This is a genomic window from Paracidovorax wautersii, from assembly GCF_900113035.1.
GTDB lineage: Bacteria > Pseudomonadota > Gammaproteobacteria > Burkholderiales > Burkholderiaceae_C > Paracidovorax > Paracidovorax wautersii.
Map to the genome: position 1 here is coordinate 280,126 of NZ_FONX01000003.1, position 112,741 is coordinate 392,866.

Below are 112,741 nucleotides of genomic sequence, written 5' to 3' on the forward strand. Positions count from 1 at the left end.
GGGTCGCGCCCCGTGCGGGCGCGTGGGTTGAAACACGGACGCCAGCGAGGCGATGCGGACAAAGCAGCGTCGCGCCCCGTGCGGGCGCGTGGATTGAAACAACTCAGTCATGGAGCACGCACCTCGCTCGCGGTAAAGCCCAGCGGTGGTGGAAACCACATCTGCGACAGCGCAATACCTAGATGCGCCATCACGCCTCCCATACTCGCGAAGAGATCTCGCTCAAGCCGCGAACCACCAGAGGCGGAGATGCGTAACTTACAGCCGCTACCATCGCGGATTCCCGGGGCGCGCCAGAGCGCCCCACCGAACCGAACGTTTTCGCCACCCACCCACCCGCATGCCCGCCTTTTCCTTCGAAGCGATCGACTCCCAGGGCCAGTCCCGCAAGGGCACCATCGAGGCCGATTCGCCCAAGGCGGCGCGCAGCCTGCTGCGGGCGCAGTCGCTGGTGCCGCTGGCGGTGGAGCCGCTGGCTTCGGGGCAGTCGCAAGGCGGCGCGGCGCCGGGTCTGGGGGAGCGGTTGATGACGCGGCCGGTGTTCAATTCGGCCGGCCTGGCGATCTGGACGCGGCAGCTGGCGGGCCTGGTGGCCTCGGGGCTGCCGCTGGAGCGGGCGCTGACGGCGCTGGCCGACGAGGCCGAAGGGGACCGCCAGCGCCATCTGGTGGCGGCGCTGCGGGCCGAGGTGAATGCCGGCTCCACCTTCGCGCGGGCGCTGACGGGCCATCCGCGCGAGTTCTCCGACATCTACTGCGCCGTGGTGGGCGCGGGCGAATCCAGCGGCAGCCTGGGGCTGGTGCTGGAACGGCTGGCCGACGACCTGGAAGAGCGCCAGACGCTGCGCGGCAAGCTGATCGGCGCGGCGCTCTACCCGGCCATCGTGACACTGGTGGCCATCGTCATCGTGCTGTTCCTGGTGGGCTACGTGGTGCCGCAGGTGGCCAGCGTGTTCGCGGGCACCAAGCGCGCCCTGCCCTTTCTGACGGTGGCCATGCTGGCCATCAGCGATGCAGTGCGCAGCTACGGCTGGGCGATGCTGCTTGCTCTGGTTTTGATAGCTATAGGCGGGCGCTATGCCTTGGCCCGGCCGCTTTTTCGGCAGAAGTTCGACGGCTGGTGGCTGACGCTTCCGGTGGTGGGCCGGCTGGCGCGGGGCTACAACGCGGCGCGCTTCGCCGGCACGCTGGCCATGCTGGCGGGCGCGGGCGTGCCCATTCTCAAGGCGCTGCAGGCGGCGGCCGAGACGCTGAACAACCGCGCGATGCGGGCCGACGCCATGGAGGCGCTGGTGCTGGTGCGCGAGGGCGCGCCGCTGGCTTCGGCGCTGGCGCAGAAGAAGCGCTTTCCCGGCCTGGTGTCGATGTTCGCGCGGCTGGGCGAACAGACGGGCCAGCTGCCGGTGATGCTGCAGCGCGCCGCCATCCAGCTGTCGGCCGAGGTGCAGCGCCGCTCCATGCAGCTGGCGACCATCCTGGAGCCGCTGCTGATCGTGGTGATGGGGCTGGTGGTGATGCTGATCGTGCTGGCCGTGCTGATGCCCATCATCCAGCTCAACCAGTTCGTGAAGTAAACGCCTTTCAAACCCTCAACCCTGCAGCTGCAGCACACCCCCATGGCCCTCACCCTGGACGACAAGCTCGTCGTCGCCATCTCGTCCCGCGCGCTGTTCGACTTCGAGGAAGAGAACCACATCTTCGACGCGAAGAACCCGCTGCCCTACATGAAGCTGCAGCAGGAACGCCTGCACGTGCCGGCCAAGCCGGGCGTGGCCTTCGCGCTGGTGCGCAAGCTGCTGGCCTTCAACACGCCGCAGGCGCGGCGGGTGGAGGTGGTGATCCTCTCGCGCAACGACCCGGTCAGCGCGCTGCGCATCTTCCATTCGGCGCAAAAGGCCGGCCTGCCGCTGGAGCGCGGCGTGTTCACCCAGGGGCGCGACCCGTTCAAGTACCTGCGGCCGCTGGGCGCGCACCTGTTCCTGTCGGCCAACGAGCATGACGTGAGCGAGGCGCTGGCGCTGGGCTTTCCGGCCGCGCGGGTGCTCACGCACTCGGCGGCGGCGGGCGACAACTACCCGGGCGAGCTGCGCATCGCCTTCGACGGCGACGCCGTGCTGTTCTCCGACGAGGCCGAGCGCGTCTATCAGGCCGGGGGCCTGGCCGCGTTCCAGTCGCACGAGACGAGCAAGGCCGCGCTGCCACTCTCGGGCGGCCCCTTCAAGCCGCTGCTGGCCGCGCTGCACCAGCTGCAGCAGCAGGCCGATGTCTCGGGCATGCGGCTGCGCACGGCGCTGGTCACGGCGCGCAGCGCGCCGGCGCACGAACGCGCCATCAACACGCTGATGGAGTGGAACCTGGCGGTGGACGAGGCGATGTTCCTCGGCGGGCTGGAAAAAGGGCCCTTCCTGCGCGAGTTCGAGCCCGACTTCTTCTTCGACGACCAGACCGGCCATGTGGACTCGGCCGCCCGCCATGTGCCGGCAGGCCATGTGCGTTCGGGCATCTCCAACGAGGCCGCGGCGCAGGCCGGGGCGGAACCCCTGGCGCCCGAAGCGATCCCACGCTGATGCGTATTGACTCCTACCTGCAGAACCTGCCGCTTGCAGCGGCCCGCGCCGCCCAGGCCCTGACGATGTGCCTCGCCCTGCCCGCAGCCTCGGCCATGGCCGCGGACGACGCCGCACAGCCCGCCGCGCCCGCCGCCAGCGCCCCCATGAGCAAGGGCGAGCTCAAGGCGATCCGCGAATTCAACATGCTGGACTTCAACGGCGACGGCAAGCTCAGCCGCAACGAGGTGGCGATCGTGCCGCGCCTGGCCGCCGCCTTCGACGAGGCCGACACCAACCACGATGGCTTCGTGACGCTGGACGAGGTGCGCGCCTTCACCATCAAGTACCGCGCCGAGCGCGATCGCGCCAAGGCGGCTGCGGCAGCTGCTGCTGCAGCCGCGGCGGGCGGGCCGCCACCACAGGACCAGGCACAGCCGCAAACACCGGCCCAGCCATCACCGGCAGAGGCGGCCGGCACGCCGAAGGAAAAAGAGTGAAATCAGGCGCCAGCGCTTGCGGAGCGTGCGCTTATAGCTACTAAAAATATAGCAATACCTTCCGGTGGCAGCGGGCCGGAAGCTGCGTGCCAGCTCAGGGCAGCGTGCTGGGGGTGCGCTTGACCTTGAGCTCGGAATAGGTGAGCCGCTGCAGCTGCTCCGGGTCCTGCAGTTGCTGCCCCTGCGACAGCCGGTCCTTCATCGCCGCCTCGTTCACCTGCTGCGCCATCTCCACGGCGCTGCCGCTCGCCCGCCACATCGACTGGATGAATTCCAGCAGCATCTTGTAGATGGGTTCCTTGGGCGGCTCCTCGGCTTCCTTGGCGGCTTCCTGCTTCTTGCGCTCTGTCCAGTCCTTGTTGACGGTGTCGGCCGGCGACGAGGGCTTGTCGGGCTGGCCCAGCTTCGCCCCCTCTCCCAGCCGATCCATGGATTCGACGGGCGCAGGCGCGCCACCGCCCCCCGCGCGCGTCGCCGGAATGGCAGGAGCGGCGCCCGTGGGATACAGCTCGGCGCCCTGGGGGCGCCAACTCGGCGAACGGTCGATAGAAGGGATGGACATGGCGGGTTCCTCGCAAGAGCAGCTTCGACAAGGCGGAACGACCCCCTTGTCGTACTCTATAACGACAAAAAGAAAGGCAAATTGAGGCCTTTTTCGGCTTTATCTCCAAAAATACGGGTTTCTACTTACCCACCACCCGTATCCAGGAGCCCGCCGAGCCCCACAGGCCGCACCGGGCCTGGGGTTGCTGCTACAAAAATCTTTCGAGCAACTTCCGCGAATGTCGGTCGAGCACCCCCACGTCGGGCACGCGGAACTGCATGCCGTCGCCCGCCGCGATCAGCAGCGAGGTGCGCGAGCCCAGCCGGCGGATGTCTTCCTCGCCCTTCAAGACCAGCTGGGCCGGCCCCCGGTCGGTCTGGACCGACCAGGTGCTGGGGGTGGAAAAGCTGGAGACGGTGGTGATCCGCTCGATCACCGGGACGAACTCGCGCGCGGCCAGTTCTTCGTCGATCAGGTGGCGCTGCTCGGCCGGCAACGCGCTCAGGCGCTCGATCCAGACGCGCTCGTGCCCGTCCTGGCCGACCAGGGAGACGCCCTCGTCGGGCGCGCCGATCGGAAAGGCGCGCACGGGAACGATGCCGACGTGTTCCGCGCCGTCCGGCAGGCGCAGCACCAGCCGGCCGTGGGCGTTGCGCTGCAGCGTGAAGGACGACGCAGCCAGGGTGAAGTTCGGGGGGGTCGTCATATCGGGAGGTTCCTCGGGCCGGTGCTCCGGGCTTGCATCAGGACTGCCCCGCCGGGTGGGCGGAGTGCAGAAGCCCGCTTTCCACGATGACCACGCCGGCGGCCTGCGCGTCTTCTTCGGCGCGGCGCGCCTGGGCTTCGTAGAGGCGCCAGTAGGCGCCCTGCTGGGCCATCAGCTCGTCGTGCGGGCCGACTTCCACCACCTCGCCCCGGTCCATCACCACGAGGCGGTCGGCCTTGCGCAATGTGGAAAGCCGGTGGGCGATGGCGATGGTGGTGCGGCCCTGCACCAGGTTGTCCAGCGCTTTCTGGATCTCCTTTTCGGTCTCGGTATCCACGGCCGAGGTGGCTTCGTCGAGGATCAGGATGCGCGGGTCGATCAGCAGCGCCCGGGCGATGCTGATGCGCTGGCGCTCCCCGCCCGAGAGGCCCTGGCCGCGCTCGCCCACCAGGGAGTCGTAGCCGTGCGGCAGGCGCAGGATGAATTCGTGCGCGTGGGCAGCCCGGGCGGCGGCGACGATGTCGGCCCGCGAGGCGTTGGGCTTGCCGTAGGCGATGTTCTCGGCGATGGTGCCGAAGAAGAGGAAGGGTTCCTGCAGCACCAGGCCGATGTGGCTCCGGTAGTCGGCCACCCGCAGGCGGCGCACGTCCACGCCATCGACCTGGATGGAGCCCTCGCTCACGTCGTAGAAGCGGCTGATGAGGTTGACCAGCGTGCTCTTGCCCGAGCCGCTGTGGCCCACCAGTCCGATCATCTCGCCGGGGCGGATGTCCAGGTTCAGCCCCTTGATGACGGCCCGGCTGCCGTAGCGGAAGCCCACGTTGCGCAAGGTGAGCGCGCCCTCCACGCGGTCGAGCTGCGCGGGCTGCACCGGGTCGGGCACGTTGCTCACGTGGTCGAGGATGTCGAAGATGCGCTTGGCGCCCGCCGCCGCCTTCTGCGTGACGGACACGATGCGGCTCATGGAGTCGAGCCGGGTGTAGAAGCGCCCGATGTAGGCGATGAAGGCGGTCAGCACACCCACGGTGATCTGGTTGTGCGCCACCAGCCAGATGCCGAAGCCCCAGACCACCAGCAGGCCGATCTCGGTCATCAGCGACACGGTGGGGGTGAAGAGCGACCAGGTGCGGTTCAGGCGGTCGTTCACTTCCAGGTTGTGCTGGTTGGCGTCGCGGAAGCGCTGGGCCTCGCGCTTTTCCTGGGCGAAGGCCTTGACCACGCGGATGCCGGGAATGGTGTCGGCCAGCACATTCGTCACCTCGGACCAGACGCGGTCGATCTTCTCGAAGCCGGTGCGCAGCCGGTCGCGCACATTGTGGATCAGCCAGGCGATGAAGGGCAGCGGCACCAGCGTGACCAGGGCCAGCCAGGGGTTGATGGAGAACAGGATGCCCGCCGTCATCAGGATCATCAGCACGTCGTTGATGAAATCGAGTGCATGTAGCGACAGAAAGACGTTGATGCGGTCCGTTTCGGAGCCGATGCGCGCCATCAGGTCGCCCGTGCGCTTGCCCCCGAAGTAGTCGAGCGACAGCTTGAGCAGATGCTCGTAGGTGGAGGTGCGCAGGTCGGCGCCGATGCGCTCGGACACCAGCGCCAGCGTGTAGGTGCGCGCCCAGCCCAGCCCCCAGGCCAGCAGCGCTGCCAGCAGCAGCCCGCCCAGGTACATGGCCACCAGCGTCACCGGAATGGCCTGCCCGTTCTGGTAGGGGATCAGGATGTCGTCCATCAGCGGGATGGTCATGTAGGGCGGCACCAGCGTGGCCGCCGTGGAGGCCACGGTCAGCGCGAAGCCCGCCGCCAGCTGCTTGCGGTAGGGCCGCGCGAAGCGCCAGAGGCGCAGCAGCACCCAGGTGGAGGTCTGCGGGGCCTGCACGCGGGCGCAGGCGGGGCATTCCTCCGTATCGGGCGGCAGGGGGGTGCCGCAGTCCTGGCACAGCGTCTCTTCGACGGCTTCGGCCGCCACGGTGGCGTGGGCGGGAATGTCCAGGCGGGCGAGCTGGCGATCGAAGCGCTGCACGAAGCGCAGCGCTTCGTTGTGCGCGCCCAGGGTGAAGCGCCAGAGCGCCAGGCGGCCGGCGGCGGTGTGCAGTTCGAGCGTGCCGACGCCGGCATGGTCGATCAGGCGCAGGGACATGCCGGGCACGAGCGACCAGGCCTGGAAGCTGCCCTCCGCGCCTTCGGCGTCGAGGGACAGCAGGCGGGAGTCGGTCAGCATCAGCAGGCCCGGCACGAAGCGCAAGGCGGGGCTCAGGTCAACCTCCAGCGTCGCCAGCACGTTTTCTGCAGGTGCGAGCCTGGCTCGCAGTTCGGCCCCCAGAGGGCCCGTCAAGACACCCGAGGCGTCCACAGAATGATGAGTTTGCTGCATTGTGTTTGGTTCTTGCGCCCTGCGGGGCGCGGCGGGACGAACGCCCCGGCGAAGCCGCATTGTCTCCGACACCCTCTCCGCGGCAACGGCATGGTGGAATAACGCCTTCGCCCTACCCCAGGCTGACAGTGGGCAACAGCCCTCCGAAGTCGGCGCACAATTCGCACATCCGGCGGCACGTCCCGCCGCCCGCCCTGCCGCAGGGCTCCCTGCATTCCTACCCGCTGCATCCCATGGCGACCTTCAACGACATCCAACTGCTGCGCATCAATTACCTGCGTGGCCCCAATATCTGGACCTACCGCCCCGTGCTGGAGGTCTGGCTGGACCTGGGAGAGCTGGAAGACCACCCCTCCAACGTCCTGCCCGGCTTCAACCAGCGCCTGACGGCCTGGCTGCCCGCGCTGATCGAGCACCACTGCGGCGTGGGCGAGCGCGGCGGCTTCCTGGAGCGGCTGGAGAACGGCACCTGGTGCGGCCACGTGCTGGAGCACATCGTGATCGAGCTGCTGAACCTCTCGGGCATGCCCACGGGCTTCGGCCAGACGCGCTCGACCAGCCAGCGCGGCGTCTATCGCATGGTGTTCCGGGCGCGCGACGAACGCGTGGCGCGCGTGGCGCTGGAGCAGGGCCACGCCCTGATCATGGCCGCCATCAACGACCAGCCCTTCGACGTGCCGGCCGCCGTGTCGCGCGTGCGCACCGAGGTGGATGACCAGTACCTCGGCCCCAGCACCGCCTGCATCGTGGCCGCGGCCACCGACCGCGGCATCCCGCACATCCGCCTGAACGACGGCAACCTGGTGCAGCTGGGCTACGGCGCCTCGCAGCGCCGCATCTGGACGGCCGAGAGCGAGCTGACCGGCGCCATCGCCGAAGGCATCGCCAGCGACAAGGACCTGACCAAGAGCCTGCTCAAGTCCTGCGGCGTGCCGGTGCCCGAAGGCCAGGTCGTCAACAGCCCCGCAGAAGCCTGGGAGGCCGCGCAGGACATCGGCCTGCCGGTGGTGGTCAAGCCCTCCGACGGCAACCACGGCCGGGGCGTGACGCTGGACCTGCGCCGCCAGGAAGACATCGAAGGCGCCTACCACGTGGCCTACCCCGAGGGCAGCGACGTGATGGTCGAGCGCTTCATCCCCGGCAACGAGCACCGCGTGCTGGTGGTGGGCGGCAAGGTCGTGGCGGCTGCGCGCGGCGAGGTGGTGAGCATCACCGGCAACGGCCGCTCGACCGTGCGCGAACTGATCGACAGCCAGCTCAACTCCGACCCGCGCCGCGGCTACGAGGAAGAGTACCCGCTGGAGATCATCAACGTGGCGACCGACGCCAAGGTGCAGCTCGAACTCAAGCGCCAGGATCTCGCCGCCGACTCCGTGCCCGCCGCCGGCCGCCAGATCGTGGTGCAGCGCAACGGCAACGTGGCCGTGGACTGCACGGACGACGTCCACCCCGAAGTCGCCTACATCGCCCAGCTCGCCGCCCGCGTGGTGGGCCTGGACATCGCCGGCATCGACCTGGTCGCGCAGGACATCTCCCGCCCGCTGCAGGAGCAAGGCGGCGCCATCGTCGAGGTGAACGCCGGCCCCGGCCTGCTGATGCACCTGAAGCCCGCCGTGGGCGCGCCGCGCCCGGTGGGCCAGGCCATCGCCGACCACCTCTTCCCCTCCGACGAGGGCGGCGCGGGCCGCATCCCCCTGGTGGGCGTGGCCGGCACGCGCGGCACCAGCACCATCGCCCGCGTGGTGGGCTGGCTCATGCACCTGGGCGGCCACCACACCGGCCTGGCCTGCCGCGAAGGCCTCTACCTCGACCGCCGCTGCGTGGACACCACCGACAGCGCCCACTGGGAAGCCGCCCACCGCCTGCTGATGAACCGCATGGTGCAGGCCGCCGTGATCGAGAACGACGCGCGCACCATCCTGCGCGACGGCCTGGCCTACGACCGCTGCCAGGTGGGCGTGGTCACCGACATGGACGGCCTCGCCTCGCTGGCCGAGTTCGACGTGCTGGAGCAGGACCAGATGTACAAGGTCATGCGCACCCAGGTGGACGTGGTGCTGCCCGAAGGCGCCGCCGTGCTGAACGCGGCCGAGCCGCAGGTGCTGGAACTGGCGCCGCTGTGCGACGGCAGCGTGGTGCTCTATGCGCAGGACGGCAGCCTGCCGGCCATCGCCGAGCACCGCGCCCAGGACAACGGCCGCGCCGTGCTGGTCAAGAACGGCCGCGTGGTGCTGGCCACCGGCTCGGCCGAACATGTGCTGGGCCCGGTCTCCGAGCTGACCTTCGGCCGCAACGCCGTGCCCATCGACACCGACACCCTGCTGGCCATCGTCGCCACCGCCTGGGCGCTGGACATCGCGCCCGACCTGATCGGCGCCGGCATCAAGACCTTCGAGCCCGAAGCGCTGCCGGTCACGCCCCCCGCAGCCCCCGCCACGGGCCTGGCCGCCAACGCCGGCGGCGTGCGCTGACCCCCGCAGCGCCCGGCCCGCACCCATCGCCCCCCGACCGCACGATCACGACAAGAAAGAACGATTCGTCATGGACGTATCCCGCACCCGGGCCCTGCGCGGCCCCAATCTCTGGAGCCGGCACACCGCCATCGAGGCCATCGTCAAATGCGCCGAACATGAACGTGCCATGCACCAGATCGCCGGCTTCGAGAGCCGCCTGCGCGCGCTGTTCCCCGCCATCGGCGTGCTGCATGCCGAGAACACCGACACCGACATCTCCCTGGCCCACGTGCTGCAGGCCGCAGCGCTGGCGCTGCAGGCCCAGGCCGGCTGCCCGGTGAGCTTCAGCCGCACCGCGGCCACGCCGGACGCGGGCATCTACCAGGTGATCGTGGAATACAGCGAAGAGGCCGTGGGCCGCCAGGCCTTCGAAGACGCCCAGGCGCTGGTCAAGGCAGCGTTCGAGGGCAGCCACTTCGACGCCGACGCCTCCATCGCCCGCCTGCGCGAGCTGGACGAAGACGAGCGCCTGGGCCCGAGCACCGGCTCCATCGTCGATGCGGCCGTGGCGCGCGGCATTGCGTACCGCCGCCTCACGCGCGGCAGCCTGGTGCAGCTGGGCTGGGGCTCCAAGCAGCGCCGCATCCAGGCGGCCGAGCTCGACTCCACCAGCGCCGTGGCCGAATCCATCGCGCAGGACAAGGACCTGACCAAGCGCCTGCTGCACGCCGCCGGCGTGCCCGTGCCGCTGGGCGCACCCGTCGCCACCGTGGACGAAGCCTGGGCCGTGGCCCAGAAGGTGGGCCTGCCGGTGGTGGTCAAGCCGCAGGACGGCAACCAGGGCAAGGGCGTGACGGTGAACATCACCGACCGCGCGCAGTTGGACGAGGCCTTCCGCACCGCCGCCGAATACGGCACGGTGATGGTCGAGCGCTTCCTGCCCGGCCACGACTTCCGCCTGCTGGTGGTGGGCGACCAGCTGGTCGCCGCCGCCCGGCGCGACCCGCCCCAGGTGCTGGGCGATGGCGAGCGCACGGTGCGCGACCTGGTGCATCTGGTCAACCTCGACCCGCGCCGGGGCGAAGGCCATGCCACCTCGCTCACCAAGATCCGGCTGGACGACATCGCCGTCGCCCGCCTGGCGCTGCAGGGCCTCACGCCCGACTCCGTGCCCGCCAAGGGCCAGCGCGTCATCCTGCGCAACAACGCCAACCTCTCGACCGGCGGCACCGCCACCGACGTGACCGACGACGTCCACCCCGACGTGGCCGCACGCGCCGTGGCCGCCGCGCAGATGGTGGGCCTGCACATCTGCGGCGTGGACATGGTGGCCGAAACCGTGCTGCGCCCGCTCGAAGAGCAAGGCGGCGGCTTCGTCGAAGTCAACGCCGCCCCCGGCCTGCGCATGCACCTCACGCCCAGCTACGGCAAGCCGCGCAACGTCGGCCAGGCCATGGTGGACAAGCTCTTCGCCCACGGCCAGGACGGGCGCATCCCCACCGTGGCCGTCACCGGCACCAACGGCAAGACCACCACGGCACGCCTGATCGCCCACCTGTTCTCGGCCCAGGGGCTGCGCGTGGGCATGACCAACACCGACGGCGTCTACGTGAACGGCCACCAGATCGACAGCGGCGACTGCTCCGGCCCCAAGAGCGCCCGCAACGTGCTGCTGCACCCCGAGGTGGACGCGGCCGTGTTCGAGACGGCGCGCGGCGGCATCCTGCGCGAAGGCCTGGGCTTCGACCGCTGCTCGGTCGCCGTGGTGACCAACATCGGCGCGGGCGACCATCTGGGCATGAACTACATCAACACGGTCGAAGACCTGGCCGTGCTCAAGCGCGTGATCGTGCAGAACGTCTCGCCCGACGGCTATGCGGTGCTCAACGCCGCCGACCCCATCGTCGCGGCCATGGCCTCGGCCACCACCGCCAAGGTGATCTACTTCGCCAGCGACCGGCACCACCCGGTCATGGCCACGCACCGCGCCCAGGGCCACCGCTCGGTCTATATCGATGGCGACGGCGAATCCATCGTCGCGGCCGAAGGCTCCTGGCGCGAGACCATCCACCTGCGCGACGTGCCGATCACCCAGGGCGGCAAGATCGGCTTTCAGGTCGAGAACGTGATGGCCGCCGTGGCCGCCGCCTGGGGCGTGGGCCTGCCGTGGCAGACCATCCGCCGGGGCCTGTCGGGCTTCGTGAACGACAGCGACAACGCGCCCGGCCGCTTCAACGTGATGGACTTCGGCGGCGCCACCGTGATCGCCGACTACGGCCACAACCCCGACGCCATGCGCGCCCTGGTGCAGGCCGTGGACGCCATGCCCGCCAAGCGCCGCAGCGTGGTCATCAGCGGCGCGGGCGACCGGCGCGACGAAGACATCCGCGAGCAGACCGCCATCCTGGGCGCCGCGTTCGACGACGTGATCCTCTACCAGGACGCGGCCCAGCGCGGCCGTGCCGACGGCGAAGTGATGGCGCTGCTGCGCGAAGGCCTGGGCGAAGCGGCACGCACCCAGCATGTGGAAGAGATCCGCGGCGAATTCATCGCCATCGACACCGCGCTGGACCGCCTGCAGCCGGGCGATCTGTGCCTGGTGCTGGTGGACCAGGTGGAAGAAGCCCTGGCCCATCTGGCGCGCCGCTGCGCCGAAGCGCCCCCCGCCGCCTGACGAGGAGATCGAGAACATGCCCCGCACCACCACCACCCCGCGCGCCGTCGCCCTGGCACTGGCCCTGGCCGGTGCCGCCCTCTCGGCCCAGGCCGGCGCGGACACCATCGGCACCGTGGACACGGCCTTCAAGCTGCTGGGCCGCGACCACGACATCATCGTGGAGGCCTACGACGATCCGGCCGTGCAGGGCGTGACCTGCTACGTCTCGCGCGCCCGCACCGGCGGCATCAAGGGCTCGCTGGGCCTGGCGGAGGACAAGTCCGAAGCCTCCATCGCCTGCCGCCAGACCGGGCCGCTGAGCTTCGCCAAGGCGCCGCTCAAGAAGCAGGAAGAGGTGTTCAGCGAACGCACCTCCATCCTGTTCAAGCGGCTGCGCGTGGTGCGCATGGTCGATCCCAAGCGCAACACGCTGGTCTATCTGAGCTATTCCGACCGGTTGATCGACGGCTCGCCGCAAAACAGCGTCACCGCCGTGCCGGTGGACCGGAGCACGCCCATCCCCCTCAAGGACTGACGGCAGCGGGGCTTCAAGCCCCAGGCGCCCGCAGCGCGCATCCAGCAAACGCCCACCGCTATTTTTTCGATAGCGGTGGGCGTTGTGCCTTGGGCGGCGCTCAGCCCCCCGCGGCGATCTGGCGCAGCGCCTGCTCGAACACTTCCACCGGCTGGCCGCCCTGGATGAGGTGGCGCTGGTTCACGATGACGGCCGGCACCGAATGGATGCCGTGCTGCTGGAAGAACGCCTCGCGCTCGCGCACCGCTTCGGCGAATTCGTCCGAAGCCAGCACCGCCCGGGCGCGCTCCACGTCCAGGCCCACTTCGCCGGCCAGGCGCAGCAGCACGGCGTGGTCGCCGGGGTTCAGGCCTTCGGTGAAATAGGTGCGAAAGAGCGCGTGCTTGAGCGCCGCCTGGCTGCCGGGCGCGCCCTCTTCCTCGGCCCAGTGCAGCAGCCGGTGCGCGTCGAAGGTGTTGTAGATGCGGCTGCGCTGGCCCATGTTGAAGGTGAAGCCCAGCTCCGCGCCGCGCTGGGTGATGGCGGCACGGGTCTGCTGCGACTGCTCGGGCGTGGCGCCGTACTTCTCCATCAGGTGCTCGCCGATGTCCTGGCCTTCGGGGCCCATCTGCGGATTGAGCTCGAAGGGCTGGAAACGCAGGTCCAGCGCGACCTCGCCCTGCAGCCGCCCGGCGGCCTGCTCCAGCGCATTCAGGCCGATGGCGCACCAGGGGCAGGAGACGTCGGAGACGAAGTCGATCTGCAGGCGGACGGGGGAGGACGAGGAAGCGGTGGCGGAGGTGGTCATGCGATGGATTCCCCGGCGGCGGGGTGGTTGAAAGCCAAAGCCCCGATGCTAGGCCCAAGCCGGCCGCCCTGCAGGCGCGGGGCTGATGAGGCCGGATGGCGCGCGGGATGCCAGCACCCCATCGCTACGCTTTCAATAGCAATAACCCAAGGCGGAACGAGGGCTGCAGGCCCCATCCACCCAGTTTTTCAGCGGGCCAGCAGCTGCCCGCGCTCGGGCGCGGGACCGTCGGTGGACAGGGCCAGCGACGAGTGGTGCGGCAGCTCGAAGCCGCGCGACGGGTCCTGCACGGCCCAGGCGAGGATCTTGGGCGCCTCGGTGGCGACGGTGCCGAAGATGGTGGCGAAGGCCACGTCGGCGGCGTCGCGGCCGGTCGCCAGGCGGATCATGCCCATGGGGATGGCCGTGCCCGAGGGGTCGAACAGGTACCAGCGGCCGCCCAGGTAGGCTTCGACGTAGGCATGGAAGTCCGGCGGACCCAGCGCCGGGTCGGCGCCGTAGTCGGTGCCGGTGACGAAGCGCGCCGGAATGCTCAGGGCCCGGCAGATGGCGATCATCAGGTGGGCGAAGTCGCGGCACACGCCCATGCGCTGCACGAAGGTGTCCAGCGCCGAGGTGGCCGAGGTCGAGGTGTTGGAGCGGAACTCCACATGCCCGTGGACCCAGTCGCGGATGGCCTGCACGCGGCTGTAGCCCTGCCAGAGGTGGCCGAACTCGCGGAAGGCCAGCGTGGTCAGCTGGTCGGACTGGCAGTAGCGGCTGGGATAGATGTACTGCAGCACGTCGTCGGGCAGCTCGCGCACCGGCACCTCGGGGATGCGGGCCGGGTCGGCCACATCGTGGCGCATGTCCACCGTGGCGGCATAGGCCAGCTGCAGCGGCCCGGGGCCCACATGCAGGCGCAGGCAGCGCGTGCCGGTGACCGGGTCGGTCGAGAGCCGGCCGGGCACGGGAACGCTCGCGGAGCCCTGCTGCTGGGTGATGACCAGGGTCTCGTCCTGCACCGTCTGGTGGCGGGTATGCGCCGCGTGGATGTTGAAAAGGAAATCGCCGCCCGGACCGTTCACGGTGTAGGCCAAGTCCACTTGGAGTTTGATTCGGATCATAGGAGGGGCGTCGCAGTCTCTGTCGATGCCAGGCCATGCAAGACGCACGCCATCGAGGCAGAAGCACAGTATGTGCCCTGCCGCGGCGCGGGCCTGTCGGCAGATGCCGCCAGGCCGCGCAGGACCGCCTTTTCTCCGAGGGTGCGGGCTTTTGTCCTACAAGGCCGCCGGACGAAGCCGCAGAAGATCGACCGATGGCCCCGCACGATGCCGGGCTCGAGCGTTCCCCGGTCCCCGAGCCCACCGCTCTATGCGGCCTCCGCGGCGTTCACCCTGCCTTCCCACAATCCATTACCAGCGCCCTGCCGCTGCCTGCATGACCCCCCTGCGCCTCCTGTACGTCGAAGATAACTGCGAACTGCGAACTGCGGGATGCCATGAGCCTGCTGCTGGAAAGCGATGGCCGCCAGGTCATCACCTGCGCCACGGCCGAGGAGGCGCTGAAGCTCGATGGCCTGGCGCCTTTCGATCTGGTCATCTCCGACGTGAGCCTGCCCGGCATGTCGGGTGCGGAGCTGGCGCGCAAGCTGCTGGCCAAGGACGGACGGCGCTGGCTGGTGCTGTGCTCGGGCTACCACCTGGGCGACGACCTGCAGGTCCTGGGCCCCAACGTGCGCGCCCTGGCCAAGCCCTTCGAGATGGACGCCCTCGACCGTCTGCTGGAAGAGGTGCAGGCCGCCCACCAGGCGCCGGAAGCGGCCTGAGAACGTGTTTACGATCTCCCAGGGGTCGCGCAGCTACGTCGGCGGGATGGGATGCAAGGCGCGGTGCGCAGTGGATAGCACGGCTATCCACAAGCGCCGCAACGCCGCAGACCGCCCGCCGACGTAGCTGCCCTTCGGGTTGGAGCGAAATCGGGCGATTGAACGCCCCGGCTGCTTGCATGGGCATGAGCCCATGCGGCGCATCCGAAGCATCCACTCATCCCGATTGCGCTCCAACGCGATCCCCTGCGAGATCGTAAACACGTTCTGAGCCGCCAAGCGCTGCAGGGCCCCCGCCCGCAGCGGCCCTCGCCTCACGCCGCCGCGCTGCCCTCGCCGCGCGGCAGGCGCACCTCGAACTCCGTCACTCCGCCCCGCGACTGCACCGTGATGCGGCCCTCGTGCGCCAGCACGATCTGGTGGACGATGTAGAGGCCCAGCCCCAGCCCGCGGTGCTTGCCCGGCGCGATCTGCTGGGCGCTGCCCCGGAACGGGTCGAAGAGATGGGGCAGCAGCTCCGGTGGGATGGTGCCGCCGTTGCTCGTGCGCAGCACCACCTCGTGCGGCGCGCTGCCGTCGAGCAGGAGGCTCACGGGCCGCTCGGGCGTGCCGTGGTGGATGGCGTTGCCCAGCAGGTTGGCGATGACCTGGCAGAGCCGCTCGGCATCCCACCAGCCGTGCAGGTCGCCCTGGCGCTGCAGGTCGATGGGCCGCTCGGGGTGGCTGTCGCGCAGCTCCTGGACGGTGCGCGCGGCGGCATCGGCCAGATCGGCCCGCTCGCTGCGGCTCATGGCGAGGCCGCCGGCCTGCCGCACCCGCGTCACGTCCAGCAGGTCTTCGATCATGCGGCTCATGCGCCGGCCGCTCGCCTGGATCTTGCCGGCCAGCAGCGGCACCTTGTCGGCATCGTGCGGGCGCTGCAGCACCAGGGCGGACGCCAGGATGGCGCTCAAGGGGCCGCGCAGGTCGTGGCTGAGCACGGCCATGAACATGTCGTTGACGCGCAGCGCCTCGGTGCGCTCCTGCAGCTCGCGGGCCAGCGCCAGCTTCTGCTGCTGCAGCTGGAAGAAGACGTTGGCCTTGTTGACCAGCATATGCGGGTCGATGGGCTTGTAGAGGAAGTCCACCGCACCCGATTCGTAGCCCTTGAACTGCCAGTTCTGGTCGCGCGAGCCGGCGGTCATGAAGATCAGCGGGATGTGCCGCGTGCGCTCGCTGCCGCGCAGCAGCTCCGCCAGCTCGAAGCCGTTCATCTCGGGCATCTGCACGTCCAGCAGCGCCAGGGCCACGTCGGTGTGCTGCAGCAAGAGTTCCAGCGCCTGCGGACCGGAGGCGGCCTTGAGGATGTCCACGTCGCACTGGCCCAGCAGCGCCTCCAGCGCGATCAGGTTCTCCTCGACGTCATCGACGATGAGGCACTTCACGCGCGGCGGCTGGGCCGCGGCGCCTGCGGGGGAAGCGGAGGAGGAGGAAGAGGGGGAAAGAATCACAGGCGTCTCCCTGAATGCCATTCGAGCAGCAGCGCAGCCATGCCCTCCGGCGTCAATAAGTGGCCCGGCTGCATCACGGCGAGTGCAGCCTCGGGCATGAAAGGCACGGCGCAGCTGGCCGGCGACTGCACCAGCGTGGTGCCGCCGGCCACCTGCACGGCAACCAGGCCCTGCGCACCGTCGGCGTTCGCGCCCGACAGCAGGATCGCCAGCAGCTGGCTGCCGCAGGCGTCGGCCGCGGTCTCGAACAGCACGTCGATCGACGGGCGCGAGAAATGCACCGGCTCATCGACCGAGAGCGCCAGCGTGGGGCCGGCATCCAGCAGCAGATGGTAGTCGGGCGGGGCGAAGTAGATGGTGCCGGGCTCGAGCGGCTCCTTGTCCTGCGCCTCGCGCACCGGCAGGGCGCAGCGCGGCTGGAAGATCTGGCAGAGCAGGCTGGGCCGCTCGCGGGGCAGATGCACCACCACCACCACGGTCGCGCGCAGCGTGGCGGGCAGCGCCGGCAGCAGCACGCCGAGCGCGTCGATGCTGCCGGCCGAGCCGCCGATCACCACCACCTGCAGGCGCTCTTGCGGCAGCGCGGCCGGTGCACCGCCCGCGCACCCCTCATCGCCCGGCGCGGTCACAAACCGGCCTTCTTGCGGTAGATGCGCTCTTCGGGCACGAATTCGTCGAAGTTCGGCGCCTGGGTGGAAAAGCGCAGCGACTCCTTGGAGCCCAGCCCCAGGAAGCCCTTGTGGCAGAGCGCCTCTTCGAAGAGCGAGAGGGCGCGGTTCTGCAGGTCGCGGTCGAAATAGATCAGCACGTTGCGGCACGACACCAGCTGCATCTCGGCGAACACGCTGTCGGTGGCGAGGCTGTGGTCGGAAAACACGATGTGCCGGCGCAGCGTCTTGTCGATCAGCATGCGGCCGTAGGCGGCGGTGTAGTGCTCCGAGAGGGAGCTGCGCCCGCCGGAGGCGGCATGGTTCTCGGTGAAGCCGCGCGCGCGCTCGATGTCGTAGATGCCGGCCTCGGCCTTCTGCAGCGCTGTGGCGTTGATGTCGGTGGCGTAGATCAGCGTGCGTTCGAGCAGGCCCTCCTCGCGCAGCAGGATGGCGAGCGAATACACCTCCTCGCCCGTGCTGCAGCCGGCCACCCAGATCTTGAGCGAAGGGTAGGTGCGCAACAGCGGCACGACCTTCTCGCGCAGGGCCCTGAAGTAGGCCGGGTCGCGGAACATCTCGCTGACCTGCACGGTGAGGTATTCCAGCATGGCCGGGAACACCTCGGGCTCGTGCAGCACCAGGTGCTGCAGCTGCGACAGCGTGCGGCAGTCGAAGCGCGTGAGCGCCGTCTGCAGGCGCCGCTTGAGCGAGGCCTGCGCGTAGCCGCGGAAGTCGTAGTGGTAGCGGTGGTAGATCGCCTCGATCAGCAGCTGCTGCTCGATGTCGAAGGTCTTCTTGCGCTGCGGCACGGCGGCCTCCCTCTCCATCAGCATCATTTGGGCATCCACACGCGCACCAGGGAGAGCAGCTTCTCGACGTCGAGCGGCTTGGCGATGTAGTCGTTGGCGCCGGCGGCGAGGCACTTCTCCTGGTCGTCCTTCATGGCCTTGGCGGTGAGGGCGATGATCGGCAGGCGGCGCCATTCGGTGCGCTTGCGGATCTCGGCCATGGCGGTGAAGCCGTCCATCTCCGGCATCATGATGTCCATCAGCACCATGTCCACCGGCGTGCCGCCGGCGGCATGGGCGCGCTCCAGCGCTTCCAGGGCCTCGCGCCCGTTGCGGGCGATCTCCACGCGCGCGCCGGTCGGCTCCAGCACGCTGGAGAGCGCGAACACGTTGCGCACGTCGTCTTCCACGATCAGGATGGTGCGGCCCTCGAAGCTGGAGTCGCGGTCGCGCGCGACCTGCAGCATCTTGCGGCGCTCCACCGGCAGGGCCGATTCCACTTGGTGCAGGAACAGCGTGACCTCGTCCAGCAGGCGCTCGGGCGAGCGCGCGTCCTTGATGATGATGGACTTGGAGAAGCGCCGCAGCTGCTGCTCCTCGGCCGCCGTGAGCGAGCGGCCCGTATAGACGATGACCGGCGGGAAGGCCACGTCGTCCTGGCTGGCCATCTGCTCGAGCAGCTCGTAGCCGCTCAGGTCGGGCAGATTCAGGTCCATCACCATGCAGTCGAAGGTGCTGGTGCGCAGCAGCTCCAGCGCGCGGCGGGCGGTGTCGGCGCCGACGATCTCCACGTCGCCGTTGGCCAGCAGATGGCCCACGCTCTCGCGCTGGCGCTGGCGCTCGTCGTCCTCCACCACCAGCACGCGGCGCAGGCTCTGCGTGAACTTGGCCTCCATGCGCTCGAGCGCCTGCACCAGTTCCTCGCGCTTGACCGGCTTGAGCGCATAGCCCATGGCGCCGCGGCCCAGGGCTTCCTGCGCATAGTCGGCCACCGACACCACATGCACCGGAATGTGCCGGGTCGCCGGGTTGCGCTTGAGCTGGTCGAGCACGCCCAGGCCGGAGAAGTCGGGCAGGTTCATGTCGAGCACAACGGCGTGGGGCCGGTATTCGAGCGCCGCCGCCAGGCCTTCGCCGCCGGCATGCGCGACCACGCACTGGAAGCCCATCTCGCGCGCCAGGTCGTAGAGGATGCGGGCGAAGCGCGGATCGTCCTCGATGACCAGCATCGTGCGCTGGCCGGATACGAGCTGGTCGCGGTCGTCCTTCACGCTGCCGGGGCGGCGCGGCACGGCGGGCTCGGGCAGCACCGCATCCGGGGGCAGCGCCAGCGCGTCCGTAGCCATGGGGGCCGGCGCAGGCATGGCCCGCGGCGCGGCGGGAGCGGGCGTGGCGGCCGCCGCAGGCGTCTGTTTCTCGGGCACGCTGGCCGCCTCGGGCGCCTGCACGGGCAGCAGCAGCGTGAAGGTGCTGCCCTGCCCCGGCGCGCTCTGCACGCGGATGCTGCCGCCCAGCAGCTGGGCGAGGTCGCGCGAGATCGACAGGCCCAGGCCCGTGCCGCCGTATTTGCGGTGGGTGCTGCCGTCGGCCTGGCGGAAGGCCTCGAAGATCAGTTCCTGCTGGTGCTCGGCGATGCCGATGCCCGTGTCCTTCACTTCGAAGGCCACCATGCCGTCGGCCTGCGGCAGCACGCGCAGGGTGACCTCGCCCTGCTCGGTGAACTTGAGCGCGTTCGACAGCAGGTTCTTGAGCACCTGGCCCAGGCGCTGCGGGTCGGTCTGGATGGTGGCGGGCACGGCCGGGTCCACGCTGGAATCCAGGCGCAGGCCCTTGTCCTCGGCCAGCGCGCGCAGCGGCTCGACCCAGCCCTGCACCGAGCGCGCGACATGGACCGTCTCCACCGTGATGGAGGCTTGCCCGGCCTCGATCTTGGACAGGTCGAGGATGTCGTTGATGAGGGCCAGCAGGTCGTTGCCCGCGCCCAGGATGGTCTGCGCATAGCGCACCTGGTCCGGCGTCAGGTTGCCCTGCTTGTTGTCGGACAGCAGCTTGGCCAGGATCAGGCTGGAATTGAGCGGCGTGCGCAGCTCGTGGCTCATGTTGGCGAGGAATTCGCTCTTGTACTGGCTGGCCAGCTCCAGGTCGCGGGCCTTGTCGCTCAGCGCGTCCTGCGCGCGCAGCAGCTGCTGCTTCTGGTATTCGAGCTGCTGGGTCTGCTCTTCCAGCTGGGCATTGGTCTGCTCCAGCTCGGCCTGCTGCGCCTCCAGCTGGGCCTGCGACTCCTGCAGCACGCGGCTTTGCTGCTCCAGCTCTTCGTTGCTGACGCGCAGTTCCTCCTGCTGGGCCTGCAGCTCCTCGGACTGGCGCTGGGTCTCGGACAGCAGCGCCTCCAGCTGCGTGCGGTCGATGGCCGAACGCATCGACAGCGCCACCTGCTCGGCCGCGCGCTGCAGGAAGTCGATGTCCGTGCGCGTGAGCTTGCGCAGGAAGCCCAGCTCGATCAGCCCGTGCACCGCGCCATGCAGCAGCGCGGGCACGATGACGACTTCCGTCGGCAGGCCCCGGCCCAGGCCGGAGGTGATGGGCAGGTAGCTCGGCGGCACGTCGCGCACGTGCAGCAGCTCGCGCGACTGCGCGGCCTGGCCCAGCAGGCCTTCGCCCTTGGCCACGCGATTCTTGTGCTGGCCGTCTTCCAGGCCATAGCCGCCCATGCGCTGGAAGAGGCCGTGGCCTTCGGTCACGTAGGCCGCGCCCACCTTGGCATCCAGCCGCTGCGCGAGGAATTCCACCACCCGCTGGCCCAGTTCCTCCAGGCGATGGTCGCCCTGCAGGCGCGCGCTCAGCGCCACCAGGCCGCTCTTGATCCAGTTCTCGCGCGCCTTGTTGCGGTGGTCCAGCGCCGTCATGGCCGCGGAAACGCAGATCATCAGCAGCAGCACCAGTGCGCTGCCCCAGGTGAAATAGGCGGCGAAGGAGGCCGCGTTCTCCCATTCGCTGCGGCGGTCGTCCAGCGAATCGCGCTCGGCCGCCAGCATCTGCTGCAGCACGGCGCGGATGTCGTTCATCACGACCAGGCCTTCGTCGCTCTGCACCACGGCCAGCGCCGCCTCGGTCTGGCCGGCGCGCTGCAGCTCCACGGTACGGCGCAGCTCCGCCATCTTGACGTTGGTCAGGGCCTCGACCCGGTCCAGCCGGGCGAGCTGCTCGGCGCTGTCGGCCAGCAGCCGGCGCAGCACGGTGAACTCCTGGCTCAGCGCCGACACGGAGGCCGAGTACGGGTCCAGGTAGCGGTCCTTGCGGGTCAGCAGGTAGCCGCGCTGGCCCGTCTCCGCGTTCTGGAGCGTGGACAGCACGGCCTGCACCTGCGATATGACCTCCACCCCCGCATTGATGCGGCCCACGGCCACGGCCCGGTACTGGCTGCTCTGGTAAGTGAATACCGCGATCACCACCGTGGCCAGGGCGGCCAGCATGAAGCCGATGAACAGGCGCAGCGGCATGGTCGGGCGCTCCAGGCGCCGCATGTCTTCATCCACAAAGGGGGTCACGGGAGAGGTCGGTAAAAAGAATGGTGGCGGATGATAGGGTTGGGCCGCCCGCCCGCTTGTAGGCAAAGACCTGCAAACCGCCTCCCCCGGCCCCGGCGCGCGAATGCGGCAGCCGCCTGCCCGCCAGATGGTGCAGGGATTGTTTAGAAGGGCGCGGACGCGTCGTGATCGCCCAGGGCCTGCAGCCGCGCGCGCAGCGCGGCGTTCTCGGCCGTGAGGGCGGCCACGCGTTCGCGCAGGGCCTGCAGTTCGTCGGCCGGGGCGGCGGCACTGGCGCCGCCTTCGGGCGCTGCCGCGCTCTCGTCGGCAGCAGCGGTGGCGGCCGGCTTGCGCTTGGCTTCGCGCACGCGCTTGGCGGCCTGGCGCAGCTCGTCCTTGCCGGCGGTGGCTGCCGCCACCTGCTCTTCCTGCGGCAGCGTGGCCACGGCCGCCGCGGCGTTGATGGAGATCACGCCGGACTTCACCGCCTCCACCACCTCGGGCGCGGCCTGGCTGCGGATCTTCTCGATCATCACCACCTGGTTGCTGCTGATGCGGGCCGCACGGGCGATGGCCTCTCGGCTGGCCAGCGATTCCTCGCCACCGGCGGCGGCGGGAGCCGCAGCGGGTGCGGCTTCGGCCGCCGGCGCATCGCCCTCGGCCGGGGCGGCTGCCGCTGCCCGCGCCTGGCGCGCCTGCACGATCTCCTTCTTGCGCAGGGCCAGCACGCCGCGCTGGAAATCCGACACGCTGCGCCGGCCCAGGTGCTGGTCGATCATCCAGAGGTGCACGTCTTCCATGGTCTGGAAGCGCGTGGCCTGCACCGTGTTGAACGGCAGGCCGTGCTTGGTGCAGATGCCGTAGCGGTTGTGGCCGTCGATCAGCAGGTCGCCCCAGAGCACCAGCGCATCGCGGCAGCCCTCGGCGAGGATGCTGCGCTCCAGCGCCTCGTGCTCCTGGGGGGTGAGCGGGTCGATGTAGGCCTTGAGTTCTTCGTTGACGACGATGTTCATGATGGGCGGTGGCCGGCGCTGCCCGGCGGCAAAGGGCGCGATTCTAGTGTCCCGGGTCGGAGCCGGTGGCTGGCAGCGCGCCACCAGGCGCATCGGCGAAGGCGCGGCCCGGGTGACGCCGTTCGCCGAACGCGCGGGGTATAGCCGGCGGGCGGGCCGGCGCCGTGGTGTATCTTGCGCACAACCCCGCGGAAACCACGCCACACCCTCACGCCCCAGGCAGCCCCGGTCATGGCATCGCGGCACAATGGGTCCGGCCACGAGACGTATTTCTGCCTCATGCAACGCATTTCGACCCTGAACATCGTGGACATGCTGCTCGACGCCGTGTGCGTCGTCGAGCTGGACAGCACCATCGTCTTCGTGAGCGCTGCCTTCGAGCGCATCTTCGGCTATGCGCCGCCGGAGGTGGTCGGCAAGCGCATGCTCGACATGGTGCACCCCGACGACCTGCCCGTGACCCAGACGCAGGCGCAGAACGTCAACGCCGGCGAGCTCCAGCTGCACTTCGAGAACCGCTACATCCGCAAGGACGGGCGCGTCGCCCACATCCGCTGGACGGCGCGCTGGATCGAGGAACACCAGGTGCGCCTGGCCGTGGCGCACGACATCACCGAGCGCAAGGCCACCGAGGCGCTGCAGGCGGCCATCTACGACATCTCGGAGGCGGCGCACGCCGAGCAGACGCTGGAGTCGCTGCTCGCGCGCATCCACCGGATCATCGGCCGGCTGCTGCCCGCCACCAATCTCTCCGTGGCGCTCTACGACGCCGCGGCGCAGACGCTGAGCTTCCCTTACTACGCCGACACGCACCACCCGGCCCCGCCGCCCCTGCCGCTGGCCCAGGCGCCGCTGTGCGCGGAGGTGATCCGCACCGGGGCCGCGCTGCTGCTCACGCCCGACACCCCGGCGGCGCTCAAGGCCCACCTGCCCGTGCCGCAGCCGCATTCCTGGCTGGGCGTGCCGCTGCAGACCTCCAATGGCGCGCTGGGCGTCATCGGCGTGCTGGTGCTGCAGGGCTATTCCGACAAGGCGATCTATACCGCCAAGGACCAGGAGCTGCTGCAGTTCATTTCCACCCAGGTGACGGCCGCCATCGAGCGCAAGCAGATGCTCGAACGCCTGCGGCACATGGCGCAGTACGACCCGCTCACCCAGCTGCCCAACCGCCAGCTGTTCCTGGACCGCCTCAAGACCGCGCTGGCGCGGGCCCGGCGCGACCAGCAGCCGCTGTCGCTGCTGTTCATCGACCTGGACCGCTTCAAGGAGGTGAACGACACGCTGGGCCACGCCATGGGCGATTTGCTGCTGCAGGGCGTGGCGCAGCGCCTGCTGGAATGCGTGCGCGCCTCCGACACGGTGGCCCGGCTGGGTGGCGACGAGTTCGTGGTGCTGATCGAGGGCTGCCACCTGGCCGAGCATGCCGCCGGCACGGCCGAGAAGGTCCGGCTCGCCTTCGACCAGGCGTTCGATCTCGAAGGCAACCGCCTGCACATCCGGCCCAGCATCGGCATCGCGAGCTACCCGGACCACGGCGATGAGGAACACCGCCTGCTGGTGCATGCCGACGAGGCGATGTATGAGTCCAAGAAAAGCGGCGGCAACCGCGTGTCCGTGGCTTACGCCCCAGGGGCGCGCCCGCAGCCGGCCATCGCGCCACCCGCCAGCGCGGCCGGTCAGTAGCCTGCCGGCACCGGCCAGACCCGCCCGCCGCCCACGGCGAAGAGGCGCCGCCCCGGCTCCGCAGCCAGCGCCGCGCTGCCGGTGAAGAGCCCGAAGGCCGGCAGCAGCGTGAGCCGCTCCGTCACCGCGAAGCACGGCAGCCGCACCGCATCGCGCCCCGGCCCGCGCAGCACGGTGGAGGGATGCACGTGGCCCGCCAGCACATGCTGGGTGGCATGTTGCTGCGGGTGGTGGCAGCCGGCGAAGGGGCCGGCGTGCCAGGGCTCGTCCACCACGGCGATGTCCAGGCTGGGTGGCGGGTCGCCCGCATGGCTGTCGTGGTTGCCGCGCACCAGCGCCATGGCGACGCCGGCATGCTGCGCGCGCCAGCCGGCCAGCGCGGCCAGCAGCGCGGGGTTCTGCGCCTCGGCCGCGTGCAGGAAGTCGCCCAGCACCGCCAGCCGCTGCGCCGCCAGGCCGTCCAGCAGGGCCGTCAGCCGCTGCAGGTTGCCTTGCGTCGTGCCGCCCGGCACGGGAATGCCGCGCGCGCGGAAGGTGGCGGCCTTGCCCAGATGCACGTCGGCCACGAACACGGTGCCGGCGGCGGGCCACCACAGGGCGCGCTCGGGCAGCAGGTGCACGGCTTCGCCCGCGATCTGCAGGGCATGGGCGCCGGCCAGCGGATCGGGCACGAAGGGCGCGGTTGCGGAGACGGAGGGCATGCCGCCGATGGTAGCCAGGCGCTTCAGAACGTGTTCACGATCTCACAGGCGCGGCAAGGGGCGCGAGGGCTTGCGCTCGCGGCGCGGCCGGCGCGGGCTGGCGTCGCCCTCGGGCGCATCGGCGCTGGTGAGCGAGAAGTCGAGCATGCGCCGCACCGAGGCGGCAGCGGCCTGCAGCGGGCCGGGCTCCACCGGCTCCACGGCCTCTGCAGCCTCTGGCGCGGCCGTTCCCGCCTTGCCCGCCGTGCGGCGCCTGCGGGGTCGCTCGGGCGGATCGGCGGGCACCACGTCCTGCACGCGCGGGGCGGCGGGTTCGCCCTCGCCGGCCGGCACGTCGGCCGCGCCGTCGAGCTGGGCGAGCATGCGGGCGATGCGGTCGGCCAGGTCTTCGTTGCTGAGCTTTTCGCGGAAGCGCTCCACCATCAGCGGAAAGGCGAAGGGGCTGGGCCGCACCAGCGCCCGCACTTCGAGCCGCTGCCCCTGCATGCGGCGCAGCGCGGCCAGCAGCTGGGCCACGTCCAGTTCCTGGCTCAGCACCTCTTCGTCGGCCTGGCGCAGCAGCAGGTTGGCCGCGTCGTACTGCCGGAAGACCTCGAAGAAGAGCTGCGACGAGGCCTGCAGCTGGCGGGCGCTGCGGCGCTCGCCCGGGTGGCTCTGGAAGATGAGGCCGGCCACGCGGGCGATCTCGCGGAAGCGCCGGCGCGCCATCTCGGTGGCGTTGAGGCTGGCCAGCACCTCGTGCAGCAGGGCGCGGCGGGCGGCGGCGCCCTCTTCCGCGTCGGCATCGGCATCTACCTCGGCCAGGGCGTTGGCCGTGTTGCGGATGGCCAGGGCCTCGTCGGCGCCCAGGCCGGCGGCGTCGTCTTCGGCCGGCGGCCCGGACGCCTCGGTGCGCAGCAGGCCGGGCAGCAGCGCGGCCCAGTCGCGCTCGGTGGCGCTGAGCAGTTCCAGGCCGTAGTCGTTCACGGCGATGGAAAAGGTGCCGGCCTGGCCCTGCGCGGCGCGCCAGGCGAACAGGCTGGCCAGTCCGGTGTGGGCGTGCCGGCCGGCGAAGGGGTAGAGAAAGAGGTGCCAGCCTTCGCGCGTGCGCAGGGTTTCCGCCAGCAGGGTGCCGGGCGTGGGCAGGGCCGACCAGCGCTGCTGCACCTCCAAGAGCGGGCGCACGCAGCGCAGTTCGGGCTCGCCGAAGTCGCCGGCCGCGGCGCGGGCCAGCTGGCGCACCACGAAGTCGGCCAGCACGGTGGACAGGGGCATGCGCGAGCCACCCCAGCGCGGCACGGTGGGCCGCCCGCGCGCGGCGCGGCGCACGTAGGCGGTCATGTCCTCGATCCTCACCAGCTCCAGCACGTTGCCCGCGAACACGAAGCAGTCGCCGGGCGAGAGGCGCGAGAGGAAGCTCTCTTCCATGCTGCCCAGCCGGGCGCCGTGCAGCACCTGCACGCTCATGCTGGCGTCGCTCACGATGGTGCCGATGTTGGCGCGGTGGCGGCGCGCGAGGCGCGGGCTGGGCATGCGCCAGACGCCGTCATCGCCCGGCGCCACGCGCTGGTAGTCGGGATAGACGGCGAGCGAGGGGCCGCCCCGGTGGACGAAGTCCAGGCACCACTGCCAGACCTCGCGCGGCAGGTCGCGGTAGGCGGCCGTGCGGCGCACTTCGGCGTAGAGCGCCTCGGGCTCGAAGCCGCCGCCCAGGGCCACGGTGACCAGGTGCTGCACCAGCACATCGACCGGGCGGCGCGGGCTGGCGCGCATCTCGACCTGGCCGGCGCGCACGGCGGCGCGGGCGGCGGCGGCCTCCACCAGCTCCAGGCTGTGGGTGGGCACCAGGGTGATGCGCGAGGGCCGCCCAGGCGCATGGCCCGATCGTCCGGCGCGCTGCAGGAGGCGCGCCACGCCCTTGGCCGAGCCGATCTGCAGCACGCGCTCCACGGGCAGGAAGTCCACGCCCAGGTCCAGGCTGCTGGTGCAGACCACGGCGCGCAGGCGGCCGGCCTTGAGGCCCGCCTCCACCCATTCGCGCACCGCCCGGTCCAGCGAGCCGTGGTGGATGGCCAGCTCGCCCGCCCAGTCGGGCCGCGCATCGAGGATGGCCTTGTACCAGAGCTCGGCCTGCGAGCGCACGTTGACGAAGACCAGGGTGGTGCCCGACGAAGCCAGCTCACGCACCACGGCCGGCAGCATGGCCAGGCCCAGGTGGCCGGCCCACGAAAAGCGCTCGGGATGGTCGGGCAGCAGCGTGTCCACCACCAGGCGCTTGTCCACCTGGCCCTGCACCAGCACGCCCGGGGGCCGGCCGGCCTCGGGCTCGCCCAGCAGGGCCTGCATCGCCTCGGGCAGGTTGCCGAGCGTGGCCGACATGCCCCAGACGCGCAGCGCAGGGTTCCAGCCGCGCAGCCGGGCGATGGCCAGCTGCACCTGCACGCCGCGCTTGTTGCCCAGCAGTTCGTGCCATTCGTCGGCCACCACCAGCTGCACGGTGGCCAGCGTCTCGCGCGCATCGGCGCGGGCCAGCAGCAGCGACAGGCTCTCGGGCGTGGTCACCAGCACGGTGGGCAGGCGGCGCTGCTGGGCGCTGCGCTCGCCGCTGGTGGTGTCGCCGGTGCGGGCGCCGGCCGTCCAGCGGGCCAGCACGGGGTGGTCGGGCGCGAGCGCATCCAGCGGGGTCTGCAGGGCGCGCAGGGTGTCGGCGGCCAGGGCGCGCATGGGGGTGAGCCAGAGCACGGTGAGCGGCGCGGGCGTGGGCTTGCGCGCTTTCGCTATGCTTTCAATAGCTACATGCGCAGAATCCGCCTGCGCTGCGGCCCGTTTTCGTGCAGGTTTCGCATCGGCGAAGGCCTGCAGCGCACCGAGCCAGACGGCATAGGTCTTGCCCGCGCCGGTGGTGGCGTGCAGCAGTCCGCTCTGCCCGGCGGCGATGGCGCGCCAGACCTCGCGCTGGAAGGCGAAGGGCTTCCAGCCGCGTTCGGCGAACCAGCGGGAGACGAGCTGCCTGGCGGTCATGGCCTGCGATTATGGGCGCCGAATGCGCCTGCAGCCCTTGGAAATCAGGCTCAGGCAGCTATCAATACAAGAGCAAACCGCTGTCATCGATCGGCCTGTGGCAGCAGCGCGGACAGGGTCTGCAGGGAATCGGCCTCGGCCACGGGCTTGTCCTCGCGCCAGCGCAGCATGCGCGGAAAGCGCACGGCGATGCCGCTCTTGTGGCGCGCGCTGTGGGCGATGCCCTCGAAGCCCAGCTCGAACACCAGCGTGGGCCGCACGCTGCGCACGGGGCCGAAGGTCTCCACGGTGGTCTTGCGGATGATGGCGTCCACCCGCGCCATCTCGGCATCGGTCAGGCCCGAATAGGCCTTGGCGAAGGGCACGAGCTGGCGGCCGGGCGCCTCGGGCGGGCCGTCCCAGACGGCGAAGGTGTAGTCGCTGTAGAGGCTGGCGCGCCGGCCGTGGCCGCGCTGGGCATAGATCAGCACGGCATCGACCGAGAGCGGGTCGATCTTCCACTTCCACCAGACACCCACGTCCTTGGTGCGGCCCACGCCGTACTGCGCGCTGCGGGCCTTGAGCATCATGCCCTCCACGCCCAGGGCGCGGGCGCCCTCGCGCTGCTCGGCCAGCTGCTGCCAGGTGCCGCCCTGCAGCCGCGGGCTGGCGACCAGGGCCGGGTGCGGGTGGCGGGCGACGAGGGCTTCCAGCCGGGCGCGGCGCTCGTGCTGCGGCAGGGCACGCAGGTCTTGCCCGCCCTCTTCCAGCAGGTCGTAGGCCAGCAGCACCACGGGCAGATCGCGCAGCAGCCGGGGGCCCAGGGTCTTGCGGCCGATGCGCTTTTGCAGGTCGGCGAAGGGGCGCACGCGGGCCGGCGCGTCGCCCTCTGCGGCGCGCCAGACGACGATCTCGCCGTCCAGCACCGTGCCGGGCGGCAGCGCGTCGCCCAGGGCCTGGAGTTCGGGAAAGCGGTCGCTCACCAGTTCTTCGCCGCGCGACCAGAGCCAGGTGCCCTGGGCCGATCCGTCGGCCGCGGCACGGCGCACCAGCTGGGCGCGGATGCCGTCCCACTTCCATTCCACCAGCCAGTCGGCGGGCGGGCCCAGCGCGGCGTCGAACTGCTCCACCGGCAGCTGCAGCGGGTGGGCCAGGAAGAAGGGGTACGGATGGCCGCGCAGCTCGCCGTCGGCCGCGCCGTCGGTGCCGTCGTCGGCCGTGGCCGCCACCAGCCGCAGGTAATCGTCGGCCGTAGGCCGGGCGCCGATGTGGGTGTAGCCCATGAGGCGCTGGGCGATGCGCTTGGCATCGACGCCGCTCACCGCCGCCAGCGCCTGCGTGACCTGCAGCCGCGACACGCCCACGCGGAAGGCGCCGGTGATGAGCTTGAAATACACCAGCCGCTCATCGGGCGCGAGCGCCACCCACTGGCTTCGCAGCAGCGGCTGCAGCGCCTCGGGCGGCTGGCCGCGCAGGGGCAGCAGGTGCTGCTCCATCCAGTCGGCCAGGCCCAGCGCGTGGGTCTGCGCGGGCGGGGGCAGCAGCAGGGCGATGGTTTCGGCCAGGTCGCCCACGGCGTCGTAGCTTTCGTCGAACAGCCATTCGGGCAGGCCCGCCGCCTCGCGGGCGAAGGTGCGCAGCAGCTTGGTGGGCACCAGCTGGCGCGGCTTGCCGCCGGCCAGGAAATACACGGCCCAGGCCGCATCGCCCGGCGCGGCGGCACGCAGATAGGCCTGCAGCGCGGCCTGCTTGGCGAGGCTGGAGGTGCTGGCATCCAGCGCGTGGTAGAGCGCGGCGAAGTCCTTCATGGGCCGGGCGGCTCCGGCTCGGGTGTGGCGGCTTCCGGCGCGGCCTCGGCCGCTGCGGCGGGCTGCTCGTCCTCGTCGCCGTATTCGGTGTGGAAGGACTGCGCATCCAGCCCCTGCTCGCGCAGCCAGCGCACCAGGATGGAGACGCTGCCGTGGGTGACGAAGACGCGCTCGGCCCCCGTGGCGCCGATGGCCGACTGCAGGCCCGGCCAGTCGGCATGGTCGGACATGACGAAGCCCCGGTCCACCCCACGCCGCCGCCGCGTGCCGCGCAGCTGCATCCAGCCGCTGGCGAAGGCGTCGGAATGGCGGGCGAAGCGGCGCATCCACGGCGTGCCCTGGGCCGAGGGCGGTGCCAGCACCAGCGCCGTCTTCAGAAGCTGGGGCGTGACCTCGGGATCGGTGGCGCGCAGCGTGGGCGGCAGATCGACGCCGGCCGCGCGATAGACGGCATTGAGCGGCTCCACCGCGCCGTGGACCACGATGGGGCCGATGCTGCGGTCCACCCCGTGCAGGATGCGCTGGGCCTTGCCGAAGGCATAGCAGAAGAGCACCGAGGGGCGCCCCTCCTGCGCGTTGGCGCGCCACCAGGCGTCGATGCCGGCGAACAGCTCGGCCTGCGTGGGCCAGCGGTAGATGGGCAGGCCGAAGGTGGATTCGGTGATGAAGGTGTCGCAGCGCACGGGCTCGAAGGGGGTGCAGGTGCCGTCGTCCTGGGTCTTGTAGTCGCCCGAGGCGACCCACACGCGGCCCGCATGCTCCAGCCGCACCTGGGCCGAGCCCAGCACGTGGCCGGCCGGATGCAGCGAGAGCTTCACTCCGTGGTGCTCGATCGCCTCGCCGTAGGCCAGCGTCTGCAGGTCGATGCCCGCGCCCAGCCGCTGGCGCAGCGTGCCGGCGCTGTCGGTATGCGCCAGGTAATGGGCGTGGCCCATGCGGGCATGGTCGGAATGGCCGTGCGTGATGACCGCGCGTTCCACCGGCCGCCAAGGGTCGATGTAGAAGTCGCCGGCCGGGCAATACAGGCCCTGCGGCCGGGCGACGACGAGGTCGCCGGCGGACTCGCTGCCGGGCTGCTGCGGAGGGCTCAGCGCGGCAGGCGGCATGGAGTCACGAAAAGGGAGCAGCGCTCCGACGCACCCTGCCTGACCCCACGACCCAATGCCGTGTACGTAGTGAACGGTGCCTTCTGCGCTTGCATGGGGAGATTCTGGCCGGGCCCGCTGGGGCAGTGCGGCGGGCGCCGCCGCACGGTGATGTCAGCCGCCGCCTACGGGTGGGATGCGGTGCGCCGGCAGCTAGAGCAGCTCCGCCCGGCGGGGCATGTCGGCGCCCCGGCGCGAGCAGGTGATGGAAGCCGCCCGCGCGCCGAAGCGCAGCATGGCGCCCAGCTGGTGGGCATCGAGCGTGTCCAGCGCCTGAGCGCTCAGCCCGCCGTGCTCGGCCAGCCAGGTCAGCAGCGCGGCCTGGAAGGTGTCGCCCGCGCCCACCGTGTCCACCACATCCACCAGCAGCGACTGCGCCGCGGCATGGCCCTGGCGGTTCCAGGCCTCGCTGCCGGTGGCGCCGCGCGTGACCACCACCAGCCGCGCCCCCTGCGCCAGCCAGCGCTCGGCCACGTGGGCGGGCGATTCGTCGGGGTAGAGCAGGCCCAGGTCCTCGTCGCTGACCTTGACCAGGTCGGAGCGCCCCACCATCTCGCCCACCACGCTGCGCCAGCGCGCCACGTCGGGCTCGACGTTCAGGCGCACGTTGGGGTCGTAGGCGATGAGGCGGCGCCCGCGCTCGGCCGCCGCCAGGGCCTGCAAGGTGCCGCCCACCGGCTCCACCACCATGGAATACGAGCCGAACTGCAGCACCTGCGCCGCCTCGGGCAGCGCCGGCAGCGTGTGCGGGTGCAGCTGGCGGTCGGCCGCGCCATGGCCGTGGAAGGCGTAGCTGGGCACGCCGGCATGGTTGACGCTGACCACGCTGAGCGTGGTGGGCGCCGGGCTGTGGACCACCAGCGCCGCGCCCACGCCCTCGTCGCGCAGGGTCTGCAGCAGCCGCTCGCCGTACACGTCCTGCGAAAGGCCGGCCAGCAGCTGCACCGGCTGGCCCAGGCGCGCCAGCCCCACGGCCATGTTGAAGGGCGAGCCGCCCACGCGCGCGTCCAGCAGCAGCCCGGTGGGCGTGCTGTCGCGCACATAGACATCCATCAGCGCCTCACCGCAGACCACGAACATGTTGTTGCCCTCCCTCTTCGTCGTTGATGGCATCAGGCGCCGGCATAGTCGCGCTCGTCGCAGCGCGCCAGGTGCTCGCGCACCGGCTGGCGCAGCCAGTTCCAGAGCAGGCCGACGAAGAGCAGCGCGGCGAAGCCCGCCGCCAGCGCGAAGCCGTAGCGCATGCTGCCGAAGGCATCGGCCGCCAGCCCCATGGCGAACGGGCCGGCCGCCGCCGCCAGGCACGAGAAGAACAGGTTCAGCCCGGCCACGGCGCCGTGCTGCGAACGCGGCGCGCAGCTGATGCCCTTGGAGTTGAGCGTGGGGTAGAGCACCGACATGAACAGGCCCGACGCCGGCAGCAGATACACCGCCCAGGCCACGCCGCCCCAGAGCGCGCCGGCAAAGCACAGGGCGATCAGCAAGGCCATGGCGCAGGTCAGCAGCGACCATTCGACATGGCGCAGCAGCCAGCCGCCCAGGAAGCGGCCGATGGCGCGCAGCGCGAAGAACACCGGCAGCGCATAGGCCGCCAGCAGCGCCGCCGGGCCTGCGTAGCCCTGCAGCAGCGTGGGCAGCCAGACGTAGATGGCGCATTCCACCGCCACGTAGAAAAAGAGCGCGAGCGCGAAGCCCAGCACGTAGGGCTGGCGCATGAGGGCGAAGCACTGGCCCAGGCTGGCGCCGGGCGCGGCGCGGGTGGCGGGCACGGCGGCGGGCCGCTGCGGATAGCGCACGGCGGCGGCGGACACCACCAGCACCAGGGCCAGCACGGCGGCGGCCAGGTAGAGCCACTTCCAGGGCAGGCCGGCATGCAGCAGCCAGGTCACCAGGGCCGGGCCGATGATGGCGCCGATGGCGAAGAAGCCCTCCACCGTGTTCATGGTGGCGGTGTGCTCGCTGGTGGAGCGCGAGATGTCTCCGATCAGCGCCAGCGCCCCGGTCTTGAAGATGCCGATGGCCACGCCCGAGAGCATGAGCAGGCCGAGGAAGAAGCCGAAGCCGTCGCCCACCGCGAAGAGGCCGCTGGCGACCGCGAAGAGGCCCAGGCCCAGCAGGATGGTGGCCTTGCGCCCCCAGCGGTCGGCCAGGCCGCCCAGCAGGAACCCCGACAGCGCGATGGCCAGCATGGTGCCGTAGTGGAAGGCGCTCGCGGCCGTCATGCTCAGGCCGTAGGTGCGGATCACCTCGGGCAGGATCACGCCGACCGCGTCGGTCGTCATGGCGAAGATCAGGAACATCAGGCAGGTGAGCCAGCGCAGCTGGCGGGCCTGCTGCGGCAGGGTGGCGTTCGGGTTCATGGCGTTGTCTCCTCGTGATGTCTGGATGTCGTGGGCGCCGCGCCCTTCAGCGTGCGGCGTCCGGGCCGGCCACCACCCAGCGCGCGGGCTCGCCTTCCGGGCCGCCCTGCTGGGTGATGACGGCGCTGCGCGCGGCCAGGTCCACGTCCAGCCGGGCCTGGGCGGCGCCCTGCGTCCAGGCCAGCGACAGGTGGCCGGGCGCGGCGGGCAGCACGGCGAACTCGCCCGCGAACGCGGGGTGCTTGTTGCGCCAGGCGGCCAGCGCGAGCAGGCGGCGCACCATGGGCGTCTGCAGGCAGTCGCGCACTTCGGCGGCCGCGTAGTGGTGGCGGTTGATGTCGCGGCCCACGCGGGTGCGCTCCAGCAGCGCCATGTCGTTCACGCCGCCCAGCAGGCCCACGTAATAGACCTGCGGCACGCCGGGCGCGAAGAACTGGATGGCGCGCGCCGTCAGGTAGGCCTCGTCGTCGCGGGCGAGCGCGTCGTAGTAGGTGCAGTTGACCTGGTAGAGGTCCAGGTTGGAGGCCGCCGCGCCCGTGGCCTGGCGGCTCTGGCCGCCGCTGTGGGCGTGGATGGTTTCCACCAGCGCGTCGATGGCCTCGGGCGGCAGCAGGCCGGGCCTGCCGGTGGCGGCGTCCGCGCCCACGTCGATCACGCCGATGCCGTCGTGCGTGTCCAGCACCGTGACGGCGTTGCGCGGGCTGATGGCCAGCCAGCGCGCGAGCGGCCCGGCATCGGCCTGGAACAGCGCGTGCAGCACCAGCGGCGGCAGCGCGAAGTCATAGACCCGGTCCACCTTGGCCGCGATCTCGATCTGGGTCTGGTAGTAGCTGTGGATCTCCACCAGCACCTCCATGCCGAGGCCGCGCGCCTCTTCGCTCAGACGGCCGATGAAGTCGAAGGTCTCGGGGATCATGAAGCAGCTGGTGCCGGCCTTCTTGATGGCGTAGCCCGCCGCGTCGAGGCGGATCGCGCGCACGCCGGCCTGCTGGAAGCGCTGCAGGATGGCGCGCAGGTAGGCCTGGCCCTCGGGGTGCTGCACGTCGATGTCCACCTGCTGGGGCGTGAAGGTGGTCCAGAGCAGGCGCTTGTCGCCGTTGCCCAGGGTCACGCTGGTCAGCGGCAGGCCGGGGCGCGGGCGGTAGATGCGCAGCAGATCCTCTTCGCTCGCGCCTGCGGGGAACACGCTGCCGAGCGTGAGGAACATGCCGGCATAGGGCGAGGCATCGCCCTGGCGCAGGAAGTCCTGGAACTGCGGCGAGGCATCGGAGACGTGGTTGACGATCAGGTCGGCCATCAGCTCGACCCGCTCGCCCAAGGCGCGCACGTCGTCCCAGTCGCCCAGGCGCGGATCGACGGCGGTGTGGTCGCTGGGGTCGAAGCCGGCATCGGCCCCGTCGATGGGGTCGAAGAACGGCAGCACGTGCACCCCGCCGATGGCCTGCGCCAGCGGCCCCGCCAGCAGTTCGGCCAGGCCGGGGAAATGGCCTGCGAGGCGGTCTGCGTAGGTGATGAGCTGGACTTGGTTTTTCATGGGAACAGGCCTTCGGGGGCGGGAGGAACGACAGGGACAAGGAAAAAAGGGTGAGACAGGCCTACAGCCAGGTTTCCAGCTGCAGGCCCACCAGCGTGACGCTGCGGGCGCCGCCCGGCATGGCCAGCGCGGACGATGCCGCGCCGTTCATGCGGACATGGGTGACGAAGAGCCGCAGCTCCGGCCGGCCATTGATGCCGGGCTTGCCGGCCAGCGCCGGGGCGAAGGTGAACTTGCTCAGGCGCTGCAGCGGGCTGCCGTCATCGGGCCGGCGCTCGTTGTGCCCAGCCTCGAACAGCAGCTTGGCGTGGGGCGCCACATCCCAGCTGATCCGGCCGCCCGCCACCCAGCCGTTGTCGCTGCGGGAGGCGCCCTGGCTGCGGCCGCGCTCCACGCCGGCCAGCGCCTGTCCGCCCAAAGGGCCGAACTGGCCCTCCACCGCATGCACCAGCCGCCGCGCCGTGCGCCCGCCGGTGCCGGCGAAGGAGCCGAAGCCGTTGTCCAGCGCGCCCCGGCCCGACGCGAACTGCAGCCAGGTGAGGTGGCGCAGGCTGCGCGGCTCCATCTCGGCCGAGGTGCGGTGGCGCAGCGACAGCGAATGCCCGTCGCGCTCGCCGGCCGCGCCGCTGCGGGCATGCACCAGGCTGCCCTGCACGCGCAGGTCGCCGCGTTCGCCCATGGGCACGGCGCTCCAGTCCACGCTCAGGCGCGAGGCATCGACCTCGCGCTGCACGCCCTGCTCCGGCGTCTGGATGCTCTTGCCGAAATAGGCCACGCCCAATTGGCCGGGCCCGAGCGGCAGGCCGTGGATGCCCGCGCCCTGGCCGCTGTCGGGCAGCAGGTAGTCGGTATCCACGATGTGCAGGTGCTCGCGCTGCCAGGCGCGGCGGCCGAACCACACTGCCGCCTGCGCGGGCAGCAGGGGCAGGCCCTGCAGCTCGACGAAGGCCTGCTTGAGCGTGTAGCGCGGGTTGTCCGGCGTGGGCGTGGGGTCGTAGAGGGCGCCGCCCCAGAGCGCACGCAGCTTCAGGCCCGAGCCCAGATCGAAGCTGCGGCCCAGCCGGGCTTCGCCGTAGAAATCGCCCTCGTTGCCCAGCCGCAGCTTCTGCCCGGGCAGGCCCAGGCTGTAGCCGCCGCGCCGGGCGCCATCCACCGAGGCGCGCGCCGCGCCAGTGCGCAGATAGGCGCTGAACTCCCATTCGCCCGCCGGTTCGGCGGCCTGCGCGCCAGGGGCCGCCGCTATCATCAAAGCGCTTGCAACTGCCAGGAATGCCCGGGCCGCCAAGGCCTTCGCCATACATTCACACATCAGGTTTGCCTCCCTCTTTTTATCGTTCACCCAAATTCAAAGCGCTTTGATTTTCTCCCAAAGCGCTTTGAATACGCCTTAGTAGTTGCACTAGGGCGGTTTTTCGCCGCCACCATGTCCCTCAAGCAGATCGCCGCCGAACTCAAGCTCTCGCTGACCACGGTCAGCCGCGCCCTCAACGACTACCCCGAGGTGGCCGAAGGCACCCGGCTGCAGGTGCAGGCCGCCGCGCAGCGCCTGGGCTACCGCCCCAACGCCACGGCGCGGCGGCTGGCGCTGGGCAAGGCGGAGGCGGTGGGCATGGTCTTGCCCATCGTTCCCGGGCAGCTCGCGAGCGACGTGCAGTTCCTGACCGTGGCCGCCGCCATGACCGAGCGGCTGGCGCGCGACGGCATGGACCTGCTGCTGGTCTCCGCCCCGCAGGACCACGAACTGCGCGCCTACGAACGGGCCATCGCCGCCCGGCGCGTCGATGCCTTCGTGGTCGCGCGCACCCAGGTGCAGGACGAGCGCCTGCAGCTGCTGGCCCGGCACGGCATGCCCTTCGTGGCCTATGGCCGCACCGAAGACAGTCAGCTGCCGGCCCATGCCTGGCTGGACTTCGACAACCATTCGGGCGGCCGGCAGGCGGCGGAGCACTTTCTGTCGAGCGGCCTGCGGCGCATGGGCTACGTGGGCGCGCCGCCCGGCTACAGCTTCGCCGCGCAGCGCCATGCGGGCTTCGCCGCGACCGTGCAGGCCGCCGGCGATGCCACGCTGCCGCCCGCCGCCGTGCGGCGCGACGCCTTCGATGCGCTCTCGGGCTACCGTGCCATGCAGCAACTGCTGGCGCTGCCCGGCGCCGGCCGCCCCCAGGCCGTGTTGGTGGACAACGACCTGGCCGGCCAGGGCGCGCTGCAGGCCGTGAAGGAGCAGGGACTGCGGCTGGGGCAGGACCTGGAACTGGCGGTCTATGGCGAACTGCCCCCGGAAGCGGTGCCACCCGGCCTGCTCTGCGTGCGGCAGGCCGATTCCGCCGCCACCGGCGTGGAACTGGCCGAGATGGTGCTGGACCTGCTACGCGGCGAGCCCCTGCAGGGCCTGCAACGGCTGCACCCGCCGACGCTGCAGCGGAGCTGACGCCCCCGGGAGCTGCCCCCTGCCCCGCAGGATCAGCGGCCAGGCAACCCGCAGAACCCCGCCGGCTTGCGCTGCGGGACGACAGCCGACGTAAGCGCCGTCCCACGCAGCGGAATGTGCGCAGCCGCGACGATCAGGAGCATGGCCGTGCACCGCGCGGTTTCCATCGCTGACCACACCATGCCTGCTTCTTCTGCTGCACGCAGCACTGCCGTGCCCCGCCGCAATTCGTCCTCCGCTACCGCCGCGAAGGCTCCCGGCGCGCCGCGCCCTCCCAGCCCGGCACGCATCCGCGCTGCACTCAAGGACGTGTTCGGGCTGAGCAGCCTGCGCCTCGGCCAGCGCGAGGTGATCGAACGCGTGCTGGAGGGCGAGAACACCCTGGCCATCATGCCGACCGGCGCGGGCAAGTCCCTGTGCTATCAGCTGCCGGCCGTGCTGACCGACACGCGCACCGTCGTCGTCTCGCCGCTGATCGCCCTCATGCGCGACCAGTGCGATTCGCTGCGCGCCTGCGGCGTGGCCGCCGTGCAGCTGCACAGCGCGCTCTCCAGCGCCGAAACCCAGCAGGCCGAAGCCGCCATCGGCGACGGCAGCGCCCGCATCATCCTCACCACGCCCGAGCGCCTCAAGGACGCCGCCTTCATGGACCTGCTCTGCGGCAGCGGCCCGGTCGGCCTGCTGGTGGTGGACGAGGCGCACTGCATCTCGCAATGGGGGCACGACTTCCGCCCCGCCTTCCTCGACATCGCCCAGGCCCTGCCGCGCCTGGGCCGCCCGCCCGTGCTGGCGCTGACGGCCACCGCCGCCGGCGCCGTGGCGCAGGACATCCGCCGCCAGCTGGGCATTCCGGCCGCCGGCGTGCTCGACACCGGCACCTACCGCCCCAACCTGCGCTTCCACGCCGCGCAGCTGACCACCGAGGCGGAGAAGAACGACTGCCTGCTGCGCACCGTGCGCGAGGCCAGCGGCTCGGGCATCGTCTATGCCGCCACCGTGAAGGCGGCCGAGGCCGTGCATGCGCTGCTGCTCTCCAAGGGCGAGTCGGCGGGCCTCTACCACGGCCGCATGCCGTCGGCAGAGCGCAGCGCGGCGCAGGACGGCTTCATGCGCGGCGACACGCGCGTCATCGTGGCCACCAACGCCTTCGGCCTGGGCATCGACAAGCAGGACGTGCGCTTCGTCGTGCACTACCAGATGCCGGGCGGGCTCGACGCCTACTACCAGGAAGCCGGCCGCGCCGGCCGCGACGGCCAGCCCGCCGACTGCACCCTGCTCTACCTGCGCAAGGACAAGGCCGTGCAGCAGTTCTTCCTGGCCGGGCGCTACCCCACGCTGGAAGACCTCTCCGCCCTCTACGAAGCCCTGCAGGACCCGCCGCCCGGCAACAGCACCGCGTGGGACATGGAAACCCTGCAGCGCGTGCTGGACCGCCCGGGCCCCAAGCTGCAGGTGGCGCTGAGCCTGCTGCGCCGCCGGCGCATCGCCGTGCAGAACGTCGAGGGCCATATCGCCCTGCGCAGCCAAGACCTGAGCGCGGAAGCCCTCGCCGAGCTGGTGGACGACTACGTGCAAAAGCGCGAGCACGACCAGGAAGCGCTGGAGCGCATGGTGATCTACGCGCAGACCGGCCGCTGCCGCTGGCAGCTGTTGCTTTCCTACATGAGCCAGAACGACGAGGCCGAGCCCTGCGGCGTCTGCGACAACTGCCGGCGCATGGCCCAGGCCCAGGCAGAAGCCCGGGCAGCCCTGTCGCCCCATCCGGTCGCCCCTGCGGCCGCACCCGCCCCCACATCCGCCGCGCGGCGTGCTGCGGCCGGCAGTGCGGCGCGCCCGGCCCGCAAGGCGGCGGCTGAAGCGCAAGCCAAGGGCACGGCGACGCACACGCTGCGCCCCATTGCGGCCGGCACCCGCGCCCCCAGCGCGGCCACCGCCGCCACCCAGCCCCGGCAAGCCGCAGCGGCAGCGGCAGTGGCAGTCGCGGCCACGCCCGCCTTCGAGCTGGGTGCGCTGGTGCGCGTGAAGCGCTATGGCGAAGGCACAGTCACCGCCTTCGACCCGCAATCGGTCACCGTGTCGTTCGCGGACGGCAGCCGGCGCTGCTTCCACCCCGACTTCGTGCGCCGCGCCCGCAAGCGCCGTGCGGTGGCGGCCAACGATCCGGCCGTGGTGGATGGCACTGCGGCCATCGCAGCAGCCGAGGTGCCGGAGCTGCGCAGCGCCTAGATCAAGGTCAAGGCGCCAGCGGCGGCCCGCCCTCCACCGCCGCGGGATGCAGCAGCGCGCGCAGGCGAGCCAGATCCTCGGGCGTATCCAGATCGAAGACATGCCCCGGGTCGCTGCACGGCAGGCGCAGGACCTGCGCGGCATGGCCGGCCATCCAGTGGCGCACGCCCTCCTCTGCCGGCTGGAGCCGGATCTCTTCCACCGCCTGCCACGACAGCAGCACCGGATGGCCCTGAACGCCCTCCACGGCCGGCACCAGCGCCCGCACGCCGGCAGGCCGTGCCGCCCAGGCCTGCAGCAGTGCGCGCAACGGCGCCGCAGTGAGCAGCGGCAGGTCGGCCAGCACGAGCATCAGATCCCGGCCCGGATGGCGGGCGGCATGGGCCTGGAGCGCGAGGCGCTGCGAATCCACCAGCGTGGGGCCGTGCACGGCGTGCAGCAGCGGCTGCGCCCCGGCGGCTACGGCCAGGGGCTGCAGCACGTCGGCATACGGGCCCAGCACCACGCCGATCTCGGCCACGCCGGCCTGCCGGAAGGCCTGCGCCAGCCGTTCCAGCAGGTTTTGCCCGCCGATGCGCAGCGCAGGCTTGGGCCAGCCGCCCATGCGCCGCCCCAGCCCGGCGGCGAGGACGATGGCGCAGGGTGGCAGTGGGCTCAAAGGACGTCGTTCAGGCTCGTGCAGCGGCATGCCCGCATTGTCGTCACGCGGCATGCAGCGGCTTGGCGGCGGCCACCCGCGCCTGCATGGCGATCGGCACGCCGTTCTTGGCCGCCACCACCTCCGCCATGATGGACAGGGCGATTTCCGCCGGCGTCCGGCTGCCGATGTAGAGCCCGGCCGGGCAGTGCAGCGCCTGCAGGTCGGCGCTGGAGAGGCCGAAATGCGTCTGCAGCCGTTCGGCGCGCAGCGCGGCATTGCGGCGCGAGCCGATGGCGCCGACGTAGAAGGCGCGCGACTGCAGCGCGTCGATCAGGGCCAGGTCGTCGAGCTTGGGGTCGTGCGTGAGCGCCACCACGGCGGTGCGGGCATCGGGCCGCAGGCGCAGGATGAGGTCGTCGGGCATCTCGTGGCTCAGCGTGGCGCCGGGCACACACCAGGTGGCGCGGTGCTCGGCACGCGGGTCGCAGACGATGACCTCGAAGCCCAGGCCCAGCGCCATCTGGCAGAGGAAGGCCGACAGGTCGCCCGCGCCGATCACGATGAGCCGTGCGCGCGGCCCGAAGGTGCTGCGCAGCGTGCCGGCCTGGGTATCGAGCCGCGGCGGCCCCTCCGGCCCCGCAGGCTCCAGCGCCACGCTGCCGGTGCGCAGATCCAGCAGGCGCGCGGTGTGCTCGCGGCGCTGGCAGGCGCCGAGCAGCTCGGCCAGCTGGCTGCGGGCCGCCAGCGGCTCCACCACCAGCTCCATCGTGCCCCCGCAGGGCAGCCCGAAGCGATGCGCCTGGTCGGCCGAGATGCCATAGCGCAGCACCGTGGGCAGCCCCGTGGCGCAGAGCGACGCCACGCCGCCCTGGCGGATGTGGTCGATCAGGTCGTCCTCGATGCAGCCACCCGAGACCGAGCCCACGGTCTCGCCGCGGTCGTTGATGGCCATGAGCGATCCGGGCGGCCGGGGCGCCGATCCCCAAGTGCGCACCACCGTGACGAGCGCGGCGGGCGTGCCCGCCGCCACCCAGGCGCTGGCGGTGCGCAGCACGCGGCTGTCCAGGTCGTCCATGGGGGCCGCGCCCGCGCCGTGGCCGGCGGGGCTCTGCAGATGCGTGGCGGCTTCCATGCCGGGCCTCATGCCACGGGCGGCAGGCTGCCGATCAGCTTGTCCAGCGTGACCGGATAGTCCCGCACGCGCACGCCGGTCGCGTTGTGGACGGCGTTGGCGATGGCAGCGCTCACGCCGCAGATGCCGAGCTCGCCCACGCCCTTGGCCTTCATGGGCGATGCGCGCGGGTCGGGCTCGTCCAGGAAGACGACGTCCTGGTGCGGAATGTCGGCATGCACCGGCACCTCGTAGCCGGCGAGGTCGTGGTTCACGAAGAAGCCCAGGCGCGTGTCCACGGCCAGCTCCTCCATCAGCGCCCCGCCCACGCCCATGGTCATGGCGCCGATCACCTGGCTGCGCGCCGACTTGGGGTTGAGGATGCGGCCCGCCGCGCACACGGCCAGCATGCGGCGCACGCGCACCTCGCCCGTGAAGGCATCCACGCCCACTTCGACGAAGTGCGCGCCGAAGGTGGACTGCTGCGTCTGCTGCTCCAGCACGCCGAATTCGATGCCGTCCTCGGCCGCCAGCTCGGCGTCGCGGGCGGCATCGGCCAGGGGCCGGCTGCGGCCATCGGCCACGACCTGGCCGTCGGCGAAGCGAGCGGCGGCCGGGTCCAGGCCCAGCTTGCCGGCCACGGCCTCGCGCAGCTTCACGCAGGCAGCATAGACGCCGGAGGTGGCGCTGGCCGCGCCCCACTGGCCGCCCGAGCCGGACGAGACGGGAAAGTCCGAATCGCCCAGCCGCACCGCCACGCGCGCGAGCGGCACGCCCATCATCTCGGCGGCGGTCTGGGCGATGATGGTGTAGCTGCCGGTGCCGATGTCCGTCATGTCGGTCTCCACCGTGATGCGGCCCTGCCCGTCCAGCCGCACGCGCGCGGCGGACTTCATCACCGGCGCGCCACGATAGGCCGACGCCACGCCCATGCCCACCCACCAGCGGCCGTCGCGGCGCTGCGCCGGGCGCGCGCTGCGCTCGTTCCAGCCGAAGCGCTCGGCGCCCAGGCGCAGGCACTCCACCAGCTGGCGTTGCGAGAACGGCTTCACGGGGCGCTCGCCGGTGGCGCCCTTGGGGCGCTTCTCGCCCGTGGTGTCGGGCACGACCTGCGTGTCGTTGCGGATGCGCAGCTCCACCGGGTCCATGCCGAGCTTCTCGGCGAGTTCATCCATGGCGATCTCCAGCGCCATGTGGCCGGTGGCTTCGCCGGGCGCGCGCATGGAGTTGGCTTCGGGCAGGTGCAGCTCGGCCAGGCGCGTGGCGGTCATGCGGTTCGCGCCCGCATAGAGCCGGCGGGTCTGATCGACCGCGCTGTCGGCCTTGCCGCCGGGCAGATCGCCCGACCAGCATTCGTGCCCGATGGCCTGGATCGTCCCGTGCGCGTCCGCGCCGATGCGCACGCGCTGGATGGTGGCCGGCCGGTGCGTGGTGTTGTTGATCATCAGCGGGCGCTGCAGCGCCACCTTCACCGGCCGCTTGGCCGCGCGTGCGCCCAGCGCGGCCAGCAGCGCGTCGGCGCGCAGGAAGAGCTTGCCGCCGAAGCCGCCGCCGATGAAGGGCGATACCAGCCGCACCTTGTCCTTGGGGATGCCCAGCGTGGCGGCCAGCTCGCGCCGGCCCCAGGCGATCATCTGGTTGGAGGTCCACACCGTGAGCGCATCGCCCTGCCAGGCGGCGACGGTGGCGTGCGGCTCCATCATGGCGTGCGACTGATCGGGCGTGGTGTAGCTGGCGTCCACCTGCACGGGGGCCGCGGCGAAGGCGCCGCCGAAGGCGCCCACGGACGTGTCGGGCGCATCGCCGTTGATGTCTTCGGGCTGGGTGGCACCGTCCTTGGCGGCGGCCAGGTCGTAGCGGCCGGGAGCGCGCTCGTAGTCCACGCGCACCTGCTGCGCGGCGGCGCGGGCCTGCTCGAAGGTCTCGGCCACCACCAGCGCCACGGCCTGGTGGTAGTGATCGACCTGCGGGCCGGCGAGCAGCGGCGCGGTGTTCATCTTGCCCTGGCCCAGCTGGCCGGCCGACTGCGCGGTGACGATGGCCAGCACGCCGGGCGCGCGGCGGGCCTCGGCCAGGTCGATGCTGCGGATGCGGCCGCGCGCGATGGCCGCGCCCACGACGAAGCCGTAGGCCGCGTGGGGCGCCACGTCGTGCCGTTCATAGGCGTAGGGCGCGGTGCCGGTGGTCTTGAGCAGGCCGTCGATGCGGTTCACCGGCTGGCCGACGACCTTGAGCTGGTCGATGGGGTTGGCGGTAGCGGGGGTGTCGAACTTCATGGCGGTCAGCTCCGGGCCTGGGAAAGGGCTGCGGCCAGCGTGCGCTCGGCCAGGGGCAGCTTGAAAGCGTTTTCGGGGGTGGGGCGGGCGCCGTCCAGCAGCCGGTCGGCCACGGCGTGGGCGCCCTGGCGCATGCCGGCCTCGGCGGCTTCGACCCGCCAGGGCTTGTGCGCCACGCCGCCCAGCGCCACGCGGCCGGAGCCGTCGCGCTGCACGATGGCCGCGACCGACACCAGAGCGAAGGCATAGGAGGCGCGGTCGCGCACCTTGCGATAGACATGGGTGCCGCCCACCGGCGCGGGCAGGCTCACCGAGGTGATGAGCTCGCCGGGCTGCAGCACGGTCTCGATGTGCGGGGTGCTGCCGGGCAGCCGGTGGAAGTCCGCGATGGGGATGACGCGGGCGACGCCATCGGGGCGCACCGTTTCCACCGTGGCATCGAGCACGCGCAGGGCCACGGCCATGTCGCTCGGATGGGTGGCGATGCAGGCGTCGCTGCTGCCGATCACCGCATGCTGGCGGCTGAAGCCGCCGATGGCGGAGCAGCCGCTGCCGGGCTGGCGCTTGTTGCAGGGCATGTGGGTGTCGTAGAAGTACGGGCAGCGCGTGCGCTGCAGCAGGTTGCCGCCGGTGGTCGCCATGTTGCGCAGCTGGCCCGAGGCGCCCGCCACCAGCGCCCGCGTGAGCACGCCGTAGTCGCGCCGCACGCGCGGATGGGCGGCCAGGTCGCTGTTGCGCACCAGCGCGCCGATGCGCAGGCCGCCCTGCGGCGTGGGATCGATGCTGTCGAGGCCGATGCCGTTCACATCCACCAGATGGATGGGCGTCTCGATCTGCAGCTTCATCAGGTCCAGCAGGTTGGTGCCACCGGCGATGAACTTGGCGCCGGGCCGGGCGGCCACCGCCGCGGCGGCCTGTGCGGGCGAGGCCACGCGTTCGTAGCTGAAGGGTTTCATTTCTCAAGCCTCCGCGACTTCGGTGATGGCATCCACGATGTTGGAATAGGCGCCGCAGCGGCAGAGGTTGCCGCTCATGCGTTCGCGCAGTTCCTCGGCCGACAGCAGCGGCTGGGCGACGATGTCCGCGCTGGCATGGCTGGGCGCGCCGCGGCGCAGCTCGTCGAGGGCGCCCACGGCCGAGCAGATCTGCCCGGGCGTGCAGTAGCCGCACTGGTAGCCGTCGTGCCGCACGAAAGCGGCCTGCAGCGGGTGCGGCGCGGCCGGCGTGCCCAGGCCTTCGATGGTCGTCACGTTCGCCCCCTGGTGCATCACCGCCAGGCTCAGGCACGACACCACGCGCCGGCCCTCCACCAGCACCGTGCAGGCGCCGCACTGGCCGTGGTCGCAGCCCTTCTTGGTGCCCGTCAGGCGCAGATGCTCGCGCAGGGCATCCAGCAAGGTGGTGCGGGTATCGACGGTGAGATGCTTCGCCGCGCCGTTGACGGTCAGGCTGACGGGCACCTGCACCGGCACCTGTGCGGGCGATGCATCGCGCCCCGCGGCAGCCTGCTGCGTGGCCGCCGAGGCCGGCACGGCCGAAGCGGCGGCCGATGAAGCGCTGGCGATCAGCAGATCGCGCCGCGAGAGGGGAAAGGGGGCGTTGTGGTCCATGGGGCTTCCGGTGGTGTCTTGTCGCGGTTCGTGGGGAAAGAAGCGCAGCGCATGCCGGGCTGCTCTGCGTGGCAGAGGCGCAGCCTCACGCGGGCCGCCCGGTGGGCCTGTAGGCGAGTGGCTGAACCTGCCGTGGGCAGGCGGGGCCGAGACCTTGGCCGGCATCAATAGATACCCTGGTTAACTAAAACCCTGTTGCACGTAGCATTCGCGAGGCCACGGCCCGCCCGCAACGCGGGCGAAAAAAAACCAGGAGACAAGCCATGAACGCGCCCATCCGCCCGCCAGGAACCGGCCCGCAGCAGGCCGCCACAGCGCTGCAGGAGCTGAGCCGGGCGCTGCTGGCGCTGACCGGGCTGGCGCATGGCAACCGCCCGCATGCGCTGCTGGCCGATGCCATGCAGGTGCTGCGCGGCCTGGTCCCGTTCGATGCGGCCTGGTGGGGCGAGGTCTCGCAGGGCGGCGCCGGCGATGCGCCGCGCACCTGGCTGCACGGCAGCATCGGCCTGAGCCGTGGCTTCGCCGACGAGTGGAACCAGCTGGCGGTGGCGGACGACTTCGCGCGGCATTCCATGCAGCGGCTCGGCACCGTGATCCGCGAGCACGAGGCGCCGGTGACCCACGCCGACGCGCAGACGCTGATCGCCTTCAGCGAGCGCCACGGGCTGCGCCGCTGCATGGCCACCACCGTGGAGCTGCCGCGCAGCGGCCTGCTGTTCTTCATCTCGCTCTACCGGCCCGAGACGCAGCCGCCGTTCTCCGACGCGCAGGCCCTGCTGCTGGGCGAATTCACGCGCCACCTGCTGTGCCACTGGAGCCATGCGCTGCAGCGCTGGGCGCCCGGATCGGCCCAGCACCTCTGGGACAGCTACGCGCTGGCGGAGCCGGGCGGCGCCCTGCTCTTCGCCGGGCTGCGCATGGGGCAGGCGCTGGCCGAGGCCTACCCGGACTGGCCCGGCGACGCCCTGCCCGATGACCTGCGCCAGAGCGCCGCGCGCCTGCCCTGCACCGTCGCCCCGGCCGCGGGGCGGCACCGCTTCCGGCTGGAAGCCTGCGGGCCGCTGGTGGCCGTGAGCCTGCCTTCGCGCGGCGCGGGCTCGCCGCTGGCGCCGCGCGAGATGAGCGCCGCCACGCTCTACGCGCACGGCCAGTCGTACAAGGACATCGCGGCCACGCTGGGCCTGAGCCCGGCCACCGTGCGCACCTATCTGCGCAGCGCCTACGCCGCCCTGGGCGTGCGCAACAAGACGGAACTGGTGGCGGCCCTGCGCCGGGGCTGAGCCCTAGTTTCAGCGCCTCGCAGGAGGGGCCAGGCGCTGCAGCGGGCTTTACTTTGAAGACACCGCTTTGTCACCGCTGCGCCATGGAGCGTACTTAGAACGTGTTCACGATCTCCCAGGGGTCGCGCAGCTACGTCGGCGGGATGGGATGCAAGGCGCGGTGCGCAGTGGATAGCACGGCTATCCACAAGCGCCGCAACGCCGCAGACCGCCCGCCGACGTAGCTGCCCTTCGGGTTGGAGCGAAATCGGGCGATTGAACGCCCCGGCTGCTTGCATGGACACCAGCCCATGCGGCGCATCCGAGGCATCCACTCATCCCGATTGCGTTCCAACGCGATCCCCTGCGAGATCGTAAACACGTTCTTAGGCTGCAGGCCCCATCCCAGGAGATCCCCGATGCCCCGCCCCCGTTGCCCGCGCCCTTCCCACGCCGCGTGCGCGCTCGTCGCCGTCGCCGCTGCAGCGCTGCTGCCGCTTGCCGGCTGCGGCGCCAGTGACAGCACCGCCCGTCCGAACAGCGCCATCACCGCCTCGGCCTGCCAGAACAAGGCGCTGGTCGGCACCCGCATGAGCTGCCCGCCGAGCGCCTCCGCGCCGGCCTCGCACTGAGAGACGTCCATGAGCACATTCGACCGCCGCCACTTCCTGAAGGCCTCCGCCGGCACGCTGGGCACCGTCGCCGCGTCGGCGCTGCTGCCGGAATCCATCCGCCGGGCGATGGCCATCGAGCCCGCCACCGTCACCGGCACGATCCAGGACGTTCAGCACATCGTCATCTTCATGCAGGAGAACCGCTCGTTCGACCACTACCTGGGCCACCTGTCCGGCGTGCGCGGCTACAACGACCGCTTCCCGGTGACGCTGCCCAACGGCCTGCCGGTGTGGTTCCAGCCGCGCAAGGAAGACCCGGCCAAGACCATCGCACCGTTCCGCTACGACACCACCAACCCGGCGTTCAACGCGCAGTGCATCGGCGGCCTGCCGCACACCTGGGCCACCACGCACGGCGCCATCAACGGGGGCCGCGCCGACATGTGGGCCGCGCAGAAGACCAACATGACGATGGGCTACCACGTGCGCGAGGACATTCCCTTCCACTACGCGCTGGCCGACGCGTTCACGGTGTGCGACCACTACTTCTGCTCGATCCCGGGCAACACGCACCCGAACCGCATGTACCTGATGACCGGCATGGTCGATCCCACCGGCTCCAGCGGCGGCCCGCTGCTGGACAACACCGACTACATCGACAACCCGTTCGACGCGATCCAGCGCCAGCCCTTCACCTGGACCACCTATCCCGAGCGTCTGCAGGCTGCGGGCGTGTCGTGGCAGATCTACCAGCAGGGCACCGGCTTCGACAACCACACCGGCAACTACGGCACCAACATGCTGGCCGCGTTCGCCAGCTTCGTGAACGCGCCGGCCGGCTCCGCGCTGCAGGCCCGCGGCATGAGCGTGCGCACCATCGACCAGCTCAAGGCCGACGTGCTCGCCAACAATCTCCCGCAGGTGTCGTGGCTGCTGCCGCCGGCCGCGTATTCCGAGCACCCGAAGTTCACGCCGCTGTACGGCGCCGAATACATCGCCAGCATCCTGGACGCGCTGACCGCCAACCCCGAGGTCTGGAGCAGGACCGCGTTCTTCATCACCTACGACGAGAACGACGGCTTCTTCGACCACATGGTGCCGCCGCAGCCGCCCACCGTGCCCGGCTCCGGCCTCAGCACGGTGGCCATCGACGGCGAGCGCCACGATGTCGTCAACCCGTACCAGGCCGCTAGCTACACCGCCGACAACCTGCCCTACGGCATGGGCCCGCGCGTGCCGATGACCGTCATCTCGCCCTGGAGCCGCGGCGGCTTCGTGTGCTCGCAGGTGTTCGACCACACCTCGCTGATCCGCTTCATCGAAACGCGCTTCGGCGTCTACGAGACCAACATCAGCCCGTGGCGCCGTGCCGTTTCCGGCGACCTCACCTCGGCCTTCGACTTCAGCCGCCGCGACGTCACCTGGCCCACGCTGCCCAGCACGGCCGGCTACGTCAGCCAGTCCGACCTGCAGTGCGCGCGGCCGGTCAGCATCGCCGCCCCGGCCAGCGGCGCGGCGCAGAGCGTGCTGGCGCAGGAAGCCGGCGCGCGCCCGGCACGCGCGCTGCCGTACGAGCTGCATGTCTCGGGCGCGGTGTCGGGCCCGTCCTACCAGCTGTCGTTCGACAACACCGGCAAGCAGGGCGCGTGCTTCTACGTCTATTGCAGCGACGCCGGCATCGCCCCGCGCCGCTACACCGTCGAGGCCGGCAAGAGCCTGGCCGACAGCTGGGCGCTGCCGGGCACCGGCGCGCTCACGCTCACCGTGATGGGCCCCAACGGCTTCTTCCGCCGCTTCGCCGTGTCCGCAGGGCCGGCCGTGCCCGAGCCGACCTTCTGCTACGACGTCGCCAACGGCAACGTCTATCTGACCCTGCCCAACTCCGGCACGGCCGCAGCCACCTTCACGGTTACCGACATGGCCTACGGCGCGGCGCCGCACACCGTGACGGTGGCGGCCGGCACGAGCGTGGAAGATGCCTGGGACCTGAGCTGCAACGCCGGCTGGTACGACCTGCAGGTGACGCTGGCCGGCAACGCCGGCTACCTGCGCCGCGCATCGGGCCACGTGGAGACCGGCGCGGCCAGCAGCACCGACCCGGCCGCGAAGGCGCCGGTCACCACGGCGGTCTAGCAGAGCGGCGCAGGGGCGGGCACTGGGGCAGCGCCCTCCCCTGCGCTCGCGCCGCCGGGCTGCGGCGGTGCCGCGCCCGGCACGACCAGCGCCTGGTCGTTGACTTCACCCCCCTCCTGGCCGCTGCCTGCGCAGCGACCTGGGGCTTTCCCGCCCCCTCTGCATTTGCAGGGGATGCAGGCGGAGGGTCTCTGCCTATCGTGGCGACCGGAGCCGGGCAACGGCTTCGCAACATCGTCCATCGACAAGTACAAGGAGACTCCGCACATGTTCAAACCCACTTCGGCGGCAACGGCGGCCGCCGGCACGCTCGCGGCCCTGCTGCTGTCGGCCTGCGGCGGCGGCAACGGGGGCGACCCCGTGGCCGTGCAGCCGCTGGCCCAGGCCTGCCCCGCGTACAAGCCCACCGGCCTGCCCCACGGCGCCGTCGTGACCGGCACCGAGATCCGCCCGGCGCAGGGCGCACTGCCCGATGTCTGCATCGTGCGCGGCAAGATCGTGTCCTCGCCCCAGTCCACCATCAACTGGGCGGTGGAGCTGCCCGCGCAAGGCGTGTGGAACGGCAAGACGCTCACCGTGGGCGGCGGCGCGCTGGACGGCTTCATCCCCACCGACGATCCGTTCTACCAGAGCCTGGTGGGCCCCTCGGCCGGCCCCTATGTGCGCATGAGCTCGGACTCGGGCCACCAGAGCCGGGGCTTCGAATGGGCCAGGGACGACGTGGCGCTGCGCAACCATGCCTACGACGCCAACCACTTCGTGCTGGGCGTGGGCACCGCCATCGCCACCAGCTTCTACGGCAAGGCGCCCACCAAGCGCTACCACCTGGGCCATTCCAACGGCGGCCGCTCGGGGCTGATCTCCACGCAGAAGTACCCGCAGGACTACGACGGCGTGGTCGCCATGGAGCCGGCCATCGCGCAGCAGGCCCACCAGGTGAACCTGGGCCCCAACGTGATCCGCCACATCTTCCAGGACCGCGCCAACTGGCTCAGCCCCGCCAAGATCGCGCTCTACGCCAAGGCCGAAGCCGCCGCCTGCGACGCGCTGGATGGCTTGAAGGACGGCATCATCGGCAACGTCGAGGCCTGCAACTACGTGCCCACCGACCTGCTGTGCCAGGGCGCCGACAGCGACAGCTGCCTGACCGCCGGGCAGATCGAATCCATCCGCCTGATCTACGCCTCGCAGAACACGCAGGTGCCGCAGTCGCGCGGCGCCACGGGCTATCCGCGCTACGGCCGCGGCGGCAGCGCGACCAGCGACTGGGGCGCCTACATGTTCGGCACCAGCTTCGAGGCCCGCGATTCCTTCAACCACATGGCGGTGAGCGAGGCCGCCAAGGTGGTCGAAGGCCGCACCGACGTGGACGTGCTGCGCCACGACCCGCTGCAGTTCAAGGCCCAGTACCTGCGGCTGGCCGAGATGATCGACGGCACCGACCCCGACATCTCCGCCTTCGCCGACAAGGGCGGCAAGCTGCTGATCTGGTATGGCCTCTCGGACACCTGCGTCTCGCTCTACCGCACGGCCCAGTACTTCGACAGCGTGAAGCAGACCCTGGGCGCGAGCAAGGTGCAGGGCTTCGCCCGCATGCTGACCTCGCCTTCGGTGGGCCACAACCTCGACGGCCCCGGCCCGCGCCCGGTGGACCTGCTGGCCGCGCTCGACACCTGGGTGACGAGCGGACAGGCGCCCGACCGGCTGGTGGCCACCACCGTGCCCGCCACCGGCAGCACCGCGCCCGCCCAGCAGCGGCCGGTGTGCGAATACCCGAAGTTCCCGCGCTACAACGGCTCGGGCGACCCGACCAAGGCCGAGAGCTTCACCTGCTCCGCAGCCTGATGCGGCCCTGAAAGCGCTCCAGGCCCCCCGTGGAGCGGCAAGGAACGCAAAAGCCCCCGGGCAGCGCAGACGGCGGCCCGGGGGCTTTTTCGCTCGTTTCCGGCTCAGCGGCGGCGGTAGGCCGCAGCGGCTGCCGGCGTGCCGGCCGCACGCTTGGCCTGGAACTTCTTCCAGAGGAAGCCGGCGACGGCCATGAGGATCATCTTGCGCATGGAGGTTTCCTTTTCAGAGAGAGCCTCGATGTTCGCGGCGGGAGCTGCGCGGGCCTGTAGGAAGCCCCGGCGGCGCCCTGTCGGCCCGCAGGCGCGGGCGCCGTCAGCCTGGGAACCTGTCTCAGCGGCCCAGCGCGGCCGCCACCCAGTCGCACAGCGCGCTGCGCGGGTCCTCGAAGCCGTGGATGGCGCTGAAGTGGTGGGCCTCGGGCTGCTCCAGCAGCTCGGCCCGGTTGCCCGCGGCCAGCCAGGCCTCGCGCCAGGCCAGGGACTGGCGGGCGAACTCGGGCTGTTCCAGGCCGCCCCAGGTCAGCAGCACCGGCGTGGGCGAGGGCCGCACGTGCAGCACCGGCGAGCAGCGCTGCACCGTGTCTTCGGTCAGCTGGATCTTGGGCTGCAGGAAGCTGTAGCGCAGCGGCGCCAGGTCGTAGAGGCCGCTGGCCATCACCGCCCCTTTGAACGGGTCCTGCGGCAGGCCATAGTCGCGCGCCCACTCCGTCTGCAGGCACATGGCCGCCAGATGGCCGCCGGCGGAGCTGCCGCCCACGGCCACGCGCTGCGGGTCGCCGCCGTGCTCGGCGATGTGGCGCAGCACCCAGGCGCAGGCGGCGCGCATCTGGCGCACGATCTCATCGACGGTGACGGCCGGGCACAGCGCGTAGTCGGGCACCACCACGGTGATGCCGCGCTGCGCGAGGCCCAGCGCCACGCAGCTGAAATCGGCAGCCGAGAGCGCGCGCCAGTAGCCGCCGTGGATGAAGACGAAGACGGGCGCACCGGCGGCATCCGGCGGATCGGCCGGGAAGATGTCCAGCGTCTCGGCGCGGGTCGGGCCGTAGGGCACGCCCAGCCGGCAGGGCAGCACGGCGCGCGCATGGGCGCTGCGATCCTGGTAGTGGCGCATCTCGGCGGCGCGGTCGGCCACGGGAATGGCCGTGTCGTACTGCGCGTCGATCTGCTCCTGCGTGGCGAAGTCGCGGTAGAGCACGGTCGCGGCCTTCAGTCGGGGATGACGGCGGTGACCTCGATCTCGACCTGGGCCCGGTCCTCGATCAGGCCGGCGACCTCCACCGCCGTCATCGCGGCGTTGAAGCTGCCGATGATCTCGCGGAAGGCCTTGCCTATCTCGGGATAGGCGGCCACGTAGGCCTTGCGGTCGGTCACGTACCAGGTCATGCGCACGATATGTTCCGGCTTGGCGCCACCTTCGGCCAGCACCGCCACCACGTTCTGCAGCGCCTGGCGCACCTGGCCGGCCAGGTCGTCGGTATGGAAGACGCCTTCGGCATCCCAGCCGATCATGCCGGCCACGAACACCATGCGGCCGCGTGCCGTGACGCCGTTGGCGTAGCCGCGCGGACGGGGCCAGCCGGGGGGAAGAAGAGTCTGCATGCTTGTCTCCGGAAAAAGGGAATTCGGCGGGGCCCGGGGGCCCCGTTGCGTCAGCGCGGCAGCCGCGCCAGGGCTTCGCGCACGTCGTCGGGCAGCGCCCGGGCCTTGTGGGTCTTGAGGTCGGTGGCCACCAGCACCTGGCGCGAGCGCATGCGCTCTTCCTCGCCGGCGCGGCAGTGCATCGCCAGGGTGATGGAGCTGTTGCCCACGCGCTCCACGGCCAGGCCCAGGGTCACGTCGTCGCCCATGCGGCTGACGGCGCGGAATTCGCACTCCAGCCGCACGATGGGCATGCCGATGCGCCGGGGCCCGAGCAGGCCCGAATACGACACGCGCAGGCAGTCGTTGAACCAGTCCTCGACCAGCCCGTTGAGCATGACGAGGTATTGCGGGAAGAACACGATGCCGGCCGGGTCGCAGTGCGCGAAGCGGATGCGAAGCGGGCGCTCGAAGACGAGCGGCGAATCCGGTGCGGCAGCGCCGGCAGCGGAGGACGACACAGGAGAAAGAGCGGTCAGGGAATTCATACGCCAATGTACTGCTGCCACAGGCCCGGATCGGCCGCCAGCGCGGCCGAATCGCCCTGCCAGACCACGCGCCCGCGCTGCACGATGGTGTGTCGGTCGGCCAGCCCGATCAGGCGCTGCACGTACTTGTCGATCACCAGGATGCTCTGGCCCTGCGCGCGCAGCTGGGCCAGGCAGCGCCAGATCTCCTCGCGCACCAGCGGCGCCAGGCCCTCGGTGGCCTCGTCAAGCACCAGCAGGTAGGGGTTGGTCATCAGCGCCCGGCCGATGGCCAGCATCTGCTGCTCGCCGCCCGAGAGCTGGTTGCCCATGTTGCGGGAGCGCTCGGCCAGCCGTGGGAAGAGCGCATAGACGCGATCGAGCGTCCACGGCTCGGGCGACTGGTTGCGGTTGGCGCCGAAGGCGCGCAGGTTCTCGGCCACCGAGAGGTTGGGGAAGATCTGCCGCCCCTCGGGCACCACCGCCAGCCCCATGCGGGCGATGCGGTCGGGCTCCAGCCGCTCGATGCGCTCGCCGCGGAAGCGCACCGTGCCGCCGCGCGCGCGCACCAGGCCCAGCAGCGATCGCACGGTGGTCGTCTTGCCCATGCCGTTGCGCCCCAGCAGCGTGGCGACGTCGCCCGCGTCGATGCGCAGGCCCACGCCGAACAGCACCTGGCTGCTGCCGTAGGCGGCCTGCAGGTCGTCCACTTCGAGCAGCGCGGAACGGCTGGTGGGCGCAGCGGGGGTCTGCGAAGTCGTCGTCATGCCTCGTCCTCCACGGGCAACTCGTCGCCCAGATAGGCGCGCCGCACGTCGGGGTGGTTGCGGATCTCGGCCGGCGTGCCGCAGGCAATCACGCGGCCGAAGACCAGCACCGAGATGCGGTCGGCCAGGCGGAACACCGCGTCCATGTCGTGCTCCACCAGCAGCAGCGTGGTGCTGCCGCGCAGCGACTGCAGCAGCGCCACCATGCGTTCGGATTCGTCCGGCCCCATGCCGGCCATGGGTTCGTCCAGCAGCAGCAGGCGCGGCGCGGTGGCGAGGGCCAGGCCCACTTCCAGCTGGCGCTGCTCGCCATGCGCCAGTGCGCCGGCCAATGCATCCTTCTGCACGCCCAGGCCCACGCGCTCGACCACGGCGGCGGCCTCGTCGTAGCGGGCGCGCTCGCTGCGCGCGGCCTGCCAGAAGCGCATGCTGCTGCCCTGGCGCGCCTGCACGGCCAGCGCCACGTTGTCGAGCACCGAGAGGCGCTTGAAGATGCTGGTGATCTGGTAGGACCGCGCCAGCCCGCGCAGCACGCGCTGCGGCATGGGCAGGCCCGTGATGTCGTCGCCGCCGAAGACGATGCGGCCGGCATCGGGCGCGAGCGCGCCCGAGATCTGGTGGATCAGCGTGGTCTTGCCCGCGCCGTTGGGGCCGATCAGCGCATGCAGCTCGCCGGGCTGCACGCGCAGCTCGGCATGGTCGGTGGCCATGAGGCCGCCGAAGCGCTTGACCAGGCCGTCGATGTGCAGCAGCGGCGCGGCGCTCATGCCCGCCCCCCGCCGCGCCGCAGCAGCCCGGCCAGCCCGCGCGGCGCGGCCAGCACCACCAGCAGCAGCAAGGCGCCCAGGATGAACTGCCAGTGGATGGTGTAGGCCGAGAGCAGCTCTTCGAGCAGCAGGAACACCACCGCGCCGATGAAGCCGCCCCAGAGATGGCCCACGCCGCCCAGGATCACCATCACCATCAAAAGGCCCGACTGGTTCCACTGCAAAAGCGACGGGCTCACGAAGCTCGACTGGTTGGCCAGCAGCGCGCCCGCCAGCCCGGCCATCGCGCCGGCCAGCGTGAACGCGGCCAGCTGGTAGCGATAGACCGGAAAGCCGATGGCGCCCATGCGCGTCTCGTTCTCGCGGATGGCCTGCAGCACATGGCCGAAGCGCGCGTTCAAGAGGCGCTGGATGCCCACGAAGCAGAGCGCGAAGAGCGCCAGCACCACGTAGTAAAAGCGCGTGTCGTCGCCCAGGTCGAAGCCGCCGCCCAGCATCGAGCGGCCGGGCAGCGTGAGGCCGTCCTCGCCGCCCCAGGCCTTGACCGAGACCATCAGGTAATAAAGCATCTGCGCGAAGGCCAGCGTGATCATGATGAAGTACACGCCCCGCGTGCGCAGGCTGATGGCGCCCACCAGCAGCGCGAACAGCGCGCTGGCCAGCACGGCGGCGGGCCAGGCGATCCAGGCCGACATGACGCCCTGCTGCATGAGGATGCCCACCGCATACGCCCCGGTGCCGACGAAGGCCGCATGGCCGAAGCTGACCATGCCGCCGAAGCCCAGGATCAGGTTGAGGCTGGTGGCGGCCAGCGCGAAGATCAGGATGCGGGTGGCGAGGCCGATGTAGAAGTCTTCGCCCAGCGCGGCGGCCAGCGGCGGCAGCGCGGCCAGCGCCAGCAGCACCGGGCCGGCCCAGCGCAGGCGCAGCGCGTGGTCCAGCAGGCCGGGCGCGGGCGGGCGGGTTGCCGCCGATGCGGCGGGTGTCGAGGCTGTGGTGGTCGTCATGCAGCGGTTTCCCAGGGGTCAGCCATGCGCCGGGAACAGGCCCCGGGGCTTCCAGAACAGCACGGCGGCCATCAGCAGGTAGATCAGCATCGAGGCCACGGCCGGGCCCGCGCCGCTGGCGGCCTCGGGCCCCAGCCAGTGGCCGAAGGCCAGCGGGATCAGCGTGCGGCCGGCGGTATCGACCACGCCCACCAGCAGCGCGCCGAAGAGCGCCCCGCGGATGGAGCCGATGCCGCCGATCACGATCACCACGAAGGCCAGGATGAGGATGCTCTCGCCCATGCCCACCTGCACCGCCAGCAGCGGCCCCAGCATGCCGCCGGCCACGGCGCACAGCGCCGCGCCCAGGCCGAACACCGCCGTAAAGAGCCGCCGCACGTTGGTGCCCATGGCCAGCGCCATCTCGCGGTTGGAGGCGCCCGCGCGCACCTGCATGCCCAGCCGCGTGCGCGTGACCAGCACGTAGAGCAGCAGCGCCACGCCCAGGCCCACGCCGATGATGAGCAGCCGGTAGGCCGGGTAGAAGAAGCCCGGCAGCAGCTCCACCGGGCCCGCGAGGCTGGCCGGCGGATTGAGCGCGATGGGCTGCGCGCCCCAGAGCATGCGCACGCCCTCGTTGGCCATCAGCAGGATGGCGAAGGTGCCCAGCACCTGCGAGAGATGGTCGCGCTGGTAGAGCCGGCGCAGCACCGTCACCTCCAGCAGCATGCCCAGCAGCGCGGTGCCGGCCACGCCTGCGGCGAGGCCGATCCAGAACGAATCCGTGGCGGCGGCCGCCGTGGCGATCAGGTAGGCGCCCACCATGTAGAGCGAGCCGTGGGCCAGGTTGATCATGTCCATGATGCCGAACACCAGCGTGAGGCCGGCGGCCAGCAGGAACAGCATCAGCCCGAACTGCAGCCCGTTGAGCGACTGCTCCAGCACCAGCACTCCGGTCATGGCGAAGCCCCGTTCACGGCATCGGCGCGAATCGCTGCGCCGGTCATGCCGCCGGCATCTTGCAGCTGCCCACGTAGGCATCCGCATGGTTCTTGAACACGGTGCCCAGCGTGCGGTTGGTCACGCGGCCCTGCGGGTCCTTGGTGACCACGCGCAGGTAGTAGTCCTGGATGGGGAAGTGGTTGGTGTTGAACCTGAAGGCCCCGCGCACCGACTCGAAGCGCGCGGCCTCCAGTGCCTTACGCACCGCCGTCTTGTCGGCCAGGTTGCCCTTCACGTCGCGCACGGCACCGTCGATCAGGCGCGCCGCGTCGTAGCCCTGCGCGGCGTAAAGCGTGGGCAGGCGGCCGTATTCCTTCTGGAAGTCGGCCACGAACTTCTTGTTGGCGGGGTTGTCCAGGTCATGCGCCCAGAGCGAGCTGTTGAACATGCCCAGCATGGGTTCGCCCACGGCCTTGATGACGTCTTCGTCGGCCGAGAAGCCCGGGCCGAAGAGCGTCATGTCCTTGGACAGGCCCGCGCCCACGAACTGCTTGATGAAGTTGATGCCCAGGCCGCCGGGCAGGAAGATATAGACCGCATCGGGCTTGGCGGCGCGCATCTTGGCGATCTCGGCGCCGTAGTCCAGCTGGTTGAGCGGGGTGTAGCTCTCCAGCACCACCTCGCCCTTGTAGAAGCGCTTGAAGCCGGCGAGCGCATCCTTGCCCGCCGGGTAGTTGGGCGCGAGCAGGGCCACGCGCTTGAAGCCCTTGTCGGTCACCGTCTTGCCCACGGCCTCGTGCAGGTTGTCGTTCTGGTAGCTGGCGCTGAAGAAATACGGATTGCACTGCTCGCCCGCGTATTGCGAGGGGCCGGCGTTGGCGCTGATGTAGAAGGTCTTGGAGGCGAAGGTGGGCGCGCCCACGGCCAGCATGACGTTGGAGAACACCACGCCGGTCATGAAATCGACCTTGTCGCGCTTGATGAGCCGGTCGGCCGTCTGGCGCGCCACGTCGGGGCTTTGCTGGTCGTCGGCCACCACCACCTCGGCCGGCAGGCCGCCGAGCTTGCCGCCGCCCTGCTTGACGGCGAGCTGGAAGCCGTCGCGGATGTCGATGCCCAGCCCCGCGCCGGGGCCGGAGAGCGTGCTGAGCAGGCCGATCTTGACCGCATCGGCGGCCTGCGCGGCGGCGCAAGACAGGGCCAGGGCGGCGAGCGCGGACAGGGCCAGGGGCTTGAGCGATGAGGCGTTCGGAGTCTTCATGGAGCGGGCTTTCTGCCGATGGGCACGTGAAGGGAAGGTGGAATGGGGTCCGGGGCGGCGGCGCGGGCCGGGGGCTCAGGCCGCCACCGGCGCCGCAGCGGGCTGCGCCAGCCGGAACCGCTGGAGTTTGCCCGTTTCCGTGCGCGGCAAGGCCTCCACGAAGTCGATCGCGCGTGGGTATTTGTACGGAGCCACGGTCTGCTTGACGAAGTCCTGCAGGGTGCGCGCCATCTCCGCCCCCGGCGCATGGCCCGCGCGCAGCACCACGAAGGCCTTGACGATCTGGCCGCGCTCCTCGTCGGCCACGCCGATCACGCCGCACTCGGCCACGGCGGGGTGCAGCAGCAGGGCGTCTTCCACCTCGGGCGCGGCGATGTTGTAGCCGGCCGAGACGATCATGTCGTCGGTGCGCGACTGGTAGTGGAAGTAGCCGTCCTCATCCATCAGATAGGCGTCGCCGGTCAGGTTCCAGCCGTTCTGCACGTACTGCGACTGGCGCGCATCGTCCAGGTAGCGGCAGCCGGTGGGGCCCTGCACGGCCAGCCGCCCCACGGAGCCGGGCGGCAGCGGCCGGCCCTCGGCATCGACCACGCGGGCGCGGTAGCCGGGCACGGGCACGCCGGTGGCGCCGGGCCGGGCATGGGCCTCGTCGGCGGAGATGAAGATGTGCAGCAGTTCGGTGGCGCCGATGCCGTCGATGAGATCGATGCCCGTGGCCTGCTTCCAGAGCGCGCGGGTGGCGGCGGGCAGCGCCTCGCCGGCCGAGACGCAGCGCCGCAGCGTGCCCGCGCGGATCGCCTCGCCCTGCGCGGCCATCACGCGGTAGGACGTGGGCGCGGTGAAGAGCACGGTGGCGCCGTAGTCGCGGATGCCGTCCAGCAGCTGCGCGGGCGAGGCCTTTTCCAGCAGCACGGTGGAGGCGCCGGACTTCATCGGGAACAGCAGCAGGCCGCCCAGCCCGAAGGTGAAGGCCATGGGCGGGCTGCCGATGAAGACGTCGTCCGCCGAGGGCCGCAGCACATGGCCGGGCCAGCAGGTGCAGATGGCCATCACGTCGCGGTGGAAATGCATGGTGGCCTTGGGCACGCCGGTGGTGCCCGAGGTGAAGGCCAGCAGGCAGGTGTCGTCGGCGGCGGTATCGACGTTGTCGAAGCGCTCGCTCTCCTCGGCCATGGCCGCCTCCAGCCCGTCGGCCGAGGCATCGTTGAAGCAGCGCACCTGGGCCAGCACCGGGCAGGCGCGGGCGGCGGCATGCAGTTCGCCCGCCAGCCGCGCATCGCAGAGCGCGTGGCTGATGCGGCCCTTGTCGATGATGGCCTGCAGTTCCTTGGCGCGCAGCAGCGGCATGGTGGCCACGGCGATGCCGCCGGCCTTCATCACCGCGAACCAGCAGGCGGCCAGCAGCGGCGTGTTGGGCGCGCGCAGCAGCACGCGGTTGCCGGGCACCAGGCCCATGCGGCGCACCAGCACGTTGGCGATGCGGTTGGCCTGGGCCTGCAGGTCGGCATAGGTCCACGAGAGGCCCGCGCCGCGCACGCAGGGCCGCCCGCCCCAGCCGCGCTCCACGGCGCGGTCGAGCAGTTCGGTGGCGCAGTTCAGGCGCTCGGGGAACTGCAGCTCGGGCAGCTCGAACAGGAATTCGGGCTGCATCGCGGCCGGCGGCAGCCGGTCGCGGGCGAAGGTGTCGATGTGTGCGCTGGCCATGCGGGAACCCCTTTTGGTGCGAAGCGTCCAGAAATCGCAATTACTTTAGAAATAAAGCAATCAACGGGCCAGCGGGATCACCCTGATGTGACGGCGCCGGCCGCGGGCGCGTTCCAGGCGCGCAGCAGGTCGCGCGCGATGATGAGCTGCTGCACCTCGGTGGCGCCTTCGTAGATGCGCAGCGAGCGGATCTCGCGGTAGAGCCGCTCCACTGGCTGCTCGCTCACCACGCCCTGCCCGCCCCACATCTGCACGGCCATGTCGATGACCTGCTGCGCGTTCTCGGTGGCGGTGAGCTTGGCCATGGCGGCCTCGCGGGTCACGTTCTGGCCCTGGTCGCGCATCCAGGCGGCGCGGTAGGTGAGCAGCGCGGCGCTGTCGATGGCGGTGGCCATCTGCGCCAGCTTGGACTGGGTGAGCTGGAAGTCGGCCAGCACGCCGCCGAACATGCGCCGCTGCGTGGCGCGGGCCAGGGCCTCGTCGAGCGCCCGGCGCGCGAAGCCCAGCGCGGCGGCGGCCACCGAGGTGCGGAACACGTCCAGCGTGCGCATGGCGATCTTGAAGCCCTCGCCCGCCGCGCCGATGCGCTGCGCGGCCGGAATGCGGCACTGCGTGAAGCGCAGGCGCGCCAGCGGGTGCGGCGCGATCACCTCGATGCGCTCGGCGATCTCGAAGCCGGGCGTGCCGGCATCGACGATGAAGGCGCTCACGCCCCGCGCGCCCGGGGCCTCGCCGGTGCGGGCGAAGACGACGTAGAAGTCCGCGATGCCGCCGTTGGAGATCCAGGTCTTCTCGCCGTCCAGCAGGTAGTCGCCGCCCTCCTCTTCCTGACGCGCCGAGCAGGCCATGGCGGCCACGTCGGAGCCGGCCTCGGGCTCGGAGAGCGCGAACGCGGCGATCGCCTCGCCCGCCGCCACGCGGCCCAGGTAGCGGGCGCGCTGCTGCGCGTCGCCGGCGAGCGAGATGGCGCCCGAGCCCAGGCCCTGCATGGCGAAGGCGAAATCCGCCAGGCCCGCATGGCGCGCCAGCGTCTCGCGGATCAGGCAGAGGGCGCGGGTGTCGATGGCATCGCCGGCATCGGCGGCCACCGCATGCCGCAGCCAGCCGGCCGCGCCCAGGCGGCGCACCAGGGCGCGGCAGGCCTCATCGACGTCGCGGCCGTGGGCATCGGCGATGTGCTCGGCCGCCCAGGCATCGAGGCTGCGGGCCAGATCGCGGTGGCGGTCCTCGAAGAAGGGCCAGTCGAGGTAGCGGGTGTCGCTCATGCGGGTCTCCTTGGCCGGCACCCCGTGGTGCGGCTGATTCATGGCGGAAAATGGCTGCAGCGCTTGATTGGCAAGCGCATGCAGCTATCAATTCAATAGCAAATGGCAGCGCGGGCTCAATTGCCCTCGAACACCGGCCGGCGCTTTTCGACGAAGGCGCGGTAGGCGCGCTCGAAGTCGCCGGTCAGCATGCACAGGGCCTGGGCCTGGGCTTCGGCCTCGATGGCCTGGTCCACCGTCATGGCCCATTCCTGGTGCAGCATGGTCTTGGTGATGCCGTTGGCGAAGGTGGGGCCGGCCACGATGTCCTGCGCCAGCTTCTGCGCCTCGGCCAGCAGCGCGTCGGGCTCGCAGAGGCGGTTGAGGAAGCCCCAGCGCTCGGCCTCTTCGCCGGGCAGCGAGCGGCCGGTGTAGAGCAGCTCCGACGCCCGCCCCTGGCCGATGATGCGCGGCAGGATGGCGCAGGCGCCCATGTCGCAGCCGGCCAGGCCCACGCGGTTGAAGAGAAAGGCCGTCTTGCTGCGCGCCGTGCCCAGGCGCAGGTCCGAGGCCATGGCCATGATGGCGCCGGCCCCGGCGCACACGCCGTCGATGGCCGCGACGATGGGCTGCGGGCAGTGCCGCATCTCGGACACCAGCGCGCCGGTCATGCGCGTGAACATCAGCAGCTCGGGCGCCTTGAGCTGCACCAGCGGGCCGATGATCTCGTGCACATCGCCGCCCGAGCAGAAGTTGCCGCCCGCGCCCTGCAGCACCACGGCGTGCACGTCGGTGGCGTGGCGCAGGCGGTGGAACAGGTCGCGCAGCTCGGCATACGAGTCGAAGGTGAGCGGGTTCTTGCGCTCGGGCCGGTTCAGCGTGATGGTGCCCACGCCGGCCTCCACCTGCCAGAGGAAATGGGTGGCGGCGTAGCCCGCCAGCGTGGTGCGGTTGCCGGCGACGAGGGCCGGGTCGATGCGGTCGGTCATGGAGCGGTTTTCCTGCGGGAAGGTGCCTTGCGGGCGGAAGGCGGGGGAGACGAAGACGGGCGGGACGCAGCGGCGCGCGGCTTGCGGGGCGCTGCGGCGGGCATGGCAGGTGCTGCGGGCGATGCGGGCGGCTCCGCCGCGAGCGCCGCCTGGTGCTGGGCCAGCTGCATGCGCAGGCGGCCCAGCTGGGCGAAGAGCTGGTCCTTGTCGCCCGCGCCCAGGTTCTCGAACATGGCGGTGAGCCAGGTCTCGTGCTCGGCGGCCATGGCGGCGAAGTCGCGCCGGCCCTTGGGCGTGAGCGCCACGCGCCAGGAGCGGCGGTCGTCCGGATCGTCCACGCGCTCGACCAGGCCCTCCTTGGCGAGCTGGTCGGTCAGGCCGGTGATGTTGCCGCCCGTCACCATGAGGTAGCGCGAGAGCGCATTCATGCGCAAGCCGCCCGGGTGGCGTTCGAGCTGCGCCAGATAGTCGAAGCGCGCCAGCGTGATGCCGAAGCGCGCCCGCAGGCGCTGGCTGATCTGCTGCTCGATCTGCCGGCTGCAGGCCAGCAGGCGCAGCCAGATCTTCAGGTCGATATGGTCGCCCGCGACGGCGCGGGCCTCGTGGCCGATGCGCTCGTCGTCGAGCACGGGCGCCGGCGCCTGGGGGGTGTGGTTGCTGCGGCTGCGCTCCATGTCACATCACCTCGCCGCCCGAGACGGAAATCGCCTGCCCCGTGACCGCCGCCGCGCCCGCGCCGCAGAGCCAGGCCACCGTGTCGGCCACCTCGTCGGGCGCCACCAGCCGGCCCTGCGGGTTGCCGCGCACGAACTCGGCCCGCGCCGCCTCGGCGCTGCGGCCGGTCTTGGCGGCCACGCGCTCCACGCTCTCGCGCACGATGTCGGTGTCGGTATAGCCCGGGCACACGGCGTTGACGGTGACGCCCTTGGCCGCCAGCTCCAGCGCCAGCGAACGGGTCAGCCCGATCACGCCGTGCTTGGCCGCCGCATAGGCCGCCACGTAGGCATAGCCGCGCAGCCCCGCCGTGCTGGCGATGTTGACGATGCGCGCCGCGCCGCCGGCCGCGCCCACGGCCAGCAGGTCGGCCAGCGCCGCCTGGGTGCAGGTGAAGGTGCCGGTCAGGTTCACGTCGAGCATGCGCTGCCAGTGGGCCGCGTCCATGCGGTGAAAGGGCGCGCTCTCCGCCTGGCCGGCGTTGTTGACCAGCACCGCCACCGGCCCGGCCGCGGCGCGCGCGGCGGCGAAGGCCTGGAACACGCTGGCCTCGGAAGTGATGTCGCAGGCCAGCGGCAGCGCCTGGGCCGATGCGGGCAGCTGCGCGGCGAGCGCCTGCAGCACGTCCAGATTGCGGCCCAGCAGCGTGAGCCGCGCGCCGTCGGCCGCCAGCCGCCGGGCGATGGCCGCGCCGATGCCGCGCCCCGCGCCGGTGATGACCGCATGGCGGCCGTGCAGCGCATTCGCTGCCATGGGGTGGGTGCCTGCAGCCATCAGCCCGCCTCCGCCTGTTGCTGGGCGCGTTGCAGCGGCGAGAGCGCCGCCTGCGCAGCGGCTGCGCGCTCGCGCTCCAGGTTGCGTTCCAGCTGCACCTTGCCGGCCTGGTACTGCACCGGCCAGCGCACGTCGAAGTAGCCGATGCGCGCGGCTTCGTTCAGCGTCCAGGCCGGGTTGGCCAGGTGCGGGCGTGCCACGGCGCAGAGGTCGGCGCGGCCGGCCGCGATGATGCTGTTGACGTGGTCCGCCTCGGTGATGGCGCCGACCGCGATGGTCGGGATGCCCGCCTCGTTGCGCACCCGGTCGGCGAAGGGCGTCTGGAACATGCGGCCATAGACCGGCTTTTCCTGCTTGCTGACCTGGCCGGAGGAGCAGTCGATCATGTCGGCGCCGGCGGCCTTGAAGGCGCGGGCGATCTCCACCGCGTCGTCGGGGGTGATGCCGCCCTCGACCCAGTCGTGCGCCGAGATGCGCACCGAGATGGGCTTCTCGCCCGGCCAGGCGGCACGCATGGCGGCGAACACCTCCAGCGGATAGCGCAGCCGGTTGGCGAGCGAGCCGCCGTATTCGTCGCTGCGGCGGTTGGTGAGCGGCGAGATGAAGCTGCTGAACAGATAGCCGTGCGCGCAGTGGAATTCGAGCCAGTCGAAGCCGGCTTCGTCGGCCCAGCGGGTGGACTGCACGAACTCGCCCTGCACCCGGTCCATGTCGGCGCGGGTCATGGCGCGGGAGGTATCGCTCACGCCTTCGAGGTATTGCTGCGGCGAGGCCGAGAGCAGCGGCCAGCGCTCGCCCTCGGGCAGCGGCTGGTCGATGCCTTCCCAGGCCAGGCGCGTGGCGCCCTTGGCGCCGGCATGGCCGAGCTGGATCGCCATGCGGGCGCCGCCGTGCGCATGCGCGTAATCGACGATGCGCTTCCAGCCATCGCGCTGCGCCTCGTTCCAGAGGCCCGGGCAGCCGGGCGTGATGCGCGCATCGGGCGAGGGGCAGGTCATCTCGGTGAACACCAGCCCCGCCCCGCCCATGGCGCGCGCGCCCAGGTGGACGAGGTGGTAGTCGCCCGGCAGGCCGTCGCCGGCGCACGAATACTGGGCCATGGGCGAGACCACGACGCGGTTCTTGAGCGTGACGCCGCGCAGCGTGAAGGGCGTGAACATGGGCGGCACGGCCCGCCGGTCGGCACGGCGCTGGGGCAGGCCGGAGCGCTGGGCGATCCAGTCTTCGTAGCGCTCCACATAGCCCGCATCGCGCAGCCGCAGGTTCTCGTGGCTGATGCGCTGGCTGCGCGTGAGCAGCGAATAGGCGAACTGCTCGGGCGGCAGGCTGGCGTAGCGCTCGACGTTCTCGAACCACTCGGTGGAATTGCGCGCCGCGTTCTGGATCTTCAGCACCTCCACGCTGCGCACGGCCTCGTAGTCGGCCAGCGCGGCGGCCAGGTCGCCGGGCCGGCGGCCGATGCAGCGCGCCAGCTCGATCGCGTCTTCCAGCGCGAGCTTGGTGCCCGAGCCGATGGAGAAATGCGCCGTGTGCGCCGCATCGCCCATCAGCACCACCGGCGCCTGGCCGTTGTGGTGCACCCAGCGCTGGCAGATCACGCGCGGAAAGCGGATCCACTGCGCCGAGCCGCGCAGATGCGCGGCGTTGGAGATGAGCGGATGGCCGCCCAGGTGGCGCGCGAAGAGCTTTTCGCAGAAGGCGATGGCGTCTTCCTTCTCCATCGTGTCCAGGCCCGCGGCGCGCCAGACGCTCTCGGGCGCCTCCACGATGAAGGTGGAGGTGTTGGCGTCGAAGCGGTAGGCGTGGGCCTGGAACCAGCCGTGCTCGGTCTTCTCGAAGGCGAAGGTGAAGGCGTCGAACAGCTGCTGCGTGCCCAGCCAGACGAAGCGGCACAGGCGCAGGTCGATGTCGGGCTGGTAGGTGGCGGCGTACTTGGTGCGGATGCGGCTGTTGAGGCCGTCGGCCGCGATCACGAGGTCGGCGTCGGCATAGTCCTCATCGCTTTGCACGTCGGTCTCGAAGACCAGCTGCACGCCCAGTTCCTCGCAGCGCGCCTGCAGGATGTTGAGCAGGCGCTTGCGCCCGATGCCGCAGAAGCCGTGGCCGCCGGAGCGCACCATCTCCCCGTGGATGTGTACCTCGATGTCGTCCCAGTGGTTGAACGCATCGAGGATCTGCCCGGCCGTGACCGGGTCGGCCGCCTGCAGGTGGCCCAGCGTCTGGTCGGAGAAGACCACGCCCCAGCCGAAGGTGTCGTAGGGCCGGTTGCGCTCGACCACGCGGATGTCGTGCGACGGGTCCTGCAGCTTCATGAGCAGCGCGAAATACAGGCCCGAGGGACCGCCGCCGATGCACACAATCTTCATGACATGCCGCCTTCGCAATTACTGGAGCGGCCAGTCTGCGGGCTATTAGTTTAGTTGTCAATCAAATCAACCCGCATTGCGGCGGTGCGCTTTTCGGTGTCCGCGACACCGGCGCAGGCCCTTCAGCCGGGCCTGCAATCCACCGCGATGCCGTAGAGCGCCAGCAGCCCCAGCACATGGCCCACGGCCACGCCGGGCTCGCCCGATTCGATGCGGCCGATGGTCTGCACATGCACGCCCAGCCGGGCGGCGGCCTGCGCCTGGCCCTCGCCGGCCGCGAGCCGTGCCTGCCGGGCCGCAGCCCCCAGGGCGCGGATGGCCGCGAGCGCTTCGTCTGCGATGGCGATGGAGATGCGTTTGCCTTGCGTCATGCCGGCATTCTGCGGGATGGGCTGGCGCACGGCCCCAGCCGCGCTACCCGCCGTCAGCCCTTGCCGCTGCGGCGGCACCGCTCGGAGCAGTACTTGACCTCTTCCCAGTTGCGCGCCCAGCTGCGCCGCCAGGTCATGGTCAGCCCGCAGGCCGCGCAGAGCTTGGCAGGCAGGCCCGCCTTGTTGCCGCGATGGGCGCCTGATGCGCGGGGTGGGTCGCTTTTGCCGCCGGGTTTCTTTGCCATGGCGCGATGCTAAGAGCGACCGGCAAGGCCCCTGGGGCGTCGCGCCATCACGGGCTCGCGGGCGCCTTCCCGGCCGGCGGCACCACGTGCGGCGATTCGGTGCCGTAGCTGTGCGCCGGGTCATAGATCTGGTCGCGCAGCAGGTAGCCCACGGCACTCGCCAGGATCAAGCCGGCGACGAGGGCCAGCAGGACGATGCGGACCGAGGGCACGCGGCGCCGTGCGTGCTCCGCCTCTTGCGCCTGGACGTGCGCGGGATGCGGTGAACCTGCGGGATCGCGGGGGGAATGTTGCGGTGTGACCATGGTCGGGCTCCTGGGTGATTCAGCCCCCAAGCTACGCGCCCGCATCGGCCCAGGCTGTCGGACAAGGGAGGAGAAGGTGCTGAGGTTCCAAGCCCTCTGGCGGCCAGGCACCACCAACGGGTGCCCCGCCCACCTGATCGCCCGCCCTGCCCGGCAGCTCGCGGGTTCGCGTTTCCCCGGCCTCAGGCCTGCGCGCGCAGCGCACGGGCGGCCGCCACCATGTTGCCGAGGGCGGGAATCACCTCGGCCCACTGGCGGGTCTTGAGGCCGCAGTCGGGGTTGACCCAGAGGCGCTCGGCCGGCACCCGCTCGGCGGCCTTCTTCATCAGCTGCACCATGCGGTCCTGCGCCGGGATGTTGGGCGAGTGGATGTCATAGACGCCAGGGCCGATCTGGTTGGGGTAGTCGAAGCTCTCGAACGCGTCGAGCAGCTCCATGTCGGAGCGTGCGGTCTCGATGGTGATGACGTCGGCATCCATGTCGGCGATGGACGCGATGATGTCGTTGAACTCCGAATAGCACATGTGGGTGTGGATCTGGGTCTCGTCGCGCACGCCGTTGGCCGCGATGCGGAACGACTCCACGGCCCAGCCCAGGTAGTCCGCCCACTGCGACCGGCGCAGCGGCAGGCCTTCGCGCAGCGCGGCCTCGTCGATCTGGATGACCTTCACCCCGGCCCGCTCCAGGTCCAGCACCTCTTCGCGGATCGCCAGCGCCAGCTGCCTGCAGGAGGCGGCGCGCGGCTGGTCGTCGCGCACGAAGGACCAGTTCAGCAGCGTGACGGGCCCGGTCAGCATGCCCTTCATCGGCTTGGTGGTGAGCGCCTGGGCGTAGGCGATCCAGTCCACCGTCATCGCCCGGGGCCGGCGCACGTCGCCGAACAGGATGGGCGGCTTCACGCAGCGCGAGCCATACGACTGCACCCAGCCGAACTGGCTGAAGGCGTAGCCTTCGAGCTGCTCGCCGAAGTATTCGACCATGTCGTTGCGCTCGGCCTCGCCGTGCACCAGCACATCCAGCCCCAGGCGCTCCTGCTCGCGCACGCTGCGCTCGATCTCCGCCCGCATCAGGGCCTGGTAGCCGGCCTCGTCCAGCCGGCCGGCCTTGTAGTCGCTGCGCGCCTGGCGGATCTCGGCGGTCTGCGGGAACGAGCCGATGGTGGTGGTCGGGTAGGCCGGCAGGTCCAGCACGGCCGCCTGCCGGGGCGCGCGCTGGGCATAGCCGCTGGCGCGCTGGCCCTGCCGGGCGGTGATGCCTTGCACGGCGGCCTGCACGGCCGGGTTGTGGACGCGGCGCGATGCGCGGCGCGCGGCCAGCGCGGCCTGGTTGGCCTGCAGCTCGGCGGCGACGGCGCCGCGCCCTTCGCGCAGCGCCCGGCCGAGCACGCGCAGCTCCTCCAGCTTCTGCAGCGCGAAGGCCAGCCAGGAGCGGACCTCCGCATCCATCTGCCGCTCGCTGGCCAGATCGACGGGCACGTGCAGCAGCGAGCACGAGGGCGCGAGCCAGAGCCGGTCGCCCAGGCGCTGCGCCAGCGGCTCCACCCAGTCGAGCACGGCCGCGAGGTCGGTCTTCCAGATGTTGCGGCCGTTGATCACGCCCAGCGACAGCACCTTGTGCGCGGGCAGCAGGTTGAGCAGCGGCAGCACGCCCGCACGGTCGTTGACGGCATCGACATGCAGGCCGGCCACGGGCAGGTTGGCCGCCAGATAGGCGTTGTCCTGCAGCTGGCCGAAGTACGTCGCCAGCAGGATCTTCACGCGGGCCGTCTTGAGGTGGTGGTAGGCCGTGTTGAAGGCATGCTGCCATTGCGCGTCCAGCTCGGTCACCAGCACGGGCTCGTCGATCTGCACCCACTCCACGCCCTGGGCGGCGAGCAGCTCCAGCAGTTCGGCATAGGCCGGCAGCAGGCGCTCCAGCAGGGCCAGGCGGCTGGAGCCGTCCTTGGACTTGCCGATGGACAGATAGGTGACCGGGCCGATGATCACCGGCTTGGCCGGCACGCCTTGTGCCTTGGCCTCGGCCAGCTGCGCCAGCAGCCGCGAGGCATCGAGCCGGAAGGTGGTGGCCGCGGTGAACTCCGGCACGATGTAGTGGTAGTTGGTGTCGAACCACTTGGTCATCTCGCCGGCCGCAACGCCCGCCGCGGGGCCGCCCGCCCCTTCGGCCGCAGGCGCCGATCGGCCCCGTGCCACGCGGAAATAGTTGTCCAGCGCATCGCCCGGCAGGCCCTGCACGCGCTGCGGCAGATGGCCCAGCAGGAAGCTGGTGTCCAGCACCTGGTCGTAGAACGAGAAGTCGCCCACGGGCACGAGATCCAGGCCCGCCTGCTGCTGCCAGTGGCGCTGGCGCAGCTGCGCGCCGAGCGCTTCGAGCGCGCCCAGCGGCGACGCGCCCTTCCAGTACGACTCCAGCGCGAACTTCAGTTCGCGCTGCGCGCCGATGCGGGGAAATCCAAGGTTGTGAATGGTGGTCATGAGGCTGCTCGCAAAACAGGAAATCGAAGAACGGAGCGCATCCTAGGTCTGCAGACCCATGAAGTAAAATGGTTTTATCTCACCAATCCATGAACTCCACTCATTCAAATGCTGGAACGAATCCACCTGTCCATCGTGCGTGAGGTCGAGCAGCAGGGCTCGCTGACGGCCGCGGCCGAGGTGCTGCACGTCACCCAGTCGGCGCTCAGCCACAGCATGAAGAAGCTCGAACAGCAGCTGGGCACCGACGTGTGGCTGCGCGAAGGCCGCAGCCTGCGGCTCACCCAGGCGGGGGAATATCTGCTGGCCGTGGCCCACCGCGTGCTGCCCCAGCTCGATCTGGCCGAAGACCGGCTGCGCCAGTTCGCCCGGGGCGAGCGCGGCGCGCTGCGCATCGGCATGGAATGCCATCCCTGCTACCAGTGGCTGCTGAAGATCGTTTCGCCCTACCTCGCGGCCTGGCCCGACGTGGATGTGGACGTGAAGCAGAAATTCCAGTTCGGCGGCATCGGCGCCCTCTTCGGCTACGAGATCGACCTGCTGGTCACGCCCGACCCGCTGCACAAGCCCGGCCTGCATTTCGAGCCCGTCTTCGACTACGAGCAGGTGCTGGTCGTCGCCGCCAGCCACCCGCTGGCCCAGGCCGGCCACGTCCGCCCGCGCGACCTGGCGGGCGAAGTGCTCATCACCTACCCCGTGCCCACCGACCGGCTGGACATCTACACCCAGTTCCTGCTGCCCGCCGGCATCGCGCCCCGCCGCCACAAGGCCATCGAGACCACGGACATCATGCTGCAGATGGTCGCCAGCCAGCGCGGCGTGGCCGCGCTGCCGCGCTGGCTGGTGCAGGACTACGCCGCGCGCCTGGACATCGTTCCCGTGCGCCTGGGCGCCAAGGGCATCGCCAAGCAGATCCACCTGGGGGCGCGGGAGGCGGATCTGGATACGGATTATCTGCAGGCCTTCGTGGAACTGGCGCGCGGCCCGCTGGCGGCCTCCGCCGGACCGGCAGGCGGTTGAGGGCGGCGCTGCCGCGCCGGGTTCAGCGGTAGCGCTCCTCCAGCGCGTCCCAGTGCGGCTTGCCCACCAGCCGCTGCCGCTCGGCGAAAGGCGCGACCAGGCCGCTCGACTCCTGCACCTCCTTCGCATCGCGCAGCACCGTCAGCGCCTTCTGCATGCCGGCGACGGCGCCCTGCAGGGCCGCGTTCGCATACAGCACGAGGCCGTAGCCGAGCCCGCCCAGCTCTTGCGCGTTGAAGATGGGCGTCTTGCCGCCGATGACCATGTTCATCAGCTGCGGGCGGGCCAGGCGCGCGGGCAGCGCGCGGATCTCGTCGGCCGTGGTCACCGCCTCGACGAAGAGGATGTCCGCGCCCGCTTCGGCGAAACGCTCCGCCCGCTCCACCGCCGCATCGAAACCGTGGGTCGCTGCAGCGTCGGTGCGCGCCATGATGAGCAGGTCGGGGTCGCGCCGGGCATCCACCGCGGCGCGGATCTTGCCCACGGCCTCCTCGGTGGAGATGACCTCCTTGCCCGAGAAGTGCCCGCAACGCTTGGGCGCCACCTGGTCTTCCAGCTGGATGCAGTCCGCCCCGGCGCGCTCCAGCGTGCGCACCGTGTGGTACACGTTCAGCGCGTTGCCGAAGCCCGTGTCGGCATCGACGATCAGCGGCAGCTCCACCGCGTCGCGGATGCGCGCCGTGTGGTCCGCGATCTCCGCCAGGCCCATGAACGCCTGGTCCGGCATGCCGAACCACATGTTGGTGACGCCGGCGCCGGTGACGTAGATCGCCTCGAAGCCCAGGTCTTCGATCACCCGGGCCGAGAGCGCGTTGAACGCCCCGGGAACGAGCACGCCGCGGCGCGCCTCCGCCAGGGCCCGCAGTTGCTTGCGTGTGGACATCGGTGTTTCCTTCATTCGATAACGGATCAGAAGCAGTCGCCGGGCACCCGCACCCAGCCTTCCATGAGGATGCGCGCGCTGCGGCTCATGCGCGCCTTGGTCACCACCCAGCGGCCCTCCACCTGCGCGGCTTCGGCGCCCACGCGCAGCGTGCCGGAGGGGTGGCCGAAGCGCACCGCCGCGCGCGTGCCGCCGCCGCCAGCGGCCCGGTGCACCAGCGTGCCGGGCACGGCCGCCGCCGCGCCGATGGCCACGGCCGCCGTGCCCATCATGGCGTGGTGCAGCCGGCCCATGGAGAGCGCGCGCACCAGCAGGTCCACCTCAGCCGCGCGCACCGGCTTGCCGCTGGAGGCGGTGTAGCCGGCAGGCGGCGCCACGAAAGCGACCTTGGGCGTGTGCTGGCGGCCCGCGGCCTCTTGCAGCCGGCCGATCAGGCCCATGCGCAGGGCGCCTTGCGCGCGGATGGCCTCGAAGCGCGCCAGCGCCGCGGCGTCGCCGTTGATCGCGTCCTGCAGCTCGGTGCCGTCGTAGCCCAGGGCCGACGCCTCCACGAACACGGTGGGAATGCCGGCGTTGATGAGCGTGGCCTGCAGGGCGCCGACGCCGGGCACCTCCAGCGTATCGACGACATTGCCGGTGGGGAACATGGCGCCGCCGCCAGCACCAGTGCCGTCGCCCTCGTCCGCCGGGTCGATGAATTCGAGCGGCACTTCGGCCGCGGGAAAGGTGACGCCGTCCAGCTCGAAATCGCCCGTCTCCTGCACCGCGCCACCGGCGATGGGCACGTGGGCCACGATGGTCTTGCCGATGTTGGCCTGCCAGATGCGCACCGTGCAGATGCCGTCCTGCGGGATGCGCGCCGCGTCGATGAAGCCGGCCTGCACGGCGTAGGGGCCGACGGCGGCCGAGAGGTTGCCGCAGTTGCCGCTCCAGTCCACGAAGGCCTGGTCGATGGCCACCTGCCCGAAGAGGTAGTCCACATCGTGCCCCGGCTGCGTGGGGGCGCCGATGATCACCGCCTTGCTGGTGCTCGACGTGGCGCCGCCCATGCCGTCGGTCTGCTTGCCGTAGGGGTCGGGGCTGCCGATCACGCGCAGCAGCAGCCGGTCGCGCGCCGCGCCGGGGCGCTGGGCCGCTGGCGGCAGGTCCTGCAGGCGGAAGAACACGCCCTTGCTGGTGCCGCCGCGCAGGTAGGTGGCGGGGATGCGGATCTGGGGAACGGATGTCATGGCGTGCCTCGGTCAGAAGGGGTCGGCGCCTGCCGCGCCTCGGCGAGGAAGTCCTGCGCGAAGCGCTGCAGAACGCCGCCGGCGTCGTACACCGACACCTCCTCGGCCGTGTCCAGCCGGCAGGTCACGGGCACCTGCTGCACGGCCCCGTCGCGGCGCCGCACCACCAGCGTGAGCGTGGCGCGCGGCGTGGGGCGGCCGGACACATCGTAGGTCTCGGTGCCGTCCAGGCCCAGCGTCAGGCGGCTGGTGCCGGGCAGGAATTCCAGCGGCAGCACGCCCATGCCGATGAGGTTGGTGCGGTGGATGCGCTCGAAGCCTTCGGCCACCACCGCCTCCACCCCCGCCAGGCGCACGCCCTTGGCGGCCCAGTCGCGCGACGAGCCCTGGCCGTAGTCGGCCCCGGCGATGACGATGAGCGGCTGGCGGCGCTGCAGATAGGTTTCGATGGCCTCCCACATGCGCACCACCCGCCCCTCGGGCTCCAGGCGCGCGAGCGAACCCTTGTGCTGCACGCCGTCCACCCGCGCCATCTCGTTGACCAGCTGCGGGTTGGCGAAGGTGGCGCGCATGGCCGTGAGGTGGTCGCCGCGGTGCGTGGCGTAGGAATTGAAGTCCTCCTCGGGCAGGCCCATGCGGTGCAGGTATTCGCCCGCCGCGCTGTCCGGCAGGATGGCGTTGGAGGGCGAGAGGTGGTCGGTGGTGATGTTGTCGGGCAGCAGGGCCAGCGCACGCATGCCGGCCAGGGTGCGCGGCTGCGCGGCCAGGGCGCCCACGCCCTCGGTGTCCCAGTACGGCGGGCGCCGGATGTAGGTGGATTGCGGGCGCCAGCCGTACTGCGGCGCCACGCGCGTGCCGTCGTCCTGGCGGATGGCGAACATGGGCTCGTACACCGCGCGGTACTGTGCCGGGCGCACGGCCTGCGCCACCACGGCGTCGATCTCCTCGTCCGGCGGCCAGAGGTCCTGCAAGCGCACCTCGCGGCCGTCCACCACGGCGAGCACGTCCCGCTCGATGTCGAAGCGCACCGTGCCGGCGATGGCATAGGCAACGACCAGCGGCGGCGAGGCCAGGAAGGCCTGCCGGGCATAGGGGTGGATGCGCCCGTCGAAATTGCGGTTGCCCGACAGCACGGCCGTGGCGTAGAGGTCGCGCGCGATGATCTCCTGCTGGATGGCGGGGTCCAGCGCGCCGCTCATGCCGTTGCAGGTGGTGCAGGCGAAGCCCACGATGCCGAAGCCCAGCGCTTGCAGGTCCGGCAGCAGGCCGGCCTCCTTCAGGTACAGCTCGACAGCCTGGGAGCCCGGCGCGAGCGAGGTCTTCACCCAGGGCTTGCGCACCAGGCCCAGGCGCCGCGCATTGCGCGCCAGCAGGCCGGCCGCGATCACGTTGCGCGGGTTGCTGGTGTTGGTGCAGCTGGTGATGGCGGCGATGATCACTGCGCCGTCGGGCATCAGCCCTTGCGCTTCCTGCGCGCGCCCCGCCTCCAGCTGGGCCGCATCCGCGATGCCGCGCTCGGCCAGGGCCGAGGTCGGCAGGCGGCGGTGCGGCTGGGAGGGCCCGGCCATGCTGCGCACCACGGTGGAAAGGTCGAAGCGCAGCGTGCGCTCGTATTGCACGCCCGCCAGGCTGTCGGCCCAGAAGCCCGCGGCCTTGGCGTACGTTTCCACCAGCGCCACCTGATCCGCCTCGCGCCCGGTGAGGCGCAGGTACTCCAGCGTCTGCCCGTCGATGGCGAAGAGCGCTGCGGTGGCGCCGTATTCCGGGCACATGTTGGCGATGGTGGCGCGGTCGCCGATGCCGAGGCTGCGCGCGCCGTCGCCGAAGAACTCCAGGTAGGCGCCCACCACCTTGGCCTGGCGCAGGAATTCGGTGAGGGCCAGCACGATGTCGGTGGCCGTGATGCCCGGCGGCCGCCGGCCCGTCAGCTCCACGCCGACGATGTCGGGCAGGCGCATCCACGAAGCGCGGCCCAGCATCACGTTCTCGGCCTCCAGCCCGCCCACGCCCACCGCGATCACGCCGAGCGCATCGACGTGCGGCGTGTGGCTGTCGGTGCCCACGCAGGTGTCGGGGAAGGCCACGCCGTCCTGCACCGCGACCACCGGAGACATCTTCTCCAGATTGATCTGATGCATGATCCCGTTGCCCGCGGGGATCACGTCCACGTTGGCGAAGGCCTTCTTCGTCCATTCGATGAAGTGGAAGCGGTCCTCGTTGCGCCGGTCCTCGATGGCGCGGTTCCTGGCGAAGGCGTCGGGGTCGGAGCCACCGCATTCCACGGCCAGCGAGTGGTCCACGATCAGCTGCACCGGCACCACCGGGTTGACCTGGGCGGGGTCGCCGCCCTCGGCCGCGATGGCGTCGCGCAGGCCGGCCAGATCGACCAGCGCGGTCTGGCCCAGGATGTCGTGGCACACCACGCGCACCGGGTACCAGGGAAAGTCGCGGTCGGGCCGGCGCTCGGCGATCTGCAGCAGGCAGTCCTGCAGGATGGCGGGGTCGCAGCGGCGCACCAGGTTCTCGGCATGCACGCGGGCCGTGTACGGCATGGCAGCCCAGGCGCCGGGGCGCAGCGCATCGATGGCGCCCTGCGCGTCGAAATAGTCCAGCGCGGTTCCGGGAAGGCGCTGGCGATGGGATGTGTTCATGGGGCGAATGGAATGGCGAAGGCGGGCGGCGGCAGCCTCAGGCGCGGTCTGCGATGGGCACGAACGCCTGGTCTTCCGGGCCGGTGTAGTTTGCGCTCGGGCGGATGATCTTGTTGTCGATGCGCTGCTCGATCACGTGCGCGGCCCAGCCGCTGGTGCGGGCCATGACGAAGAGCGGCGTGAACATGGCCGTGGGCACGCCCATCATGTGATAGCTCACCGCGCTGAACCAGTCCAGGTTGGGGAACATGCGCTTGGCCTCCCACATGACCGATTCGAGCCGCTCGGCGATGTCGAACATCTTGGTGCTGCCCGCGTCCTGCGACAGGGACCGGGCCACGCCCTTGATCACCACGTTGCGCGGGTCGCTCACCGTATAGACGGGGTGGCCGAAGCCGATCACGACCTCCTTGGCCTCGACGCGGCGGCGGATGTCGGCCTCGGCCTCGTCCGGCGAGCCGTAGCGTTTCTGGATCTCGAACGCGACCTCGTTGGCGCCGCCGTGCTTGGGGCCGCGCAGCGCGCCGATGGCGGCGGTGATGCACGAATACACGTCGCTGCCCGTGCCCGCCACGACGCGGGCCGTGAAGGTGGAGGCGTTGAACTCGTGCTCGGCATACAGGTTCAGCGAGGTGTGCATCGCCCGCTCCCACTGGGCGCTCGGCCGGGTGCCGTGCAGCAGGTGCAGGAAGTGCGCGCCGATGGAGTCGTCGTCGGTTTCGACCTCGATGCGGCGGCCCGAGGTGCTCCAGTGGTACCAGTAGAGCAGCATGGAGCCCAGCGACGCCATGAGCCGGTCGGCGATGTCGCGCGCCCCCGGCAGGTTGTGGTCGTCCTTCTCGGGCAAGGCGCAGCCCAGGGCGGATACGCCCGTGCGCATCACGTCCATCGGGTGGCTGGCGGCGGGCAGCTGCTCCAGGGCCTGCTTCACGCTCAGCGGCAGCCCGCGCAGGGCCTTGAGCCGGGCCTTGTAGGCCTTGAGTTCGGCGCGGGTGGGCAGCTTGCCGTGCACCAGCAGGTGGGCGACCTCCTCGAATTCGCAGACCTCGGCGATGTCGAGGATGTCGTAGCCACGGTAGTGCAGATCGTTGCCGGTCTTGCCGACGGTGCACAGCGCGGTGTTGCCGGCCGTCACGCCGGACAGGGCCACGGACTTCTTGGGCTTGAATCCCGCAGCGGCAGCGGGCGGCGCCTCGGGGGCGGAAGAAAAGGCGGACATGGCGCTCATGGGTGGGTCTCCGTTGTCAGGTAGCAGGCATCGATCGCCGCGGGCCGCCCTTGCGCGTCCACGGCCACCATCTCGAACACACCCCGCAGCACGTCCTCGCACGGCATGCCGGGCCACGCCGATGCGCCGGTCACGCAGACCGTCATCGACGTGCGCCCGACCCGGCTGACCCAGCCGCGCAACGCGAGCTCGTGGCCCACGGGCACGGGTGCCGAGAAATCGACGCCGGTCACGGCCGCCATCACGACCTCGCGCTGCGCCAGGCTGCGCGCGGCGAGGAAGGCGGCCTTGGCCAGCAGTTGCAGACCCTGGCCCGCGAACAGCGTGCCATGGTGGTTGGCGAGTGCGGGAAGCACCAGCTCCCGCAATTCGACGGTACCCTGGGGTGTAGTCATAATTCGCAATCTACGCATATCCGCCGTCTAGCGATAGCACTGAAAAAGCGAATTTTTGCGAAAGCATCCCAGCGATTTGCGAATCCTGCGAACCGACTTGTGAGCCTTTGCGCAGATCCCCCGCAACACCTGCGAGCACCAGCGATGAAAAAAACCTTCATGGGCATCAAGCTGCGCAAGCTGCGTTCGGAACGCGGCCTGTCGCAGATCGCCCTGGCCCAGGCGCTCGGCCTGTCGCCCAGCTATCTCAACCAGCTCGAACAGAACCAGCGGCCGCTGACCGTCTCGGTGCTGCTCAAGCTGAACAAGGCGCTGGGCGTCGATATCCAGCAGTTCTCGGAAGACGAGGAATCGCGGCTGATCGCCGGACTGCGCGAGGCGCTGGCCGGGGCGGACGAGCCCATCTCGCTGCCGGAGATGCAGGAGGTTGCGGCCCAGATGCCGGCCCTGGGCCGCGCCGTGCTGGCGATGCACCAGCGCAACCTGGAGATGCGCGAACAGCTAGAGCTGCTGTCCTTGCAGTTCGGCGATGGCCGCACGGAAGCGCCCCCGGCCCGCGCCGCCATGCCCTTCGAGGTCGTGCGGGACTTCTTCTTCGCCCACCAGAACTACTTCGACGCGCTCGACCGCGCGGCAGAAAGCTGCGCTGCCGCGCTGCTGCGGCAACAGCCGCCGCCGCACCAGGGCGCGTCACGCACCGATGGGCTGGTGCAGCGGCTGGCAGGCCACGGCATCCGGGTGGAGTTCATCGACGCGCAGCAGCCGCAGCAAAGCAAGCGCCTCTTCGACGCGGACCGCCGCACGCTGACGCTGGCCAGCCGCCTGGACGATGCGCAACGCGCCTTCCAGCTGGCCACGCAGCTTGCGCTGGTGGAATACGCCCCGCTCATCGATGCCCTGGTGCAGTCGCCGCCGCTGCTGAACGATCCGGCATCGCACAAGCTCGCGCGCATCGGGCTGGCGAACTACTTCGCCGGCGCCCTGCTGCTGCCCTACCAGGCCTTCCTGGAAGCCGCGGAGGCGCTGCGCTACGACATCGAACTGCTGCAGCAGCGCTTCGACGTCGGCTTCGAAACCGTCTGCCACCGGCTGAGCACGCTGCAGCGGCCGGGCCTGCCCGGCGTGCCGTTCTTCTTCATCCGCGTGGACCGGGCAGGCAACATCTCCAAGCGGCAGTCGGCCACCCATTTCCACTTCAGCCGCACGGGCGGCACCTGCCCGCTGTGGAACGTGTACGAGGCCTTCGGCCGGCCGGAACACACCCTGGCGCAACTGGCCAGCATGCCGGACGGCCGCCGCTACCTGTGGATCGCGCGCAGCGTCTCGCGCGGCCAGCGCGGCTACGGCTCGCCCCGCCAGACCTTCTCCATCGGCCTGGGCTGCGACATCCGGCACGCACCGCGCCTGGTGTACGCCCAGGGCCTCGACCTGCAGGCGCCGGAAGCCGCCACCCCCATCGGCATGGGCTGCAAGGTCTGCGAGCGCGACGGCTGCCCCCAGCGCGCCTTTCCCTACGTAGGCCGCGCGCTGGACGTGGACGAGAACCACAGCCGGTTCTCGCCCTATGGCTTCGCGGGGGCAGCGGCTGCGTTGGCCGGGCGATCAGGGAGCACGCCCTGAACCGTTGAGGCTCGTGGCGCCTGCCGCGCCTGCCGCAGGCGTGATGCTCAGGAGATCCTGAAGCGGCCGATGGTCGAGGCCAGGGCATTGGCCTGCGTCTGCAGGCTGGCCGATGCGGCGGCCGATTCCTCCACCAGCGCGGCGTTCTGCTGCACCATGGCATCGAGCTGGATCACGGCACGATTGACCTCCTGGATGCCGCTCGTCTGCTCGTGCGTCGCGCGGGCGATGCCCGAGATTAGGGACTGCACATCGGCCGACTGGGTGACGATCTCGCCCATCGTCTTGCCAGCCTGACGCACCTGCACGGAGCCCGCAGAGACCCGGGACACCGTGGTCTCCACCAGATCCTTGACCTCGCGCGCAGCCTCGGCGCTGCGCTGGGCCAGGGTGCGCACTTCGTGTGCGACCACGGCGAAACCACGCCCCTGGTCGCCGGCACGCGCGGCTTCCACGGCGGCATTCAAGGCCAGGATATTGGTCTGGAAAGCGATGCCATCGATGACGCTGATGATGGCGCCGATCTGGCCGGACACCTTCTCGATCTCACCCATGGTGGACACGGCGTCAGAGGCCAGCTTGCCGCCCTGCGAAGCGATCTCGGTGGCGGTGCTGGAGCGCTGGTTGGCCTCTTCGGTCGCGGCCGTGGAGCGCTGCACCGTCTCAGAGATCTCCGCCATCGAGGCAGCCGTCTGCTGCAGGCTGGCCGCAGCCGACTCGGTCCGGGACGACAGATCCTGGTTGGCCGTGGCGATCTCATCCGAAGCCGAGCGCACCGCTTCGCTGGCATCGCGGATGTCCAGCATCACGCTTTGCAACTGGCCGACGAACTGGTTGAAGGAGCGCGAGATGATGGCCACCTCGTCCTTGCCCTGGTCGGGCAGGCGCTGCGTGAGGTCACCGCTGCCCGAGCCGATGGCCGCCATGGCCTGGCTGACCTGGCCCAGGCGACGGAACGCCGTGGTGGTCACGGCCACGCCGATCATCGAGGCGATGCCGGCGATGACGATCAAGGCCAGCAGCGAGGCCTGGAGCAAGGAACGCGCGCCCGCCATGGCTTCGGCTTCATCGACGGCGATCACGATGCTCCAGTCCGTGCCACGGATCTTCTGGGCACGCACCAGCTTGACGCGGCCATCGACGACGACCTTCATCGGTGCCGCGGCATTGGCTTCCGCCGTGGCGTTCAGCTGGCCGAATACGGGGGCGATATCGGTGACTTGCTTGAAGCGCAGTTCGGCATTGGGGTGGGCGATGATGCGGCCGTTCTGGTCGATCAACATCCCGAAACTCTCGGGCGTCGGGTGGATGGCCTTGATGGTCTCCACCACGCTGTCGAGCGCCACGTCCCCCACCAGCACGGCCTTGAGACTGCCTTCGCGCATCACCGGAATGGCCAGCGCCACCAGCAAAGCCTTGCTGGTGCTGATGTAGGGAATCGCCGCCGGTTTGCCGGCCTTGACCGCACCCTGGTACCAAGGCCGGCTGGTCGGGTCGTAGGTGGCGGGGATATTGGGCCAGTCGGTGAACTTGGTTCTCTTGTCGGGATAGCCCACGCCGACGTCGAAGAACCTGCCGGCCACCTGGATCTGCTTGAGCATGGCATCGGGCTCGGGGGCCAGCACCACGTCCTGCAAGGAATTGACGAGCTGCGTCTTCTCCTCCACCCAGTCGCCGATCACGCGCGCATGGTCATTCACCGATGTGGAGAGACTGCTGTCGGTGGCATCCCACATGCTCTCCCGGGCGATCAAGTAGCTGGCCGTGGTGCTGAGCAGCACGGCAAAGATGACCAGCGCGACGAAAGCGCAGATCACGCGAGCGCGAATGGAAGTAAGCATGTGTGTGAAATTGTGACTGTCCTGAGGACAGGCTAGCAAGCTCACTACAGGTTGTCCACCGATAAACCATGCAAATGTTGCAAGGCCGCAGATTATGCGGTTTCAAACAAAAAGAAGATTTTTTATATCGTCAACGAGAGATTTTTGACGAATGAATGACGGTGTGCTACCGCCATGGAAGAAGCAGGAAGCTCTTGCAAAGCTTGATGGGGCAGAGGATTCAATCCATTCAGCATATTGAATCGCATTGGAAATACCCGCCCGATGAACTGCATTAATGATTCTGCCTCAAATAAACTGTAAGTCGTTGATCCGAACCACGGTGACTCCGGGTGATAGGCGCCAGATTTGCCGGTCATGGTTTTGCAAGCGCCTGCTTCCCTGCCAGTTCTCCCAAGGAATCCGCTGGGCCCCGATCCTTGGCAGCCACGAACGGCCAAGCTTTTTTCGCCCACGCCGAGACGAGCGGATCAGCCGGAATCAATCGCTGAACAGGTGCTGACCGTCGCGCCGGCAGCCCCCACGATAGCCGGGGTCAGCCGCCTCCGCTCGCGCGCCCCGGCAGGCGAAGTACTCATCACCTACCCCGTGCCCACCGACCGGCTGGACATCTACACCCAGTTCCTGCTGCCGGCCGGCGTCGCGCCCCGCCGCCAGAAGGCCATTGAGAAAACGGACATCATGCTCTGTGCAGATGGGCGCCAAAGGCATCGCCAAGCAGATCCACCTGGGGGCGCGGGAGGCGGATTTGCAGACGGATTATTTGAAGGCGTTTGTGGAACTGGCGCGGGGGAGCAGTGCCGGAGAGGGTGATGGCGGCCGCGTCGGGCGATAGAAAGCAGGTGGGGTGGAGAAGCCGGGAAGTGGCTGGTCCGGAAAAATTTAGGCTTGCCTAAACGGCGTTGCACAGAGGATTGCCTATGGGATGCAATCAGGTCTGTTGTGTTGGCAGACTGCGGATTGTAGGATTGGCGTCGTCTAAATCTAGTTAGGCCTCATGTCCCGAACGCGGCAAGATTGCACGCACCCGATTCGAAAGATGCAACCATCACTATGAACACGTGGCCCTTCAGCGATCCTCCAAACGTAGCAGCCATTAGCGTCAAGCAGATCTTCCATTCGAACAGCCCGATTTTGCTTGTCGTACACGATGAAGAGGACGGGGGCTGGCAGTTCTTAACCAACGGTGAGTTTTCAACAGACGACGCATTGGTTGTCGCACTCAAGAATGTGGTGGCATTAGATCCAACGATATGCGAGCTTGCCGACCTTCCAATCGGATGGGAAGCCTCTAGAACCAGGCTTGGGCAGCCCTGGCTTCGAGTGAAATCTCAGCAGGTCAACGAATGAAGCGTGCAGCATTGAACCCGGTCAACCAAACACCTTTCACCAGCCTAACTGTCGGTTCAACTCGGACGCCCATGCTTCGCATGGGCGCCGGTTAACCGGGGCGTTAGGCTTCATGGAAGACCGTCTTTTCGCGAACGCTGAACTTGTGCGGACCGTCGCGCGGGATCAGTTGGGGGTGTCCGTCGAGTACGACGAAGCTGGTATCCAGTGGCTCGATCGCTACATCGACGGACAGCGCGTCGGCGCCGCCGATGCCACCAAGGAGAAGCTACCAAACACCCTTGGCTCGTATCTCGGCGAGTGCATCCGCCAATCTTTCGGCGGTACATGGGTCCAAGATCCAGAATTGGGCTGGGGTATCCGAGTCAACGAACGGATCACTGCGTTCCCATTCAGTAAGGTCCGCAAGCAGCTGGCGGATTCGGACGGCGAGTCCGTCCTCGGCTTTTACAAAGCCATTGCAGCAATGGTCGCGGAACCAGCAGTTGTCGCCGCACCAAACATAGAAAGCGCAAAGCGACCATGGTGGAAGCTCTTGTAACCGGCCTTCAGCCTAACCTCTCATTGCAGCGGACCGCCTTCGGCGGCCGCTGAATTTCAACGTTAGGCCCTGAAATGCAGATCTCCGCTGGCTTCGTGACACTTTCCATCTGCGGGCTTCTGGCTGTGGTTGCGCCATCGCTCGGCTTCTCGCGGCGACTATGGCGTGCGGGCGGTGGCGTGCGCTGGCTCGTGGCGCTTGGCTGGATCTTTGTGTTGGCTTTGGCCGTCTTAGCTTGGGCCGGCGTTGATGACCCATCACGGCAGTGGGAGGAAGCTGTGCTTACTTTCTTCCTTCTTTGGGGCGTTTCACTCTTTTCGCTGGTCGGGCTCTCCGGCGCTGCCCTCATCGTCAGGCGATGGGCGGGGCTAACAAGTCGGTCCAGTCGACGGCCTTCGGCCGCGCCTGACCTCCAACGTTAGGCCGCACGGATCTGCTCCTGTGACTACCCAACCTCTGTCCCAAGAAGATCAAGCCGCTCTGATCGAGCTTGAAGAGTCCATGTGGCGCGTGGAGTCACGCTTCGACCTGACATTTCAAGAACAGCGATTCGCTTCGGACTTCGTGGAGTTCGGGAGATCCGGACGAACCTACTCGCGCGAGCAAATCATTTGCACTGACGCCTCGCCCATCCAAGCGAGGCTGCCCCTGCCGAACTTGCAGCTGCGCGTGTTGGATGTCAATACGATACAGATCACCTACGACTCGGAAGCCTTGTACAACGACGTGGTTGAGTACGCCCATCGAAGTTCAATCTGGTCTCGTATCGACGGCCGGTGGGTCATGCGCTTTCATCAAGGTACACCGTATCAACCTTCATCACCCGTGCCCGGCGGTCAGAGTGCGGCCTAACTGGTCATCCGAGCGGACGCCTTACTGCGCCGCTCAATTTCAACGTTAGCAGGACATGGATACTCTCTCGTTCATTGCTGAGCTCATCAAAGCCCTCGCATGGCCACTCGCCGTTGTTGTGGTTGTTTTGCTGTTTCGGAGCGAATTTACTGCCCTGCTCAAGACCATGAAACGCGGCAAGGTCGGAATGGCTGAGTTCGAGTTTGAGAGAGATGTCCTTGAGCTAGAGTCCTCTGCTCAGGCACTTCCAAGCACTAAAAGCCCTGATAACGCAGCTCTGATCGCAACTCAGAATCCTCGAGGAGCGGTGTTGGATTCGTGGCTCCGTCTGGAAGAGCAAATTATCTCTTTGGCAATGCGCAAAGGGCTTACAAATGCGACTGCGAGGCGCTATCCACGCGGCTCCATTGATGCGCTAATGAAGTCAGAGCTGATCACGTCAAGTGATCGCTCAATCATCGAGAACATGCGAGAACTGAGAAATCTCGCTGCACATGACCCTGATTTTTCGCCGAACCCAGATTCGGTGGTGAGCTACTTGCAGCTGGCCTCAGATCTTGGTGCGCGTCTTGACCAGATTTAAGGGCTATCCTGCTAACAAGTCATTCAAGCCGACGCCGCTTCGCGGCGCGGCTTAATTCAGCCGTTAGACCTCATCGATGAATTCTCCAGCCAATGATCTAAGCATACGAAAACTGAGAGATCAGTTTTCAGAAAGCACCAGAACTGTAAAGCGTAATCTGCTAATTGCAGCGTCGCTTGGCATTGTCCTATCGGCACACGCGCTAAAGCTAACGGACGTTTTTGGGATTGATCTTAAGGACTCAGCTACGGCCTCAATAGCTGTGGGGGCCATCTCATTGGTCGCGGCATACGAATTACTGTCATTCGTTACTTACGCCGCTATTGACCACATGGCTTGGCGGCTTAACGCTCGTTCCGTTGTCCATAACGCCCAAGGTGATCGCTTGAAAGAAGTTGTTGAGCACACTCGTCGCACGATGGATCAACTTGGCTATATTCGCGGCAAGATGACCAGCGATGAGGACTCCGTTGTCAACGCAATCAAGAGCCAGAGCGGAGTAATAGATCGGATATGCATTGAAGCCGAACAAGCAATTGATAAATACAAGGACGATATTGCCCACCTGAGATCCAGGGCGCGAGCACACGACTTCGCTCAGTTGTTCCGAATCTATGTGGTTGATTGGGGAATTCCTTTAGCGCTGGGCCTCACTTGTGCCGCACGTAACTGGTACTCAATGGGCGATTTCCTGTGTGCGGTCCTGCGATGATGCGGTCTAACCTCTCGTTGCAGGGGACCTTGCGCATAAAGCCGCGCAAGGCCCCTGAACTCAAACGTTGGGCCTCACAGTGACCACCACCGGCACCACTCACAATACCCAGCTTGCGAAGGCTGCAAAGAAGCACCTCGCCCCCATTGGTATGAAACGCAAGGGACAGTCCCGCGTGTGGTTCAAAGACAATGGATGGTGGCTCGGAGTTGTCGAGTTCCAGCCAAGCTCGTGGAGCAAGGGTAGCTACTTGAACGTGGCAGCGATGTGGTTATGGAACGCCAAGGACTATTGGTCTTTTGATGAAGGTGGTCGAGTAGAAAAGTTCCACGAGTTCAAGGATACCGACCAGTTTGCTGATGTAGCAGACTCGCTAGCCACACGTGCAAGAGATGAGATTCTTTCTCTGTCCCAGAGGTTTTCGTCACTCGCTGTAGTCTCGGCACATCTAGCTCGCAACTCCGACGAAAACCCGTGGCACAGCTATCACGCCGCGATGGCTGCACTAGCCATCGGAGATGTTGAGCACGCGGAGAAGCGCTTTCGCGCTCTTCTCGGTGCGAAAGATCATGCCCCCTTTATGGTCGCCCTGAAAGCAAAGGTGCAGACTTTCTTTGAGCGCGTCGCATCGAGCACAGAGCCTTCTGAGGTCGTCGGTCATGAGGTCGCGCAGGCGCGAGCACTTCTGAAACTTACCCCTGTCGACACAGCACTCCTATGGCTCCCCGCACGCTGAGGCCCAACCACTCCGTCAACCGGACCGCCTGCAAGCTGCGCTTCCAGGTTCGCTCCGGCCTTCGGCCTCCGCCGGCCGGTTACGTCGAACGTTAGGAGGCTCAATGTTCGGACTCTTTCGCCGCAAGAGTACAAACACAGCACCGTCCACAGAGCCGGTGAAATCGCCCTCGTCGCCAGTGCAGTCCTTTGACCGCAGCCTTGTTGTCCCACTTGTCAAGGCCGTCGTTGGTGAAAACGAGGGTGGTGAGGTCATTGAGCTTCCATCGGATGATTCACCGATCTCAATACCGTTGGTAGCCGAACTCATCGTCATGTACGCGCTTGACTATCCAGACCGCTTTGAGTTCATCACCAGGAGGCACCTGCAAGAGAACGGTTTGAATCAAGAGGAATTGCACACCCTCGCGCTGAGCAATCTTCCGAATCGAGTGCCGAGGATCGAAATGCATGGCGAGTCCCCTCGCTACATGATCACAGCGGGTGGAAACTTTGAAGCAACCCTGCTCTTGCTTGATGGGCTGTGGGATCAATTAGCTGAGCTGTTGCCGGGCAAGCCTATGGCTGTCGTTCCAGCGCGCGATTTGCTATTTGTCTCCGGATCCGAGTACGAAGGAGCTGGCCAGTTCCTTGCACAGGTCGCCAGTAAGGAACTCGAAGAAAAGCGGTACGCTCTTTCCCAATGCGTCCTCATTCGTGAAGGCAGCAAGTGGCATGCATACCGCGCAGCCTCCTAACCCCTCCGTCAAGGGGACCTGCCTGCGGCAGGCCCCTTACGTCGAACGTTAGAGCGCATATGCACCACTCACCATGGATGCCTGTCGCATTCGCGGAAGTCGGCGTCAGCACGTACCCTCCAGGTCAGAGCAATCCGCGCATAACCGAGTACCACGATCACACCAACATCGCAGGCTACGATGACAAGGCGTCGTGGTGTTCCTCGTTTATCAACTGGTCGTTGGCGCAAGTAGGTATCGTCGGCACCAACTCCGCTCTGGCACGCTCATGGCTCGAATGGGGCGAGCCTTTGACTGAACCAGTTCCTGGCTGCATTGTGGTTCTATCGCGCGAAGATCCAACCGGCTGGAAGGGTCACGTCGGCTTCTTCTTGCGCATCGATCAAGACAACATACATTTGCTCGGCGGAAACCAGTTAGAGCAAGTTCGTGAACACTTCTATCCAAAGTCCTCGGTGTTGGGCTATCGCTGGCCTCCGAAGAATGCGCCCTAACCTTTCCATCGAGCGGACCAACTCCGGGCTACGCCCTCCGTTGGCCGCTCATGTCAAACGTTAGGCCGCAGAGTAACTCCCCGTTGGTATCGACCGAAACATCACCGCAAGCGGCGCATGCAAGGCGTCCGAGCACAAATACACTTCAAGCATGCTCGCGCTTTCGATCGTCTCACCGCACGGAAAGAACATCGCCACAGGTCGCAAGACAATCGAGGTCCGCTCTTGGCTTCCGGCTGAGCTTCCCTTGCGGAACCTTCTCATCGTCGAGAATCATTCCTATCTCACTGAGAGCAGCCCAAGTGATCCAAATGGCATCGCCGTGGCGCTTGTCGATGTCACCGAGGTTCATGAATGGTCGGAAGGCGAAGTTGAAGCGGCCTGTTCAGAAGGCTGGCAGCCGGGCTATTGGGCTTGGTCTCTGTCCAATGTCAGGCCTGTCTCTCTACCGTTCCCGGTAGCAGCCAAGCGAAAGCTTTATGAGGTAGCAGCAAGTCTTTCGCAGGTCCAGAATGCGGCCTAACCATTCCTTCAAGCGGACTGGCCTACGGCCAGCCGCTTAAGTCAAACGTTAGAGCGCATGAACCTCTCCGCGCTAGCCTTGGCGGTTTCGCTCGCTGCCTTGTGGAACGCGTATTTGGCGAGGCGCCAGAATCACTTGGACGCACTAGACGAGCTTCGACGTGCAAGCCTGATGAAGGTGCGCGAGCTTGAGGTTGGATGGCAGTCGGTGCTGAACGACTTGTACCATTTCGCACGACGAGTCGAGAAGGGGACCGCGTCTCAAAATAGGAAGGACTCGGTTTTGGAGTGGGTAGCTCAAGTCCGCTCAACTTTTGAATCGTCCCATCAGCACGTGCTGAAGATGAAGAAGGACCTTGAAAGCGGATTCGAGACAGTGACTATTGAGGAGGCTAGGCGCTACTTGCGGGAGTTCGAAGGAATGACCGCGAGCATTAACGCAACGCGGACGGAAATGAGTCGACGGCTTGAGCTTTTGAAAGATGCGCTCTAACAGGTCGTTCGACACGGAAACGCACCGGCGTTAGGCCGCATGAGAACACCCATACCCTCCGCGCCATTCTTCTTCAAGAGTTCTGGGCTGCAGCCATTTTCGATGACACCTTGTTAAGGTGGAGCATGAAACTAGCGGCGGTTCATCGAGAGAAGAAGAAGAAGGACATTAAGCCGCAATTTCAAGCTTGAGGCGGCCAAGGTGGTTACCGAGCGCAGCGTGGCCGTGACCTCCGGCCCGACTGTCAGCACCTCCAAGCTTTGACAGCGGGCCCCGCTCTCACTCCACCGTCACACTCTTCGCCAGATTCCGCGGCTTGTCCACATCCGTTCCCCGCGCACACGCGGTGTGATACGCCAGCAGCTGCAGCGGCACGACGTGCAGGAGCGGTGACAGCGCACCGTAGTGCTCGGGCATGCGGATGACGTTCACGCCTTCGCTGCTGTCGATGCGGGTGTCGGCGTCGGCCAGCACGTAGAGCACGCCGCCGCGGGCGCGCACTTCCTGCATATTGCTCTTGAGCTTTTCCAGCAGCGCGTCGTTGGGCGCAACGGTGACGACCGGCATGGCGGCGGTGACGAGTGCCAGCGGGCCGTGCTTGAGTTCGCCGGCGGCGTAGGCCTCGGCATGGATGTAGCTGATTTCCTTGAGCTTGAGCGCGCCTTCCAGAGCGATGGGGTAGTGCAGGCCCCGGCCCAGGAAGAGTGCGTTTTCCATGCGGGCGAAATCTTCGGCCCAGCTGATGATCTGTGGCTCCAGCGCCAGCACGGCCTGCAGCGCGACGGGCAGGTGGCGCATGGCCTTGAGGTGGGCGGATTCCTGCTCTTCGCTCAGGCGGCCGCGCGACTGGGCCAGGGCCAGCGTCAGCAAAAAGAGGCCGGCCAGCTGCGTGGTGAAGGCCTTGGTGGAGGCGACGCCGATCTCCACCCCCGCGCGGGTGATGTAGGCCAGCTTGCATTCGCGCACCATGGCGCTGGTGGAGACGTTGCAGATGGTCAGCGTGTGGTGCATGCCCAGGCTTTGCGCGTGGCGCAGCGCGGCCAGGGTGTCGGCGGTTTCGCCGGACTGGCTGATGGTGACGACCAGGGTGCGCGGGTTGGGCACGCTGGTGCGGTAGCGGTATTCGCTGGCCACTTCGACCTGGGTGGAGATGCCGGCGATGGATTCGAGCCAGTACTTGGCCGCGCAGCCGCTGTAGTAGCTGGTGCCGCAGGCCAGGATGAGGACGGAGTCGATCTCCTTGAACACGCGCCAGGCGGCGGTGCCAGGCTCGCCGTGCAGGCCCTGGCCGTCGAACAGCTCGGGCGTGATGCCCTGCACGCCTTCGAGCGTGTCGGCAATCGCGCGCGGCTGCTCGAAGATTTCCTTTTGCATGTAGTGGCGGTAGGGGCCCAGCTCGGCCGCGCCGCTGTGGGCGAGCACGGTGCGCACGGGGCGCTGGGTGGTGTCCAGCGGCTGGCCCTTCTTGTTGGCGATCCAGTAGCGGCCCAGTTGCAGGTCCACCAGGTCGCCCTCTTCCAGATAGACGATCTGGTCGGTCACGCCGGCCAGCGCCATGGCGTCGCTCGCCAGGAAGTGCTCGTTCTGGCCCACGCCCAGGATCAGCGGCGAGCCGGCGCGCGCGCCCACCACGCGATGGGGCTCGTCCTTGTGGATCACGGCGATGGCGTAGGCGCCATGCAGCCGCTGCACCGCGGCCTGCACGGCCTGGAACAGGTCGCCGTTGTAGAGGCTTTCGACCAGGTGGGCGATGACCTCGGTATCGGTCTGGCTGGTGAAGATGTAGCCGCGGGCCAGCAGTTCGGCGCGCAGCTCTTCGTGGTTCTCGATGATGCCGTTGTGGACCAGGGCCACGCGGCCCAGGCGCAGGGGTTCGCCAGCGTCCGGATCGGCACCCACGCCCGCGCCATGGCTGAAGTGCGGATGCGCGTTGTGGACGGCCGGCGCGCCGTGCGTGGCCCAGCGGGTGTGGGCGATGCCGGTGGCGCCTTCGACGCGGTCCACCACCACCTGCTCCAGCAGTTCGGCCACACGCGAGGTGCTGCGGGCGCGGCGCAGGCCGCCGGTGGGCTGGTTGCCCATGCTGGCCTCATGCACGGCCACGCCGCAGGAGTCATAACCCCGGTATTCGAGGCGCTGCAGGCCTTGCACGAGGATGGGAACGATGTTGCGCGTGGAAACCGCGCCGACGATGCCGCACATGGATGAAGCTCCTGCGATGAACGAGTGATGGGTGTGTGTGACACGGGCCGGGCGACGGATGGAAACGCCGGCCCGGCCGCTGTGCTCTCTGTAGGTCGATCCCTACAAACTGAGCGCATGGTAGGCACGCTGCCATGAAATTTCCGATTGAAATTCAACCGGATATGACCGTTTATTTCCAATGATGTCATCATTGAAATAAACCACCATAAACCTTGAAAAAATGGAATCCTTCACGCTGGATGCCATCGACCTGCGCCTGCTGGACTGGCTGCAGACCGATGCCCGCCTGAGCAACCAGGCGCTGGCCGAGCGCGCCCACATCTCGCCGCCCACGTGCCTCAGGCGCATCAAGCGGCTGCACGAGCTGGGGCTGATCGAACGGCAGGTCGCCATCCTGCAGCCGGATCGGCTGGCGGCCTGGCAGGGCCATGGCCTCACGGCCCTGGCCGAGGTGACGCTGGACCGCCAGGGCGCCGAGCTGCAGGACGCCTTCGAGGCCCGAGCCGTGGCCGAATCAGCAGTGCAGCAGTGCTGGCGCGTGGCGCCGGGGCCGGACTTCGTGCTGGTGGTGCATGTGCCCGACATGCCGGGCTATCTGGCGCTGGCGCAGCGGCTGTTCACGGCCGACGCCAACGTGCGCAACGTGAAGGCCTTCTTCGCCGTCAAGCGCGCCAAGTTCGATACCAAAGTGCCGCTGGCGCCCATGAAGCCTGCGCCTTGAGCTACTGAATCGATAGCAAAGGAATGCCCGGCTGTGGGCTCAGCCACCGGCACCGGCCACCGCCTCGGCCGGCCAGTCGATGGTGACGGTGCAGCCCGCCCCGGGCTGCGCGGCGATGGCGATGCGCCCGCCGTGGCGCTGCACGATGGTGCGGGCCGTGGCCAGCCCCGTGCCCACGCCGGCCTGGTCGGCATCGTGGTGCAGGCGCTGGAAGATGCCGAACAGCACGCCGGCCCGGGCGGGGTCGAAGCCGCTGCCGTTGTCGCGCACCTGCAGGCGCGCACCGCCGCCGGGCAGGCGCTCGGCCGAGACGGCGATGCAGGCCGGGGCGGCGCCGGCCGTGAACTGCAGCGCGTTGCGCAGCAGCTCGGCCAGCAGTTGGCGCAGCAGGGCCGCGTCGCCCCGCAGCGCCAGGCCGCGCACATCGACCGACCACTGCACCGCGCGGCCTTCGGCGGCGCCGGCCAGCACGGCACGGGCCTCGGCCACCAGGGCCTGCACATCGAGCGTGACCGGCTGCAGCGGCGCGCGCGCGGCGCGGGAGAGCGTGAGCAGCCCGTCCAGCATGCGGCCCATGCGGCGGGCGGACTGGTCCATGGTGGCAAGGAAGGCCAGCGCTTCTCCGCTGGCCTCGGCCGTCAGGCTGCCGGCTGCCGTGGCTTCGTCGATCAGCTCGCGCACCAGCGGGCCGTAGGAGGTGATGTGGCGCAGCGGCGCCCGCAGGTCGTGCGAGACGGCGCGCAGCAGCTCGTCCTGCGTGGCGGCCAGATCGGCCAGCGCCTGGTCGCGCCGGGCCAGCAGGGCGCGCAAGGCCGGCGCGTCCAGGCCCTCGTAACCGTGAGTAGCGTCTGCCGTCATGCCTTGGCCGGCCGCTGCCAGTTGTCCTTCACGATCTGCTTGCCGCGCGCCACGCTCAAGGAGCCCGGCGGCGTGCTCTTGGTGATGGTGGAGCCGCCGCCCACGGTGCCGCCCGCGCCGATGGTGACGGGCGCCACCAGCACGCAGTTGCTGCCCACATGCACGTCGGCTTCGATCACGGTGCGGTGCTTGTTGGCGCCGTCGTAGTTGGCGGTGATGCTGCCTGCGCCGTAGTTCACGCGCTCGCCCACCGTGGCGTCGCCCAGGTAGGCCAGGTGGTTGGCCTTGGCGCCGTCGGCCAGGGTGGAATTCTTCACCTCGACGAAGTTGCCGATGTGGACCTCGCGGCCCAGCTCCGCGCCCGGCCGCAGCCGCGCGAAGGGGCCGATCAGCGCGCCCTCGCCTACCTGCACGCCGGCCCGCTCGCCGTCGATGTGGGTGTAGGGGTGGATCACCGCGCCCGCGGCGATGGTGGCGTTGGCGATGCAGCAGTTCGCGCCGATGCGCACGCCCTCGCCCAGCTCCACGCGGCCGGTGAAGACGGCGTTCACGTCGATCTCCACGTCCTGCCCGCACACAAGCTGGCCGCGCGCGCCGGTGCGCGGGTCGTCGCGCAGGTCGAAGCGGGCCGGGTCGGCCAGGCGCACGCCCTGCTCCATCAGCGCGCGGGCCTGGGCCAGCTGGTGGGCGCGCTCCAGCTCGGCCAGCTGCAGCGGGCTGTTCACGCCGGCCACCTGCAGCGCATCGCGGATGCGGTGGCCCACCACCGGCACGCCGTCGGCAACGGCCATGGCGACGATGTCGGTGAGGTAGTACTCGCCCTGGGCGTTGTCGTTCGAGAGGCGCGCCAGCCAGCCGGCCAGCAGGGGCGCGGGCACGGCCATGATGCCGCTGTACACCTCGTCGATGGCGCGCTGGGCTTCGCTCGCGTCCTTGTGCTCGACGATGCCCTGCACCGCGCCGTCCGCGCCGCGCACGATGCGGCCGTAGCCGGTGGGGTCAGCCAGCGTCACCGTGAGCAGCGCCAGGCGCGCGGGCTGGGCGGCGTCGGGCCGCGATGCGGCGACCAGCGCGGCCAGCGTGTCGGCCCGGGTCAGCGGCACGTCGCCCGAGAGCACAACCACCGTGCCGTCGCCGGCCAGCGCCGGCACGGCCTGCTGCACGGCGTGGCCGGTGCCCAGCTGCGGCTCCTGCCGCACGAACCTGAGGTCGAAATCGCCGCCGGCCCCCGCCGCGCCTGCGGTGGATGCTTCCACTTCCGTAGCGCCATGGCCCGTCACCACCACCACGCGGCGGGCCTGCAGGCTGGCGGCCTGGTCCAGCACATGCCACAGCAGCGGCCGGCCGGCCAGGCGCTGCAGCACCTTGGGCGTGCGGCTCTTCATGCGCGTGCCCTTGCCGGCCGCCATGATGATGATGTCCAGCGCGGACGGCGAGGAGGAAGAGGCGGCGGCGGAGGTCGTGGCCTGGGCAGTGGCAGCGGTCATGGGCAAAGAGGGCAAAAGCATCGGGACGCCGCGGCGCACCCGCAGGTGCGGGGGCGCAGGCGGCGGACGGAGAAAGAGAGCCCTGATTATGTGCGGCGCTGCGGCAGCGCCCCCTGCCCTGCGGCCAGCGGGCGACAGGCGCTACAGGAGAGGCGCGAGCCGCGGGATGCTGTCGTAGAACTCGGCGATGCGCGCCAGCACGCGCGCGTTGAGGATGCGCAGGCGCCCGCCGGAAAGCTCGTGCAGCCCCATCTGCGCCAGCCGGCGCAGCGTCTTGTTGGTGTGGACCAGCGACAGGCCCAGCGCGTCGGCGATGTGCTGCTGGTTGATGGGGAACGGCGCCGATCCGTCGGCCGCCGTCAGCCCCAGCCGCTCGAGCCGCCGGTGCAGCTGCATCAGCAGCATGGCCACGCGCTCGGGCGCGCTGCGGCGGCCGGTGGTGAGCAGGTTCTCATCCACCAGGCTCTCCTCGCGGGCGGCCAGCCAGGTCACGTCGTAGCCCATGCGGGCATGTTCGCGGTAGAGGCTCCAGAGCGCGTCGTCTTCGAACAGGCAGAAATGGCAGTCGGTGATGGCCTCCACCCCGTGCGAAGAGACTTCGCCGAACTGCTGCTGCAGCCCGGCCAGATCGCCCGGCAGCAGGAAGTTGAGGATCTGCCGGCGCCCGTCGGAGAGCGTCTTGTAGCGCATGGCCCAGCCCGAATAGAGCGTGTAGAGCCGCGCATTGAGCTGGCGCTCGCGGATCAGCGTGCCGCCGGCAGGCACGGACAGGCTGCCGCTGCGCAGGCTCTCGATGGTCTCGAGCTCCGCCGCGCTGGCGGGAGTGAAGGCGGGAGAACGGCGCAGACCGCAGTCCTCGCACTGACGTGGGCACACGGAGGGATGGGCGACTGCGTTCATGGCGGGCGCGATTCTAGAGGCAGCCATGCCGCACGAAGAGGTAAAGATAAGGGGTGAATGCGGCTCCGGCGCAACGCACGGGAAGCGCCGGGAGGCGTCATGTCTTTTGACATTGCGCACCCACCCTGTACGGGCCCACAGTGCCGCCAATGTCGCATTCTTCCCAGCCTTTGTACGAGATCCTCTACACCAGCCTCTTTTCGCAGGACCAGCCCCTGAGTGCCATCGCCAGCATCGCCAGCCACGCCCGCCGCGAGAACCTCAGGCGCGGCATCACCGGCCTGCTGGTGTTCGACGGCCAGCGCTTCGGCCAGCAGCTGGAAGGGCCGGAGGACGAGGTCCGCGCCCTGCTGCAGCGCATCCGCGACGATCCGCGCCATCTCTATGTGGAAGTGCTGCACGACGGCCCCATCACCCTGCGCCGCTTCCGCAACTTCAGCCTGGCGTTCAGCACGCTCGAAGACGCGACCGCGCTGGAGCGGCTGCAATCCCTGCGCGGGCTGACGGCGCTGCGGGCCTTCTCGGATCTGCCCGTCGAGCTGGAATGAGCGGCGCTGGCTGAACCAGCCGGCAAACGCTATCAAAAAAAGAGCTGCCAGCGCCCATCCGATGGGCGCTGGCAGCTCTTTTTGCCTTGGGGAGAGCGCGGGAACGGCAGTGAACCGCCCTCAGGCGCCCTGCGCAGCAGGATGGGCGGCCGCGCCCCGCGCCGGCGCATCGCAGGCGACATTCGCCACGCTGGCCGCACCGGCCACACGCCAGCAGAACTGCAGCGCCTCGCGGCCCAGCGGCTCCAGCACCACGCGCTGGCCGGCCACCACCCACAGGATCTGCCCGGCGTGCAGGAAGATGTCGCCCGCCGCCTGGTCGCAGGCCCCGTTCGGGCCGTCATCCAGCGTCACCCAGGCATGGCCGCGCATCACGCGCAGCGACATGGCCGTGGGCGACAGCAGGCTTTTCGCCTGGCCCATGGGCAGGGTGTGGATGTCGGCATCCTGCACGGCCACGTCGCCGGACAGGGAGGACGTTTTCTGGGTCAGGACATGGATCGGGTTCATTGCTGCGGCTCCGGAAGCGGGGCCCACCATGGACCCCAACGGCCTTGATGGTGCTCGGCGGGCAGGCCCGCGTCCAATGAAAAGCAGCTTGCAGAACCATTCCCGATTCGCATCAATGGCGGTATTCTCCAGGCGTACAGGGCGCGCATCCTTCAGGGAAATCGAGCCGTATCGGCATTGATGAATCAAAGCCGCCCTATTGATTCGAAAGTCACATCAAACCCACCGCCGCCATGAATGCACCCGCGTCGCACCCCACCGCCCATCTGCGCACCCGGCCCGTGGCCGCCGGCCACTGGCGTGCCTTCCTCGCGGTGGCGCGGCACCTGAACTTCCGTGCCGCGGCGGAAGAGCTGGCGCTCACCCAGTCAGCCGTCAGCCGGCAGATCCAGGCGCTGGAAGACGAGGTGGGCGTGATGCTCTTCCTGCGCCACACCCGGGCGGTGGAGCTGACCAGCGCGGGCGCCCAGCTGCAGCGCGCCGTGGCCCCGGCGCTGGAGCGCATCGACGCCACCGTGCGGCTGGTGCGCCAGACCTCCGGGCGGCGCAGCGTGGCCATCACCACCTGGGCCAGCTTCGCGTCGGTCTGGCTCATCCCGCGCATGGAAGGCTTCCAGCACGACAACCCCGACATCGACATCCGCATCGACGCGACCGACACCATCGTGGATCTGGACACCTCGGACGTGGATCTGGCGCTGCGCTACTGCCTGCCGGGCACCGTCGATCCCGGCGCCCAGCGGCTCTTCGGCGAACAGCTGGCCGTGGTGGCCAGCCCCTGGCTGCTCAACAGCGCGCCTCCCCTGCGCCGGCCGGAGGACATCGCCCAGTTCACGCTGATCGAAGCCGGCGACGCCCACCGCACGCAGAACCTGGAATGGCTGAGCTGGCGCCGCTGGTTCGAGCTGAACGGCCACGACAAGCTGCAGCCCAAGCGCTGGCTGTACTTCAACTACGCCCAGCAGATCGTGCAGGCGGCGCTGGCCGGACAGGGCCTGGCGCTGGCGCGCATGCCGCTGGTGGCCGATGCCCTGGCCACGGGCGACCTGGTGGAGGTGCTGCCCGGCCTGCGGCTGGATTCGCCGCTGGCCTACTGGCTGGTGGTGGGCCCGCGCAGCGCCCAGCGGCCCGAGATCAAGGCCTTCTGCGACTGGCTGCTGCTGCAGGCCGAGGCCACGCGCAAGGCCATCGGCGAAGTGCCCGACCCGGACCTGAACGACGACCTGGCCTGAGACGCCCCGCCACCGTGGATGAGAGATAGAAGAGAGGGCGCTACGCCACGCCCTCCAGCACCAGCGCGCAGACCTCGCGCACCGTCTCCTCGAAGAACGCCGGATCGTCCAGCGTGCGGCCCGTCACCGCCTGCACCTGCACGGCGAAGTCCGCGTAGTGCTGCGTGAGCGCCCACAGCGCGAAGACCAGATGGTGCGGCTGCACCGGCTTGAGCCGCCCGTCCGCCACCCAGGCGTGGATCACGGCGGACTTGGCCTGCACCAGTTCGCGCAGCTCGCGCGCCAGCTCGTCGCGCAGCAGCGGCGCGCCCTGGATCATCTCCAGGCAGAAAAGGCGCGAGGCCTCGGGCCGGTCGCGCGAGAGCGCGAGCTTGGCGCGGATGTAGCTGGCGATGGCCTCGCGCGGGTCCTGGTCGGCGCTGAAGGCGCGCAGGGGGGCGAGCCACACGTCCAGCAGATCGCGCAGGACGGCCACGTACAGCGCCTCCTTGCCCGGGAAGTGGTAGAGCAGATTGCTCTTGGAGAGCCCGGCCTGCGCCGCGACCTGCTCGACCTTGGTGCCGTGCAGGCCGTAGCGCGAGAACAGCGCCAGCGCCGCGGCGAGGATGGCGCTGCGCTTGTCCGCCACCGGGCGGGTATCGCGCGGCGCACGGGGCATGCGCGGCGCTCGCGGGGGGGCTGGCGGCTGGCCCTGCGCGTCCGTGCCCCCTGCACTCACCGTCTTTTGCCTGGTTGCCATGGGATGAAATCTCCTGGGTCGATGGAACAGGGGAATGTGCGATCGCGGTGCGTGCAGCACGTTCCGTGCGCACCAGCCGGCGGCAGACAGCACGCCTTGAGGGCGCCGCGAAGATGCGCGCACGGCCGCACTCCAACCCCGCCAGAGGCATTCTGAACGGCATTTGTCCATTTGGTCCAAGTGGCACGGTCGTTGCATGAGAGCGGGTCTCACCCTCTTAGCACCGGAGTTGTGCCATGCCCGTTCTGAACGTTCCCGTGATCGACCTGCAACCCTGGTTCGGCGGCACGCCGGCTGGCAAGGCCCTGGTGGCGAGCCAGGTGGACAGCGCCTGCCGCGACATCGGCTTCCTGGTCGTGACCAACCACCGGATCTCCCCGGAGCTGGTCCAGCGCGTGTCCGATGCCTCGCGCGAATTCTTCGCCCTGCCGCTGGAAACCAAGCGCCGCGTGGACCGCCCGCGCGAAGACGCCGTGCGCGGCTACAGCGCCGTGGGCGAGGAAGGGCTGTCGTACAGCCTGGAAGAGGCCACGCCCGGCGACCTGAAGGAATCGTTCTCCATCGGCCCCTCCGGCGTGCCCGACGACGAATACCATCGCGGCCCCGCGGCCGGCGCCCACTTCGAGCCCAACGCCTGGCCCGACCTGCCGGGCTTTCGCGAGGCCTACACCGAGTACTTCGAAGCCATGAGCGATCTGGCGCGCTCGCTGATGTGCATCTTCGCCACCGCGCTGAAGCTGCCCGAGACCTTCTTCGACGACAAGATCGACCGGCACATCAGCATGTTCCGCGTGCTCAGCTATCCGCCGCAGAAAGAGGCCCCGCTGCCCGGCCAGATGCGCGCGGGCGCCCACAGCGACTACGGCAGCCTGACCATCGTGCGCCCGGACGGCCCCGGCCTGCAGGTCTTCAACAAGGCCGGCCAGTGGGTGGACGTGCCCCTGGTGGAGGGCGGCTTCGCCATCAACATCGGCGACCTGATGATGCAGTGGACCAACGACACCTGGGTCTCCACCCTGCACCGCGTGGCCAACCCGCCGTTCGACGACACGCTGCGCAACACGCGCCGCCAGTCGCTGGTCTTCTTCCACCAGCCCAACTACGACGCCGTGGCCGAATGCCTGCCCAGCTGCCTGGCCCCGGGCGAGCAGCCGCGCCACGCGCCCGTCACCTCGGGCGAGCACCTCACGTCCAAGTTCGTGAAGCAAACCACCTTCGGCGGCACCAAGGCCGTCGCCTGAAGCAGGGGCTGCACGGCACATGGCACATCTTTCCTACGTCAACGTCTTCGCCCGGGACGTGGTGGCGCTCAGCGGCTTCTACCAGCGCGTGTTCGGCTTTCCGGAGATCGAGGCGATCCGCTCGCCCATCTTCCGCGGGCTCGACACCGGCAGGAGCAGCCTCGGCTTCAACGCGCTCGACGCCTACGAGCTGCTGCACCTGTCCGAGTTCTCGGACACCCGGGGCGTGAAGTTCCTGCTCAACATCGACGTCGATAGCCGCGAGGACGTGGACCGCCGCGTGCCGGTGGCGGTCGCGGCCGGCGCCACGCTGGTCAAGCCGCCCTACGAGACCTACTACCACTGGTACCAGGCCGTGCTGCTCGACCCCGAGGGCAACGTGTTCCGCATCAACCACATGCTGTGACGCGCGCCGCGCCGTCGCGCCGTCCACCGCTCCCTTCCCTCTTTTCCGTCCCACGCCCCGCCGTCCTTCCAAGAAAGGTCCAGCCATGTCACGCCTCCTGAAGCGTCTCTCCGCCACGGCCCTGCTCGCCTGCACCGCCGCCGCCACCGCTCCTGCCGCCCTGGCGCAGCAGGCCGGCTTCACCCTCAAGGGCAAGCCGGTGATCGCCATGCTGTACTACGGCCCCAAGAACGACGGGGGCTGGACGCAGGCGCTGGACGAGGCCCGCGTGAAGATCGAGGCCGCGCTGGGCCAGAAGATCCAGTACGCCGAGAACATCTCCGAAGACGCCTCGGTCATCAAGCCCACGGCCGAGCGCTTCATCTCGCGCGGCGCCAACATCGTGATCGGCACGGCCTTCGGCCACTCCGACGCGTTCAAGGACCTAGCCGCCAAGCACCCGGACGTGGCCTTCCTCAACGCCTCGGGCACGACCAACGGCCCCAACCTCGAATCCTTCTACGGCCGCACCTACGAAAGCCAGTACCTGTGCGGCATGGCGGCCGGCGCGGCCAGCAAGACGGGCAAGCTCGGCTTCGTCGCGGCCAACCCCTTCGGCGTGGTGAACTGGACCATCAACGCCTACGCGCTGGGCGCGCAGAAGATGAACCCCAACGCCACGGTCAACGTGATCTACACCGGCAGCTGGAACGACCCGGTGAAGGAGCGCGCGGCGGCCTCGGCCCTGATCGACCAGGGCGCCGACGTGATCGGCCAGCACGTGGACAGCCCCACGCCCCAGATCGTGGCGCAGGAGCGCGGCGTCTATGGCACGGGCCACCACCGGGACCTGCGCCAGTTCGCCCCCAAGGCCACGCTGTGCTCGTCGGTCTGGGTCTGGGACAAGTTCCTCGTCACCGAACTCAAGAAGATCATCGCCGGCGGCTGGAAGCCCGCGCCCTACGGCGCCTTCATCCCGATGAGCGGCGGCGGCACCGACATCGCCGGCTTCGGCCCCGGCGTGCCGCCGGACAAGGCCAAGCTGATCCTGGCCGAGCGCGACGCGCTGCTCAAGGGCAAGCAGATCTTCGCCGGCCCGCTCAAGGACCGCGATGGCAAGGAGCGCGTGGCCGCAGGCGCCGTGCTCTCCGATGCCGACCTCTGGAAGATGGACTGGTTCGTCAAGGGCGTGGTCACGCAGAAATAAGCGGAACGGCCACACATGTCCAGCGCACTGGCCCTGCGGGGCATCCGCAAGAGTTTCGACGGCTTCCTCGCCCTGGACGATGCGCAATTCGATGCGCGCTGGGGCGAGGTGCATGCCCTGCTGGGCGAGAACGGCGCGGGCAAGTCCTCGCTGATGAACATCGCCGCCGGCCTCTACGCACCCGAGCGCGGCGAGATGCTGGTGGACGACAACGCCGTGCGGCTGGCCGGACCGCGCGATGCGGCCCAGCACCACATCGGCATGGTGCACCAGCACTTCAAGCTCGTGCGACCCTTCACGGTGGCGCAGAACATCCTGCTGGGCCTGCCGGCCGACCAAGCCGGCCACCGCCGCCAGCTCGCGGCGCTGGAGGAACGCATCCGCGCGCAGGCCGGCGAGCTGGGCTTCGCCATCGACCCGCGCCAGCGCGTGGACAGCCTGTCCATCGCCGAGCAGCAGCGCGTGGAGATCCTCAAGGTGCTGCTGGCCGGCGCGCGCATCCTGATCCTGGACGAGCCCACCGCCGTGCTCACCGACCAGGAGGCCGAGCGCCTGCTGCGCACGGTGCAGGGCCTGGCGCAGCGCGGCTGCGCGGTGGTGCTGGTCACGCACAAGATGGCCGACGTGAAGGCCTATGCCGACCGCGTGACCGTGATGCGCGGCGGCCGCACGGTGGCCACGCTGGACCCGCGCACCACGCCGGCCGCCGAACTGGTGCGCCTGACGGTGGGCGAGACCGCGCCGCCCGTGCCCCGGGTGCGCAGCGCGCCGGGCCCGGCCTGCCTGTCGCTGCAGGGGCTCAGCACGCCCGCGCAAGGCGGCCGGCAGGCGCTGGCCGGCGTGACGCTGGACGTGCACGCGGGCGAGATCTACGGCATTGCCGGCGTGGGCGGCAACGGCCAGGGCGAACTGGCCGCCGCCATCATGGGGCTGATCCCGGAGGCCGGCGGCGACATCGTGCTGGAGGGCTTCGGCAGCCTGCGCGCGGCGCCGGCCACGGCGCGCCGGGCGCTGGGCCTGGCCGTCATTCCGGCCGACCGCTACGGCCATGCGCTGGCGGGCGGCCTGTCGATCGCGGAGAACTTCGCCATCGGCCAGGTCCACGGCGGGCGCTACGGCTCGCCCTGGTGGCTGCGCCAGCGCCGCATCGACCAGGAAGCGCGCGACGCGGTCGCCGCCTTCGACGTGCAGGGCGTGCGCTCGCTGCGGCAGAAGGCCGCGCTGCTCTCGGGCGGCAATGCGCAGAAGCTGGTGATCGCGCGCGAGTTCAGCAAGCAGCCCCGCCTGATCCTCGCGCACAGCCCCAGCCGGGGCCTGGACGTGCGCGCCACCGCCCAGGTGCATGCGCGGCTGCTGGCGGCGCGCGACGCCGGCGCCGCCGTGCTGCTCATCAGCGAAGACCTGGACGAAGTCCTGGCCCTGGCCGACCGCATCGGCGTGATGGCCGGCGGCCGCATCGTGGCCGAATTCGATCAACCCGCCGACCGCCAGGCCATCGGCCAGGCCATGGTCCACCATGACTGAAGCCACCCTCATCCCCGACGCCGCGCCCAAGGCGCCCGCCCGCCGCCAGCCCCTGGCGAGCCGGCGCTACACGCTGGAGATCCGCCAGCAGATGTCCATGCCGCGCCAGGCCCTGGTGCTGGGGCTGGCCGTGCTCGCGGGGCTGGCGATCTCCGGGCTCATCCTGGTGGCCGCCGGCGTGCCTGCGGGCGAGCTGTTCAACGAATTCATCGTCACCACGCTGTTCGACCTGCAGAGCCTGCAGGCCGTGCTGTTCCAGGCCGCGCCGCTGATCATGATCGGCCTGGCCGCGTCGATCGCGTTCCGCGCGCGCTTCTGGAACCTGGGGCTCGAAGGGCAGATGATCTGGGGCGCGATCGGCGCCACGGCCGTGTCCCTCCACGAGATCGGCCCGCCCGCGCTGCGCCTGCCGCTGATGGCCATCGCCGCGCTGGCCGGCGGCCTGCTGTGGGCGCTGGGGCCGGCGCTGCTCAAGCTGCGCCTGGGCGTCAACGAGATCATCTCCACGCTGATGCTCAACTACATCGCCAGCAACTTCCTGCTGCACCTGGTCTATGGCGCCTGGAAGGACCCCAAGGATTCCTTCCCCTACTCGCCGCAGTTCCGCAGCTTCGAGCGCCTGCCCGAGTTCTTCGGCCCCTCGGGCATGGCCGTGCTGCTGGCGCTGCTGGCCATGGCACTGGCCTGGTGGTTCGTGCAGGCCAGCCGCGCGGGGCTGTACCTGCGCTTCGTCAACGCCAGCCCGCGCGTGGCCGATGCGGTGGGCGTGCCGGTGCGCGCCATCATCCTGGGCACGGTGCTGGGCTCGGGCGCGCTGGCCGGGCTGGGCGGCTTCCTGGTGGCGGCCGGGCAGGAGGGCCGGCTGACCCAGGCCTTCTACCAGGGCTACGGGTTCTCCGGCATCCTGATCGCCTTCCTGGCGCGCAACCACCCGGTGGCCGCGACGGTGGTGGCGGCGCTGGTGGCCACACTCTTCGTGGCCGGGCGCAACCTGCAGGTCTTCTACCAGATCCCGTTTTCGATGGTGCAGCTGATCCAGGCCATCGTCGTGGTGTGCGTGGCCTCGTCCGACTTCTTCATCCGCCACCGGCTGCGCCGCGTGGCCGCCGACTGACCCTCCCCGGGAACCGCCATGGAACTGTTCACGCACTGGATCGGCAGCATTCCCGATTTCGCCGTGCCCTACGCCCTCGCGGCGCTGGGCCTGATCCTCGCCGAACGCTCGGGCGTGCTCTCGCTGGGCGCCGAGGGGCTGATGCTGGTCGGCGCGCTGGCCGCCATCGGCGCGCAGCTGGCCTTCGGCGCCACCGGCATTTCGCTGGTGCTGGCCATGGCGGCAGCGAGCCTCGTCTCCGTGCTGTTCGCGGTGCTGGTGGTGTGGCTGCGCATCAACCAGGTCATCGCCGGGCTGGCGCTGGTCTTCTTCTGCCAGGGCCTGACCAGCCTGGTCGGCACGCTGATGGGCTGGACCAACCAGCCCGTGACCTCGGCCGGCCCCATCCCCCTCGGCCCGCTCGCGCAGCTGCCGTTGCTGGGCCGGCTGCTGTCGCAGAACGCCGTGGTCTATCTGACGCCGCTGATCTTCTGGGCGGTGGTGCACTACCTGCAGCACACGGGTTCGGGCCTGCGCCTGCGCGCCGTGGGCGAGAACCCGCAGGCCGCCGATGCAGCGGGCATTCCGGTGGCGGCCTACCGCTTCGCCGCCGTGGTGGCGGGTGCGGCGCTGGTGGGGCTGGCCGGGGCCTATATCTCGCTGCTGTCCACCAAGCTGTGGATCGCGGGCATGACCGGCGGGCGCGGCTGGATCGCCGTGGGCCTGGTGATCTTCGCGCGCTGGTCGCCCTGGAAGGCGCTGGCCGGCGCGCTGCTGTTCGGCTGCATCGAGGCGCTGATCCCGCAGCTGGCGGCCGCGGGCGTGCAGCTGCCGCAGTATTTCGTGCTGATGACGCCCTACGTCGTCACGCTGGGCGTGATGGTGTGGGTGGCGCTGGGCCGCCGCCGGCTCGACGGCGAGCCGGGCGCACTCGGCGAACCCTATGTCCGTGAGGAACGGCGATGAAGGCCTGGATCTACAACGAGGCGCGCGAAGTGGACGACGCGCTTTTTCCCGACTACCTGGACCCGGCCACCACGGCCGTGGTGTCCATCGACATGCACCGCGGACACCTGGAAGACAGCCCCGACTGCCCCTGCCCCGCCCCGCGCGCGCGTGACGTGGTGGCGCCCATCGACGCCTTCCATGCGCAGGCGCGTGCGCTGGGCGTGCGCATCGCACATGTGAAGTCGGTGCTGCGCCCGGGCGGGGAAGACGACCTGAAGGGCATTCCCGCGGCCTGGCGGCGGACCTTTCCGCTCTACGTCGGAGACATTCCGAATGCCGCCGAGCACGCCCTGGAGGGCAGCCGCTGGACCGAATGGGTCACCCGGGTGGAGCCCGGCGACCTGCGCGTGGAGAACAAGCGCCGCCTGTCGGCCTTCTACCCGACCGACCTCGACTTCCTGCTGCGCAACCAGCGCATCACGACGGTGGTGTTCAACGGCGGCTTCTCGGACTGCTGCGTGCTCAATTCCGCCTTCGACGCCAACAACCACAACTACCGCGTGATCGTGCTGCGCGACCTGGTGCGCGGCACCGACGACCACCTGGATGGCGCGGCGCTGGCCATGGTGTCGCTGCACCTGGGGCTGGTGCTCGACTCGGCCGAGCTGCTGCGCCTCTGGCAGGCCCGGCCGGGCGACGCTGGCGGCCGCGGCTGAAGCCGGCCGGGCGGCACGCCGCAGGCCTGGGCGTCAGGCGCCCAGCGTCACGCGGGCGAACTTGCGCTTGCCCACCTGCACGACGAAGGTGCCGGCCGGAAGCTTCAGGCCCTTGTCGCTCACCACGGCACCGTCCACCCGCACGCCGCCGCCGTCGATCAGGCGGTTGGCCTCGCTGGTCGAAGGCGCGAGGTTGGCCTGCTTGAGCAATGCGCCGATGCCCAGCGGCGCGCCGGAGAGCGACACCTCGGGGATCTCGTCGGGCACGCCGCCCTTGCTGCGGTTGATGAAGTCCTGCTCGGCCGCATCGGCCGCCGCGGCGCTGTGGAAGCGCGCGGTGATCTCCTTGGCCAGCGCCACCTTGGCGTCCTTGGGGTTGCGGCCGCCCGCCACCTCGGCCTTGAGCGCCTCGATCTCGGCCAGGCTCTTGAACGACAGCAGGGTGTACCAGTCCCACATCAGCGTGTCGGAGATGGACAGCACCTTGGCGAACATGGTGTTGGCCTCTTCGGTGATGCCGATGTAGTTGTTCTTGGACTTGGACATCTTGTCCACGCCGTCCAGGCCCACCAGCAGCGGCATGGTCAGGATGCACTGCGGCTCCTGGCCGTATTCCTGCTGCAGGTGGCGGCCCATCAGCAGGTTGAACTTCTGGTCGGTGCCGCCCAGCTCCAGATCGCTCTTGAGCGCGACCGAGTCGTAGCCCTGCAGCAGGGGGTAGAGGAATTCGTGCAGGCTGATCGAGCTGCCGTCGGTGAAGCGCTGGTGGAAGTCGTTGCGCTCCATCATGCGCGCCACGGTGTACTTGGCGGCCAGCTGGATCATGCCGACGGCGCCCAGGGGCTCGCACCATTCGCTGTTGTAGCGGATCTCGGTACGCGCCGGGTCCAGCACCTTGGCGGCCTGGGTGTAGTAGGTCTCGGCGTTGGCCTTGATCTGCTCGGGCGTGAGCGGCGGGCGGGTGGTGTTGCGGCCCGAGGGGTCGCCGATCAGCGTGGTGAAGTCGCCGATCAGGAAGATCACCTGGTGGCCCAGGTTCTGCAGCTGGCGCATCTTGTTGAGCACCACCGTGTGGCCGATGTGGATGTCCGGCGCCGTCGGGTCCAGGCCCAGCTTGATGCGCAGCGGCTGGCCGGTGGCTTCCGAGCGCGCGAGCTTGCGTGCCCACTCGTCGCGCGGCAGCAGTTCCTCCACGCCCCGCAACGTGACTTCCAGGGCTTGTCCTACACCATCGGTCATCGGGTAGGTTGTAACAGCAGATTGATTCATAAGGGTTTTTTCCGGGTCCGGCCGTAGGTGCATGGCTATACTTCGACCCACATCGCAATGGCGGATTCTAGTGGCCCGCCCGTCACGGCCCGGCCCAGCCACTGCGCACGACGACATTCCTGCACCCCGCCTTCCGCCCTCTGCTGCACGCTAGGCCGCAGGGCATGGCCCGGGTGCATCCATTTGGGGTACGACTTTTGACCAATGGCTTGACTTCCGCCTGCCTGGACCTGCTCGAGCGGGTTCGCCAGCGCCTGGCAGATACCGCCCGCAAGCATCCGAAACGCATCACCGCCGCCGTGGCGACCCTGCTGCTCACCGGCGGCGGCGGCGCCTTCGCCGTGGCGTCCTTCGCGCCCGATGCGTCCGACCTGCCCGTGAGCACCGTGTCGTACGCGGTGGATTCGCTGGCCGGCGACACGCCCCTGACCCAGCTGGTGGACATCCCCAGCTACACGCTCTACCGCTCCGACCAGACGCGCAGCAACGACACGGCTGAAAGCATCCTGCAGCGCATGGGCGTGGCAGACCCGGCAGCCGCGGGCTTCCTGCGCGGCGACAACCAGGTCCGCCAGAACCTGCTGGGCCGCGGCGGCCGCTCGCTCACCGTCGAGGCCACCGAAGACCACCGTCTGATGCGGCTGGTGGCGCGCTGGGCACCCGACGACAGCGGCACCTTCAAGCGCCTGGTGGTCGAACGCCAGGACGGCGGCGGCTTCGCCTCGCGCATCGAGACCGCGCCGCTCACGGTGGGCTCGAGGCTGGCGGGCGGCATCATCCGCAGCTCGCTCTTCGCTGCCACCGACGCGGCCAACATCCCCGACGCCGTGGCCATCCAGCTGGCCGAGGTGTTCTCCAGCAACATCGACTTCCACCGCGCGCTGCGCAAGGAAGACCGCTTCTCCGTGGTCTATGAAACGCTGGAAGCCGACGGCGAGCCGCTGCGCAGCGGCCGCGTGCTGAGCGCCGAGTTCCACAACAACGGCAAGACGCACGACGCCATCTGGTTCCAGGAACCCGGCGCCGCCAAGGGCTCCTACTACACGCTGGAAGGCGAGAGCATGCGCCGCGCGTACCTGGCCTCGCCGGTCGAGTTCTCGCGCGTCTCCAGCGGCTTCCAGATGCGCTTCCACCCCATCCTGCAGAAGTGGCGCGCCCACCTGGGCACCGACTTCGCCGCGCCCACAGGCACCTCCGTGCGCACGGTGGGCGACGGCGTGGTGGAGTTCGCCGGCGTGCAGAACGGCTACGGCAACGTGATCTACATCAAGCACCGCAACCAGCACGAGACCGTCTATGCCCACCTGAGCCGCATCGACGTGCGCGCCGGCCAGGCCGTGGAGCAGGGCCAGAAGATCGGCGCCGTGGGCGCCACCGGCTGGGCCACCGGCCCGCACCTGCACTTCGAATTCCGCGTGAACGGCCAGCATCAAGACCCGATGACCATCGCCCAGCAGAGCGAGGCCGCCCAGCCCGTGTCGGCCGCATCGCGTGCCGCCTTCAAGCAGCTGGCGTCGAACATGCGCATCCAGCTGGCCTCGGCGGGGCAGTTCGAGCAGGCCAGCGCGCAGTAGGGGTGCATCCCCCTGAGGCGCTGCGCGCCTTCCCCCTTCTCTCTCGCTGCGCGCGGGAAGGGGGACGACGCCAGTGGACCGGCGGAGCCGGATCCACGGCGTCTCTGGCCTTTGGCCGCGCCGGCTTCCACGCTGCGAACTGATTCAACCGGCAAGGCGCTTCGCCCTACTTCCTGCTTTCCCTGTGAACTCCTCCGCTTCCATCGATCGCTATATCGGACTCATGTCGGGCACTTCGCTCGACGGGGTGGATGGGGCGCTGGTCGAGTTCGTTGGTGATCGGCTGCGCGTGGCGGGCTTCGCATCTGCACCGTTTACCGCCGCGCTCAAGGCCGAGCTGCTGGCGCTCAACACCAGCGGGGCGGACGAGCTGCACCGCGCCGCGCTGGCGGCCAACGCGCTCGTGGGGATCTATGCCGATGTGGTCCGCCAGCTGCTGCAGGCGGCGCAGCTGGGCGCCGCCGATGTGCGGGCCGTCGGCGCGCACGGCCAGACCGTGCGGCACCGGCCGGGCCTCTTCGACGGCACGGGCTACACGCTGCAGCTGAACAGCCCGGCCCTGCTGGCCGAGCGCACCGGCATCGCCGTGGTGGCCGATTTCCGCAGCCGCGACGTGGCGGCCGGCGGCCAGGGCGCGCCGCTGGTGCCGGCCTTCCACCAGGCCGTCTTCGGGCAGGCGGGCTCGGACGCCTGCGTGCTGAACATCGGCGGCATCGCCAACCTCAGCGTGCTGGGCGCGCAGGGCGAGGTGCTGGGCTTCGACTGCGGCCCCGGCAATGCGCTGATGGACCACTGGTGCGAACGCCACACCGGCCAGCCCTACGATGCAGGCGGCGCCTGGGCCGCGCAGGGGCGTGTGCTGCCCGATCTGCTGCAGCGCCTGCTGGCCGAGCCCTATCTGCACCAGCCGCCGCCCAAAAGCACCGGGCGCGACCTGTTCCACCCGGCCTGGCTGCAGGCCCACCTGCAGGCCCACGGCGACGCGGCCCCGGCCGACGTGCAGGCGACCCTGACCGAATTGACCGCCCGCGCTTGTGCAGCCAGCGTCATCAGCTATGGAAACAAGAGCAAACGGCTCGCCGTGTGCGGCGGCGGCGCGCGCAATGGCTATCTGATGGAGCGCATCGCCGCGGCGCTGCCGGGTGTGGCGGTGCAGGCCACCGATGCACTGGGGCTGCCCTCGCAGCAGGTCGAAGCCGCCGCCTTCGCCTGGCTGGCGCGCCAGACGGTGCACGCCCTACCCGGCAACCTGCCCCAGGTCACGGGCGCCGCCGGCCCCCGCGTCCTGGGCGCGATCTACCCGGCCTAAGAACGTGAACACGTTCTAAAGCCCCGCCCAGCGCCGGCCAGCGCCTCAGCCCTGGCCCGACACCTCGGGCCCGTCACGCGGCGGCGTGCGTGCCTCGCGCGGCAGCTGCCAGAAGACGGCCGCCGACACTACCGTGATGAAGCCCACCGTCAGGAAGGTGGACTGGAAGGCATGCAGCACCGCGCCGGGCACTTCCGTGCCGCCATAGGCCTGGCTCCATTCGGACAGCACCGCCCCCGCCACCGCCACACCCAGGCTCATCGCCAGCATCTGCACCATGGAGAGCAGGCCGTTGCCGCTGCTGGCACTGGCACCATCCAGATCCTTGAGCGTGATGGTGTTCATCGCGGTGAACTGCAGCGAATTCGCGGCACCGAAGGCCGCCAGCTGCAGCACCTGCCAGGCCAGCGGCCAGCCGGGCTGGCGCAGCGCGAAGCTGGCCATCAGCAGGCCCAGCAGCAGCGTGTTCACGACCAGCACGTTGCGATAGGTGAAGCGGCGGATCAGCGGCGTCGCCGCTCGCTTGATGCCCATGCCCGCCAGCGCGGTAGGCAGCATCATCAGCCCGGCGTGCATCGGGGAGAAGTCCAGCAGGAGCTGCAGCGACACCGGAATCAGGAACGGCATGGCGCCGCTGCCCAGCCGGCAAAAGAGGTTGCCCAGCAGCCCGACCGACAGCGTGCGCACGCGAAAGAGCTGCGTCGAATAGAGCGGCCGCTCATGCCGCGCCGCATGCAGCCAATAGACGACCAGCGCCACCAGGCCGCCCACGCCCAGCGCCGCCGCGCCGCCCCGCCCCACCAGGCCCGCGGCCTCGATCGCCAGCGAGATGGCCACCATGCCGAAGGCCAGCAGCACGTAGCCGGCGGTGTCGAAAGGGTCCGGCTTGGGCACCCGCAGGTTGGGCATGAAGCGCGCCGTCGCCATCAGGCCGATCAGGCCCACCGGCAGGTTGATGAGGAACACCCAGTGCCACGAGGCGCTCTGCACCAGCCAGCCGCCCAGCGTGGGGCCCAGCAGCGGCCCGATGAGGCCGGGAATGGCGACGAAGCTCATCGCCTCCAGGAACTCGCCGCGCGGAAAGGTGCGCAGCACCGCCAGGCGCCCCACGGGCAGCAGCAGCGCCCCACCCAGGCCCTGCAGCACGCGCGCCGCCAGCAGCTCGCCCAGGTGCCGCGAAGTCGCGCAGGCCAGCGAGCCCAGCGAGAACACGGTGATGGCGAACAGGAAGACCTTGCGCGTGCCGAAGCGGTCCGCCAGCCAGCCCGAGGCGGGGATCAGCATGGCCATGGTCAGCGAATAGGCCACGATCACCGACTGCATGTGCAGCGGGCTCTCGCCCAGGCTGGCAGCCATGGCGGGCAGGGCCGTGTTGACGATGGTCGCATCCAGCGTCTGCATGAAGACGCCCACCGCGACGACCCACAGCAGGATGCGGCGATGGTCCGGACCGGGGTCCGGCACGATGGGCGTTGTTGCTTCAGCGCTGGGAGATGCCATGGCTTCTTAGAACGTGTTTACGATCTCGCAGGGGATCGCGTTGGAGCGCAATCGGGATGAGTGGATGCCTCGGATGCGCCGCATGGGCTCATGCCCATGCAAGCAGCCGGGGCATCCAATCGCCCGATTTCGCTCCAACCCGAAGGGCAGCTACGTCGGCGGGCGGTCTGCGGCGTTGCGGCGCTTGTGGATAGCCGTGCTATCCACTGCGCACCGCGCCTTGCATCCCATCCCGCCGGACGTAGCTGCGCGACCCCTGGGAGATCGTAAACACGTTCTTATGCGAGCGGGAACGAAAAAGCCGCCCTGAAGGCGGCTGGACGGGTACTGGACGCGGGGCTCAGGTCGAGAAGCTGGAACCGCAGCCGCAGGTCGTGGTGGCGTTGGGGTTCTTGATGACGAACTGCGCTCCTTGGAGGTCTTCCTTGTAGTCGATCTCGGCGCCCACCAGGTACTGGTAGCTCATGGCGTCGATCAGCAGGGAGACGCCGTTCTTGGTCATGGTGGTGTCGTCGTCGTTCGTGATCTCGTCGAACGTGAAGCCGTACTGGAAGCCGGAGCAGCCGCCACCCTGCACGAACACGCGCAGCTTGAGGTCGGGGTTGCCTTCTTCGGCAATCAGATCCGCCACCTTGGCAGCGGCGCTGTCGGTGAAGAGGATCGGGGCGGGCATTTCGGTCTGTACGTTGTCTGCTACTGCGCTCATCGGGTGCTCCTTCGGGAGGGTTTGCGGTCAATGCTACTGCAATCGCCCCGGCGATTCAGATCAAGAGGCGTTTGACGCCAGTTTCAGTGTGGGCTTTGCTTCCAGCAGGGCCTCGGCCGTGGGCGACATCTGGCCGGCGATCGTCGCGCCCTGGTGCATCTCGAGCGCCTTGTAGTGCACGTCGCCCGTGATGCGCGCCTTGGGCTGCAGCTCCAGCAGCTCGCCCGCATGCACCGGGCCGACCACCGTGCCGTTCACGATCACGTGCATGGCATGCAGGGCGCCTTCCACGCGGCCCGACTCCGACACCACCAGGATGCTCGGCTGGCCGGCCTCGGCGCGGACCTCGCCCACCACCTCGCCATCGATGCGCAGGCCTTCGGCGAACAGCACGTCACCCTGCACGCGCGTGCCCTGGGCGATCAGGCTCTTGATGGGGGGCTGTTTCTTGCGGGAGAACATGGCGGCAGGCTCCTGGGCGGCAACGCGCGCGGCGCGCGCATGGTTAATCGACGTCCACGCTATGAACGGTTCGCACCGTATTGCCTTCCAGCACCCGGGCGGTAACCGTTTGTACCATGACCCCTTCGGGCAGATCGAGCATCCCCTCGGCGCGCCGGTATTGCTGGAACTGCAGGGGTTGCGCCACGGCGGGCGGCGCGCTGCTCCAGGGCTGGCCGTTCTGCGTGCCCGACAGCACCAGTTCCAGCCGCCCCTTGAATTCGGGCGCATTGCGCACCGGCTGGATCACCAGCACCTGCCAGCGCATGTGCGGGCCGCCCTGCCGCTCGGCCTGCAGCCCGCGAATGGAAATGCCGTCGGACTTGCCGGCGGGAATGAGCTTCTCGAAAAAGCCCAGGTCGTCGCGCAGGGCGCGGTTGTCGGCTTCGAGCTGGCGCATCTGCGTCTGCACACGCTCCAGGGCGGCGCGCTCGGCGGTCAGCAGGCTACCGGCGGTGGCGGCCACTTCCTGCTGCTGCCGGCTTTCGGCATGCAGCCGGCCCACCTCTTCGCGCAGCCGCACCAGTTCCTCGCGCGAGCCCGAATCCAGCCCGGCGATGCTCTTGCCGAATTCGAAGGCCCAGAGCGCCAGGGCCGCCGAAAAGCCCAGCAGCACGGCCGCCAGCAGCCAGCGCAGCGGCCACGGCAGAGCGTTGCGCACCGCGACGCGGGGCGCGGAGATGGTCAGGCGGCGGCGCAGCAGGCGAAATCGCATGGGCTCTTTTCTCGCTCCGGAAAAAGGGCGGATTCTCGCCGATGTCCATGAAACGCAAAAACCGCCACGAGGGCGGTTTTTGCAAAGGGCAGAGCTCTTCTCTTGCGAGAGAGAAAGCCTGCAGGGCGGCAAAGCCCTGCGGCCAGCGAATCAACGCTTGGAGAACTGCTTGGCGCGGCGTGCGGAGTGCAGACCGACCTTCTTACGTTCGACTTCACGGGCATCGCGAGTCACGAAGCCGGCTTGGCTCAGTGCGGACTTCAGCGTTGCGTCGTAGTCGATCAGGGCGCGGGTGATGCCGTGGCGGGTGGCACCGGCTTGGCCGGATTCACCGCCGCCGTGGACGTTGACCTGGATGTCGAAGGTTTCGACATGGTTGGTCAGCACCAGCGGCTGCTTGGCGATCATGATGGAGGTTTCGCGGCCGAAGTACTGCTGAATGTCTTTGCCATTCACAGTGATCTTGCCGGAGCCCTTCTTCAGAAACACGCGGGCGACGCTGGACTTGCGACGGCCGGTGCCATTGTTCCATTCACCAATCATTCAAGGCTCCTTAGATTTCCAGCGCTTTGGGCTGCTGAGCGGTGTGCGGATGTTCCGCGCCGCCGTAGACCTTGAGCTTCTTGATCATGGCGTAGCCGAGCGGGCCCTTGGGCAGCATGCCCTTGACGGCCTTTTCCAGCGCGCGGCCGGGGTGCTTGGCTTGCATGTCGCGGAAGTTCGTGGCCGTGATGCCGCCGGGATAGCCCGAATGGCGGTAGTACACCTTGTCGAGCGACTTGGTGCCGGTGACCTTGAGCTTGGATGCGTTGATGATGACAATGAAATCGCCGGTATCGACGTGAGGCGTGTAAATGGCCTTGTGTTTGCCGCGCAAACGGAGAGCAACTTCGCTGGCTACTCGTCCGAGGACCTTGTCGGTCGCGTCAATCACAAACCACTCATGCACGACCTCAGCGGGCTTTGCGCTGAAAGTAGTCATGTGTTTCTCTCGAGAAAAAGAGGGTTTGGTCGGTCCTTTTCCACGGTCGGTGCTTCTCTGAAGGAAGCCTCTTAGGTGGCAGTTGAAACCTCGCCGCGGGACCTGGGAATCGCTGCGAAGCCCGCCATTATACAAAGCCGGCCGCGCAACGTGCAAAGGCGCCAAAACAACGGCCCGGACGGCCTGATGCAGCCGCTGCGGGGCGGGCCCCACGGCTCTACGGAGAGAAGGTCTCCCGGCGGCGGGCCTCTTCCGCCGCGCGCCGGCGCAGATCGACGCACACCGGGTGGTGCGTGAGGGCGGGCGACTGGCATTCGCGGTAGATGCACATCGGCCGCGTCAGCAGCGAGGCGTCCGCGCAGGCCTCCACGGGGCCGCGCACCCGCGGGTGCGCGGGTTTGGTCTCGGCCGCGGGCTGCTGCGGCGGCGCGCTTCCCGCTGCGCCGCTGGTGGACGGACTGCCGCTGCCGGAACCAGCCGCAGCGGCGGCATTGCTCTTGGCGGGCGGCGCAGCGTCCTTCGCATGGCGCCGGGTATGGGATCTGGACGGAGAGGCAGGTTCGGCCGGCGGGGTGGCGGCCTGCCGAGCCGGCTCCGGCGAGGGCGATGCCACCGGCTCCGGCAACGGCGCGGCCGCCGCAGGTTCGGGCGCTGCAGCGGGCGTGGACACCGCAGGCCGGGCCCATTCGGTGACGATGTCGCTGTCGGGCGTGCGGGCAGGCGGGGTCTCGCTGCGCCAGGGCAGGACGGCCGCCAGAACGCCGGCCACCAGCACGCCTGCCAGCGCGGCCATCGGTGCCCAGCGCCTGCGGGCAGGCGCGGCCTCCGGTGGCGTTGCAGCGCCGGGGGCTGCCGGTGACATGGACACGCCCAGCATCGGCTGCCCGGCATCGCTGCTGCCGCTGGCCTCCGGTGCCTCGTGCGGCATCCACGGGGTGGTGTCGGCCTGCGCAGCATCCTGCTCGGCAGCCACCGATGGCGTCTGTGACGCATGCACCGCCGCGGGTGCCGGATGGGTGGTATCGCGTCCCCTCTCGGGCAGCCTCAGCGTCGCGGTGATCGGCACGTCGGGCCGCACGATGGCAGGCGCCGGTGCTGCGGCGGCCTCGCCCGGCTCGGTCCAGAGATCGCCCAGCTCGGCGCGGAAGTCGAAATGCTCCAGGCCCGAGGCCGGCGGCTGCAGTTCCAGCAGCCGCACGAATTCGTCCACCGACTGAGGCCGGTCCTGCGGCTGCAGCT

At 69.7% G+C, this 112,741-nt stretch carries 100 protein-coding genes and 1 pseudogene (1 of these 101 cut by a window edge); 39 read left to right on the top strand and 62 right to left on the bottom strand.

The window, feature by feature from the left end; genetic code table 11:
* Positions 1-340 precede the first annotated feature (340 nt).
* The 3 genes from gspF to BM070_RS06230 are packed head-to-tail and all read left to right on the top strand — an operon-like array spanning position 341 to position 3,045.
* On the top strand, positions 341-1,573 hold the full coding sequence (gspF, locus tag BM070_RS06220; protein WP_092938616.1) for a type II secretion system inner membrane protein GspF: 1,233 nt from the start codon (positions 341-343) through the stop codon (positions 1,571-1,573).
* 42 nt (positions 1,574-1,615) lie between these two features.
* Positions 1,616-2,566, top strand: a complete 951-nt coding sequence (locus tag BM070_RS06225) for a 5'-nucleotidase (protein ID WP_092938618.1) — start codon at positions 1,616-1,618, stop codon at positions 2,564-2,566.
* Positions 2,566-3,045 (top strand): EF-hand domain-containing protein, encoded by a 480-nt coding sequence (locus BM070_RS06230; protein WP_092938620.1) that lies wholly within the window; start codon positions 2,566-2,568, stop codon positions 3,043-3,045. Before BM070_RS06225 ends, BM070_RS06230 begins: the two co-directional genes overlap by 1 nt.
* 94 nt (positions 3,046-3,139) lie before the next feature.
* Here BM070_RS06230 and BM070_RS06235 read toward each other — a convergent pair whose 3' ends face one another.
* The 3 genes from BM070_RS06235 to BM070_RS06245 form a co-directional block, all read right to left on the bottom strand.
* Positions 3,140-3,607, bottom strand: coding sequence for a hypothetical protein (locus tag BM070_RS06235; protein WP_092938622.1), 468 nt, complete (start codon positions 3,605-3,607; stop codon positions 3,140-3,142).
* A gap of 190 nt (positions 3,608-3,797) precedes the next feature.
* Positions 3,798-4,295, bottom strand: coding sequence for a cyanophycin metabolism-associated DUF1854 family protein (locus tag BM070_RS06240; RefSeq protein ID WP_092938624.1), 498 nt, complete (start codon positions 4,293-4,295; stop codon positions 3,798-3,800).
* A 37-nt stretch (positions 4,296-4,332) separates the two neighbouring features.
* Positions 4,333-6,666 (bottom strand): cyanophycin metabolism-associated ABC transporter, encoded by a 2,334-nt coding sequence (locus BM070_RS06245; RefSeq protein ID WP_092938626.1) that lies wholly within the window; start codon positions 6,664-6,666, stop codon positions 4,333-4,335.
* Positions 6,667-6,899: 233 nt separating this feature from the next.
* Here BM070_RS06245 and BM070_RS06250 point away from each other — a divergent pair, with 233 nt between their 5' ends.
* The 3 genes from BM070_RS06250 to BM070_RS06260 all read left to right on the top strand — a co-directional run bounded on the left by BM070_RS06250 (position 6,900) and on the right by BM070_RS06260 (position 12,310).
* Positions 6,900-9,137 carry a cyanophycin synthetase gene (locus tag BM070_RS06250; RefSeq protein ID WP_092938929.1) on the top strand — a complete coding sequence of 746 codons (2,238 nt, stop codon included), beginning with the start codon at positions 6,900-6,902 and terminating at the stop codon, positions 9,135-9,137.
* Between the two features lie 70 nt (positions 9,138-9,207).
* Positions 9,208-11,793: a cyanophycin synthetase gene (gene cphA / locus BM070_RS06255; protein ID WP_092938628.1), complete on the top strand. Its 2,586-nt coding sequence runs from the start codon at positions 9,208-9,210 to the stop codon at positions 11,791-11,793.
* 16 nt (positions 11,794-11,809) lie between these two features.
* Positions 11,810-12,310, top strand: a complete 501-nt coding sequence (locus tag BM070_RS06260; protein WP_092938630.1) for a CreA family protein — start codon at positions 11,810-11,812, stop codon at positions 12,308-12,310.
* 100 nt (positions 12,311-12,410) lie between these two features.
* Here the strand turns inward: BM070_RS06260 and BM070_RS06265 are convergent, their stop codons facing one another.
* Together BM070_RS06265 and BM070_RS06270 are read right to left on the bottom strand one after the other, a co-directional pair.
* Positions 12,411-13,097 (bottom strand): DsbA family oxidoreductase, encoded by a 687-nt coding sequence (locus tag BM070_RS06265; RefSeq protein WP_092938632.1) that lies wholly within the window; start codon positions 13,095-13,097, stop codon positions 12,411-12,413.
* Between the two features lie 188 nt (positions 13,098-13,285).
* A complete protein-coding gene (locus BM070_RS06270; RefSeq protein WP_092938634.1) occupies positions 13,286-14,203 on the bottom strand; it encodes a transglutaminase-like domain-containing protein in 918 nt (305 codons plus the stop codon).
* Positions 14,204-14,580: 377 nt separating this feature from the next.
* Between BM070_RS06270 and BM070_RS06275 the strand changes: the two genes are divergently transcribed.
* Positions 14,581-14,907, top strand: coding sequence for a response regulator (locus BM070_RS06275; RefSeq protein ID WP_353615603.1), 327 nt, complete (start codon positions 14,581-14,583; stop codon positions 14,905-14,907).
* A 314-nt stretch (positions 14,908-15,221) separates the two neighbouring features.
* On the opposite strand, the gene BM070_RS06280 is transcribed toward BM070_RS06275, so the two are convergent.
* The 5 genes from BM070_RS06280 to BM070_RS06300 all read right to left on the bottom strand — a co-directional run bounded on the left by BM070_RS06280 (position 15,222) and on the right by BM070_RS06300 (position 22,375).
* A complete protein-coding gene (locus BM070_RS06280) occupies positions 15,222-16,397 on the bottom strand; it encodes a hybrid sensor histidine kinase/response regulator (RefSeq protein WP_434803168.1) in 1,176 nt (391 codons plus the stop codon).
* Entirely contained in the window at positions 16,394-17,026 is a 633-nt protein-coding gene (locus tag BM070_RS06285; RefSeq protein ID WP_434803169.1) for a chemotaxis protein CheB, read from the bottom strand. The genes BM070_RS06280 and BM070_RS06285 overlap by 4 nt, the downstream gene beginning before the upstream one ends.
* Entirely contained in the window at positions 17,023-17,880 is an 858-nt protein-coding gene (locus tag BM070_RS06290; protein WP_245785134.1) for a CheR family methyltransferase, read from the bottom strand. Before BM070_RS06290 ends, BM070_RS06285 begins: the two co-directional genes overlap by 4 nt.
* Positions 17,880-21,335 (bottom strand): response regulator, encoded by a 3,456-nt coding sequence (locus tag BM070_RS06295; RefSeq protein ID WP_092938934.1) that lies wholly within the window; start codon positions 21,333-21,335, stop codon positions 17,880-17,882. Before BM070_RS06295 ends, BM070_RS06290 begins: the two co-directional genes overlap by 1 nt.
* Before the next feature lie 191 nt (positions 21,336-21,526).
* The gene (locus BM070_RS06300) at positions 21,527-22,375 is read right to left on the bottom strand and encodes a plasmid replication/partition related protein (RefSeq protein WP_092938638.1); all 849 of its coding nucleotides are present in this window, start codon (positions 22,373-22,375) and stop codon (positions 21,527-21,529) included.
* A gap of 279 nt (positions 22,376-22,654) precedes the next feature.
* Here BM070_RS06300 and BM070_RS06305 point away from each other — a divergent pair, with 279 nt between their 5' ends.
* Entirely contained in the window at positions 22,655-24,058 is a 1,404-nt protein-coding gene (locus BM070_RS06305) for a diguanylate cyclase domain-containing protein (RefSeq protein WP_092938640.1), read from the top strand.
* Here the strand turns inward: BM070_RS06305 and pdeM are convergent.
* From pdeM to BM070_RS06345, 8 genes are all read right to left on the bottom strand, one after another.
* On the bottom strand, positions 24,052-24,759 hold the full coding sequence (gene pdeM / locus BM070_RS06310; RefSeq protein WP_092938642.1) for a ligase-associated DNA damage response endonuclease PdeM: 708 nt from the start codon (positions 24,757-24,759) through the stop codon (positions 24,052-24,054). The genes BM070_RS06305 and pdeM overlap by 7 nt on opposite strands.
* 42 nt (positions 24,760-24,801) lie before the next feature.
* Complete coding sequence (locus BM070_RS06315; RefSeq protein ID WP_092938644.1) at positions 24,802-27,759, bottom strand: ligase-associated DNA damage response DEXH box helicase; 2,958 nt, start codon at positions 27,757-27,759, stop codon at positions 24,802-24,804.
* A gap of 83 nt (positions 27,760-27,842) precedes the next feature.
* The gene (locus BM070_RS06320; protein ID WP_092938646.1) at positions 27,843-29,546 is read right to left on the bottom strand and encodes an ATP-dependent DNA ligase; all 1,704 of its coding nucleotides are present in this window, start codon (positions 29,544-29,546) and stop codon (positions 27,843-27,845) included.
* Complete coding sequence (locus BM070_RS06325) at positions 29,543-30,652, bottom strand: ligase-associated DNA damage response exonuclease (RefSeq protein WP_092938648.1); 1,110 nt, start codon at positions 30,650-30,652, stop codon at positions 29,543-29,545. The genes BM070_RS06320 and BM070_RS06325 overlap by 4 nt, the downstream gene beginning before the upstream one ends.
* A 192-nt stretch (positions 30,653-30,844) precedes the next feature.
* Positions 30,845-31,771, bottom strand: a complete 927-nt coding sequence (locus BM070_RS06330; protein WP_092938650.1) for a carbohydrate kinase family protein — start codon at positions 31,769-31,771, stop codon at positions 30,845-30,847.
* Positions 31,772-31,803: 32 nt separating this feature from the next.
* Complete coding sequence (locus BM070_RS06335; protein WP_092938652.1) at positions 31,804-33,051, bottom strand: MFS transporter; 1,248 nt, start codon at positions 33,049-33,051, stop codon at positions 31,804-31,806.
* A 46-nt stretch (positions 33,052-33,097) separates the two neighbouring features.
* Positions 33,098-34,585 carry a sucrose phosphorylase gene (gtfA, locus tag BM070_RS06340; protein ID WP_092938654.1) on the bottom strand — a complete coding sequence of 496 codons (1,488 nt, stop codon included), beginning with the start codon at positions 34,583-34,585 and terminating at the stop codon, positions 33,098-33,100.
* Between the two features lie 61 nt (positions 34,586-34,646).
* Positions 34,647-35,831, bottom strand: coding sequence for a carbohydrate porin (locus tag BM070_RS06345; protein ID WP_175518432.1), 1,185 nt, complete (start codon positions 35,829-35,831; stop codon positions 34,647-34,649).
* 177 nt (positions 35,832-36,008) lie between these two features.
* Between BM070_RS06345 and BM070_RS06350 the strand changes: the two genes are divergently transcribed.
* Both BM070_RS06350 and BM070_RS06355 read left to right on the top strand, forming a co-directional pair.
* The gene (locus BM070_RS06350; RefSeq protein WP_092938658.1) at positions 36,009-37,013 is read left to right on the top strand and encodes a LacI family DNA-binding transcriptional regulator; all 1,005 of its coding nucleotides are present in this window, start codon (positions 36,009-36,011) and stop codon (positions 37,011-37,013) included.
* 180 nt (positions 37,014-37,193) lie between these two features.
* Complete coding sequence (locus BM070_RS06355; protein ID WP_092938936.1) at positions 37,194-39,239, top strand: RecQ family ATP-dependent DNA helicase; 2,046 nt, start codon at positions 37,194-37,196, stop codon at positions 39,237-39,239.
* A 7-nt stretch (positions 39,240-39,246) separates the two neighbouring features.
* Here BM070_RS06355 and BM070_RS06360 read toward each other — a convergent pair whose 3' ends face one another.
* From BM070_RS06360 to paoA, 5 genes are all read right to left on the bottom strand, one after another.
* A complete protein-coding gene (locus BM070_RS06360; RefSeq protein WP_175518434.1) occupies positions 39,247-39,897 on the bottom strand; it encodes a nucleotidyltransferase family protein in 651 nt (216 codons plus the stop codon).
* 43 nt (positions 39,898-39,940) lie between these two features.
* Complete coding sequence (locus tag BM070_RS06365) at positions 39,941-40,954, bottom strand: XdhC family protein (RefSeq protein ID WP_092938938.1); 1,014 nt, start codon at positions 40,952-40,954, stop codon at positions 39,941-39,943.
* Between the two features lie 65 nt (positions 40,955-41,019).
* Positions 41,020-43,266 carry an aldehyde oxidoreductase molybdenum-binding subunit PaoC gene (paoC, locus tag BM070_RS06370; protein WP_092938662.1) on the bottom strand — a complete coding sequence of 749 codons (2,247 nt, stop codon included), beginning with the start codon at positions 43,264-43,266 and terminating at the stop codon, positions 41,020-41,022.
* A 5-nt stretch (positions 43,267-43,271) separates the two neighbouring features.
* Entirely contained in the window at positions 43,272-44,222 is a 951-nt protein-coding gene (locus tag BM070_RS06375) for an FAD binding domain-containing protein (RefSeq protein WP_092938664.1), read from the bottom strand.
* A gap of 3 nt (positions 44,223-44,225) precedes the next feature.
* Positions 44,226-44,876 carry an aldehyde dehydrogenase iron-sulfur subunit PaoA gene (gene paoA, locus BM070_RS06380; protein WP_092938666.1) on the bottom strand — a complete coding sequence of 217 codons (651 nt, stop codon included), beginning with the start codon at positions 44,874-44,876 and terminating at the stop codon, positions 44,226-44,228.
* Positions 44,877-45,139: 263 nt separating this feature from the next.
* Here paoA and BM070_RS06385 point away from each other — a divergent pair, with 263 nt between their 5' ends.
* From BM070_RS06385 to BM070_RS06400, 4 genes are all read left to right on the top strand, one after another.
* Entirely contained in the window at positions 45,140-46,156 is a 1,017-nt protein-coding gene (locus BM070_RS06385; RefSeq protein ID WP_092938667.1) for a helix-turn-helix transcriptional regulator, read from the top strand.
* 398 nt (positions 46,157-46,554) lie between these two features.
* Entirely contained in the window at positions 46,555-46,767 is a 213-nt protein-coding gene (locus BM070_RS06390; protein WP_092938669.1) for a hypothetical protein, read from the top strand.
* A gap of 9 nt (positions 46,768-46,776) precedes the next feature.
* Positions 46,777-48,882 (top strand): phosphocholine-specific phospholipase C, encoded by a 2,106-nt coding sequence (locus BM070_RS06395; RefSeq protein ID WP_092938671.1) that lies wholly within the window; start codon positions 46,777-46,779, stop codon positions 48,880-48,882.
* Between the two features lie 267 nt (positions 48,883-49,149).
* Entirely contained in the window at positions 49,150-50,727 is a 1,578-nt protein-coding gene (locus BM070_RS06400; protein WP_245785120.1) for a tannase/feruloyl esterase family alpha/beta hydrolase, read from the top strand.
* Positions 50,728-51,060: 333 nt separating this feature from the next.
* Here BM070_RS06400 and BM070_RS06405 read toward each other — a convergent pair whose 3' ends face one another.
* From BM070_RS06405 to metE, 18 genes are all read right to left on the bottom strand, one after another.
* The gene (locus BM070_RS06405; protein ID WP_092938675.1) at positions 51,061-51,927 is read right to left on the bottom strand and encodes an alpha/beta hydrolase; all 867 of its coding nucleotides are present in this window, start codon (positions 51,925-51,927) and stop codon (positions 51,061-51,063) included.
* Between the two features lie 11 nt (positions 51,928-51,938).
* Positions 51,939-52,331 carry a RidA family protein gene (locus BM070_RS06410; RefSeq protein WP_092938677.1) on the bottom strand — a complete coding sequence of 131 codons (393 nt, stop codon included), beginning with the start codon at positions 52,329-52,331 and terminating at the stop codon, positions 51,939-51,941.
* 50 nt (positions 52,332-52,381) lie between these two features.
* Complete coding sequence (locus BM070_RS06415) at positions 52,382-52,858, bottom strand: acyl-CoA thioesterase (protein ID WP_092938679.1); 477 nt, start codon at positions 52,856-52,858, stop codon at positions 52,382-52,384.
* Complete coding sequence (locus BM070_RS06420) at positions 52,855-53,604, bottom strand: ABC transporter ATP-binding protein (protein ID WP_092938681.1); 750 nt, start codon at positions 53,602-53,604, stop codon at positions 52,855-52,857. Before BM070_RS06420 ends, BM070_RS06415 begins: the two co-directional genes overlap by 4 nt.
* A complete protein-coding gene (locus tag BM070_RS06425) occupies positions 53,601-54,371 on the bottom strand; it encodes an ABC transporter ATP-binding protein (protein ID WP_092938683.1) in 771 nt (256 codons plus the stop codon). The genes BM070_RS06420 and BM070_RS06425 overlap by 4 nt, the downstream gene beginning before the upstream one ends.
* Entirely contained in the window at positions 54,368-55,378 is a 1,011-nt protein-coding gene (locus tag BM070_RS06430) for a branched-chain amino acid ABC transporter permease (RefSeq protein ID WP_092938685.1), read from the bottom strand. The genes BM070_RS06425 and BM070_RS06430 overlap by 4 nt, the downstream gene beginning before the upstream one ends.
* An 18-nt stretch (positions 55,379-55,396) precedes the next feature.
* The gene (locus BM070_RS06435) at positions 55,397-56,317 is read right to left on the bottom strand and encodes a branched-chain amino acid ABC transporter permease (protein ID WP_092938687.1); all 921 of its coding nucleotides are present in this window, start codon (positions 56,315-56,317) and stop codon (positions 55,397-55,399) included.
* Between the two features lie 43 nt (positions 56,318-56,360).
* Positions 56,361-57,560: an ABC transporter substrate-binding protein gene (locus BM070_RS06440; protein ID WP_092938689.1), complete on the bottom strand. Its 1,200-nt coding sequence runs from the start codon at positions 57,558-57,560 to the stop codon at positions 56,361-56,363.
* 75 nt (positions 57,561-57,635) lie between these two features.
* Complete coding sequence (locus tag BM070_RS06445) at positions 57,636-59,264, bottom strand: AMP-binding protein (RefSeq protein WP_092938691.1); 1,629 nt, start codon at positions 59,262-59,264, stop codon at positions 57,636-57,638.
* Positions 59,265-59,341: 77 nt separating this feature from the next.
* Positions 59,342-60,529: an acyl-CoA dehydrogenase family protein gene (locus BM070_RS06450; RefSeq protein ID WP_092938940.1), complete on the bottom strand. Its 1,188-nt coding sequence runs from the start codon at positions 60,527-60,529 to the stop codon at positions 59,342-59,344.
* Positions 60,530-60,645: 116 nt separating this feature from the next.
* Positions 60,646-61,497 carry an enoyl-CoA hydratase family protein gene (locus BM070_RS06455; protein ID WP_092938693.1) on the bottom strand — a complete coding sequence of 284 codons (852 nt, stop codon included), beginning with the start codon at positions 61,495-61,497 and terminating at the stop codon, positions 60,646-60,648.
* Complete coding sequence (locus tag BM070_RS06460) at positions 61,494-62,171, bottom strand: MarR family winged helix-turn-helix transcriptional regulator (protein ID WP_092938695.1); 678 nt, start codon at positions 62,169-62,171, stop codon at positions 61,494-61,496. The genes BM070_RS06455 and BM070_RS06460 overlap by 4 nt, the downstream gene beginning before the upstream one ends.
* A 1-nt stretch (position 62,172) precedes the next feature.
* Positions 62,173-62,985 carry an SDR family NAD(P)-dependent oxidoreductase gene (locus BM070_RS06465; protein ID WP_434803170.1) on the bottom strand — a complete coding sequence of 271 codons (813 nt, stop codon included), beginning with the start codon at positions 62,983-62,985 and terminating at the stop codon, positions 62,173-62,175.
* On the bottom strand, positions 62,985-65,351 hold the full coding sequence (locus tag BM070_RS06470; protein WP_092938697.1) for a bifunctional salicylyl-CoA 5-hydroxylase/oxidoreductase: 2,367 nt from the start codon (positions 65,349-65,351) through the stop codon (positions 62,985-62,987). Before BM070_RS06470 ends, BM070_RS06465 begins: the two co-directional genes overlap by 1 nt.
* A 122-nt stretch (positions 65,352-65,473) precedes the next feature.
* Positions 65,474-65,722 carry a helix-turn-helix domain-containing protein gene (locus tag BM070_RS06475; protein WP_092938698.1) on the bottom strand — a complete coding sequence of 83 codons (249 nt, stop codon included), beginning with the start codon at positions 65,720-65,722 and terminating at the stop codon, positions 65,474-65,476.
* 53 nt (positions 65,723-65,775) lie between these two features.
* Positions 65,776-65,967: a DUF2256 domain-containing protein gene (locus BM070_RS06480; protein WP_092938700.1), complete on the bottom strand. Its 192-nt coding sequence runs from the start codon at positions 65,965-65,967 to the stop codon at positions 65,776-65,778.
* 47 nt (positions 65,968-66,014) lie between these two features.
* Entirely contained in the window at positions 66,015-66,272 is a 258-nt protein-coding gene (locus BM070_RS06485) for a hypothetical protein (protein ID WP_092938702.1), read from the bottom strand.
* 182 nt (positions 66,273-66,454) lie between these two features.
* A complete protein-coding gene (metE, locus tag BM070_RS06490) occupies positions 66,455-68,746 on the bottom strand; it encodes a 5-methyltetrahydropteroyltriglutamate--homocysteine S-methyltransferase (protein ID WP_092938703.1) in 2,292 nt (763 codons plus the stop codon).
* A 108-nt stretch (positions 68,747-68,854) separates the two neighbouring features.
* Between metE and BM070_RS06495 the strand changes: the two genes are divergently transcribed.
* On the top strand, positions 68,855-69,766 hold the full coding sequence (locus BM070_RS06495; protein WP_092938705.1) for a LysR family transcriptional regulator: 912 nt from the start codon (positions 68,855-68,857) through the stop codon (positions 69,764-69,766).
* A 22-nt stretch (positions 69,767-69,788) separates the two neighbouring features.
* On the opposite strand, the gene BM070_RS06500 is transcribed toward BM070_RS06495, so the two are convergent.
* The 5 genes from BM070_RS06500 to BM070_RS06520 are packed head-to-tail and all read right to left on the bottom strand — an operon-like array spanning position 69,789 to position 76,152.
* Entirely contained in the window at positions 69,789-70,649 is an 861-nt protein-coding gene (locus BM070_RS06500) for an isocitrate lyase/PEP mutase family protein (RefSeq protein WP_092938707.1), read from the bottom strand.
* A gap of 26 nt (positions 70,650-70,675) precedes the next feature.
* Complete coding sequence (gene prpF, locus BM070_RS06505) at positions 70,676-71,878, bottom strand: 2-methylaconitate cis-trans isomerase PrpF (RefSeq protein WP_092938709.1); 1,203 nt, start codon at positions 71,876-71,878, stop codon at positions 70,676-70,678.
* Positions 71,875-74,529 carry a Fe/S-dependent 2-methylisocitrate dehydratase AcnD gene (acnD, locus tag BM070_RS06510; protein WP_092938711.1) on the bottom strand — a complete coding sequence of 885 codons (2,655 nt, stop codon included), beginning with the start codon at positions 74,527-74,529 and terminating at the stop codon, positions 71,875-71,877. The genes prpF and acnD overlap by 4 nt, the downstream gene beginning before the upstream one ends.
* A 37-nt stretch (positions 74,530-74,566) precedes the next feature.
* The gene (gene prpC / locus BM070_RS06515; protein WP_092938713.1) at positions 74,567-75,757 is read right to left on the bottom strand and encodes a bifunctional 2-methylcitrate synthase/citrate synthase; all 1,191 of its coding nucleotides are present in this window, start codon (positions 75,755-75,757) and stop codon (positions 74,567-74,569) included.
* On the bottom strand, positions 75,754-76,152 hold the full coding sequence (locus BM070_RS06520; protein ID WP_092938715.1) for an acyl-CoA thioesterase: 399 nt from the start codon (positions 76,150-76,152) through the stop codon (positions 75,754-75,756). Before BM070_RS06520 ends, prpC begins: the two co-directional genes overlap by 4 nt.
* Positions 76,153-76,296: 144 nt before the next feature.
* On the opposite strand from BM070_RS06520, the gene BM070_RS06525 reads away from it, so the two are divergent.
* On the top strand, positions 76,297-77,772 hold the full coding sequence (locus BM070_RS06525; protein ID WP_092938717.1) for a short-chain fatty acyl-CoA regulator family protein: 1,476 nt from the start codon (positions 76,297-76,299) through the stop codon (positions 77,770-77,772).
* A 47-nt stretch (positions 77,773-77,819) separates the two neighbouring features.
* Here BM070_RS06525 and BM070_RS06530 read toward each other — a convergent pair whose 3' ends face one another.
* Together BM070_RS06530 and BM070_RS24090 are read right to left on the bottom strand one after the other, a co-directional pair.
* The gene (locus BM070_RS06530; protein WP_092938719.1) at positions 77,820-79,613 is read right to left on the bottom strand and encodes a methyl-accepting chemotaxis protein; all 1,794 of its coding nucleotides are present in this window, start codon (positions 79,611-79,613) and stop codon (positions 77,820-77,822) included.
* A gap of 122 nt (positions 79,614-79,735) precedes the next feature.
* Positions 79,736-79,972, bottom strand: coding sequence for a hypothetical protein (locus tag BM070_RS24090; protein WP_139222772.1), 237 nt, complete (start codon positions 79,970-79,972; stop codon positions 79,736-79,738).
* 130 nt (positions 79,973-80,102) lie between these two features.
* Here BM070_RS24090 and BM070_RS25095 point away from each other — a divergent pair.
* From BM070_RS25095 to BM070_RS06570, 11 genes and pseudogenes are all read left to right on the top strand, one after another.
* Positions 80,103-80,448 (top strand): annotated as a pseudogene (locus BM070_RS25095) (type 2 periplasmic-binding domain-containing protein); the annotation flags it as partial.
* A gap of 218 nt (positions 80,449-80,666) precedes the next feature.
* Positions 80,667-80,963 (top strand): hypothetical protein, encoded by a 297-nt coding sequence (locus BM070_RS06540; RefSeq protein WP_092938721.1) that lies wholly within the window; start codon positions 80,667-80,669, stop codon positions 80,961-80,963.
* A gap of 112 nt (positions 80,964-81,075) precedes the next feature.
* The gene (locus tag BM070_RS06545) at positions 81,076-81,504 is read left to right on the top strand and encodes a hypothetical protein (protein ID WP_092938723.1); all 429 of its coding nucleotides are present in this window, start codon (positions 81,076-81,078) and stop codon (positions 81,502-81,504) included.
* Positions 81,505-81,945: 441 nt separating this feature from the next.
* Positions 81,946-82,356 carry a nuclear transport factor 2 family protein gene (locus tag BM070_RS06550; RefSeq protein WP_092938725.1) on the top strand — a complete coding sequence of 137 codons (411 nt, stop codon included), beginning with the start codon at positions 81,946-81,948 and terminating at the stop codon, positions 82,354-82,356.
* Between the two features lie 55 nt (positions 82,357-82,411).
* A complete protein-coding gene (locus BM070_RS24095) occupies positions 82,412-82,939 on the top strand; it encodes a hypothetical protein (protein ID WP_139222773.1) in 528 nt (175 codons plus the stop codon).
* Positions 82,940-83,015: 76 nt separating this feature from the next.
* Positions 83,016-83,651 (top strand): hypothetical protein, encoded by a 636-nt coding sequence (locus BM070_RS24100; RefSeq protein ID WP_139222774.1) that lies wholly within the window; start codon positions 83,016-83,018, stop codon positions 83,649-83,651.
* A 79-nt stretch (positions 83,652-83,730) separates the two neighbouring features.
* A complete protein-coding gene (locus BM070_RS24105; protein WP_139222775.1) occupies positions 83,731-84,387 on the top strand; it encodes a hypothetical protein in 657 nt (218 codons plus the stop codon).
* Between the two features lie 103 nt (positions 84,388-84,490).
* Positions 84,491-85,123 (top strand): DUF1444 family protein, encoded by a 633-nt coding sequence (locus BM070_RS06555; protein WP_139222776.1) that lies wholly within the window; start codon positions 84,491-84,493, stop codon positions 85,121-85,123.
* A 77-nt stretch (positions 85,124-85,200) separates the two neighbouring features.
* Positions 85,201-85,617, top strand: coding sequence for a TIGR02594 family protein (locus BM070_RS06560; RefSeq protein WP_092938729.1), 417 nt, complete (start codon positions 85,201-85,203; stop codon positions 85,615-85,617).
* 151 nt (positions 85,618-85,768) lie between these two features.
* Positions 85,769-86,140: an ASCH domain-containing protein gene (locus BM070_RS06565; RefSeq protein ID WP_092938731.1), complete on the top strand. Its 372-nt coding sequence runs from the start codon at positions 85,769-85,771 to the stop codon at positions 86,138-86,140.
* A gap of 57 nt (positions 86,141-86,197) precedes the next feature.
* Positions 86,198-86,632 carry a hypothetical protein gene (locus BM070_RS06570; protein WP_092938733.1) on the top strand — a complete coding sequence of 145 codons (435 nt, stop codon included), beginning with the start codon at positions 86,198-86,200 and terminating at the stop codon, positions 86,630-86,632.
* A 279-nt stretch (positions 86,633-86,911) separates the two neighbouring features.
* On the opposite strand, the gene glmS is transcribed toward BM070_RS06570, so the two are convergent.
* Positions 86,912-88,834: a glutamine--fructose-6-phosphate transaminase (isomerizing) gene (gene glmS / locus BM070_RS06575; RefSeq protein ID WP_092938735.1), complete on the bottom strand. Its 1,923-nt coding sequence runs from the start codon at positions 88,832-88,834 to the stop codon at positions 86,912-86,914.
* A gap of 223 nt (positions 88,835-89,057) precedes the next feature.
* On the opposite strand from glmS, the gene BM070_RS06580 reads away from it, so the two are divergent.
* Positions 89,058-89,558 (top strand): Lrp/AsnC family transcriptional regulator, encoded by a 501-nt coding sequence (locus BM070_RS06580; protein ID WP_092938737.1) that lies wholly within the window; start codon positions 89,058-89,060, stop codon positions 89,556-89,558.
* Positions 89,559-89,597: 39 nt separating this feature from the next.
* Here the strand turns inward: BM070_RS06580 and BM070_RS06585 are convergent, their stop codons facing one another.
* From BM070_RS06585 to BM070_RS06595, 3 genes are all read right to left on the bottom strand, one after another.
* Positions 89,598-90,416 carry a sensor histidine kinase gene (locus BM070_RS06585; protein ID WP_092938739.1) on the bottom strand — a complete coding sequence of 273 codons (819 nt, stop codon included), beginning with the start codon at positions 90,414-90,416 and terminating at the stop codon, positions 89,598-89,600.
* Positions 90,413-91,903 carry a bifunctional UDP-N-acetylglucosamine diphosphorylase/glucosamine-1-phosphate N-acetyltransferase GlmU gene (glmU, locus tag BM070_RS06590; protein WP_092938741.1) on the bottom strand — a complete coding sequence of 497 codons (1,491 nt, stop codon included), beginning with the start codon at positions 91,901-91,903 and terminating at the stop codon, positions 90,413-90,415. The genes BM070_RS06585 and glmU overlap by 4 nt, the downstream gene beginning before the upstream one ends.
* 141 nt (positions 91,904-92,044) lie before the next feature.
* Entirely contained in the window at positions 92,045-92,803 is a 759-nt protein-coding gene (locus tag BM070_RS06595) for a Crp/Fnr family transcriptional regulator (protein WP_092938743.1), read from the bottom strand.
* Positions 92,804-92,952: 149 nt separating this feature from the next.
* On the opposite strand from BM070_RS06595, the gene BM070_RS06600 reads away from it, so the two are divergent.
* Positions 92,953-93,351 (top strand): BLUF domain-containing protein, encoded by a 399-nt coding sequence (locus BM070_RS06600; protein ID WP_092938745.1) that lies wholly within the window; start codon positions 92,953-92,955, stop codon positions 93,349-93,351.
* Between the two features lie 120 nt (positions 93,352-93,471).
* Here BM070_RS06600 and BM070_RS06605 read toward each other — a convergent pair whose 3' ends face one another.
* Complete coding sequence (locus BM070_RS06605; protein WP_175518436.1) at positions 93,472-93,861, bottom strand: DUF2917 domain-containing protein; 390 nt, start codon at positions 93,859-93,861, stop codon at positions 93,472-93,474.
* A gap of 233 nt (positions 93,862-94,094) precedes the next feature.
* On the opposite strand from BM070_RS06605, the gene BM070_RS06610 reads away from it, so the two are divergent.
* A complete protein-coding gene (locus tag BM070_RS06610) occupies positions 94,095-95,093 on the top strand; it encodes a LysR substrate-binding domain-containing protein (protein ID WP_092938749.1) in 999 nt (332 codons plus the stop codon).
* 40 nt (positions 95,094-95,133) lie between these two features.
* Here the strand turns inward: BM070_RS06610 and rutR are convergent, their stop codons facing one another.
* On the bottom strand, positions 95,134-95,832 hold the full coding sequence (gene rutR / locus BM070_RS06615) for an HTH-type transcriptional regulator RutR (protein WP_092938751.1): 699 nt from the start codon (positions 95,830-95,832) through the stop codon (positions 95,134-95,136).
* A 236-nt stretch (positions 95,833-96,068) separates the two neighbouring features.
* On the opposite strand from rutR, the gene BM070_RS06620 reads away from it, so the two are divergent.
* From BM070_RS06620 to BM070_RS06650, 7 genes are all read left to right on the top strand, one after another.
* Complete coding sequence (locus BM070_RS06620) at positions 96,069-97,073, top strand: isopenicillin N synthase family dioxygenase (protein WP_092938753.1); 1,005 nt, start codon at positions 96,069-96,071, stop codon at positions 97,071-97,073.
* A gap of 19 nt (positions 97,074-97,092) precedes the next feature.
* Positions 97,093-97,479 (top strand): VOC family protein, encoded by a 387-nt coding sequence (locus BM070_RS06625; RefSeq protein ID WP_092938755.1) that lies wholly within the window; start codon positions 97,093-97,095, stop codon positions 97,477-97,479.
* An 85-nt stretch (positions 97,480-97,564) separates the two neighbouring features.
* Positions 97,565-98,665 (top strand): BMP family ABC transporter substrate-binding protein, encoded by a 1,101-nt coding sequence (locus tag BM070_RS06630; protein ID WP_092938757.1) that lies wholly within the window; start codon positions 97,565-97,567, stop codon positions 98,663-98,665.
* A 15-nt stretch (positions 98,666-98,680) separates the two neighbouring features.
* The gene (locus tag BM070_RS06635; protein ID WP_092938759.1) at positions 98,681-100,189 is read left to right on the top strand and encodes an ABC transporter ATP-binding protein; all 1,509 of its coding nucleotides are present in this window, start codon (positions 98,681-98,683) and stop codon (positions 100,187-100,189) included.
* Entirely contained in the window at positions 100,182-101,303 is a 1,122-nt protein-coding gene (locus tag BM070_RS06640; protein ID WP_092938761.1) for an ABC transporter permease, read from the top strand. Before BM070_RS06635 ends, BM070_RS06640 begins: the two co-directional genes overlap by 8 nt.
* An 18-nt stretch (positions 101,304-101,321) precedes the next feature.
* Entirely contained in the window at positions 101,322-102,248 is a 927-nt protein-coding gene (locus tag BM070_RS06645) for an ABC transporter permease (RefSeq protein WP_092938763.1), read from the top strand.
* Positions 102,245-102,946 (top strand): cysteine hydrolase family protein, encoded by a 702-nt coding sequence (locus BM070_RS06650; protein ID WP_092938765.1) that lies wholly within the window; start codon positions 102,245-102,247, stop codon positions 102,944-102,946. The genes BM070_RS06645 and BM070_RS06650 overlap by 4 nt, the downstream gene beginning before the upstream one ends.
* 33 nt (positions 102,947-102,979) lie before the next feature.
* Here the strand turns inward: BM070_RS06650 and tyrS are convergent, their stop codons facing one another.
* A complete protein-coding gene (tyrS, locus tag BM070_RS06655) occupies positions 102,980-104,215 on the bottom strand; it encodes a tyrosine--tRNA ligase (protein ID WP_092938767.1) in 1,236 nt (411 codons plus the stop codon).
* Between the two features lie 197 nt (positions 104,216-104,412).
* Here tyrS and BM070_RS06660 point away from each other — a divergent pair, with 197 nt between their 5' ends.
* The gene (locus BM070_RS06660) at positions 104,413-105,789 is read left to right on the top strand and encodes a M23 family metallopeptidase (protein WP_245785121.1); all 1,377 of its coding nucleotides are present in this window, start codon (positions 104,413-104,415) and stop codon (positions 105,787-105,789) included.
* A gap of 184 nt (positions 105,790-105,973) precedes the next feature.
* A complete protein-coding gene (locus BM070_RS06665; RefSeq protein ID WP_092938771.1) occupies positions 105,974-107,098 on the top strand; it encodes an anhydro-N-acetylmuramic acid kinase in 1,125 nt (374 codons plus the stop codon).
* Between the two features lie 45 nt (positions 107,099-107,143).
* Here BM070_RS06665 and mdtD read toward each other — a convergent pair whose 3' ends face one another.
* The 7 genes from mdtD to BM070_RS06700 form a co-directional block, all read right to left on the bottom strand.
* Positions 107,144-108,598 carry a multidrug transporter subunit MdtD gene (gene mdtD / locus BM070_RS06670; protein ID WP_092938773.1) on the bottom strand — a complete coding sequence of 485 codons (1,455 nt, stop codon included), beginning with the start codon at positions 108,596-108,598 and terminating at the stop codon, positions 107,144-107,146.
* Positions 108,599-108,938: 340 nt separating this feature from the next.
* The gene (gene erpA / locus BM070_RS06675) at positions 108,939-109,304 is read right to left on the bottom strand and encodes an iron-sulfur cluster insertion protein ErpA (protein ID WP_092938775.1); all 366 of its coding nucleotides are present in this window, start codon (positions 109,302-109,304) and stop codon (positions 108,939-108,941) included.
* A gap of 60 nt (positions 109,305-109,364) precedes the next feature.
* Positions 109,365-109,766, bottom strand: a complete 402-nt coding sequence (locus BM070_RS06680) for a bactofilin family protein (protein ID WP_092938777.1) — start codon at positions 109,764-109,766, stop codon at positions 109,365-109,367.
* Positions 109,767-109,809: 43 nt separating this feature from the next.
* Positions 109,810-110,520, bottom strand: coding sequence for a DUF6776 family protein (locus tag BM070_RS06685; RefSeq protein ID WP_092938779.1), 711 nt, complete (start codon positions 110,518-110,520; stop codon positions 109,810-109,812).
* Positions 110,521-110,670: 150 nt separating this feature from the next.
* Positions 110,671-111,063: a 30S ribosomal protein S9 gene (rpsI, locus tag BM070_RS06690; protein ID WP_011797079.1), complete on the bottom strand. Its 393-nt coding sequence runs from the start codon at positions 111,061-111,063 to the stop codon at positions 110,671-110,673.
* Positions 111,064-111,073: 10 nt separating this feature from the next.
* Positions 111,074-111,502, bottom strand: a complete 429-nt coding sequence (rplM, locus tag BM070_RS06695; protein ID WP_092938781.1) for a 50S ribosomal protein L13 — start codon at positions 111,500-111,502, stop codon at positions 111,074-111,076.
* 217 nt (positions 111,503-111,719) lie between these two features.
* Positions 111,720-112,741 carry the 3' portion of a serine/threonine protein kinase gene (locus tag BM070_RS06700; protein WP_092938783.1) on the bottom strand. It continues 871 nt past the right edge of the window, so only the last 1,022 of its 1,893 coding nucleotides appear in the window; the start codon falls outside the window, past its right edge; its stop codon occupies positions 111,720-111,722.

Excerpts from the sequence above, each read along its gene's own strand:
- gspF (WP_092938616.1), top strand. The coding sequence starts at position 341 with ATGCCCGCCTTTTCCTTCGAAGCGATCGACTCCCAGGGCCAGTCCCGC.
- BM070_RS06225 (WP_092938618.1), top strand. The coding sequence starts at position 1,616 with ATGGCCCTCACCCTGGACGACAAGCTCGTCGTCGCCATCTCGTCCCGC.
- BM070_RS06230 (WP_092938620.1), top strand. The coding sequence starts at position 2,566 with ATGCGTATTGACTCCTACCTGCAGAACCTGCCGCTTGCAGCGGCCCGC.
- BM070_RS06235 (WP_092938622.1), bottom strand. The coding sequence starts at position 3,607 with ATGTCCATCCCTTCTATCGACCGTTCGCCGAGTTGGCGCCCCCAGGGC.
- BM070_RS06240 (WP_092938624.1), bottom strand. The coding sequence starts at position 4,295 with ATGACGACCCCCCCGAACTTCACCCTGGCTGCGTCGTCCTTCACGCTG.
- BM070_RS06245 (WP_092938626.1), bottom strand. The coding sequence starts at position 6,666 with ATGCAGCAAACTCATCATTCTGTGGACGCCTCGGGTGTCTTGACGGGC.
- BM070_RS06250 (WP_092938929.1), top strand. The coding sequence starts at position 6,900 with ATGGCGACCTTCAACGACATCCAACTGCTGCGCATCAATTACCTGCGT.
- cphA (WP_092938628.1), top strand. The coding sequence starts at position 9,208 with ATGGACGTATCCCGCACCCGGGCCCTGCGCGGCCCCAATCTCTGGAGC.
- BM070_RS06260 (WP_092938630.1), top strand. The coding sequence starts at position 11,810 with ATGCCCCGCACCACCACCACCCCGCGCGCCGTCGCCCTGGCACTGGCC.
- BM070_RS06265 (WP_092938632.1), bottom strand. The coding sequence starts at position 13,097 with ATGACCACCTCCGCCACCGCTTCCTCGTCCTCCCCCGTCCGCCTGCAG.
- BM070_RS06270 (WP_092938634.1), bottom strand. The coding sequence starts at position 14,203 with ATGATCCGAATCAAACTCCAAGTGGACTTGGCCTACACCGTGAACGGT.
- BM070_RS06275 (WP_353615603.1), top strand. The coding sequence starts at position 14,581 with ATGAGCCTGCTGCTGGAAAGCGATGGCCGCCAGGTCATCACCTGCGCC.
- BM070_RS06290 (WP_245785134.1), bottom strand. The coding sequence starts at position 17,880 with ATGCTGATGGAGAGGGAGGCCGCCGTGCCGCAGCGCAAGAAGACCTTC.
- BM070_RS06295 (WP_092938934.1), bottom strand. The coding sequence starts at position 21,335 with ATGCCGCTGCGCCTGTTCATCGGCTTCATGCTGGCCGCCCTGGCCACG.
- BM070_RS06300 (WP_092938638.1), bottom strand. The coding sequence starts at position 22,375 with ATGAACATCGTCGTCAACGAAGAACTCAAGGCCTACATCGACCCGCTC.
- BM070_RS06305 (WP_092938640.1), top strand. The coding sequence starts at position 22,655 with ATGCAACGCATTTCGACCCTGAACATCGTGGACATGCTGCTCGACGCC.
- pdeM (WP_092938642.1), bottom strand. The coding sequence starts at position 24,759 with ATGCCCTCCGTCTCCGCAACCGCGCCCTTCGTGCCCGATCCGCTGGCC.
- BM070_RS06315 (WP_092938644.1), bottom strand. The coding sequence starts at position 27,759 with ATGACCGCCAGGCAGCTCGTCTCCCGCTGGTTCGCCGAACGCGGCTGG.
- BM070_RS06320 (WP_092938646.1), bottom strand. The coding sequence starts at position 29,546 with ATGAAGGACTTCGCCGCGCTCTACCACGCGCTGGATGCCAGCACCTCC.
- BM070_RS06325 (WP_092938648.1), bottom strand. The coding sequence starts at position 30,652 with ATGCCGCCTGCCGCGCTGAGCCCTCCGCAGCAGCCCGGCAGCGAGTCC.
- BM070_RS06330 (WP_092938650.1), bottom strand. The coding sequence starts at position 31,771 with ATGTTCGTGGTCTGCGGTGAGGCGCTGATGGATGTCTATGTGCGCGAC.
- BM070_RS06335 (WP_092938652.1), bottom strand. The coding sequence starts at position 33,051 with ATGAACCCGAACGCCACCCTGCCGCAGCAGGCCCGCCAGCTGCGCTGG.
- gtfA (WP_092938654.1), bottom strand. The coding sequence starts at position 34,585 with ATGAAAAACCAAGTCCAGCTCATCACCTACGCAGACCGCCTCGCAGGC.
- BM070_RS06345 (WP_175518432.1), bottom strand. The coding sequence starts at position 35,831 with ATGATAGCGGCGGCCCCTGGCGCGCAGGCCGCCGAACCGGCGGGCGAA.
- BM070_RS06350 (WP_092938658.1), top strand. The coding sequence starts at position 36,009 with ATGTCCCTCAAGCAGATCGCCGCCGAACTCAAGCTCTCGCTGACCACG.
- BM070_RS06355 (WP_092938936.1), top strand. The coding sequence starts at position 37,194 with ATGCCTGCTTCTTCTGCTGCACGCAGCACTGCCGTGCCCCGCCGCAAT.
- BM070_RS06365 (WP_092938938.1), bottom strand. The coding sequence starts at position 40,954 with ATGGACGACCTGGACAGCCGCGTGCTGCGCACCGCCAGCGCCTGGGTG.
- paoC (WP_092938662.1), bottom strand. The coding sequence starts at position 43,266 with ATGAAGTTCGACACCCCCGCTACCGCCAACCCCATCGACCAGCTCAAG.
- BM070_RS06375 (WP_092938664.1), bottom strand. The coding sequence starts at position 44,222 with ATGAAACCCTTCAGCTACGAACGCGTGGCCTCGCCCGCACAGGCCGCC.
- paoA (WP_092938666.1), bottom strand. The coding sequence starts at position 44,876 with ATGGACCACAACGCCCCCTTTCCCCTCTCGCGGCGCGATCTGCTGATC.
- BM070_RS06385 (WP_092938667.1), top strand. The coding sequence starts at position 45,140 with ATGAACGCGCCCATCCGCCCGCCAGGAACCGGCCCGCAGCAGGCCGCC.
- BM070_RS06390 (WP_092938669.1), top strand. The coding sequence starts at position 46,555 with ATGCCCCGCCCCCGTTGCCCGCGCCCTTCCCACGCCGCGTGCGCGCTC.
- BM070_RS06395 (WP_092938671.1), top strand. The coding sequence starts at position 46,777 with ATGAGCACATTCGACCGCCGCCACTTCCTGAAGGCCTCCGCCGGCACG.
- BM070_RS06400 (WP_245785120.1), top strand. The coding sequence starts at position 49,150 with ATGTTCAAACCCACTTCGGCGGCAACGGCGGCCGCCGGCACGCTCGCG.
- BM070_RS06410 (WP_092938677.1), bottom strand. The coding sequence starts at position 52,331 with ATGCAGACTCTTCTTCCCCCCGGCTGGCCCCGTCCGCGCGGCTACGCC.
- BM070_RS06415 (WP_092938679.1), bottom strand. The coding sequence starts at position 52,858 with ATGAATTCCCTGACCGCTCTTTCTCCTGTGTCGTCCTCCGCTGCCGGC.
- BM070_RS06420 (WP_092938681.1), bottom strand. The coding sequence starts at position 53,604 with ATGACGACGACTTCGCAGACCCCCGCTGCGCCCACCAGCCGTTCCGCG.
- BM070_RS06425 (WP_092938683.1), bottom strand. The coding sequence starts at position 54,371 with ATGAGCGCCGCGCCGCTGCTGCACATCGACGGCCTGGTCAAGCGCTTC.
- BM070_RS06430 (WP_092938685.1), bottom strand. The coding sequence starts at position 55,378 with ATGACGACCACCACAGCCTCGACACCCGCCGCATCGGCGGCAACCCGC.
- BM070_RS06435 (WP_092938687.1), bottom strand. The coding sequence starts at position 56,317 with ATGACCGGAGTGCTGGTGCTGGAGCAGTCGCTCAACGGGCTGCAGTTC.
- BM070_RS06440 (WP_092938689.1), bottom strand. The coding sequence starts at position 57,560 with ATGAAGACTCCGAACGCCTCATCGCTCAAGCCCCTGGCCCTGTCCGCG.
- BM070_RS06445 (WP_092938691.1), bottom strand. The coding sequence starts at position 59,264 with ATGGCCAGCGCACACATCGACACCTTCGCCCGCGACCGGCTGCCGCCG.
- BM070_RS06450 (WP_092938940.1), bottom strand. The coding sequence starts at position 60,529 with ATGAGCGACACCCGCTACCTCGACTGGCCCTTCTTCGAGGACCGCCAC.
- BM070_RS06455 (WP_092938693.1), bottom strand. The coding sequence starts at position 61,497 with ATGACCGACCGCATCGACCCGGCCCTCGTCGCCGGCAACCGCACCACG.
- BM070_RS06460 (WP_092938695.1), bottom strand. The coding sequence starts at position 62,171 with ATGGAGCGCAGCCGCAGCAACCACACCCCCCAGGCGCCGGCGCCCGTG.
- BM070_RS06465 (WP_434803170.1), bottom strand. The coding sequence starts at position 62,985 with ATGGCTGCAGGCACCCACCCCATGGCAGCGAATGCGCTGCACGGCCGC.
- BM070_RS06470 (WP_092938697.1), bottom strand. The coding sequence starts at position 65,351 with ATGAAGATTGTGTGCATCGGCGGCGGTCCCTCGGGCCTGTATTTCGCG.
- BM070_RS06475 (WP_092938698.1), bottom strand. The coding sequence starts at position 65,722 with ATGACGCAAGGCAAACGCATCTCCATCGCCATCGCAGACGAAGCGCTC.
- BM070_RS06480 (WP_092938700.1), bottom strand. The coding sequence starts at position 65,967 with ATGGCAAAGAAACCCGGCGGCAAAAGCGACCCACCCCGCGCATCAGGC.
- BM070_RS06485 (WP_092938702.1), bottom strand. The coding sequence starts at position 66,272 with ATGGTCACACCGCAACATTCCCCCCGCGATCCCGCAGGTTCACCGCAT.
- metE (WP_092938703.1), bottom strand. The coding sequence starts at position 68,746 with ATGACCACCATTCACAACCTTGGATTTCCCCGCATCGGCGCGCAGCGC.
- BM070_RS06495 (WP_092938705.1), top strand. The coding sequence starts at position 68,855 with ATGCTGGAACGAATCCACCTGTCCATCGTGCGTGAGGTCGAGCAGCAG.
- BM070_RS06500 (WP_092938707.1), bottom strand. The coding sequence starts at position 70,649 with ATGTCCACACGCAAGCAACTGCGGGCCCTGGCGGAGGCGCGCCGCGGC.
- prpF (WP_092938709.1), bottom strand. The coding sequence starts at position 71,878 with ATGACATCCGTTCCCCAGATCCGCATCCCCGCCACCTACCTGCGCGGC.
- acnD (WP_092938711.1), bottom strand. The coding sequence starts at position 74,529 with ATGAACACATCCCATCGCCAGCGCCTTCCCGGAACCGCGCTGGACTAT.
- prpC (WP_092938713.1), bottom strand. The coding sequence starts at position 75,757 with ATGAGCGCCATGTCCGCCTTTTCTTCCGCCCCCGAGGCGCCGCCCGCT.
- BM070_RS06520 (WP_092938715.1), bottom strand. The coding sequence starts at position 76,152 with ATGACTACACCCCAGGGTACCGTCGAATTGCGGGAGCTGGTGCTTCCC.
- BM070_RS06525 (WP_092938717.1), top strand. The coding sequence starts at position 76,297 with ATGAAAAAAACCTTCATGGGCATCAAGCTGCGCAAGCTGCGTTCGGAA.
- BM070_RS06530 (WP_092938719.1), bottom strand. The coding sequence starts at position 79,613 with ATGCTTACTTCCATTCGCGCTCGCGTGATCTGCGCTTTCGTCGCGCTG.
- BM070_RS24090 (WP_139222772.1), bottom strand. The coding sequence starts at position 79,972 with ATGACCGGCAAATCTGGCGCCTATCACCCGGAGTCACCGTGGTTCGGA.
- BM070_RS06540 (WP_092938721.1), top strand. The coding sequence starts at position 80,667 with ATGAACACGTGGCCCTTCAGCGATCCTCCAAACGTAGCAGCCATTAGC.
- BM070_RS06545 (WP_092938723.1), top strand. The coding sequence starts at position 81,076 with ATGGAAGACCGTCTTTTCGCGAACGCTGAACTTGTGCGGACCGTCGCG.
- BM070_RS24095 (WP_139222773.1), top strand. The coding sequence starts at position 82,412 with ATGGATACTCTCTCGTTCATTGCTGAGCTCATCAAAGCCCTCGCATGG.
- BM070_RS24100 (WP_139222774.1), top strand. The coding sequence starts at position 83,016 with ATGAATTCTCCAGCCAATGATCTAAGCATACGAAAACTGAGAGATCAG.
- BM070_RS06555 (WP_139222776.1), top strand. The coding sequence starts at position 84,491 with ATGTTCGGACTCTTTCGCCGCAAGAGTACAAACACAGCACCGTCCACA.
- BM070_RS06560 (WP_092938729.1), top strand. The coding sequence starts at position 85,201 with ATGCCTGTCGCATTCGCGGAAGTCGGCGTCAGCACGTACCCTCCAGGT.
- BM070_RS06565 (WP_092938731.1), top strand. The coding sequence starts at position 85,769 with ATGCTCGCGCTTTCGATCGTCTCACCGCACGGAAAGAACATCGCCACA.
- BM070_RS06570 (WP_092938733.1), top strand. The coding sequence starts at position 86,198 with ATGAACCTCTCCGCGCTAGCCTTGGCGGTTTCGCTCGCTGCCTTGTGG.
- glmS (WP_092938735.1), bottom strand. The coding sequence starts at position 88,834 with ATGTGCGGCATCGTCGGCGCGGTTTCCACGCGCAACATCGTTCCCATC.
- BM070_RS06580 (WP_092938737.1), top strand. The coding sequence starts at position 89,058 with ATGGAATCCTTCACGCTGGATGCCATCGACCTGCGCCTGCTGGACTGG.
- BM070_RS06585 (WP_092938739.1), bottom strand. The coding sequence starts at position 90,416 with ATGACGGCAGACGCTACTCACGGTTACGAGGGCCTGGACGCGCCGGCC.
- glmU (WP_092938741.1), bottom strand. The coding sequence starts at position 91,903 with ATGACCGCTGCCACTGCCCAGGCCACGACCTCCGCCGCCGCCTCTTCC.
- BM070_RS06595 (WP_092938743.1), bottom strand. The coding sequence starts at position 92,803 with ATGAACGCAGTCGCCCATCCCTCCGTGTGCCCACGTCAGTGCGAGGAC.
- BM070_RS06600 (WP_092938745.1), top strand. The coding sequence starts at position 92,953 with ATGTCGCATTCTTCCCAGCCTTTGTACGAGATCCTCTACACCAGCCTC.
- BM070_RS06605 (WP_175518436.1), bottom strand. The coding sequence starts at position 93,861 with ATGAACCCGATCCATGTCCTGACCCAGAAAACGTCCTCCCTGTCCGGC.
- BM070_RS06610 (WP_092938749.1), top strand. The coding sequence starts at position 94,095 with ATGAATGCACCCGCGTCGCACCCCACCGCCCATCTGCGCACCCGGCCC.
- rutR (WP_092938751.1), bottom strand. The coding sequence starts at position 95,832 with ATGGCAACCAGGCAAAAGACGGTGAGTGCAGGGGGCACGGACGCGCAG.
- BM070_RS06620 (WP_092938753.1), top strand. The coding sequence starts at position 96,069 with ATGCCCGTTCTGAACGTTCCCGTGATCGACCTGCAACCCTGGTTCGGC.
- BM070_RS06625 (WP_092938755.1), top strand. The coding sequence starts at position 97,093 with ATGGCACATCTTTCCTACGTCAACGTCTTCGCCCGGGACGTGGTGGCG.
- BM070_RS06630 (WP_092938757.1), top strand. The coding sequence starts at position 97,565 with ATGTCACGCCTCCTGAAGCGTCTCTCCGCCACGGCCCTGCTCGCCTGC.
- BM070_RS06635 (WP_092938759.1), top strand. The coding sequence starts at position 98,681 with ATGTCCAGCGCACTGGCCCTGCGGGGCATCCGCAAGAGTTTCGACGGC.
- BM070_RS06640 (WP_092938761.1), top strand. The coding sequence starts at position 100,182 with ATGACTGAAGCCACCCTCATCCCCGACGCCGCGCCCAAGGCGCCCGCC.
- BM070_RS06645 (WP_092938763.1), top strand. The coding sequence starts at position 101,322 with ATGGAACTGTTCACGCACTGGATCGGCAGCATTCCCGATTTCGCCGTG.
- BM070_RS06650 (WP_092938765.1), top strand. The coding sequence starts at position 102,245 with ATGAAGGCCTGGATCTACAACGAGGCGCGCGAAGTGGACGACGCGCTT.
- tyrS (WP_092938767.1), bottom strand. The coding sequence starts at position 104,215 with ATGAATCAATCTGCTGTTACAACCTACCCGATGACCGATGGTGTAGGA.
- mdtD (WP_092938773.1), bottom strand. The coding sequence starts at position 108,598 with ATGGCATCTCCCAGCGCTGAAGCAACAACGCCCATCGTGCCGGACCCC.
- erpA (WP_092938775.1), bottom strand. The coding sequence starts at position 109,304 with ATGAGCGCAGTAGCAGACAACGTACAGACCGAAATGCCCGCCCCGATC.
- BM070_RS06680 (WP_092938777.1), bottom strand. The coding sequence starts at position 109,766 with ATGTTCTCCCGCAAGAAACAGCCCCCCATCAAGAGCCTGATCGCCCAG.
- BM070_RS06685 (WP_092938779.1), bottom strand. The coding sequence starts at position 110,520 with ATGCGATTTCGCCTGCTGCGCCGCCGCCTGACCATCTCCGCGCCCCGC.
- rpsI (WP_011797079.1), bottom strand. The coding sequence starts at position 111,063 with ATGATTGGTGAATGGAACAATGGCACCGGCCGTCGCAAGTCCAGCGTC.
- rplM (WP_092938781.1), bottom strand. The coding sequence starts at position 111,502 with ATGACTACTTTCAGCGCAAAGCCCGCTGAGGTCGTGCATGAGTGGTTT.